This window comes from Lysobacter sp. ESA13C (genome assembly GCF_019970005.1).
In the GTDB taxonomy this organism is placed as follows: domain Bacteria; phylum Pseudomonadota; class Gammaproteobacteria; order Xanthomonadales; family Xanthomonadaceae; genus Lysobacter; species Lysobacter antibioticus_B.
On sequence record NZ_JAHXYK010000001.1, the window covers coordinates 571893 to 686643 of the forward strand.

Sequence of the window (114751 nt, forward strand, 5' to 3'; positions counted from 1 at the left end):
GGTCATGTACTCGCAGCAGTGGTCGCCGGCGCCTTCGACCACCGCGGTCGCGCCGGAGTTGCGCACGCCGAAGCGTTCGCCGGCGCGGCCGGCCGCATACAGCTCGCCGCCGGTGGCGCCGTACAGACAGGTGTTGCCGAGGATCGGCGTCTCGTGGGCGACGTAGCGCGCGCCGCTCGGCGGGCGCAGGACGATGCGGCCGCCGGCCATGCCCTTGCCGACGTAGTCGTTGGCTTCGCCCGACAGCTCGAAGTGCAAGCCGCCGGCCTGGAAGGCGCCGAAGCTCTGGCCGGCAGTGCCGCTGAAACGCAGGGTCAGCGGCGCATCGCTCATACCGCGGTCGCCGTGCAGGCGGGCGATGCGTCCGGACAAACGCGCGCCGATGCTGCGGTCGGTGTTGCGGATCTTGTAGCCGTACTCGCCGCCGGACTTGTTCGCGATGGCGTCGGCCAGATCGCTTTCGAGTTGCGCCGACAGACCGTCGGGCGCCTCTACCGGCGCGGGCATGCCGCAATGGCCGCCGTGGGCAAGGCCGGTGCCGGCGAGCAGCGGCGCCAGATCCAGGCGTTGCTGGCGCGCACTCTCGCCTTGGCTCTGCCGCAGCAGATCGGTGCGGCCGACGATTTCGCCGAGCGTGCGCACGCCGAGCGAAGCCAGCCAATGCCGCACCTCCTCGGCGAGCAGGCGGAAGAAGTTCTCCACGCGTTCGGGCAGGCCGGTGAAATGGTCGCGGCGCAGACCGGCGTCCTGGGTCGCCACGCCGGTCGCGCAGTTGTTGAGGTGGCAAATGCGCAGGTACTTGCAGCCCAAGGCGATCATCGGCGCGGTGCCGAAGCCGAAGCTTTCGGCGCCGAGCAGCGCGGCCTTGACCACGTCGAGGCCGCTCTTGAGGCCGCCGTCGGTCTGCAGGATCACCCGGTCGCGCAGGTCGTTGGCGACCAGCGCCTGGCGCGCTTCGGCCAAACCGAGTTCCCACGGCGTGCCGGCGTAGCGGATCGACGACAGCGGGCTGGCGCCGGTGCCGCCGTCGTGGCCCGACACGGTAACCAGGTCGGCGCCGGCCTTGACCACGCCGGTGGCGATGGTGCCGACGCCGGCGTGCGAGACCAGCTTGACCGAGATCAGCGCCTGCGGATTGACCTGGCGCAAATCGTGAATGAGCTGCGCCAAGTCCTCGATCGAATAGATGTCGTGATGCGGCGGCGGCGAGATCAGGCCGATGCCGGGCATCGCATAGCGCAAGCGCGCGATCAGTTCGTTGACCTTGTGGCCCGGCAACTGACCGCCTTCGCCGGGCTTGGCGCCCTGCGCGACCTTGATCTGCAGCACTTCGGCATTGACCAGGTACTCCGGGGTCACGCCGAACCGGCCCGAGGCGATCTGCTTGATCTTGGAGACTTTGTCGGTGCCGTAGCGTGCCGGGTCTTCGCCGCCTTCGCCCGAATTCGAGCGCCCGCCAAGGCGGTTCATCGCGATCGCCAGCGCTTCGTGCGCTTCGGGCGACAACGCGCCCAGGCTCATCGCCGCCGAATCGAAACGGCGCACGATGGCTTCGGCCGGTTCGACCTCCTCCAGCGGGATCGCGGTGGCGGTGTCGCTGTTGAGTTCGAGCAGATCGCGCAGGGCCGCGGTCGGGCGTTCGTTGACCGCTTCGGCGTAGTGCTGCCAATCGGCCCAGTCGCCGCTGCCGACCGCGCGCTGCAGGCGGGTGACCACGTCGGGATTGAACAGATGGTATTCGCCGCCCGGCGTGTACTTCAGCAGGCCGCCGATCTCGGGCAGGCGGTTGGCGTCCCAACCGAGGTCGGCCAGGGTCTGGTTGTCTTCCTGCAACAAATCGAAGCCGGCGCCGCTGATGCGCGAGGGCGTGCCGGCGAAACACAGCTCGACCACTTCGCGGTCCAGGCCGATGATTTCGAACAACTGCGCGCCGCGATAGCTGCCGATGGTCGCGATGCCCATCTTCGAGATGATCTTGAGCAGGCCCTTCTTGATCGCGCGGCGGTAGCTGCGGCCGATCTGCGCGACCTCGCCGTGCTTGGTACGCAGGATGCCGCGCGCGCCCAGGTCGTGCAGGGTCTGGTAAGCCAGGTAGGGATACACCGCGGTCGCGCCGAAGCCGATCAGGCAGGCGAAATGGTGCGGATCGCGCGCGGTGCCGGTCTCGATGATCAGGTTGGCTTCGCAGCGCAGGCCGACCCGCACCAGGTGCTGGTGGATCGCGCCGGTCGCGAGCAGCGCATGCATCATCAGGCATTCGCGGCGCGGGCGGCGGTCGCTGATGATCAGCAGCACGATGCCGTCGCGGGTGGCTTCCTCGGCTTCCAGGCACAGGCGCTGGATCGCCGCCTTCAGGCCTTCCTCGGCGCTGTAGTTCAGATCGATGTAGCGGTGCGACTGGTCGTACGGCGCCATCGACAGCAACTGGCGCAGCTTGCGTTGCGCGAGCACCGGCGAGTTCAGGTGGATGTGGCCGACGTTGCCGGGGCCGTCGACGAAGACATTGCCCTCGCGCCCGATCTGGGTCGCCAGCGACATCACGCAGTCCTCGCGCAACGGATCCATCGGCGGGTTGGTGACCTGGGCGAAGGCCTGGCGGAAGTGGTCGTAGAGCGAGCGCACTTGTTGCGACAGCACCGCCATCGGCACGTCGTCGCCCATCGAGCCGGTCGCTTCCTGCTCGATCTCGGCGAGCGGGCGCAGCACTTGCTCGCGTTCTTCGCGGGTCAGCTGGAACAGCTTCTGGAAGCCGGCCAGGGTGTCGTGATCGAAGGGTTCGGCGGTCAGGTTGGGGTCGATCAACTCGCTGTGCAGGTAGGTCATGCCCTGCTTGAGCCAACGCTTGTACGGCGCGCGCGCGCGGTTGATGCGGTCGATCGCCTCGGAGTCGAGCAATTCGCCCTGGTAGAGATCGGCGGCGATCATCTCGCCCGGGCCGAGCTTGCCCTTGGCCTCGATTTCCTCGACCGGCAGTTCCCACACGCCGGCTTCCGAGGCGATCAGGAAGTGGCGGTCGCGCGAACGCAGCCAGCGCGCCGGGCGCAGGCCGTTGCGGTCGAGAGTGCAGGCGGCGTAACGGCCGTCGCAGGTGACGATGCCGGCCGGACCGTCCCACGGTTCGGTGTTGAGCGCGTAGTACTCGTAGAACGCGGCGAGGTCGGCGTCCTTGTACTCCAGCGACTGGGTCGCCGGCGGAATCAGGATGCGCATGGCCTTGAGCAGGTCCATGCCGCCGGCCTGCAGCACCTCGAGCATGTTGTCGAGGCTTTGCGAATCCGAGCCGTCGGTGCCGACCACCTGGTCGAACTCGCGCAGGTCCAGCACCGGCGTGCGCCAGGCGTGCGCGCGTGCCTGCGCCCAGGCGCGATTGCCGGCGATGGTGTTGATCTCGCCGTTGTGGGCGAGCAGGCGGAACGGCTGCGCCAGCGGCCAGCGCGGCGTGGTGTTGGTGGAGAAGCGCTGATGGAACACCACCGCGCTCGCGGCCAGCTCGGGGCGCTGCAGGTCCGGATACAGTTGCATCAGCCGGTCCGGCAGCACCATGCCCTTGTAGCCGATGCTGGCCGAGGACAGGCTGACCACGTAGAAGTCCTGGAAGGCGTCGGCATCGGTCTGGCGCAGGCGCTGTTCGGCGCGGCGGCGCGCCAGGAACAACGAGCGCTGGAACCCGGCCGGGTCGAACGGCGTGGCGGCGTCGACGAAGATCTGCTCGATGCGCGGCATGGTCTGGCGGGCGAGTTCGCCGCAGGCCGCCACATCGACCGGCACCACGCGCCAGCCGGTCACGCGCATGCCTTCGCTGCGCAGGGTTTCGTTGAGTACGTCGCGGGCCTGGGCGGCCAGCGCGGTGTCGCGCGGCAGGAACACCAGGCCGGAAGCGAAGTGCGGGCCCGGACGGATGTTGGCTTCGCGCGCGATCAGGCGCAGGAAGGCGTCGGGATGGCGGATCAGCAAGCCGCAACCGTCGCCGCTGAGCCCGTCGGCGGCGACGCCGCCGCGGTGGGTCATGCGCGAGAGCGCCTCGAGGGCGCGGTCGACCAGGGCGCGGCTAGGGCGATCGTCGAGTTGCGCGATCAGTCCGAAACCGCAGCTGTCCCGCTCGTCGCGGGGGTCGTACAGACTTTGTTGCCTGGCTTGCATCGCATCTCCGGACCGGTGGGGTGTTCCGTGGATCGCTAGCTCGCTATCGCTTTACGTTGTGGTCTGACCGGGTCCTTGCATCGATGTTCTAAAACTGGTCCCTGGAGGCGGTTCCCCAACGCGAAGCGACGTTCGCGATATCGATTGGTTGGCTTGGCGGTGTTGCTGGAGGATCTTGAGGTCACTGTTACGCGCAGGGCGCATCCGCCACTGGCGCGGGACTCGTCCCGCACCGGCAGTGTCAAAACCGAGCGTGTTTCGACTAAAGCACAAATTGTGCGATGCGGCAATTCACCCATGGACGCGGAATTTGCCCTGCTTACACGCGCACGGAACTGTGAGCGCGCGCGCTCACAAGCGATTTTGTAAGCCAATGATCTCGATGGGAAAATTCTCGATTCGTCGGGCAATTAGTAACGTCAGAAACCATCGCGCGGTGACAAACGACCCTGCCGCACACTCGCCTGCGCGCTAGACTGCGCCACTCGCAAGCCTTTCGCCCCCTTTGGCATTCATGACTCCTCCCATCGCTCCTGCTTCGGGCGCGCGTCGTGCTGCGCTCGTCTTCATCTTCATCACCGTGCTGATCGACGTGCTGTCGTTCGGCCTGATCATTCCGGTGCTGCCGCACCTGATCGAGGACTTCGTCGGCGGCGACACCGCCAAGGCGGCCTATTGGGTCGGTCTGTTCGGCACCGTGTTCGCGCTGATCCAGTTCGTGTTCTCGCCGATCCAGGGCAGCCTGTCGGATCGCTACGGCCGGCGCCCGGTGATCCTGATCTCCTGCCTCGGCCTGGGCCTGGACTTCATCCTGATGGCGGTGGCCAACACCCTGCCGCTGCTGCTGATCGGCCGCATCATCTCGGGCATCACCGCGGCCAGCTTCACCACCGCCAACGCCTACGTCGCCGACGTCACCCCGCCGGAACAGCGCGCCAAGAGTTTCGGCATGATCGGTGCCGCGTTCGGCGTCGGTTTCGTGATCGGCCCGGTGATCGGCAGCCAGCTCGGCGCGATCGACATGCGCCTGCCGTTCTGGTTCGCCGCCGGCCTGGCCCTGCTGAACTTCTTCTACGGCTGGTTCGTGCTGCCCGAATCGCTGCCGCCGGAGAAGCGCACCGCGCGCTTCGACTGGGCCCACGCCAATCCGTTCGGCTCGCAGATGCTGCTCAAGCGTTACCCGCAGGTGTTCGGCCTGGCCGCGGTGGTGTTCATCGCCAACATGGCCCACTACGTCTATCCGAGCATCTTCGTGCTGTTCGCCGGTTATCAATACCAGTGGGGCCTGGACAAGGTCGGCTGGGTGCTGGCGGTGGTCGGCGTGTTCAACATCATCGTCAACGTCGCCTTGATCGGCCGCATGGTCGCCTGGCTCGGCGAGCGCCGCACCCTGCTGTTCGGCCTGGCTTGCGGCGTGATCGGCTTCATTGTCTACGGCAGCGCCGACACCGGCCTGATCTTCCTGCTCGGCCTGCCGATCAGCGCCTTGTGGGCGATGGCGGCGCCGGCGACCCAGGCCTTGGTCACGCGTCAGGTCGGCGCTCACGAGCAGGGCCGCATCCAGGGCGCGCTGATGAGCCTGGTCAGCCTGGCCGGCGTGATCGGGCCGGCGATCTTCGCCAGCAGCTTCGGCTACTTCATCGGCAAGTCGGCGCCGATCCACCTGCCGGGTGCGCCGTGGTACATCGCCGCCGCCTTGCTCGGCATCGGCCTGCTGATCGCCTGGCGCTATGCGCGCGTGCCGGCGGTGGCGCCGGCCGCAGCCGATGTCGTGGCCTGAACCAATGACACTGGCGGGCCCTCGCCGCGTCGGCGAAGGTCGGCGGCGACATCCCGACAGGAGCCTTGCATGCGTGTATTCACCGGCCTCGCCGTTCTGACCGCCGTCGTCATGCTCGGCGCCTGCAGCGGCGTCGAATATCGCGACACCAACGCCGCGGTCGATGCGCGCCCCGAATGCGCGAGCGGCCCGACGCGTCCCGGCGAGACCCCGCCGGCCTGGTGCGAGCGCAAACTCGAAGCGAAGTGGGATTCGCAAGGCGCTTCGGAAAAGGTCGACTTCAAGAAAAAGGACGACGAGCGCTGAACCTCGCGCGCTCGCGCCGTCCGCAGCCGTCGATCGCGGTTCTCGGAGGTGCGATCGGCCTTGGGGTAGGAGCGGCGCGAGCCGCGACCGCGAATCTGCGGCTGGGGACGTTCGTACGGGTGACTGCGTGGTCGCGGCTCGCGCCGCTCCTACCCTGAAAGCCGGCGTCGCGGTGGCTCAGGGCGCCATCTGTTCGAGCTCGGCCTGCGGCAGCGGCAGCAGCGCCCAGAACGCGATGCGCGACTTCGCCCAATCCTGCGCGGCGTCGTTGAGGATCTCGACCAGGGTCGCGGCGTCCTCGCCGTGTTCGGCCTGCCAAGGGCCGGCGTGTTCGATCAACAGCAGATAGCCCGGCGCCGGCCACCACGACAAGTCGTTGACGCAGTCGTTGAGCGCATCCCAGTTGTGGCCGAACCAGGCCGGGAAACGCAGGCCCGCGGCGATGCGCGCCAGCGCGTCGTCCTTGTCGGCGCAGCCGGCGAAATCGACGCGGGCGACCGCGAACTCGAGCTCGGCTGCGGCATCGGCCAGCGCACGCGCGTCGCGTGCATCGATGAAGTAGGCGCCTGCCTGGGCCGGATCGGCGAGCAACTCGCGCGGATCGATCGAGCCGCTCATCGTGCGCCTCCGTCGGCCCGCACGTCGAAGCGGGTGAAGCTGCGGTAGTGATCGCCGGTGTAGTAGTACTCGGACGGCGGATCGCCGCCGGTGACGATGCGGCGTGCGCCGCGGTCGTCGGAACGCGGCGTTTCGACCGTGTACTCGCGGTAATAGCCGCGCGGTTGCCGCGGCAGGCGTTGCTCGCGGTTCTGGAACACGCCGCCGTCCTGGCGATGCGCGAACGGGCCGCCCGCGGCGATGCGGCGCAAGGTGTCGTTCGCTTCCGGCGGCAGTGCGATCGAGGCGATCGGCGGGGTTTCGCCGTGGCCGCGTCCGGCGTTGTCGTGCCCGGCGTCATCGCGCATGGCGTCATCGCGCATGGCCGGTTGCGACTGCGTCACCGGTGCGTGCGCGGGAACGGCGGGTTGCGGCGCCTGCATGCCGCGCTGGCTCCAGACCCACAGGCCGATCAAGACCACGGCGGCGATCAGCCAGAGATTACGGCGCATCGGAGACTCCTGGCGGATAACGCCGGCAGTTTAGGCCATGAGACGTGGCTGCGCTTGCAGCTTTCGACCCGCGCCGCTGCCGGTCCTAGCGACCGCTTGGTCGCTGAATTATCCCTCGCGCTGCGCCCCGTCGCGGGCCCTGCGACGGGGTCGTGGTCTCATAGAGGGGTTCGAACGGCGCGCTCGATTCGTCGCCTTCCGCGGCACCGGGCGATCCACCACACACCCGCAAGGAGATGCATGCAATGGAGATGATCCGTGTTTCTTCCTCGGCCATCGAGGCGATCGGCTACGACCATGCGACCGGGCTGCTGAGGATCCGCTTCGTCGAGGGCCAGGACTACGATTTTCACGGCGTGCCCGAGAGCGTGAACCTGGGCCTGATCGCGGCCACCTCGAAAGGCGGCTACTACCACGCCCACATCCGCGACCACTACTCCAGCTGAGTGGCGTGATCGCTCGGGTGCCGGCGAAGCTCGATTCGCCGGCACGCGATAGCGCTAGGGATAAGCGCCGCTTCTGCGCTCAACCGCCCTGCGATCAACCGCAGCCGACGTCGACGATGACGTTCTTGTCGTCGACATGCACGTTGACGCGGCCGTCCAGATACTCCTTGGTGATCATCTGGCCGGGCTTGAGCACACGGACGGTGTGGCCGCCGGCGCTGACTTTCGCCTGCTCGACGGTGGCCGCATCGGCGGTCTTGCCGACCAGCGTGGCCTTCGCCGTTTCGGCGTTGCAGGTGCGGCGCGACGGCATCGGCGAGGGTTCGCCGGGGGCGATGCTGCTGGCGCCCTGAGCGTCGGCCGGCTCGACCGCGGCGCTCGGCATTTCATCGGCGGGGCGGGGGCCGGCGCAGGCGGCCATTGCCAGCGGCAGGGACACGGCGAGCAGCGCGCCGGACAGCAGGCGGTGCAGGGGCTGGGAGAGAGCGGTCCGGTTCGACATGGCGACGTCCTTCGCTGGATGCGCGCGCGGCGCGTTGGCCCGAGCCTGCCCCGGCACAGCTGTGCCCAAGGTTAACGCCGGCCGCGGATCCTGCGATCCGCGACCGTGCGCACAGCCCTCAACCGCAGCGCAGGCCGGTGATGGCGCCGCGTTCGTTGACGTCGATGTTGAGGCGGTCTTGCTGGAAATCCATGGTTGCCGCCATGCCGGGTGTCAGCACACGCACGGTGCGGCTGCGGGTTTCGACGCGGGCGCGTTCGACCACGTCGGCATCCGGGGCGCGGCCGATGGCCCAGCGCGCGGCTTCGGCGTTGCAGGCGGCCGGGCCGATGTCGGTCGGCGGGATCGGCGTGGCGCAGGCGGCCAGGGCGAGGCTGAGGACGGCGCCGGCAACGAGCGGACGGAATCCGATGAGGCGGTCGGTGGCAAACAGGGACATGGCGAGGCTCCGGACGTGGTCGCGGGCAGAGTGCGACCGGCGACGTGTGCGGCGTATGAAGGCCGCGGGCTGCGCAGTGTAGCCGGGGTGCTCGCGACCCAGATGACTCAATCGGGCGCTATGCGCGGCCGCAACAGCAGGCTTTGGACAGAGGGGTTGCATTCAAAGCGGATTGGCTTCGGTCGCAAGCCGCGATCGCGATCGTGGCTACCGCTGCGCCACCGACGGGCGTGCGACGGCGATGTCTCGCAGGGCCCGTCCGATGCGGCGCCGGTCGCTCAGACCGGCAAGGCCGCCTGCGCCTCGACCAGCTTCAGCATCAACTGCGCCAAGGTCACCACGTCCTGATGGTTATGCGCGGCGACGCGACGCAACAAGGCCGAACTGCCGCCGCGCAGGTAATGCAGCCACGCGGCCGGCGCCTGCGAGCCGGGCAGATCGTCCTCGCGCACGATCCGCAACAGCTCGCGTTCGATGGTCGCCAACTTGCAGTTTTCCCAGACGCCGCGATACAGGCGCCGGGTCGGGAACAGCAGGTCGACATGATCGAGCCCGGCCAGCGGATTGGCGATGCGGGCGAGGCGGTAGCGCGTATTGAGCAGCGGCGCGTCGTAACAGCGGCCGTTGTAACTCGACAGCACCGTGTCCGGTGTCAGCCACTGCGCGAACGCGCGCAGCATCGCCGGCTCGGCGGCAAGGGTGGCGATAGTGAGCTGGCGGATACGCAGGCCGTCGCCGTGCACGGCGTCGCGATGCCAGTCGGCCGCGCCGATCATGAAAGCGCGGGTGCCGGTGCCGCCGGCCAGGCCGGTGGTCTCGGTGTCGAAGAACATCAGACGGCGCGGGTCGAGCGCGTCGTCGGGACGTTTGGCGAAGGCCAGCGACAGCGAAACTTGCGGCGCCGGCAGGCTGAGGTGGACTTCGCTGAAGTAAAGGCCGGGCGCGATCTCCTGGCCGGGCACCGAGCGGTCGATGGGGCCCGGCGCCTGTGTGGGCCGCGCAGCGAATGCGGTCGGTTGCGGCAGCGGCGAAGTCCCTGGCTTGCGCTCGCGTTGCGCGATCAACCGCCGCAGGCCGTCGAGGTCGGGGCGCGCAGAGCGGATCTCGGGGAGCCCGCCTTCTCCGAACAAGGGAGTGCGGGCGTCGGGGAGCGAAGAGCAAATCTCCCCCAGCCCCTTTTTTTCAAAGAGGGGAGCGTTGGCGCCGGTGTGGGGAGAGGGGATGACTTCCGGTGCCTTCGATGCCCGGGTTGGAACGTTGGCAGGAAGCACGGAACGAACATCGTCATCGTCACGGGCCAGGCCCGCGATGCTCGTAGCCCTGGCGATCGTCGCGCTCTCTTCCCGCGAAAGCGGTTGGCTCCCCTCTTTGAAAAAGAGGGGCTGGGGGAGACTTGCCTTGTCACTCGGCGTTCCCGCATCTGCGACCGCGCGCCCCGCCTGCCGCTGCAACATGCGCAGCTTGGCGATATCGATGCTCACGCGTCCTCGCCTTCGCCGAGCAAGCGCAGCACTTGCCGCGCCAGCGATTTCGGCGTGTTCTCGTTGCGGCTTTCGTCCGCCGCCAGGATCGGGCCGACGCAGGCCGGGCAGCCGGCGCGGCAATCGCAGCGTTCGATCAGTTCGCGCGCGCGCGTCACCAGTTCGGCCTGACGCAGCCACAAAGGTTCGCTGAGCCCCACGCCGCCCGGGAAGTTGTCGTACAGGTACACCGTCGGCACGAACTGCTGCACGTCGAGGGAGGCCATCGCCGTGCCCGGCACCAGTTCGTGGCCGGCGCCGCGCAACTGCCCGCGCCCGCCGGCGTCCTGGGTCGCGAACCAGGCGCCGTCGCCGTTGCCGACCGACTTCTGCAGATCGCGCGCGTCGGCCATCACCGCGACGGTGGCGACCACGTGCAGCGCATGCGCCGCGCCGAGAAAGCCGTCCAGCGCATCTTGTTTCGAATCGAACCGCGACAGCAGCACGCCCTGCGGCAGTTGCCACCACACCGCGGTGGTGTGCAGCTCCTGGTCGGGCAGGTTGACCGGGCCATAGCCGATGTTCTCGTGGGTGTAGTAGCGGATCTTTTTATAACCGGCGACACGCCGCACCACGTGAACTTCGCCGTGGTGGCTGTCGCCGCGCCCGGCCTCGCCGCCGTCGAAACGGTCCAGTACCTTGAGCTTGGTGTAGTCGATCGAATCGGTGTAGTAGTCGACCTGGGTACGGGTGACATAGGCCTTGCGGCCTTCCCAGTCGAGGCGTTCGACCTGGTAGGGCAGCGACTGGATCATGTGGATCGCGCCTTCGTACAAGGTCAGCGCAGCGGCCGAGTAGTCGACTTCGGCGATGATCGCCTGGCGGCCGTCGCTGCGGTCGACCACGACGAAGTTGCCGTCGGCGACCGAGCGCAGGCTGACCGCATTGGCCGGATAGCTGTCGGCGATCCACTCCCAGCGCTCGCCTTCGCGATGGACCACGCCGGTCTCGGCCAACGCTTGCAGGTACACCTCCGGATCGATCGGGCCGAACGCCTCGCCGTGCTGGAACGGCAGTTCGAAGGCGGCGCAGCGGATGTGGTCGAACAGGATCAACGGTTGATCCGGGGCGATGCGCGCGTGCTCGGGCGGGGCGTCGGCGAAGAAGTCCGGATGGCGGACCACGTATTGATCGAGCGGCTGCGAATTGGCCACCAGCACGCCGAGTGAAGGCTGCTGGCGGCGCCCGGCGCGGCCGAAGCGCTGCCAGGTCGCCGCGACCGAGCCCGGGTAGCCGTTGAGCACGACCACGTCGAGGCTGCCGATGTCGACGCCCAGCTCCAGCGCCGAGGTCGAGACGATGCCGTCGATACGGCCGTCGCGCATCGCCCGTTCGGCCTCGCGTCGCTCGGTCGGCAGATAGCCGCCGCGATAAGCGCGGATGCGTGCGGGCTTGCGCGGGTCGTGGTCGAACACGTCCTTGAGGTATTTGGTCAGCACCTCGACCATCAGCCGGGTCTGGGCGAACACCAGGGTCTTGAGCCCGGCCTTGATCGCGATGCGGGCGATGCGGTTGCTCTGCGAACGCGCCGAGGCGCGCAGGCCGAGGTCGGCATTGACCACCGGCGGGTTCCATAGCAGCACGTGCTTGTCGCCGGTCGGCGCGCCGGATTCGAGGATCGCGCGCACCGGGCGCTCGATCAGGGCCTGTGCATGCGCCTGCGGGTTGCCGATCGTGGCCGAGCACAGGATGAATTGCGGCGCGACGCCGTAGAACGCGCAGATGCGCTTGAGCCGGCGCAGCACGTCGGCGACATGGCTGCCGAACACGCCGCGATAGGTGTGGATTTCGTCGATGACGATGTAGCGCAGGTTCTCAAAGAACTGCGCCCACTTGGTGTGATGCGGCAGGATCGCCTGGTGCAGCATGTCCGGGTTGGACACGACGATGTCGCCGTGCAGGCGGATCGCCTGGCGCGCATCGCCGGGGGTGTCGCCGTCGAAAGTGAAGGCCTTGACCCCGAGGTCGCCGGCGCGGTTGAGCTCCAGCAGCTCGGCGACCTGGTCCTGGGCCAGCGCCTTGGTCGGGAACAGGTACAGCGCCTTGGCGCCTTGGGTCATCGCCGCGGCCAGTACCGGCAGGGTGTAGCACAGCGACTTGCCGGACGCGGTCGGGGTGACCACGGCGACGTCTTCGCCAGCCTGGGCGGCGTCCCAGGCTTCGGCCTGGTGGCTGTAGAGGCGGTCGATGCCGCGCGCACGCAGCGCCGCCTTGAGCGGTTCCGGCAAGGCCTCCGGCAGCGGTGCATAGCGGCCCTCGCGGCCGGGCAGGGTGAAGCGGCCGGTGATGCGGTCGCGGTAGCGGTGCTGCAGGCGCTCGGCGAGCGCGCCGCCGTGGCGGGCGTCGACGGCTTCGTCGGCGCGGGCCAGGGCGCGCTGCGCGGCCGCGGCGGGGACGAGGTCGCGCTGGGAGGGATCGATCAAGGCGGACATATCGAGGCGGGCGACGGCTGCAGGGGCGGAGTCTCGTTGTACGCGACGACAATCTCAGTCCGTGAGACGGCGTGCCGACCCGGACTGACGATCAGGCACCTGCTCGTGCCGTTCGTCCCATGGCGCTTCACTAAGCAAACTCGAATCGGTGTTATGGCTCGGCCACAACGTCATCGACGATGTTGCGACAACCGTACTTGCACTCAAAAGACGAACATGGCGCTTACGAAGACTCAATCGGGATCGGCATAGGCAGCCGACATCCCGAATCAAGATCGAGTGCCGCATGGAAGAGCGCAGGGACATGGCCGACATCTCGCATCGCATGCGTTCGCAAGGCGATCGTTACGGCCGTCGATTCAGCACCAATTAAATGGAGATTAGATCGTGACCGATGAAAATAAAGGATATCCGACCGGTACGCGTCGTTTGCAGGGGCGTTCGAATGCAGGTCGCCAGCCGTTGTTGAGCGTCATGGCATCGGCTTGCATCGTGGCGGCGACGCTGGCCGTGCAGAGCCCGCTTGCGGCGGCCCAAGCGAAGCCGGATGGCCAGGTCGTAGCGCCGCTGGGCAGCGGCAAGGCGGCGGCGATTTTTGCAAGCAAGGATCGACTCAAGATAGAGGCGATGCTGACCGACGAACTGCAGCGCATCGTCGATCGACAGAAACGTCTGGAGGGGCAGGGCAAGGTCGTTCGCGTCAAAGCGAGCCTCGACATAACCAGCAAGGCTCTCGTCATCGATCTGAGCAGGGCCTATGTGCCGAAGTACAACGGCGGGCGCTTCGAAGACCAGCAGCACGAGCTGGCGATGGCAGCGATGTCGATTCTGAGCGGAACGATCGCCATCGATGAGGTCAGATTCTTGTTCGACGGAAAGAGCATCCACAAGTATTTTCCGCAAGACGAAATTGCGCCGAGACAGCCCAAGGCCACGGCGGTAGAGCCGGCCGACCTGGTGGTCGTATCTGCGGCGCATGGGTATTACTACCTCTATGGCGCTAATACTTGGAAGCTTCAGCGTCCGACGGCTCCCCACGGAGTCTTCGAGGACTTCATCACCCAGTACCTGGGTCAGCACCTCGAGGGGTACTTGGGCGCGCGTTCGGCGGCGAACCTGGGGATTCCGCGCAGTCACGCCACCACAACCCATCTTCCTTCCGGCCAGCCGTGGTGGAAGATGTCGGCGCGCACCTATCTGGAAAGCCAGTTTCCGGATAACCCCAGCATATGGAGCACTTCTGACAATCAAGGCGACGATCGTCAGTACAATCAAGACATCAATGCCCGCCCTATGTTCGCCAACCACATCAATGCGACCGCGCTACTGAACATCCATACGAATGCCGACGACGGCAGCGGAACCGCACGCGGAACGATCGTCGCCTACCATACCGGTCGCGAGACCAGTCGAGCGCTCGGCAGCAGTGTCCTGTGTTACATGGCCGAGCAGATTCATGCGGTCCCCGGTTATGCCAGCTTTCCCGTCGCGGCCGCTCCGACTGGATTCACCAATAAAGGCGAGAACGAACTGGCGCATATGCCGGCGATCATCGTCGAAACCGCCTTCCACACCAACGCGACCGATGCCGCGGCCCTTCAGGATACGAATTTCCAGAAGGGTGCCATGAGGGGTGTGGAAAAAGGCTATCGCATGTGGCGCCAAGGCAAACCGTGCACGACACAGGCGATCGCCTCGATCCCCGCGGCTACCGGCAACATCAATACCGCGTTCCCGGTAACGGTCAACTTCCAGGGCTACCCGCAGCTTCCGGTCAAGGCCGAAACGAAAGTCGTGAGCTGTCCGGCGACCTGGAACTGCAGCAACATGGTGAAGTCGACGACCATGCTGTCGCAGACGCAGTTGCAATACCAGATTCTCTGCACGAGTCCAAATCAGGTGGCCGACGCTTCCTTCACCGTCGATACCACGCTGGTCGACGCGGACGGCGTGCGTACACAGCCGGTTCGCAACACCTATACCTGCAAATGGCCGGCGACGTAGATCAGCCCTGTGCTCTGCCGGGCGAGCGTTGTCGGTTAGAGCGCTCTTCGTATGGGCCGCTCGGGGTTCCATTCGTTTGACTGAGGTGGCGCCGCACTGCCTGAGGCAGTGCGGCGCAGTCGCTCCCGATGGGGCCGGGCGGACACCGCAGGCAAACCGATAGCGCGATCTGCCGGACGCGTCGCCAAACCCGGCGTCGCCTCCGGCCGGGGCTTCCAGTGAAGAGCCGGTATGGGCGTGGCGCTGGTATCCCTCGCTTACCGCCCCACGGTTCAGCCCCGTCGGGCCGGGGGCACTGTATCCTTGCGCGCCGCAGAACCCTCAGTTTCCCCATGAAGATCGGTATCGATTTCGGCACCAGCTATTCGGCCGCCGCGGCCCTCGTCGACGGCGAGGTCCGCACGATCCGCTTCGGCGACGAGCGCCAGTTCCGTACCACGGTGTATTTCCCGGAGGCGGTGCCGGACCCGAGCCAGTTCGAGCTGACCGACGCGCTGGAAGCCGAGGTCGAGGCACAGGTGCGCAATGCGCGCACCCAGCAGACCCGCGCAATCAACGAGGCGCAGGCGCGGCGCGAGCACGCCGCGCGTCTGCCGGCGGAACAGCGCGAGGCGGCGCTGGCGATGATCCCGACGCCGGCGCAGCGCTCCGAGCAGGACCTGCGCCGCGACGCCGTCCGCGCGGTGCGCCGGCAGTGGCTGGAACTGCAGGTGCGCGAAGCGCGCGCCTCGGCGGCCTCGCTGCAGAACGCGGTGTATGGCGAAGAAGCGGTCGAGGCCTATCTGAGCGAAGGCTTCGGCAACCTGGTGCAATCGCCCAAGTCGATGCTCGGCTACCAGCTCGCGCCCCACGTGCGCCAGACCATCGTCGGCATCGCCGGCTACATCCTCGAACACATCCGCCTGACCGCCGGCCAGCAGCTCGGCGCCAACGTGCGTCGCGCCGTGCTCGGCCGCCCGGTGCAGTTCCGCAGCTCGCTCGGCGCGGCCGGCGGCGACCAGGCCCTGGAGATCATGACCGAGGCGGCGGCCAGCGCCGGCTTCGACGAGGTCAGCTTTCTCGAAGAACCGGTGGCGGCGGCGCTGGGCTATCACGCGCAGAGCGCCGATCGTCACCGCACCCTGGTCGTCGACATCGGCGGCGGCACCACCGACATCACCCTGGCCGAAGTCGGCGGCCCGCAGGCGCCGGTGGTGCTGGGCTCCTGGGGCATCGCCCGCGGCGGCGTCGACGTCGACCTGTCGCTGAGCCTGTCGCGTTTCATGCCGCTGTTCGGCAAGGGCGCGACCCGGGTGCCGGCGCACCATTACGTCGAGGCCGCGACCGTGCACGACGTGGTGCGTCAGCGCGAGTTCCAGCGCCGCGACAGCTACCGCGAAGTCGACGCGCCGTTCGGCCCGCGCCTGATTTCGCTGCAGCAGGCCGGCAACACCACGCGCCTGAGCCGCGCGGTGGAGTCGACCAAGATCCAGTTGAGCACGCAGGGCGACAGCCAGGCCACGCTGGACTACATCGAGCGCGATCTCGGCTTGGCCTCGACCGCCGACGACCTGGCCCGCGCGGCCGACCCGTTCCTCGGCAACCTGGCCGAACTGCTGCGCGAGGTCGGTGCCGAGATTGGTGAGGCCCCGGCCGCGGTGTTCCTGACCGGCGGCATGTCGCGCGCGCCCTACGTGCGCGAAACCGTGCGCCAGTGTTTCCCGAACGCGCGTCAGGTCGCCGGCGACGCCTCGCTCGGCGTGGTGTCGGGGCTGGCGTTCGCGGCGGCGCGGGGCTGATCGGCGGCCTGCACAGGACTGCGCCGCCGCAGGACTTGTGATCCAATCGCGCCATGCCTGCGTCGCTCGACGCAGGCGCGATATCAGAGGACACGAGGCATGCATGGACAGGCCGTAGACGACCTTGCGCTGATGCGCGAGGTGGCGCAGCGCCACGAACGTTTGTTGAAGGTGGCGCTGGGCTGGCGCAAGGACCATCCAGGGTTCACCTTCGCATTGCGCACGCGCGACAACCCCAAGCGCAACCGTCTCGAAGCCGGCTACTGGTTCCAGGGCAACGAGTACTACTTGTTCTTCGCCCCGTTCAAGCTCAGCGACTCGAACAACAAGACCCGCACCATCGGTCTGGTGTTCTCGCTGAAGAACGGCCAGATCCGCAAGGCTTACATCGAGATCGTCTACGGCAGCATCCAAGACCCGGTGTTGTGCCGGGTGCACGAGCGCCTGCTGCAGGCGCTGGGCATGGAAGTGACCCCGCGCAAGGAATGCAAGAAGACGATCCCGGCCTCGTCGCCGGAAGAGGCTTTCGTCTACTTCATGAACCATGTCTACCCGGTTGCGCAGCAGATCATCGCCGACGAAGGCGTGGAAGGGCGGTTCTTCATCACCCAGGAGGAATTCGAATCGGCGATGGAACGGCTGCCGCGTGGGCGCCGCCGTCCGCGGCCGCCGTCCACGCTCGTGGACCTGTGGAAGCCGCAGCCCCCGGCGAGCGTCGTGCCGGTGGCGCAGCCACGGACCAAGGCGGTCAACACCATCTATTACGGGCCGCCCGGCACCGGCAAGACCCGCAAATACGAGGAACTGCGCAGCGATCCGCGTTACCGCACCGAAGCGCAGGTGCTGTCGGCCGACGCCCGCGACGAGCGGCGCGTCGGCTCGGCGCCGTGGCATGCCGTCATCGCCGCGGCGCTGCTCGATCTCGGCGGCGCGGCGCGGGTGCCGCAGCTGCGCGCGCATGCCTGGATCGAGGCTTCTGCGCGGCTGCGCGGACGTACCCGCAACCTGAAGGAAACTCTATGGGGGCAATTGCAGTCGCACGCCCCCTTGGACTCGGCGACCGTGCGCACCAGCGCCCGCACCGGTGCGGTGTTGTTCGACAAGGACGCGGACTCGGTCTGGCGCTTGCTGCCGCAGTGGCGCGATAACGCGCCGGACCTGGCCGAGGCCGTCGACGCCATCGTCGACGGCCTCGACTTTCAGCAGCAGGCCAACGTGGCCGAGTCGCGCCTGAGCCTGGTGACCTTCCACCCGAGTTATTCCTACGAGGACTTCGTCGAGGGCATCCGGCCGGTGCCGGCCGACAGCGACGACGGGCGCGTCGAGTTCCGGGTCCAGCCCGGCTTGTTCAAGGAGCTCTGCCGCGTCGCTCATCTGCATCCGCAGCAGCGCTACGCCTTGTTCATCGACGAGATCAATCGCGCCAACCTGGCCAAGGTGTTCGGTGAGTTGATCGCTTTGATCGAACCCGACAAGCGGGTGACCGCCGGCGCCGAGCCGGGCGAAGGTAGTGGCCTGTGGGTGCAACTGCCGGCCAGCCACGAATTGTTCGGGGTGCCGGACAACCTCGACCTATACGCGACCATGAACACCGCCGACCGTTCGATCGCACTGATGGACCTGGCCCTGCGGCGGCGGTTCCGCTTCGAGGAGACGCCACCGCTGCCGGAAGAGATCAAGGGCGGCGACGGCGACGGCGGCGTGATCGCCGATGGGGTGCGCGTGGACCTGCCGCTGTTGCTGCGCAAGCTCAACCAGCGCATCGAGTACCTGCTCGACCGCGACCACTGCATCGGCCACGCCTATTTTCTCGACGTTCATTCGCTCGACGATCTGCGCAACTGTTTCCGCGACCGCATCATCCCCCTGCTGCAGGAGTACTTCTTCGACGACTGGGGCCGTATCCAGCGCGTGCTCGGCAGTATGGGCAAGGCCGATCACTCGCCCTTCGTCGAGGCGCTGGACGTGGATGCGATCGATCTGTTCGGCGTGCACGTATCCGACCTGCCGCGCATTCCGCGTTATCGCATCGAACTGACCGACGCCTCGCAGAACTGGTCGGCGGCCGATTTCCGCAGCCTGTACTCACAGGGCGACGAGGACATCGACGACGACGAGGCCGAACTCGAGGACGGAGCCGAGCCGTGAACCCCGCGTTGAGGGCCTTCGAGCACACGCCGGTGCCGATCACGGCCCTGCCGACCGCGAACAGTCTCGGCCTCGACGAGGTCGAGCGCCTGGAAGCGATCTGCCTGCTGCGGCCGGGGCTGTGCGAATTCGGACGGAGCACGGTGCGTTTCGCCCAATACTGCGGCGTGCTGTGCATCGGCGAGCGCATCCTGGAAATCCTGCCCAAAACGGACCGCATCGACCGCGGCCCCGCGGATGCGGCGCCGGCCCACGACATGCTGCTGCGGATGTTGCGAGTGGTGCACGACCTGCCGTCGCCGCCGCTCGGCTCCGGTTCGCACGATCTGATCCGCTCGCCGCTGATCGAATTGTTCGCCGGGCGTTTCCTCGCCGAGACCATGCGCTTGGTCAAGGCCGGGCTGCTGAAGTCCTATGTGTCGCGCTCCGAAAATTCGCCGACGGTGCGCGGCCGCATCGACTGGTCCCGACACCTGCGCGCCAATGCGGGCCGCCAGGATCGTGCCTGGTGCGAGTTCGACGAACTCACCCACGACGTCGCGGTGAATCGGGTGCTCGTGCTCGCCCTGCTGCATCTGCGCGACTGGCTGGTCGCGCCGACGTCGATCCGGCTGTGGCATGAGCTGATGGCCGCGTTCGACGGCATCGCGCCGGCGCGTCGCGACGAGATCGAGCGGTTGTGCCTGGACCGCCAGAGTCGCCGCTATGCCGCGGCCTTGAAGTGGGCGCGCTGGATCATCGAGGGCTTGTCGCCTTCGCTGCGCGCCGGCGCTGCCACGGCGCCGGCGCTGCTGTTCGACATGAACCAGCTGTTCGAGCGTTACGTCGCGATCAAGCTGGCCCGGCAGGCGCCGCCCGGTTGGGTGGTCGAGTGCCAGCACGACGACCGGCATTTGGCCCGGGTCCTGGTCGGCGAGCAGGGCTCGAGCCCGGCCTACCGGCTCAAGCCGGACCTGCTGGTGCGTCGCGCCGACCGCATCGTGATGATCGCCGACACCAAGTGGAAGCGGCTGGAACGCGACCGCTACGGCAAGATCCGCCCGTCCACCGACGACATGTACCAACTCAACGCCTATGCCACCGCGTTCCAGGAATGCGGCGAGCTGGCGCTGATCTATCCCTGTTTCGACGGTCTGGCCGCGGACACCCTGGAGACGACGATGCGCTACGAACTGGCCGGCTCGATCGGACCGCGCTCGCGGCGCGTGCACGTGGCCGCGGTCGACCTCATGGACGACGTGCTGCGGGTGCGGGTCGGTTCGAGCGGCGACGTGCTGCGCAGGTTGGCGGCATGAGCGCGAACGACAAGCCTTATTCTCCCTCCTGCGACCGCAACCGCGATCCGATCCTCGCGGTGTTGCGCGAGCATTTCGCCGGGCGCCGGCGGGTGCTGGAGATCGGCAGCGGCACCGGCCAGCACGCGGTGTATTTCGCCGCGGCCTTGCCGTCGTTGAGCTGGCAATGCTCCGACCGCGCCGAGTACCTGCCCGGCATCGGGCTGTGGCTGGACGAGGCGGCGTTACCGAATACGCCGGCCGCGGTCGAGCTGGACGTGGCATCGCCGCGGTGGCCGGGCGAGGCGGACGGGGCGCGTTTCGATGCGGCGTTCAGCGCCAACAGCCTGCACATCATGGGCTGGGCCCAGGTCGAGGCCTTCTTTCGCGGGCTCGACCGGGTGCTGGCGGCGGATGCGACGGTCGCGGTCTACGGGCCGTTCAATTACCGCGGCGAGTTCAGCAGCGACAGCAACCGCGAATTCGATGCCTGGTTGAAGGCACGCGACCCGCAGTCGGGGGTGCGCGATTTCGAGGCGGTCGATGCCTTGGCCGCGGCTGTCGGGTTGCGTTTGTTCGTCGATCAGGCGATGCCGGCCAATAACCGTTGCCTGGTGTGGCGCCGGTCGCCGCCGCACAATGCCTGACCCTTCGGCTTCCCGACTCCGGCCATGATGCCTCGTCTGCCTTGCCTGGCCCTGCTGCCGTTGTTGCTGCTCTTGCCGGGTTGCAGCCGCGAGCCGGCGCCGCCCGAAGCCGAAGCGCAGACAGCGGACGCGCCCTGGCGGGTTTCGGCCTGGCCCTTGCGGATCGACGCGGCGGCGGCTCAACCTGATTTGATCGCGACGCCGGATGGGCGGGTGTGGTTGTCGTGGATCACCGGCGAGGCCGGCAAATACGCCCTGCGCTACGCGGTCGCCGAACCCGACGGCCGTTGGCCACAGCCGCCGCGCTCGATCGCCGTGGGCCAGGACTGGTTCGTCAATTGGGCCGATACGCCGCATCTCGCGGTCAGCGCCGACGGCGCGGTGTGGGCGCATTGGCTGCAGAAATCGGCGCAGGCGCCGTATGCCTACGATGTGGTGTTGGTGCGTTCGGCCAACGGCAGCGCGCCATGGTCGGCGCCGCTCAAGGTCAATACCGACGGCGGCCAGAGCGAGCACGGCTTCGTCTCGATCTGGCCCGACGGCGCCGATGCGGTCGGCGTGGCCTGGCTGGATGGCCGCCACAGCAACAGCGGCGAGGCCGGCCATGGCGGCGGTCACGGCGGCGGTTCTGGTGCGATGAGCCTGCGCAGTGTGCGCGTAGGCGCCAACCTGCATCGCTTCGACGAAGTCGAACTCGACACGATGACCTGCGATTGCTGCCAGACCGATGCGGCGATGACCGCGCGCGGCCCGCTGCTGGTCTATCGCGATCGCAGCGAGGGTGAGGTGCGCGACATCGCCGTCACCCGCCGCGACGAGCGCGGTTGGACCGCTCCGAAGCCGGTCCACGCCGATGGCTGGGTGATGCCGGCCTGCCCGGTCAACGGTCCTTCGGTCAGCGCGCGCGGCGAGGCGGCCGTGGTGGCCTGGTACACCGCCGCCGGCGACGTGCCGACGGTGCAGGCGGCCTACAGCCGCGACGCCGGCGATCGCTTCGCTGCGCCGCTCGTGCTCGACCGCGGCGAACAGGTGCAGGGGCGGGTCGAAACCGCATTGAGCGCCGATGCGGCCTGGGTGCTGTGGTTGCGTGAGGACCGCAGCGGCCAGAGCCTGCAACTCGCGCGCCTGGCGCCGGATCTGTCGCACGAGCGTCAGCGCATCGAAGTCGCGCGCCTGCAGGGCCGCGGCCGCGGCACCGGGTTCGCGCAGATGGCGGTGACCGGCGAGGCGGTGTATGTGGTCTGGACCGACTATGTCGGCCGCGAGGCGGTCTTGCGCGGCGTGCGGCTTCAGCCCGAGGCGACGGTGCTCAGCAAGGGCGAGTCGAACATCGCCGCCGGCGAGATCACCGGTTCGGCCAGCGGCACGCGCTCGCCGTAACGTTCGCGCAGTTTGGCCTTCACCGCTGGGTCGTCGAGCTTGAAGCTGCGCAGCGGCTGCAGCGTGCCGATGCGCACGCCCAGGGCGCGGTCGTACATCTTCCAGACCAGCTCCGAGCAGTAGATGCGCTGGTCCGACCACTCGAACGCCAGGTCGTAACGGCGGCCGCGGAAGGCTTCCGCCGCGCCGCGCAGTTTCGTCGCCTGCTGCGCCGTCAACGGTGTGCGCAAGCGCTTGAGCACGTAGTGGCCGCCGCTGCCGCGGGCGATCCAACGCTGCAAGGGGGTGTAGGTGACCGGGTCGATGGCCTCGAACACGTAGGGCTGGCCGTCGCGGTGCAGGATCACACCCATGTGGCTGTAGCGCGAGCCGGTCGCGCGCTGGATCGCCTGGCTCTGCGAAGAGCGCGAGACGTGGAAGATCACGTCGCCGTCGCGGACCTGCGGCGGTCGCGCGTCGGCGCAGCCGCTGGCGGACGCGCCGAGCAACGCGGACAGCAGGCCGCAGGCGAGGAGGCGGAGTTTCATGCGGCCGGCGTCAATCGGCCTGCGCCGGTGCGGTCGAGAACAGCCGCAGTTCCTTGGCGTCCTCGCTCATGCGCACCATGCCCTCGAAGCGCAGGCCCAGCCGCTCCAGCACCTTGATCGAGGGTTGGTTGGCGGGATCGGTGATCGCCAGCACCCGCGACAGCGCCAACGCCTCGCGCGCATGGCGCAGCACTGCCTCGCCGGATTCCAGGGCATAGCCGCGCGACCAGTGGCGCGGCAGGAAGGCGTAGCCCAGGTCGGGGTCGGGCAGGGTCTCGCGCCGCAGCAGGCCGCACATGCCGATGGCTTCGCCGCTGTCGCGCAGCTCGACCCGCCACAGGCCGTAGCCGTTGCGGGCGTAGCTCTGCGCCGGGCCGTCGAGGATGTAGCGCACGGCGCCGTCCAGATCGCGCACGCCGCGGTCGCCGATGTTGTCGATGAAGGACGGCTCGTTGAGCAGTTCGAGGATGAAGCCGGCATCGTCCGGCGTCAGTTCGCGCAACAGCAGGCGTTCGGTCGGGATAACGGTCGTGGACGGCGTCTTGGGCGGCATCGGCGGCATCGGGTTCGCTGGAGTGCGGCGCGCTCGTCGCGGCGCCGGGGTCGGTGCACGATACGCCAGCCCGCGGCGTCCGCGCAGCATCGGAACGCGCCGGCGTTTGCGCTACGCTGCCGGGCCACGCATCGGCATGCCACGGCAATGAATTCCACGGACGCGGCCCACGAGATCCACCCGGTTTCGGACGAGAAGCGGCGCGCGGTGCTGGCCGCCCTCGCCGCGGTCGAACGCGAGCACGACGTGCGCATCGTCTACGCCTGCGAGTCCGGCAGCCGCGGCTGGGGGTTTTCCTCGCCAGACAGCGACTACGACGCCCGCTTCGTCTATGTCCATCGCCGGCCGTGGTACCTCACGGTCAACGAACGCACCGGCCTGGGCGAGCCGCAGCGCGACGTGATCGAGCTGCCGATCGACGACGAGCTCGACGTCAGCGGCTGGGACCTGCGCAAGGTGCTGCGGTTGCTGTCGAAGTCCAACCCGACCCTGTTGGAGTGGTTGCGCTCGCCGATCGTCTACCGCGAGGACGGCGTGCTCAGCGCCGGATTGCGTGCCCTGGCCGATGAGTTCTATTCGCCGATCGCCGCCTGGCACCACTACTTCAGCCTGGCCCACGGCACCTTCCGCGCCCACCTGGGCGGCGACGCCATCCGCACCAAGAAATACCTGTACGTGCTGCGCCCGGTCCTGGCCTGCCAGTGGATCGAGCGCGAGCAGGGACCGCCGCCGATGGCGTTCGAGGATTTGTTGGAGCGGCTGCTGCCCGACGGCGAGGTGCGCGAGGCGGTCGAGGCCTTGTTGGCGCGCAAACGCCGCAGCGCCGAGGTCGCGGCAGGGCCGCGCGTGCCGGCGATCAGCGACTTCCTCGCCGCCGAGCTGGAACGCATGCAGGCCTTGGGGCAGTCGCTGCCGGCGGCCAGCGGGCGGGCGGAACGGCTCGACGAGTTTTTTCGGTCGGCCTTGGTGGATTAGGCGAGGCTGCTAGGGGGCGCCGGCGGTCGAGGGTTCGCGGTCGCGGCTTGTGCCGCTCCTACCCTTGCCGACGCCGCTTCTGGGTAGGAGCGGCGCGAGCCGCGACCGCGTCAAGGCGACGACGGCGCAGGCTTCGGTACTCGAACTGCCGCCCCGCCGTCCTAATTCGACAACTGCAACGACTGCTGCAAAGGCTCGATCGTGCCCTCGCCGCGCATGACCTTCTTGTACTCGGCGCGCGAGACCGACACGTAGCGGTCGTTGCCGCCGATCTCGACCTGCGGCCCGTCCTGCACGGCGCGGCCGGCTTCGTCCACGCGCACGGTCATGGTGGCCTTCTTGCCGGAATGGCAGATGGTCTTGATCTCGGTCAGCTCGTCGGCCCAGGCCAACAGGTATTGGCTGCCTTCGAACAGTTCGCCGCGGAAGTCGGTGCGCAGGCCGTAGCAGAGCACCGGGATGCGCAGGGCGTCGACGATCTCGCTGAGTTGCCAGACCTGCGAGCGGCTCAGGAACTGGGCTTCGTCGACCAGCACGCAGTGCAGTTGCCCCTGCGCGGCGATGTCGGCGCGGATCAGCTGTTCCAGGTCGGCATCGTGGTCGAAGGCGACGGCGTCGGCGCGTAGGCCGATCCGCGAGGCCACCGTGCCGCTGCCGGCGCGGTCGTCCAGACGCGGGGTCAGGATCGCCACGCGCATGCCGCGCTCCTGGTAGTTGTGCGCCGACTGCAGCAGGGTCGTGGTCTTGCCGGCGTTCATCGCCGAATAATAGAAATAGAGCTTGGCCATGGCCGCAGTTTAGGGCGCGTCGCGGCGCCGCCACAGACTTGACGTGCGGCGCGCGAGCGCCGAAGACGCGGTCTGGCCTGTTCAGTCGACGCCGGAAGCCCTGCCGACCGCATCAACGCGGACGCGGCGGGTCCTTGGGGTCGACCTTGTCCTTCGGTTCGCTTTCGGCGGGTGGCGGCAGGACGGCGCCTTCCGGGTTCATCGCCTCGACGTCGCCGACGTTGACCGTGCCGCCGAGTTTCAGCTTCCACAGGCGGTCCTGGCGTTGCCAGTAGTGCTCGGCGTTCCAGTTGGCCTCGGCGTACAGCCCGCCGGTCAGGGCGACCGCGCCGGAGGCGTCGCGCTGCCCCGCCAGCACGCCGACGTCGGTGCCGATGTGGCTGCCGGTGATCTGGTTGCGCAGGCGTTGCAGGCGGCGGGCGTAGCGCGGCTTGACCGTCGGGTCGCCGTAGGCCCGGTACAGCGCCGGGCCTTGTTCGAGCGCGCGTTGGCGCTCGGCCGCACTCAACGCGGCCCAGTAGCGTTCGCGCAGGCCGACCAGGTCGCGATAGCCGCGCTCGGCGGCGAGGTCCATCCACACGTAGGCCAGGGCGCGGTCGGCCGCCACGCCTTCGCCCTTCCAGTACATCTCCGCGACCAGTCCCTGCGCGGGCTTGTCGCCGAAATAGCTGGCACGGCGAAAATGATCGAGGGCGACGGCGTGATGTCCGCGCCGATACGACTGCAGGCCGAGCTGGCGGTATTCGACGTCGGGATGCAGGTGCATGTAGCCGACGTCGGCCAGGGCCGCATCGGCGGCCGGGTCGGGACCGATTGGCGCTTGCGTCGCGGCCGAAGTCGAGCCCGTCGCCAACCAGGCGGCGAACAGACAAAAGATCAGACGTCCTGTCACGGCATGCGCTCCGATGTTCGCACCGTGCGGAGGCCCGGCGCGGCGGCGAGGGTAGCAAGCCCGGGCGAAGGACGCAGCGTCGGCCTCCGCTTCAGGGGCGCTGGCTGCTCATGATCTTTTCCAGCGTGCCGACCTCGACGTTGCCGCCGCTTTGCCAGACCGCGTCCTCGACCGCCCAGTAGCGGCGGGTGTCGAGGCGCCAGTCGGCGTACATCGGGCGCAGGTCGAGCGAGTCGCTGGGGTCGAAAAGGCTCGAGCCGCCGCGCGAGGCGAACACCAGCAGGTTGCCGGTGGTCAGGCCGGCCGGGCTGCCGGTGATGCGGCTGCGGGCGCGCGCGACTTGGCGCTCCATGCGCGGCTTGGCGACCTCGTCGGCGTATTCGTCGAAGATCGCCACGCCCTGCCGCAAGGCGCGTTGGCGCTCGCCTTCGTCGAGCTCCTGCCACATCTTCTCGCGCAGCACTACGAACTGCGGGTAGCTGCGCTCGGCGGCGAGGTCGGCCCAGGCATAGGCGAGGGCGCGGTCGTGCGGCACGCCGAGGCCGTGCCAGTACATCAGGCTGAGCCGATGCTGCGAATACTTGTCGGCATAACGCGCGGCGCGGCGGAAGAAGCGCGAGGCGTCCTGCCATTGCCCGCGGCCGGCCGCGTCGGTGCCGTACAAGCGCCACAGCTCGTTGGGATGGGTCGCCGACATGCGCTGGCGGGCGTCGAAATCGCGGTGGCCGATGCGGTCGGTCTCGGCGCTGGCCAATTGCTCCGGCGTCGCCTCGGCCGGCGTGGCGGTGGCCCGGTCGGCGGCGGATGCAGAGCCGGCCAGGGCGGCCAGGGCCAGCCCGGCGCTAGCCAGCAAGGCGACGAGACCACGTTCCATGGCGACCTCCGACGAGGGCCCGGCGCGGTCCGGGCCTGCGGCGCCTAGCCTACTCCAGCCGCCCGGTCCGGGCGCGGGCGTGGCGGTTAGACTGTGCGGCCTGACCGGCCCTTGCCGGCGATCCGACATTCCATGCACGGTCTCAATCCCCCCCAACGCGCCGCCGTTCTGAACACCGAAGGGCCGCTGCTCGTGCTCGCCGGCGCCGGCAGCGGCAAGACCCGCGTCATCGTCGAGAAGATCGCCCACCTGATCGCGTCCGGCCGCATGCCGGCCAAGCGCATCGCCGCGATCACCTTCACCAACAAGTCCGCCAAGGAAATGCGCGAGCGCGTGGCCAAGCGGATCCGGGGCGACGGCGCCGACGGCCTGACCATCTGCACCTTCCACGCGCTGGGGCTGAAGTTCCTCCAGTTCGAACACGCCAAGCTCGGCCTGCGTCGCGGCTTCAGCGTGTTCGACAGCGACGACAGCAACGCCCAGATCAAGGACCTGCTGCCGGCCGGCAGCAAGCCCGACGTGATCGACGAGATGCGCAACCTGATCTCGCGCGCCAAGAACTCCGGCCTGTCGCCCGCCGAAGCCATGCGCGAGTCGCGCAGCGCGCGCGAGATCGAGGCGGCGACGGTGTACGAGATGTACCAGGCGCGCTTGACCACCTTCAACGCGGTCGACTTCGACGACCTGATCCGCTTGCCGGTGCAGTTGCTCGAAGCCGACCACGAGGTGCAGTTGGCCTGGCGCGAACGCATCGGCTACCTGCTGGTCGACGAGTGCCAGGACACCAACGACGCCCAGTACCGCTTGCTCAAGGCCCTGGCCGGCCCGCGCGGCCTGTTCACCTGCGTGGGCGACGACGACCAGTCGATCTACGCCTGGCGCGGCGCCAACCCCGACAACCTGCTGGAACTGGGCAAGGACTATCCGAGCCTGGAGATCATCAAGCTCGAACAGAACTACCGCTGCAGCAACCGCGTGTTGCGCGCGGCCAATGCGTTGATCGCCAACAACCCGCACGAACATCCCAAGACCCTGTGGAGCGACCAGGCCGACGGCGAGCGCATCCGCGTCTGGGAATGCCGCGACAGCGCCCACGAGGCCGAGAAGGTCGCCGCCGAAATCCAGTACCTGGCGCAGAAGAACCAGGCGATGTGGGCCGATTTCTGCATCCTGTTCCGCGGCAATCACCAAAGCCGCGCGCTGGAGAAGGCGCTGCAATTGTTGCGGGTGCCCTATCACCTGAGCGGCGGCACCGCGTTCCTGGAGCGCGGCGAGGTCAAGGACGCGCTGTCCTGGCTGCGCCTGATCGCCAACCCCGACGACGACGCGGCCTTCCTGCGCGCGGTGACCTCGCCCAAGCGCGAAGTCGGCGCGACCACTCTGGCCAAGTTGGCCGAGATGGCCCAGCACGCGCAGTTGCCGATGTCGCGCATGGCCGAATCGATCAACGCGATCAAACAGCTCAGCCCGCGCGCCGGCACCGCGCTCGACGGCTTCGTGCAGATCGTGCGTTTCCTGCGCGACGAAGCGCAGCGCATCAGCCCCGGTGAACTGGTCGGCGTGCTGGCCGAACGCAGCGGCCTGCTGGCTTCGATCCGCGCCCAGTGCAAGGACGAAGCTTCGTTCCAGCGGCGCAAGGAAAACCTCGGCGAACTGTCGGGCTGGTTCGACGGCGGCAAGGGCGCGGGCCCGGGCGAGCTGGCCGCGCAGCTGGCCTTGCTGTCGCATGCCGACAAGGGCGAGGCCGGCAACCAGGTGCGGCTGATGAGCCTGCACGCGGCCAAGGGCCTGGAATTCCGTTACGTGTTCATCGTCGGCGTCGAAGACGGCAACCTGCCGCACGACGCCAGCCTCGACGAAGGCCGTCTCGACGAAGAGCGGCGCCTGATGTACGTGGGCATCACCCGCGCCAAGGAAGCGTTGTACCTGTCGCATGCGCGCGAAACCCAGCGCTGGGGCGAACGCATCCGCCTCAAGCCGAGCCGCTTCATCGACGAACTGCCGCCGGCCGAACTGCAGCGCGACGGCGCCGACCCGGTCGCGGATGCGGCGCGCAAGCACGAGCGCGCGAACGCGGGCTTTGCGGCGATCAAGGCGTTGCTGGAGAACGGCTGAGCGGGATTTCGGGTTGGGCGGGCTCTGCAGCAGACAAGGGCAAATCCCCCCTGCCCCCCCTTTTTCAAAGGGGGGAATAGTTCGGCTGGGATTGGATGTGGCGCAGGCAGTTGCCACAACGCCTGCGCCAACACCAAGCCGATGTAACGCCGGAACTACAGAAGGCGCAGAACTTTGCCCCCTTTGACAAAGGGGGCGGGCGCCGGCGTTGCGCCAACGCAGCCGTGTTGGCCGCTGCGCCGGGGGATTTGCTCTTGCGCGCAACCCCCCGGCCGCCTGCGCAAACCGCAAACCGTCGCCGCGCCCCCTCGAGCCGGATCGGCTAGTCTTGCCGCACTCGTCCACGAACGCGCAACGACATGGCCCTGTTGATCAACGCCTACTCCACGCTCGCCGCGCCGCCGGCGCCGGATTTCCTCAAGGCGCCGCCCGCCTATCGCGACCGCAGCGACGCCGAACTGGTGCCGCATTTGCAGGGCTTCGTCGGTTACGTGCTCGGCACGGTCGCAGAGGGCATGGACGCGCGCACCTTCGCGGTGATCCGCCACCTGCAGCGGGTCCAGAGCCACTACAGCTTCGAGGTCGAGGACGGCGCGTTCGAGGCCTTGGCCTCGTGGGCGCAGGCCGCGAATGCGGTCTGCTTCCTGCCCGACGGCTCGGTGCGCGACCCGGACGGGCAAGTGCTGGTCAGCCAGGGCGAGCCGGCGGTCGATGCCGATTCGGCCTTGCCGTATCCGGCGGACGCGCGCGAGCGCAAGGCGCGCAGCGAAGCCGAACTGCAGGCGCTCGGTGCGAACGTACCGGCGCATCTGCCGCCGGTGCTCGGCGCCGGCGAAGTGCGTCTGCGCACGCCCGAAGAAACCATGCGGCGCATGCTGGCGCTGACCGCGGTCGCGGTGCGCGCCGAATCGCTGGGCAGCGACCCGCTGTCGACCCAGGAGATCGCACTCAAGCTCGGCCCGGGCGTCGCCGCGCTGACGCCGGCCGAACGCGCCTTCATCGATGCGGAAAAACCCGACGAGGAAACCTGGGCCAACCACGGCTGGCGCTACGAAAGCGCGGCGCTGCTGCAATGGGCGCTAGGCCTGACCGAGACGCTGCCGCCGCCGACCGCGATCTGCGACGCCGGCGAGATCGCCCTGACCGCGATCGAACATGCCGACGAAACCCACATCGCCGCGGCGCGACTGCGTCCGGTGGCGGAATTGCTCGACGCCCTCGATGCGGTCTATCGCCGTCATTGGCTGGTCCGCCAGGCTCGTCTCGACGAAAAATCGCCGCCGGCGGATCTGCATCCCAGCATCGTCTACGAGCGCCATTACGCGCTCAATTGGCTGTTGCGGTTCGACGAACAAGAGTGGGACGAGGTCGGCACGCCTACTTGAAGCGAGAAGTGAGTTAAGAGGAGTGAGTAACGAGTGGGAGTGCTGACGTCTCGCTGCTGCTTGCGGACTTCTAGTTCCTGGTTACTAATTCCTAACCTCTCTCAGACTCGGGCCAGCACCGGAATGCCTTCCCTCATCGTCCGCAACGTCACCCCCGCCGATCACCCGGCCGTACTCGCGCTCAACCTCGAATCCGAGGCCTTGATGAGCCCGCTGGATGCGCAGCGGCTCGCCGAGCTGGACCGGCAGTCGGTGTATCACCGCGTGGTCTGCGACGGCGACAGCGTGGTCGCGTTCCTGCTCGCGTTTCGCGAGGGCGCCGACTACGACAGCCCGAACTACCTGTGGTTCTCCGAGCGTTATCCGACTTTCCTGTACGTCGACCGCATCGCCGTCGCCGCCAGCCACCGCGGACGCAAGCTCGGCGGCCTGCTCTACGACGATCTGTTCGCGTTCGCCCGCGAACGCGGCTTCGCCCAGGTCGTCTGCGAGTTCTACATCGTGCCGTTCAACGAAGCCTCCAGCCGGTTCCATGCGCGCTACGGTTTCGGCGAAGTCGGCACGCAATGGGTGGCCGGCAACAGCAAGCAAGTTTCGTTGCAGGTCGCGCCGGTGCCGGCCTGAAACGGCGGCCCGGTCGCGCTGCTCAGGCTGCGCGGCCTGCCGCGATGGGGCACGATGATCGTCGAACCTCGAATCCGAAGCTCAACCTCTGGAGTGCCCATGCGCCTGGCCCTGTCGATCTCGCTGTTACTCGCCTTCGCCGCACACGGCGCCATCGCCGGCGAAGCGCGCAAGCCCGAGTTCCTGCGCTCGCCCGATCCGGCCGCGGCCAAGCTGCCGTTCTCCGAAGCCGTGCGCAGCGGCGACCTGCTGTTCCTGTCGGGTCAGATAGGCACCGTGCCCGGCGGCGACAACGCGCTGGCCAAGGGCGGCATCGCCGCCGAAGCCGAACAGACCCTGCGCAACATCCGCCAGGTGCTCGAACGCCACGGCGCTTCGATGAGCGACGTCGTCAAATGCACGGTGTTCCTGGCCGACATCGCCGAATGGCCGGCCTTCAACGAGGTCTATCGCAAGCATTTCAGCGCGCCGTTCCCGGCCCGCAGCGCCTTGGCCGCGTCGGGGCTCGCCCTGGGCGCGAAGGTGGAAGTCGAATGCATCGCCCAGGCGCCGCCGCGCGCGCGCCGCTGATCGGCCGGACGCTTGCTTGCGGGCCGCTGGCGCAAGCCTGCGTTGCGCCCTGAAGCGGCGCGGTCGGGCCGGCAATCGACAGGGTTTTGCCGCGGGGCCTACACTCCCCGCCTTCCCACGACCGAGCGCCCGCGCATGCAGACCCGCGTCTTGCCCCTGACCGTCCTCGCCTGCGCGCTCGCCCTGAGCGCCTGCAAGCCGGCGGCCCCGCCGGCCGCGCCGGCGCCCGCGGCCCCGGCCGAGACGAAGGCCGCCGCGGCCGCCGCGCCGGCCGCGTCCAGCGCCGACGACAACCTCAACGCGGTGCTGTGGATGCAGCGCTCGGTCGAATACCGCGCCGCGACCGAAACGGTCTACCGCGCCGCCGCGGACAAGCTCGACACCGCGCTCAAGCAGCCCAACTGGGACGCGCTGGTGCCCGACGAACGCGGCAACCCGGTCAAGGGCCTCAAGCCGGCCGTGGTCATGGACGTCGACGAAACCGTGCTCGACAACTCGCCCTACCAGGCGCGCCTGGTGCGCGACGGCAAGGAATACGACGAGGTCACCTGGGACGCCTGGGTCGCCGAGAAAAAGGCCAAGCCGCTGCCGGGCGTGGTCGATTTCGCCAAGGCCGCGCAGGCCAAGGGCATCACGATTCTGTATCTGTCCAACCGCGCCGTGCACTTGAAGGAGGCCACCTTGGCCAATCTGCGCAGCGCCGGTTTGCCGGTCGCCGACGATCAGGTTTTTCTCGGCCTGGGCACGGTGGTCGAAGGCTGCGAACAAAACGGCAGCGAGAAGAACTGCCGCCGCTTGTTGGCCGGGCGCCAGTACCGCGTGCTGATGCAGTTCGGCGATCAGCTCGGCGACTTCGTCCAGGTCGTCGCCAACACCCCGGAAGGCCGCGACGCCTTGCTGCAGCAGTACCACGACTGGTTCGGCGAACGTTGGTGGATGCTGCCGAACCCGAGCTACGGCTCGTGGGAAGCGATGACCTTCAACAACGACTTCAGCCAGCCGCGCGACACCCGCCGCCAGGCCAAGCGCGCCGCGCTCGATCTGGCGCCGTGACCGCAGTCTCAGGCGTACTGGCGAATATCGGTCGATAAAAATCAATAAGTTACATCGTAATACTTCAGGTGTTGCATTAACTTTGGCGCGGCGTTAGGCTGCGCCCATCCCGGTGCCAGCCGGGGCCATGCCACAACTCGTAATCTTCCGGCGCAAGCCGGTTTGAAGGAGGCCTCGCGCCTCCTTTTTCTTTTTCCTTGATGCACTTTTGCGGTCACGCATCGCGAAGTGCCTGCCTCGCGATCGACAGACGACGCGATCAGTAGGTCACCGTCACCGTGATGGTGTCGCTGTAGCTGCCGATGCTCGGCGCTTGCGCACCGACGCGGCCGTAGACCGGCAGCGATTGCGACGTGCCGGTACCGGTGCCGGTCAAGGTGTCGCTGCCGAGGGTGTTGCCCCAGCGCAGCGTGCGCGGGCTGTTGCGATACAACTCGTAGACCACGAACTGGCCGGCGCCGTTGCGCATGCGTCGGGTCGCGCCGCTGGCGTAGAGGCCGTTGTTGAGGCCGATCTGCCAGGCGGTGCGGCCGCTGCAGACCAGGCCGATCGAGGTGGTCTGGTCGACGTTCGAGGTGATCGGCCCCGGCACGTTGCCGAAGGCCATGTTGGGCACGGGCTTGGGCGTCAGCGTGCAGCTGTCCGGCACCGAGCCGTTGACGGTGAAGGGGAATTGGCTGGAGGTGCCGAGATCCCCTCCAGCGGTGCATGAGGTCGGCATCGTTGCGCCGCCGAGGATCGTAGGTTCGTCGTAGCGGAACTCGATCAGCGTATCGGCGGCGGCGGTGAATCGGTTGGTGTAAGTGCCGGCGTTGAGACCAGTCTGGGCAGGAATGCGGCCGTACAGGGTTGCAGTACGAGTCTGGTTTCCGCCAAGGACTGGCACGGGATAGTCGAATTGCAGCAGCACCGGATTAGGCACGGTAGCATTGCCGCGCGAGCCCCATATCGCAGTGCGCGCGGCGTCGGTATAGAGCTGCATGCTCATCGGATCGTTAAAAGTGTTGATCAGGCGGCGCGGGTTGAGCGTGCCGCCACCGTCCGTGCCACTGCGGATGCTCACGCACATATTGACCTTGGCGTTGCCGAGCACGATCAACCCGAAGGTGTTGCAGGTTACGGAGAGGGTCGCGGTTGAATCGGTGACGCCGCCGCTCGTCGGCGCGAACGTCAGATTGGTCATCGTTCCAGTGCAGGTGGTCGTGGCCGATACAGGGCGCGCGAACAGCGACAACATCAAGGCGAGGCACAACGCAGCGAGGTGCAGGCGATTCATGGTGATACCTGCGTCTGGCAGATCAAGGGGCCGATGCGCGGCACGCCGCCGCCGGCGGGATACTCGAAACGCACGCTGCAGGGGCCGTCGGCGGTATCGACGCGCACCGTGTTGAGGTCTTGCAGGCTGTCGAGATAGGTCTCGCCGTCGTAGCCGACGACCGCGTTGCCGCCCGAATCCAGGTGCACGCGGCTGCCGACCGGCAGGGCCTGGCCTTGAGCGTCGTGCAACACCAGCACCGCGGCGCGCACTTGTTCGATGGCGAAACGCACCAGCGTGCCGGAGCGGTCCTGCGGCGTGGCCTGCACTTCGACCCGGTCCAGGCGCAGGTCGGCCGGCAGTTCCATCGGGTCGATGGCGATGCGGTTGCGTTGCCAGGCATTGAGCGGCGTGACCAGCAGCATGCCGTCGCGGTCGGTGCGGCCGATCGGGCGGTTTTCGAGCAGCACCGGCACGTCGGCGCGGCCATCGGTCGAGACCACCGCGAACGCATCGCTGACGTTGCGCGCGGCGAAGACATGGCCGCCCATCCACACCAGCGAGCCGCTCGCGCTGGCATAGCCGTAGTCGATGTCGCCCTGGCGCGCGTAGCCGAGGCTGTAGCGTCCGTACCCGGTCAGCCAGCCGGCTTCGGCCAGGCCGCCTTCCTCGCCGTCGCCGCCACGCGCCTGCAGGCGCCAGCCGAAGCCGCCGTCGCCGGGCAGCGGCCTGCTCAGGTCGAGCACGGCCTGGTCGCGGCCGCGGTTGCGTTGCAGCGAAGCGCTGAGCTGCAGGCTGCGGTCGAAGTTCATCGAGAAGCCGAGATAGAGGTTGCGGTCCTCGGAGCGGTCCAGGTTCTGGTTGTACGACAGGCTCAGCGAGGCGCCGCTCTTGAAGTTGCGGCTCCAGGTCGCGCTGGCGTAGCGGGCCGGGGTTTCGTCGCGATAGATCAGGCGCACGTAGCTCAGGCCCAGGCTGCCCAGGCGGGTGTCGTTCCAGCTCGCCACCGCGCGTTCGCTGACCCGCGCCGGGGCTTGGCCATAGCGCGAGGCGACGTCGCGGTACTCGCCATGCGTGCGTTGGGTGTCGGCGGCGATGTTGAAGCGGCCGTTGCTCCAGTTGTAGGCGGCGGCGTACAGCCAGCCGGAGTCGCTGCGGTCCTGGCCGTGCGCGAGCGAGGCGCTGAACACGCCGGCGCCGCCGAGCAACCAGATCGCGCCGAGTCCGCCGTTGACCACGCTGTCGCCGCCTTCGGCATGCGCCTCGACGGTGAACGCGTCGCTGACGCCGTAACGCAGGTCGGCGCTGGCCAGCGGTTCGCTGCCGTAGGAGAACGAACGCAATGCGTAGTCCTCGCGCGCCAGGCCCAGGCTCAGCGACCAATCCGACAGGCCCTTGGCGAGCAGTTGCTGCGCGGCATAGAACGGAAAGTCGAGTTGGCGGGTGCGGCCGAAGGCGTCGGTCACGACCAACTGCGCGTTGCCGGCGCCGGTGATGCCGGGGATGGTCGCGAGCTGGAACGGCCCCGGCGGCAGTTCGCCGCTGTATTGGCGGATGCCGTTGACGTACAGGTCCACCGCCGACGGCACCGCGACTTCGCCGACGAAGGTCGGCAGCGGGGTGGTGATGCGGTACGGCTGCAGGCCGAAGTCGCGGCCGATGCGCACGCCGCCCAGGCGCAGCGGCCGGGTCCAGTCGAGCTGGCCGCTGATCACGTCGCCGAGGCTGACGCTGATCATCGAGGCCGGCGAGGACCAGCGCCAGCTGCTGTCCAGGCGCACCGAATCGGTCCGCCGCGGTTCGTCCTCGTTGCGTTGGCTGCGGGTGACCGCGGTCTGGCTGAAGACACCGCGGCCGGCCCCGAACAGGCGCAGTTCGGCGAAGGCGCTGGTGCTGTCGCTGTGGTCGTCGCGGCTGCTGTAAAGATCGTAGTTGAACAACAGGCCGGGCGAGGCGCTGGCAGTGGGGATGTCGGTGCCCGGTGCGTTGAGGCGCGTGGTCGCCAACGACAGCAGCGACAGCGGCGCATCGATCGCCACGCGTTGCAGCGAAGCGTCGTAGCGCACGCTGACGCCGTCCAGGCTGTCGGGCGCGAGCGATTCGGCCTCGCCGCGGCCGTCGAGGACGAAGCCGATCTGGCGCAGGGTGGCGACGCTGGCGAACAAACGGCCCTCGCGCAACTCGAACGGTTGCGGCGTGCCGTAGGCGGTGTGGTTGAGGCTGACTTCGAGATAGAGCTGCAGCGGTGCGCTGGCGGCATTGCTCTCGCCGGCGCGGGCCAGGATCAACGGCGGCAGCTCCGCCGCATGGCTCGCAGGCGATGCCAGGAGCAGGCCGGCGGACATGGCTTCAGCGAGCCGGCGAGTCCAGCGCCAGCGTCCGCTCGGTCGATTCGCCATTGATCCTCGCTTTGAACGTGCCCGGACCGCGCAGCAACTCGGTCGGTGCCGCCAACGGCCAACGCATTCGCTGGCCGGCCAGGGCATAACCGAACAGGCCCGACCCGATCGCATGACGGCCTCCCTGCGCATCGACGAATACCAGATCGGCCAGCTGCGCATGCTGGCCGCCGCGGTTGTGCACGCTTAAGCGCGCTTGCTCGCCTTCGAAGCTCAGTTGCGCGCGCAGCTCGGGTGCGAGGGCCGCGTCCCCCGCCGGAGCGAGGAACACCGGGACCGAATAGCGCAGTACGAATTGCAGGCCGGCCGGGCGGTCCTGATCGCCCGGCGGCAGTTCGTCGACGATCAGCCGGTAGCTTTCTTCGGCGGCGGGCGGCGCACCGAGCCGGATCACCCGCACCAACTGCCGCGCCCCCGGCGCCAGTTCCAGCATCGGCGGGCTGATCGCCAACGCGCGCGTCGCTTCGAACCGTTCCTCGTCGTTTTCCTGGATCCAGCGATACACGCGGACCTGGGCCTGCAGCGGCTTGCTGCCGGTGTTGCTGAGCCACAGGCCGTCGGCGCTCTGCTTGGCCTGCAGAGTCAGCGAGGTGGGCGTGACCTGGAGCCCGGCCGCAACCGCCGGTGCCATCGCGAGCACGCCCCATACGGCCGCGACGGCGAGAGCGGCACGGACGGCATGCAGGAGCCGGCGGCCGCTCATCTCTCCCTGTCCGGTCAGTAGGTCACCGTGGCGGTTACCACGTCATTGTAAGTAGCAGCGGGAAAGTTGGCGCTCGGCGCCCTGCCGTAGACCGGCAGGTTCTGGGCCGCACCCGTGCCGCTGCCTGCAAGGACGTTGCCGCCGCCACCGGTGGTGCTGCCCCAGACGTCGCCGGCGCCGCGTGCGGCGGCGCGATAGAGCTGATAGGGCACTTCATTGGTGCCGTCGCTCATCGCGCGGCTGTTGACGTCGGCGCCGTTCTGGCCGTTGTCGAGTGCGATCGTATAGGCCGTGCCCGGCGTGCAGTTCACGGTCAGCTGGCCCTGCTGGTCGACGTTGGTCGCGGTCGAGGCGACCGTGCCGAAATTGACGTCGGTGGCGGCGACGGTGTGGATGTCGCAGGTGCTGGTGATGGTGATGGTGACGTCGAACTGGGTGGTGTCATCGGCGGCGTAGGCCGGCGCGATGCCGGCTACGAGGATGGCTGCGAGCAGACGGGTCGGGGAAAGACGCATGGATCGATGCTCCTGCGCTGATCGCGCTCTGACGGTCCGGCGTTTTTGCCGGATCTGCCTGTTAAGAACGCATAAAACATGCCATTCAGGGCACAGTAGTCGGACATAAACGGACACAGGGTGATCGCAGTCACGAATATGTTCTAAGGCCCATTCAGATCTATTTTTGTGATGTAAATCACGGTTTTATCGTCACGCCGAAAATGAGCGCTAGTCGACGTAATGCGTCAACTAGTGTGCTTTCTTGGTGGTGCCCGGGTGAACGGCTTGTGTCGGCCGGAGTGCGCCGCCAAGATGCCCGTCCGCGACTGGGGAGCCGCACCCGATGTCCATCGTCCGACGCGCCTGCACCGCGCTGTTGTCGACCGTTGCCCTGTTGGCGGCGGCCGGCTGCGAGCGCGAAGCGCCGCCCGCCGATCCGGTGCCGACCCTGCCGGCACAGGCCGTGACCCAGTTGGTCGCGGATCTGCGCCGCAACGACCTGGCCGCCTACGCCCGCCATGCCGTGCCGCCGCAATTGCATGCCCGCCTAGAGACGGCCTGGCGCGAAGGCCGCACGGTCTGGCCGCTGACCGAGCTGCCGCTGGACGACCGGTTCCCGAGCTTCATCGCCGCGCTGGCCGCGCAGGACGCCGAGCGCACCCTGGTCGCGACCTATCGTCGCCAGTTCGCCGGCGCCGACAAAGAATTGCATTCGGCGGCCAAGACCATGGGCCTGTTCGCGATTCAGTACGTGCGCAGTGAGGCCGGCTACAGCGACACCGAGCGCGACCACCATGCCCAGTTGATCGCGGCGATGAGCGCTTGGGCGCAGGGCGCGCCGCTGGGCGATTCGGCGCGGGCGCGGGTGGCGATTCCGCAGTTGGTATCGGCCGCGCGCGCGACCGGATTGGCGGCGCCGGACGCCTTCGCCCGCACCGGCATGGACCGCAGCCTGCGTCGGCTCGGGCCCTTCGTCGAGCGGCTCAAGCAGGTCGTGAACGGCTACGGCCTCGACCTCGACGCCGCTCTCGCCAGCGTGCAGACCAGCCTGGCCGAGCAGACCGGCGACACCGCGCGGGTGCGGGTGCGTTACGAACTCGCCGGCGAAGCGGTCGATGCCTACGTGCTGGTCGAGCGCCGCGACGGCCGCTGGTACCTCAGCGACGTGCTGCGTCACGCCGAGACCGAAGCGCAGGCACCGCCGAAGCCGACGCGGGTGGAGCCGCCGGCGGCGGCCGAAGGCAAGCCGCTACAGGCGAATGCCCCGGCCGAAGGCAAGCCGTCGCAGGCGAATGCTCCGGCCAAGGGCAAGCCGCAGCAGGCGACCGCCCCGGTCAAGGGCAAGCCGTCGCAGGCGACCGCCCCCGCCAACAGCAAACAGGCGCCAGCGACCGCTCCGGCCGCACCCGCGCCGGCGCGCTGAGCCTGGCTCCGCCTGGGTTTCGCGGCGGCCGGCGTAATTGCGGGGCCGGTTCGAACGGCCCGGTTCAGGCGGCCCGATAGGTCAGGCGCGCGCCGAAGCCGAATAGGCATAATGATCGGGATGCCGAAACAAACGCCCCTGCCTTTCCCCGACGCCGCTTCGGCCGACTCCGCACGCACGCCGGTCGACGCCTCGGACCCGGCCGCTGCCGCCGATCCTTCCGCCGAACACGTGCCTGCTGGGCCGGTCGATGCCGAAGCGGCCGCCGCGTCCGACGAGCGCGCGAGTGCGATCGCCGACGAACTCGCCGAACCTGCGTTCGAGCCCGAGGTCGAGTCCACCGTCGAACCTGCCGTCGAAGCCGAATCCATGAGCGAGCGCGTCGCCGAAGCCGCCGACGAGATCCGGTCCGAGCCTGCGCTCGCCGCTTCGCCTGCGCCCGCCGAGCCCGAGCCCGAGCCCGAGCCCGAGCCCGAGCCCGATCAGCCCGAACTGCCGATCGCCGCGCCGCCTGCGGCTGCGGGCGAGTCGCGTCCGGGCGCGCCGCCGGCGCATCGCCCGTGGTGGGCGCGCCTGCTCGGCAAGATCATGGCGCCGTGGGTGTCGCTGACCATCGAGCCGAAGGCGCCGTCCGAACATATCGCCGAGGAGTGGCACGGCCGCCCGGTCTGCTACGTGCTCGAAGACTACGGTCTGTCGAATGCGTTGATCCTCGAACGCGCCTGCCGCGAGAGCGGCCTGCCGTCGCCGCTGCAGCCGTTGCCGGGCGACCCGCTCGGCCGTAAGCGCGCCTATGTCGCGCTGTCGCGGCGCCACGCCGGCACCTTGGCGCCGTCCGGTCCGCCCTCGGCCAAGACTCACTCCGGTTCGCTCGCGCGTCTGCTCGACGCGCATCGCAACGACCCCGCGCTCGATGTGCAGTTGGTGCCGGTATCGATCTTCGTCGGCCGCGCGCCGGACCGCAGCAGCGGTTGGTTCTCGGTGTTGTTCTCGGAAAACTGGACCCTGGTCGGCCGCTTCCGCCGCCTGCTCGCGATCGCCCTCAACGGCCGCCACGCCACGGTGCGGTTCTCGCCGCCGGTGTCGCTGCGCGGCATCGTCGACGAAGGCCTGCCGTCCGAACGCACCGTGCGCAAACTCTCGCGCGTGCTGCGCACCCACTTCCGCCGCATCCGCGCGGCGGTGATCGGCCCCGACCTGTCGACCCGGCGCATGCTGATCGACCGCGTGCTCGCTTCCGAACCGGTCAAGGACGCGATCGCCGACCAGGCCCGTCGCGACAGCAGCAACAGCACCGAAGCGTGGAAGAAAGCCCACGCCATGGCCTACGAGATCGCGGCCGACTATTCGCATCCGGTGGTGCGCTCGCTGAGCTTCATCCTGACTCCGGTGTGGAACCGCATCTACCGCGGCGTGCTGGTGCATCACCTCGACCAGCTCAAGCAGGACGCGCCCGGCCACGAAGTCGTCTACGTGCCTTGCCATCGCAGCCACATGGACTACCTGTTGTTGAGCTATCTGCTCTACACCAAGGGCATTGTGCCGCCGCACATCGTCGCCGGCATCAACCTCAACCTGCCGGTGGTCGGCTCCATCCTTCGCAAGGGCGGCGCCTTCTTCATCCGTCGCAGCATCCGCGGCAGCGCGCTGTACTCGGCGATCCTCAGCGAATACGTCGCCCAGCTGGTCTCGGGCGGTTATTCGATCGAGTACTTCATCGAAGGCGGGCGCTCGCGCACCGGCCGTCTGCTGCCGCCGAAGGGCGGCATGATCGTGATGACCGTGCGCGGCTTCCTGCGCCAGCCGACCCGGCCGGTGCTGTTCCAGCCGATCTACGTCGGCTACGAGAAGCTCATGGAGGGCAACAGCTACCTCGACGAGCTGTCCGGCAAGCCGAAGGAAAAAGAATCGATCTGGCAGCTGCTGTGGGGCATTCCCAAGGTACTGCGCTCCAACTACGGCCAGGTGGTGGTGAACTTCGGCGAGCCGATCCGGCTCAACGACATGCTCGCCCAGCACGCCCCGGAGTGGGACGGCCGCCCGCTCGACGAGGAAGACAAGCCGAGCTGGCTGTCGGCGACGGTCGATGCGGTCGCCGAACAGATCCAGGTCAACGTCAACCGCGCCGCCGACGTCAACCCGATCAACCTGCTCGCCCTGGCCCTGCTGTCGACGCCGAAACACGCGATGGGCGAGGCCGACCTGCTCGCGCAGATCGCCCTGTCCAAGACCTTGCTGGCCGAGCTGCCGTATTCCGACCGTGTCACCGTCACCCCGCACACGCCGCAGGAAATCGTCGCCCACGGCGAAGAGATCAACGTGCTCGAACGCATCGCCCATCCGCTCGGCGACGTGCTCGGCGTCGACGGCGACGACAAGGCGGTGCTGCTGAGCTATTTCCGCAACAACGTCCTGCACCTGTTCACCGCGGCCTCGTGGATCGCCTGCTGCTTCCAGCACAACCGCCGCATGAGCCTGGCCGGCGTGTTGCGCCTGGGCCGCAGCGTGTACCCCTTCCTACAGGCCGAGCTGTTCCTGCCGTGGAGCGAGGACGAATTCGCCGAGCGCCTGGTGCGCACGGTCGACGTGTTCGTCCGCTCCGGCTTGCTCGAACGCGTCAGCGAAGACGACGGCGGCATCCTCGCCCGCAACGCCGGCCAGACCGACGAAGTGTTCCGCCTGCGTGCGATCGGCCACTCCTTGCAGCAAGCTTTCGAGCGTTACTACATCGCCATTTCGGTGCTGGTGAAGAACGGCCCCGGCACCATGTCGGCCGGCGAACTCGAAAGCCTGTGCCAGCTCGCCGCTCAGCGCCTGTCGCTGCTGTACGCGCCGGCCGCGCCGGAGTTCTTCGACAAGACCTTGTTCCGTGGCTTCATCCAGAAACTGCGCGAGCTGCGCCTGGTCTGGCCCGACAGCGAAGGCAAGCTCGCCTTCGACCAGCGCCTGGATGCATGGGCGAAGGACGCCAAGGTCATTCTGGGCCGCGAGTTGCGGCATACGATCGAGAAGATCAGCCCGGAGATGGCGGCGAAGCCGGAGCCCAAGACTTCGGCGGACGCCTGAGTCCGCCACTGGTTCTCTTGCATGTCCCTTTGGATTCCGCTCCCCCTGTAGGAGCGGCGTGAGCCGCGACGCGGTTGCTGTTGCCGTTGCCGTTGCCGTTGCCGTTGCCGTGATGAGCTTGGCGCAGTACCGGACTCGCGAGAACACCTGGAGACCCGGAGGGCGGCGCACAGGACGTGCGCCGTTTTTCGATAAGACAGGGACGTCTTATCGAAAAATCCCGGCGCAGGCATCGCACTCGTGGCTTGTGCCCTTGCAAGGAGAGCCCTTTTCTTTGGTTACCTTTGACCGAAGGGAATCCAGACGGACTTTTGGGCTTAGCAAAAGAAAGTAACCCGGCCGCGTCAGCGGACGGAAGCTCTGCTCTTGCTTATGGCTTCTTCAGAAACAAGATCAGGATCAAACGCCTAAAGCTTCCGCCACTAAAGCGGCGGGTAACTTTCTTTTGTCTAAAGCAACAAAAGAAAGTCACCAAAGAAAAATGCTTTTGTTTTGAATCACAGGCCCGCACGATCGGTGCCGACGCAGGGCTTTTTCATACGGGACATCCCTGTCCCGATGAAAAACGGCCCGCATCCCTGCGGTCCGCCCTCCGGGTCTTCGATTGCCTTCGCTAGTGCGAGGCGACGCACGGCAACAGCAAAATCCTTACGGCAACGGCAACGGCAACGGCAACGGCAACGGCAACGGCAACGGCAACGGCAAGGGCAAGGGCGCTTTGGGGTAGGAGCGGCGCAAGCCGCGACCAAGGCATCCGCAGAGGCAGCAACGCCGACGTCATTGAGCGAAGTCCGCGGCCATCGCGGCATAGAGCGGCAGACCACGCCCGAGCGCTTCCGCATCCGGCCACTCGGCCCCTGACCCGCGTCACTGCAAACCGTGACGACAGACGGGTACCATCGCCGGGTTCCCGTCCGGCTGCCGTCGATGTCCACGTCCTCGCTGTCCACGCCGACGCTGTCGGTGCCTTCCGCATCTTCCGCCGACTCCGGCGCCATTGGCGTGGCCGCCCAGGGCGGCGCGTGGCGCGAGATCCCCGCGCTCGGCGCACGCCTGCTCTGGCGCCATTGGCCGGCGTTGACGTTCTGGTTCTTCGCCCAGCGGGTCTGCTACGACCTGTTGATGGGGCTGGCGGTCAAGCTCGGCGAGCGTTCGGTGCTGCTGTCGTTCGCGGTGCTGTCGGTGCTGATCGTGACCCAACTCGCGGGCACCATCCTGATGTTCCAGTCGCTGCGGCCGTCGTTGCCGATGCTCGCCGGCGGTGCGACCACGCCGGACACGGCGGCGGTGCGCAAGCAATGGATCACTGCGCTGGCCATCGCGATGCTGCCGTTCTTCGCCTACTACGCCGGTTGGGGCCTGCTCGAAGACCTGCGCCGCAACTTCCGCACCGCCTACATCTTCAGCGTCTGGGAAAAGGAAAACCTCAACGAGGTGCTCAAGCTCAAGGGCTTGTGGATCGCGCTTGCGGTGGCCTGGGCGGTGCGCTGGTTCAGCAAGCGTCGCGCCGAAGCCACCGGGCATGCGCTGTGGAACGTGGTCGCGACCAGCTGCGAAGCCTACTGGGTGTTCGTGGGCGTGGCCGCCATCGCGCAAGTCATGAACGGCCTGAAGGACTGGTGGCACGAGCGGGTGGTCTATGCCGCCGTGACCCAGTGGTGGGACGACCCGATGTCGGCGTTCAAGCTGCTGACCCCGGCCAAGAAGGGCATCGTGCCGGTCTGGGACATCGTCGGCACCGCTGCCGGTGCGGTGGTGCTGCCGCTGATCTGGCTGGCGATCACCGCGATCATCTACGGCATCGATCTGCGCCGCGCGCAGCGCCTCGACGGTGCCGACGAAACCCTCGGCAAGGTCAGCGCGCGCTTCAAGTCGATGCATTTCAGCTTGCGCATGCTGGCCGACAAGGCCAGCGCCGGCTGGACCAGCAAGGGCGTGCCGGTGGTCAACAGCCTGCGCCTGGTGCTGCGCGCCGGCCTGCCGGCCTTGCTGACCTTGTGCGTGTGCTGGCAGTTGTTGTCGTACATCGACTCGTGGTCGTGGCGCTTGATGGAACATGTGGTTGGGCCGAAGGACCCGGAATGGCAGAACGTCGTCGGCCAGCCCTTGGCGGTGTTCCTCAACACCCCGTTGTCGTTCCGCACCTCGTTGTTCACCGATGTCTTGCGAGTCGTGTTGTTGGCTGCGACGTTCGATCGCGCCATTGCAAGGTTGCCGCGTTCGGCTTGAGCCTCGGCCGTTGCCGTTGCCGTTGCCGTTGCCGTTGCCGTAATGATTTTGCTGTTGCTGTGCGCCGATTCGCACTAGCGAAGGCAATCGAAGACCCGAAGGGCGGCGCGCAGGGATGCGCGCCGTTTTTCATCGGGACAGGGATGTCCCGTATGAAAAAGCCCTGCGTCTGCACCGATCGTGCGGGCTGGTGATTCAAAGAAAAGCATTTTTCTTTGGTTACCTTTCTTTTGTTGCTTATGACAAAAGAAAGTAACCCGCCGCTTTAGTGGCGGAAGCTTTAGGCGTTTGATTTTGTTTCTTTAGAGCCTTGAGCAAGTGCAAAGCTTCCGCCCGCTAACGCGGCCGGGTTACTTTCTTTTGCTAAGCCCAAAAGAAAGGTAACCAAAGAAAAGGGCTCTCCTTGCAAGGGCACAGGCCACGAGTGCGATGCTGTCGCCGGGATTTTTCGATAGGACATCCTTGTCCTATCGAAAAACGCCGCACGTCCTGTGCAGCGCCCTCCGGGTCTCCACTTGACCGGTAAAGCGGCAAAGCAGATCAAAATCTCGGCAACGGCAACGGCAACGGCAACGGCAACGGCAACGGCAACGGCAACGCCGCTGAAGCGGATGCGCGCATCGCGATCGACGACGGACACGGAATGTAGGTGGTCGCGGCTCGCGCCGCTCCTACCCAGGAGCCCGAGCTGCGGGAAGTGACGGCGCGAGATCGGGGCAGTGCGGTTGCGGCTCATGACCGAAGGAAATCCAGTAGGACGCCGCTCCTACAGAAGCCGAGCGCGAGCCCGAGCGAGTCGGTACGAGCTTGCGCGGATCCAGCGCGAGGCCGCGCCGATCAAAGCGCAAAGCGCAAATACCGGCCCTTGGACGTCTGCGAATTACGCAAGTCGATCCGCGCCTGCAATCCTTCGAGCCGCTGCGTACGCGGCAACAGATAGGCGTGCTGGAAGCGGAACGGGCGGCCCGGCAGGGCGATGATCGATTTGTATTGCGCGTCGTAACCGCTGCCGCAGGTGTTCGGCAGCTTGGCGCCGCTCAGCCGCGGCAGGCCGGCCGGATTCGCGTCCCACAAGCGGCCCTGCGCATCGGACACCTGGCCCTTGCACAGGTCCAGGGCCTTGGCCTGGGTGCCGGAATCGGCGATCACTTCGAATTGCAGCAGCAAAACTCCGGCGTCCTTGCGCAAGGGGCCGCCGATGCGCGGGTCGCGCGGGGCCAGGGCTTCGGCCGAGACCAGGCGCCAACGCGCGCCTTCGTACTGCGCCCACTCGCCCTTGGGCACGTCGATGGCGTGCGAGGGGTGACGGTTCTGGTAGGCCTGCAAGGCCTCGCGGTAGGGCGCATAGATCGCCCAGGCGCCGAACACCAGGGTGCCCAGCAGCCACAGTGCGTTGCGCCGCCACCAACCGGCCGGAGCCGTGCGGGCGGTGTCGAGCTCGGAGGGTTCGGGCGTCATCGGCGCGGAACTTATGGGCGTGGAACTCATGGGCGCAGGTCCAGTACCGGCTTGGCTTCGGCCATCAGCTTGCGCGCGCGCGCCGCATCGATGCCCAGGTCGACGTCGACCAGGCTGTCGCCGCCGCGCGGCAGGCCGTTGCCCCAGTAGAACTGCAGATGGGCGCCCTGCAGACGGTCGGCCGGCACTTCGAAGAACCAGGCGCCGCTTTCCGGCAGGCCGGGGACGACCACGCGCTCGCGCAGGTTGAGGCCTTTGAGTTTCGGCCGGTCCTGGCTGGAGGCGACATAGGTCAGGCCGTCGCGGGTGAGCAGTTGCGCGCCGACGTAGCCGCTCTGGTCGCGTGCTTCGACTTTGGCGACCACCGACAGCCACACCCCGGGGGTGCGCAGCAGATAGTCCTCGGGATGGCTGTAGTCGCCCTTGAGCAGATAGGCGTGCGCGGCCTTGAAGCCGGTGACGTCGACGGCGAAGTTGCGGCCTTCGACCCGGCCCAGGCCTTGCGCGTGCTGCACCAAGGGCGTGTCGCGCTGTTCGTAGCTGGACTCGCCCTTGCGCAAGGCGACCACCGCGATCAGAGCCAGGAGAATCCACAGGGCGTCGCGCCAGCGCCAGCGCGGCAGGCGCCAGGCGGTGCGGGCGGCGGCGGGCGCGCTCACGGCGCCACCGCCCGGTCGCGCAGGTCCTGCACGGCCATCGCGTACTTGGCGGCAGGCTTGCCCTGGACCCAGGCGCCTTCGTCGTTGAGATAGGCCTTGGCCTTGTAGGCGCGAGCGAATACGCCGAAGGTCGCTTGCGGCGTGTAGACGTAATTCTTCGGCAAGGTCCAGACCATGTCGATGCGTTGCTTGAGGCGCGGATGCAGGTCGCCGGCGACGGAGTGGTCGTCGGACCTCATCAGCAGGTCGGACTGGATCGGTTCGCGCTTGCTCGACACCAGGATCAGGTCCTGCTGCGGATAGCCGAACGCGCTGAAGCTGCGCGGCGTGCGGTTTTCGACCTCGACCTGCAGCACCAGGTAGGACTTCGGGTTGAAGGCATCGATGCGGCCGCCGGGCTTGTAGCGCGCGACCCAGGCCCGCAGCGGCGTCACCGCGAGGGCGCCACCCTGGTAGCGATGGCCGGCCTTGTACTCCGGCAAGGGCTTGCTCTTGGCCTGGCCGAAGCCGCCGAGTGCGGCGGTGGCGACGACGGCGACGAGCGCCACCGCCGCAGCGCCCTGCCACCAGGGGTTGCGTGCCGTCTGGACCAGTTCGTCCTTGTTCGCCATGCCGCTGTCTGCCGATCGAGTGGCGGCACCCTATCACAGCGTGAAGGCCGCGCCGCGCGCGGAAATCTCAATACCGGATGCGGCGGCCGCGCGACGCGGGGCCGCGCTTGCGGCTCAGGCCGGTTCGTCGGGAATCAGGGCGCTTTCGAGGCGGGCGATACAGTCCTTGAGCCAGAGCTTGCGCTTCTTCAGGCGCTTGACCGTAAGTTCGTCGGCCTGCGGGTCCAGGCCCAGGCGGTCGATGGCCGCGTTCAGATCGCGATGTTCCAGGCGCAGCTCGGCGAGCTGGCGGGCGGTCTCGGCGGGATCGGCGCTTCCGGTCATGCGCATCAGCTTAGCGCGCCGCCACGACCAACGTCATCGGCCCCCTCGATCGGCGCGCGGGCGGTGTTCACCGACCCGTAGCGTAGAATTGGCGCCCTCATGAGCATCGTCCTGCCCCTCGCCGAACCGACCCGTCCCGCCCGCGCCGAGGCCCGCCGCGGCAGCGACGGCGAACGCCTCGCCACCCGCCTGCGCCATCAGGTCGGCCGGGCAATCGCCGATTTCGGCATGATCGAAGAGGGCGACAAGGTCATGGTCTGTCTGTCCGGCGGCAAGGACAGCTACACCCTGCTCGACGTCCTGCTGCAGTTGCAGAAGAAGGCGCCGGTGAAGTTCGAGCTGGTCGCGGTGAACCTGGACCAGAAGCAGCCCGACTTTCCCGAGCACGTGCTGCCGGCCTACCTCGAATCGATCGGGGTGCCCTACAAGATCCTCGAGCAGGACACCTATTCGGTGGTGACCCGGGTCGTGCCCGAGGGCAAGACCATGTGTTCGCTGTGCTCGCGCCTGCGGCGCGGCGCGCTCTACACCTATGCCGAGGAACAGGGCTTCACCAAGATCGCCCTGGGCCACCACCGCGACGACCTGGTGGCGACCTTCTTCCTCAACCTGTTCTTCCACGCCAAGCTCAGCGGCATGCCGCCCAAGCTGCTGTCCGACGACGGCAAGCACGTGGTGATCCGGCCGCTGGCCTACGTGCGCGAGGACGACATCGTCGACTACGCCGCGATCAAGGGCTTCCCGATCATTCCCTGCAACCTGTGCGGCTCGCAGGAGAACCTGCAGCGCAAGCAGGTCAAGCGGATGATGGACGCCTGGGAACGCGAGACGCCCGGCCGCATCGAGACCATCTCGCGCGCGCTCGGCGACATCCGCCCCTCGCAGTTGAGCGATCCGAAATTGTTCGATTTCCTCGGCCTGGGACAGGCCGGCGGCGTGCCGGCCGCCGACGCGCCGGTGTGGCTGGACGCAACGATTGATACCAACGACGCGCAGACTGGATGAGGCGTCGTTTCTTCGGCCCCGCCTCAGGGGCTTCATCGCGATATGACTCTGAAGTTTCCGGATTCCCGCTTTTGCGGGAATGACGAGCCAGAGCATTCGACTCCATTCCTCTCCAATTCGGTCCTTCGATGTTCTTTCGCAATCTGACCTTCTTCCGCTTTCCCACCACCCACAAACTCGACGAACTGGATAAAGGCCTGGAAGAGTGCAGGCTCAAGCCGGTCGGTCCGCTTGAACTGTCCTCGCGCGGTTTCATCTCGCCGTTCGGCCGCGACGCCGAGGACGCGATGATGAGCAACCGCATCGGCGACGCGATCTGGCTGACCTCGGGCGGCGAAGACCGTCTGCTGCCGGGTTCGGTGATCAACGACATGCTGGCCAAGAAGCTCGCCGAAATCGAGCAGAAGGAAGGCCGCAAGCCCGGCGGCCGCACCCGCAAGCGCCTCAAGGACGAGCTGATCGTCGACCTGATGCCGCGCGCCTTCATCAAGCCCAGCCGCACCGACGCGATGATCGATCTCGAACACGGCCTGGTCATCGTCGACACCTCCAGCCGCAAGACCGGCGAGAACGTGATCAGCGAGATCCGCCGCGCCATCGGCAGCTTCCCGGCCCTGCCGTTGAACGCCGAGATCGCGCCGCGTTCGATCCTGACCGGCTGGGTCGCCGGCGAAGAATTGCCCGACGGCATCAGCCTGGGCGACGAGTGCGAACTGCGCGACCCGGTCGACCAGGGCGCGGTGGTCAAGTGCCAACGCCAGGAGCTGGAGAGCGACGAGATCGCCAAGCACCTGGAAACCGGCAAGCAGGTCACCCGTCTGGCGCTGACCCTGGACGATCATGTGTCGTTCGTGATCGGCGAGGACCTGGTGGTGCGCAAGTTCAAGCTGCTCGACGGCGCCGTGGACCAGCTCGAACACAGCGAAGGCGACGGCCTGCGCGCCGAACTGGATGCGCGTTTTGCGCTGATGAGCGCGGAAGTGAAGCGTCTGTTCCGGGTGCTGGAATCGGCCCTGAAGCTGAGCAAGGTCGAGGCCTGATCCACGCCGGCTTTCGCACCACAACCCCTCTCCCGCTTGGCGGGAGGGGGTAAGGGCATCGAGTCGCACGCAAAGTGTTTCCGAGGAACTCGATGGTCGAGCGAGCCGCCTCTTCGAAGGTCCTGATACGTCGTCATTGAAGTTTCACTGCGCCGCCGCATCGTCGCAGCGTCCGTGGCGTTATGCTTCGCCCATGGCGGTCCCCCACCCATGACGAGCCTCCTGCGCCTGCTGACCGGCAAGCCGCAAGCCGCCTCGCGCACGGTCTCGCGCGAAACCCTCGCGATCGACCTCGGCAACGGTCACGTGGTCGAGGTCTTGCGGGTGCGCGATCCGCGGGCGCGCCGGATCAAGCTCAGTGTCGATGAACGCGGCCCGCGCCTGACCCTGCCGATGCGCGCCAGCGAGATCGCCGGCCAGCGTTTCGTGATCGAACACGGCGACTGGCTGCTGGCCCAGATCGCCCAGGCCGACAGCGACGCGGCCCGCCTGCAGCCGCACGTCAGCGCGAGCATCCCCCTGCGCGGCGCGGACCTGCCGGTGCGCTGGCAGGTCGCGCGCTACCTGCGCCTGCAACTCAACGAAGACGCGCTCGACATCGCCGCGCCCGAGGCGGTCAACGCAGCCGCGTTGCAGCGCGCGCTGCGCGATTTCTACGAAGGCCAGGCGCGCGCCGATGTCGGCCGCTGGCTGCCGAAGTACCTGCCCGGCCTGCCACGCGCACCGTCGCGGCTGCGTTATCGAGTGATGTCCTCGCAATGGGGTTCGCTCGCGCCCGACGGCGCGCTGACCTTGGACCTGTCGCTGGTGCTGGCGCCGCCGCCGGCGTTCGAGTACGTGCTGGTGCACGAGCTCTGTCACCTGATCCATGCCGATCACTCGCGGGCGTTTTGGCGCGAAGTCGAGGCGCGCTGCCCCGATTGGCGCGATCAGCGCGAGTACTTCCGCGCTTCCGGCCGCAGCCTCAAGGCCGGCCTGCGCCGCTTGATCGCTGCCGACGCATAAGCCGTCGCTCAGCCGGCTGCCTGATCGGCGCGCTCAGCCGGCGGGTTCAGCCGGCGAGGAAGGCGCGGAACAGTTCGCCGACGTCGCGCGGCTGCTCCATGTGCAGGTGATGGGTTCCGGCCAACACGTGCATCTCGCCGCGCGGCAGCAGGGTCGCGCGTTCGCGGCGCAGCTCGTCGGGCATATAGGGCTGGGCCGGGTCGGCCCAGACCATGCAGGTCGGGCTTTCGATCGCCGCGATCAGCGAGCGCATCTGCGCCTCGCTCATGCGCATCGCCGTGGTCAGGGTCAGGCGGGGATCGCTGCGCCAGACGAAACCGCCCTGGCTTTCGTCGCTGCGTACCGGCGCCACGCCGCGTTCGACCAGCAGGCGCGCGACCGGTTCGCTGAGGCTGTTGGCGGTCATGCGCGCGCGCACCGCGGTGGCGATGTCGCCGAACACGCGCAACTGTTTGCCGACCAGCGCGGCCTGGCCGGCGAAGGCCTCGCGCAGGCGCGCGGCGACGCGGTCTTCGTGTTCGGCCAGCGAGCCCAGGGCTTCGATCAGCAACAGTCGGTCGACCCGCTGCGGCGTGGCCGCGGCGACGACGCTGGCGGTGGCGCCGCCGAGCGAATGGCCGAGCACATGGAAGCGATCCCAGCCCAAGGCGTCGGCGACTGCGAGCGCGGCGCGCGCGGCGGTGATCAAGGTGTAGTCGGCGGCCGGCGGCAGATGCGCGCTGGCGCCGTGGCCCGGCAAGTCCGGGGCGACCAGGTCGAAGCCCTCGAACCAGGGCGCGATCGGCACGAAGCTGGCGGCGTTGTCGAGCCAACCGTGCAGGGCGAGCAGGCGCGGCGCGCCGATCTGGCCGTTGCGCAGGCCGGCCAGGCGGCCGAACACGCTGTCGACGGCGAATTCCTGCAGCGCCGTCATCGCTCCCAGGCTCCGAGTTCGCGCCGGGCGATGCCGGCCAGCAGCGCGGCATGCGTCGGCGACTCGTTGAGACAGGGGATATAGCGCAGCTCGCCGCCGTGTTCGGCGAAATCCTCGGCCAGCATCATCGCGACCTCTTCCAGGGTTTCCAGGCAGTCGACCGCGAAGCCGGGCGCGACCACGTCGACGCGCTTGATGCCGCGCGCCGCCAGCGCATCCAGGGTGCCGGCGGTGGATGGCTCCAGCCAGCGTTCGCGGCCGAAGCGCGATTGGTAGGTGAGCGTCCAGGCCGCATCGGGCAGGTTCAGGGCCCGGGCGATGGCGCGCGCGCTGGCTTCGCACTGGCGGGCATAAGGGTCGCCGCCGTCGACGAAGCGTTGCGGCAGGCCGTGGAACGAGAACAGCAGGTGCTCGCCGGCGCCCTCGTTGGCGCGGTGGCGATGGATCGAGTCGGCGATCGCCGCGACCCAGTCCGGATCGTCGTGATAATCGTCGACCAGACGCGTCGCCAGGCCTTCGGCACGGCCGAGCACGTCGCCGACCGAGGCGGTGGTCGAGGTCGAGTACTGCGGATACAGCGGCAGGGCCAACACACGTCGCACGCCCTCGGCCTGCAGCCGTTGCAACAACTGCTTCCACGACGGTTGGCCGTAGCGCATCGCATGCAGCACGCGCGCCTCGGGCAGCTCGTGCTGGACGGCCTGGGCGAGGCGGCGCGTGTGCACGGCCAGCGGCGAGCCTTCCGGCAGCCAGACGCTGGCGTATTTGTTGGCGACCTTGCCGCTGCGCAGGGGCAGGATGGCGAAATGCAGCAGCGGGCACCACAGCCAGCGGCTCATGTCGACGACCCGGCGGTCGTGCAGGAACTCGGACAGATAACGGCGCACCGCGCGCGTGTTCGGCGCATCGGGCGTGCCGAGATTGACCAGGACCACGGCGGTGTCGGCGGTGGAGGGGGCGTCGCGGTCGGTGATGCTGGCGGTTGCGGGCATGGGCATAGGATGACACCCGGCGCCCCGCCTGCGAAATCTCCGCGGGATCGAAGTTTTCGATGGCAGCGATAGGCGGGGGCGGATGAGGTGGCGAGACGCTGTGTCGCTCGGGCGTTCGTACGTGCGTGTCGCAGGTCCCGCGTCGGTGTGCGCCCGATCGGCGATCATGTCCGGAGGGAGCGACGCCACGCGCCCCTGGACCAGATATCCCGACCGCAGCCGTATCCTGGAGAAGCGCGCGTGAGCAAAGCCGTACTGAAGATTGCCGTACCGACGATAGCGGGGTTGATCCTGGGATCCAGCCTGCCCCTGGCCGCACAACAGATTCCCGATCGCGACTACCGCGCGCCGATCCTGGCGCCGACCTACGCCAAAGGCACCGGACCGGTGGTGTGCCTGGACGAGGCCCACCATAACTTCCACACCCTCGACGGCCGCTATTGGTCGTTCGGCGAGCTGTTGCGCCGCGACGGCCATTCGGTGCGGCCGCTGCGCGGCAGGCTCGAGGCGGCGACGCTGGCGCCGTGCGCGATCGTGGTGATCGCCAATGCGCAGCCGAGCGATGCCGATTGGAACGACTACCCCAGCCCCACCCCGTCGGCCTTCAGCGACGCCGAGATCCGCGCGACCCGGCGTTGGGTCCAGCGCGGCGGCAAGCTGTGGCTGATCGCCGACCATATGCCGCTGGCGGGCGCGGCGGCGTCGTTGGCGCGGGCGTTCGGGGTCGAGTTCAGCGACGGCTTCGCGATGCCGGGCTTCGACGCCGATCCGCAGCGGCGTGCGGCGATCTTCAAACAGCCGACGCTGTTCCGGCGCAGCGACGGCACCCTCGTCGCGCATGCCGTACTGCGCGGTCGTCGCAGCGGCGAAACGGTGACCCAGGTGCGCAGTTTCACCGGCCAGGCCTTCCGCTTGCCGGATGGTGCCGAGTCGGTGCTGGCGCTGCCGTCGGGCTATGTCTCGCTGCAACCGCTCAAGCCCTGGCAATTCCATGCCGATACGCCGCAGATTCCGGTCGCGGGCTGGTCGCAGGGCGCGGTATTGCGGGTGGGGGCAGGACGCGCTGCGTTCTTCGGCGAGGCGGCGATGTTCACCACGCAGCTGCAAGGTCCGGATAAGTGCCCGATGGGCATGAATGCGCCCGGGGCGGAGCAGAATTTCCAGCTCGCCTTGAACGTAGCGCATTGGCTGTCGGGCCGGCTCGACGCCGACGCGCCCTCGCCGAAGCCGGCGCGATAAGCGCGCGGCCGCATTGCGCCGGTTCGCGCAGTGCGGCCGCGAGCCGGCCGCCCTTCAGCCGCGATTCGGCGAAGATTCATCGCCGAATCGCTAGCCTCGCAAAAGGCTCGTTCCTGCGATCGGGCCCGTTACGATGAACGTGCCCGCTGCGCGTTCGCGACCTGCCCAACCGGCGCTGTCAAGCCGGTGCAGCGTCGATGCGACGTACCGTCGAGCGCGCCGAGCATGTTCTACTTCCGAACATGTCTGTTTCCGCCGTCCGCCGGAGTCCCCCATGCCCCGTTCCTTGCCTCGCGTCCTGAGTCTGAGTCTCGCCCTGAGCCTGGGTATCGCCGCCACCGCCGCCGTGGCCGGCCCGACCGAGGATCAACGCGCACGCGACGCGGTGCGCGTGCTCGGCGACATCCAGCAAATTCCCGAATCCTCGATTCCCGACAAGCTGTTCGACGAAGCGCGCGCGATCGTCGTGGTGCCCGACACGCTGAAGATCGGCCTGGTCGTCGGCGGTCGCCGCGGCCACGGCCTGGTCTCGGTCAAGAACCCGGACGGCACCTGGTCGAACCCGAGCTTCGTCAAGCTCACCGGCGGCAGCTTCGGCTTCCAGGCCGGCGTGCAGTCCTCCGACATCGTCCTGGTGTTCCGCGGCGACCGCGGCCTGGATTCGATCGTCAACGGCAAGGTCACCCTCGGTGCCGACGCCAGCGTCGCCGCCGGCCCGGTCGGCCGCACCGCCGCGGCCGCCACCGACGGCCAGCTCAAGGCCGAGATCTGGTCGTGGTCGCGCGCACGCGGCCTGTTCGCCGGCATCGCTCTCGACGGCGCCGCGCTGTCGATCGACGACGACGCCAACCAGGCCGTCTACGGCGAAGGCAGCACCCCGCGCATGATTTTCGAGGGCCGCGCGAACGGCCAGCCGTCCACTGCCGTGGTCGATTTCCGCGACCGTCTCGAAGAGGCCAGCGCGACCGCGCGCGCCAACCGCACCGCCGAGGACCAGCGCCCCGCGCTCGGCGCCACGGTCTATCCGGAATCCGGGATCACCCCCGCCCAAGCCGCGGCCGCTGCCCAGGCCGCGCCGGCGCGGACCCGCCTGGCGCCGGCCGAGCCGGCCCAGCCGCAGCCCGTTCAGGGCCAGCCGCAGCCGTTCGAGACCGTGCCGGCCAACCCGGCCAAGGTCGAACCGCTGCCCTGATCGGCCTGCCGGTTGCGGTTCGATGGCGGCCGCATGACGGTTCGCCAACGGCCGCGCCGGTGCGTGACCGCAGGCTCATTAGCCCGTGGCCGGGCAGTGTCGATCTGTATCGGACGGCCGGTGCCGCAACCTTCTGTTACAAAGGTTGCGGTATCCTCACGGCCCCGGTTGCGCGCATCGACATCGCGCCGGCCGCGGACGAGCTGATCGGACCAGCCGGCTTGAGGTTCTCATCCACTATCAACGGGTTTAACGGGACACCGCCATGGGCAGCATGAGTTGGATTCACTGGGTCGTCGTCCTGCTGATCGTCGTTCTGGTTTTCGGCACCAAGCGTCTGGGCAACATCGGCAAAGACGTCGGCGAAGCCGTGAAGGGCTTCAAGAAGGGCATGCACGACGACGACAAGCCGACGCAGCAGCTCAACGACGAAACCCGTCAAGACAACGCCTCCGACAAGACGCCGTCCTCGCGCAACGACGAGCACACCCCGCGCTGACGCTCGCGGCCCCGACGCGCTCCGCCCTTCCGCAGGCCAGCCCCAGACCATGTTCGACATAGGCTTCTCGGAAGTCTTCGTGATCGCGATCGTGGCTTTGATCGTGCTCGGTCCCGAACGCTTGCCCAAGGCCGCGCGCTTCGCCGGTCTGTGGGTGCGGCGCGCCCGGGCGCAGTGGTATTCGGTCAAGTCCGAACTCGAGAACGAACTCGCCGACGAGGACCTCAAGCGCAGCCTGCGCCAGGCCCAGGACGACCTGCGCGACGTGCAGGGCCAGTTGCGCGACAGCGGCCGGGCCATGCGCGACGAAGTCGATGCCATGAACCGCAGTATCGCCGCGCCGGTCGGCGCCGCCGCCAGCCAACCCGAGGACGTCCCCGCCGACAGCGCGACCGCCTCCGGCGACGCGCACGGCGCCGAGCCGGCTGAGCAAGCGCCGGCCGAGCAAGCGCCGGCCGAGCCGGCCGCGGACGCACCGCCGACCCACGATTACGCCAGCGCCGCCTTGCCGGACTACCGCCCCTCCTCCAAGACACCGACGCCGAACGATGAACGACGCTGAATCCCGCGCGCCGCACGCCGGCGGCCCCGGCGACGATGCCTCGCCCGAACCGCGGCTGCTCGATCACCTGATCGAACTGCGCGCACGCCTGCTGCGCGGCGTGACCGGCCTGATCGTCGTCTTCCTCGGCTTTCTGCCGTTCGCCAACAAGCTCTATCACTACCTGGCGACGCCGCTGCTGGCCAAGCTGCCGGCCGGCAGCCAGCTGATCGCGGTGGAAGTCGCCTCGCCGTTCTCGGCGCCGCTCAAGCTGGCGTTCTTCGCCGCGCTCATGGTCACCATGCCGTGGCTGCTCTACCAGGCCTGGGCCTTCGTCGCGCCCGGCCTGTACCGGCGCGAGAAACGCCTGGCCCTGCCGCTGCTGGTGTCGGCGCTGGTGTTGTTCTACGCCGGCTGCGCGTTCGCGTTCTTCCTGGTGCTGCCGTCGGTGTTCGGTTTCCTGGTCAAGGTCACCCCGGTCGGCGTGGCGATGATGACCGACATCAACGCCTACCTGGATTTCGTGCTGATCCTGTTCCTGGCCTTCGGCATCAGCTTCGAGGTGCCGGTGGCGCTGGTGATCCTGGCCCTGCTCGGTTGGGTCACCCCGGCCCAGCTCAAGGAAGCGCGCGGTTACGCGGTGGTCGGCATCTTCGTCATCGCCGCGGTGATCACCCCGCCGGACGTGGTCTCGCAGCTGATGCTGGCGATTCCGATGTGCATCCTCTACGAGATCGGCATCATCGCCGCGAAGTGGGTGGCCTCCGACCGTCGCGACCGCGACGGCGAGGACGACGCTTCGAGCGGGGACGCGCGCGACCGATGAGCGCACCGGCGAGCGCGCCGGCCGGGTTCTGGCCGCGCTACGCGGCCTGGTCGTTGGATGCGGCCGCGGTCGCCGCGGCGACCAGCGTCATCGGCGCCGGCCAGTGGCTGGCCCTGGCCGAATCGGCCCGGCGGGCCTATGCGGCGATGGCCGCGCGCACCGCCGAGGTGATGGCCGATTCGGTGCTCGACGACCTGTCATTCGGCGGTTTCGCGCAACGGCTGCTCGCCGATCCGGCCCTGCATGCGGCAGCCACGACCACGGTGACCGCACTGACCGCGCTGGTGTTCGGCTGGATGCTCGCCTTCGCACTGCTCGGCGCGGTGTATGAGCTCGGTTTCGTGCTGTCGCCATGGCAGGCTACGCCCGGCAAGCGTGCGCTGGGCCTGCGCGTGACCGGCATGGACGGACAGGCGCTCGGCCTGGGCCGCATCGCCCTGCGTTATTTCGGCGGCGGTCTGTCGTGGCTGAGCTTGAACATCGGCCATCTGCTGGCGATGGCGAAACCCGAACACCGCGCCTTGCACGACCGTCTGGCCGGTGCGCGCGTGGTGCGCGACGGCGACGCGCGCATGCCGCTGTGGGGCTGGGCCTGGGTGTCGCTGCAGCTGTCGGCGACCTTGTTCGCGATGGTCCGGCTGTTCGGCGCGATGCAGGCCACGATGGACGCGGCCGTGTATCAGGCCGGCGGCCTGTAGCTCACCAGCCGCTACCGCGGGCTCAGGCTTCCAGCTGTCCCGGACGCGGCGTCGACGAAGCCTGCTGCGTGACCGGCTGTTCGCCCTGGCCGAACACGTCGCGCCAGGCGTAGTAACAAGTGCCGACCATGACCACCACCACCACCGCGCCGTAGGCCAGGTACAACGAGGCGGCGAGCAGGGCGCCGACCACCGGGTGGATGAGGCTGCCGATCTGCACCAGCACGATCGCGATCACGCTCGCCAGCACCGCCGACACCACCACGCCGAGCACGAACAGCATCGCCGCGAGCAGGTAGGCGCCGAGGTTCCACAGCGAGGCGCTGACGCTGCGCTTGACCGCATCCGACAGGCTCAGCCCCGAGAACATGATCAGCGGCACCGAGATCAGCAGGATCGCGTTGCTGAAATAGTTGAACAGGAACTGCACCAGCATCATCAGGCCCGGGTGATCGGGCTCCGGTGCCGTGGCGACATGGCCGCTGAGCGCGCTGCGCATCATTTCCAGGTACTGCGGCCAGTAATCCTGGCCGGCCAGCCAGATCACCAGCGCGGTGCTGACCAGGGTCAGGGCGATCTGGATCAGGCCCAGCAGGGCGAGCGGGCCGGCCTTGCCCTGGCGCAGCGGCGCGAACAGGTCGCGCGCGCGCGTCGGCCGTCCGGCCTCGGCTTCGCGGATCACGTGCATGAGGCCGGCCAGCAGGATCGGCAGCAACAGCACCAGGGCGACGAACATCGGGATCAGCGCGGTCGCGACGCTGGCCATGTCGGGGTTGGCGCCGCCGGCGAGACTGCGCGCCGGGGTCGCCAGCACCAGCGCCAGCAGATACAGCACCGCCATGAACAGCACCGCGGCGCCGAAGATCGCGCGCGGATTGCGCGTGCCCAGGTTGATCGCGCGGATCAGCCATTGCACGCCGTGGGTCAGCGGTACCTTGCGCATCGGTGGGGTCATCGGATCGATCCTGGCCGTGGGGCCGTATTGCTCGGTGAATACGAAGTCGGTGCAACGAATGAGGCCGGACGGTCGCAGGCCCGCGACCGTGCGGACGCGGCGCTCAGCGCCCGTGCAGCGCGCGCGCGTGGCCGACGAAACGCCGCAGCACGCGCCGTGCGAACGGCGTGGCGCTGACGCTGCCGGCGATGGTCCGGGGGCAATGGCCTTCGTTGCGCAGCGCGTCCTGGCGCGCCCGCACATAGCCGCGCATATGCGTGGCGCTGAATTCGGGGTGGAACTGCACGCCCCAGGCGTTTTCGCCCCAACGGAAGGCGTGGCAGGCATCGTGGGCCGAACGCGCCAGCACGGTCGCGCCGTCGGGCGCGCGCAACACGGTCTGCAAGTGGGTGGCCTGGGCCGGGAACTGATTGGGCAGGCCGGCGAACAAGGGGTCGTCGCCGGCGCTGGCGTGCAGTTCCAGGCCGATCGTGCCCATCTCGCGGCCGGCCGGGTGATTGCCGACTTCGCCGCCGAGCGCGTGGGCGAGCAACTGGTGGCCGTAGCAGATGCCGAACAGCGGCAGGCGCGCGTGCGCGGCCTCGCGCAACCAGGCGGCGCTGCGTTCGCTCCAGTCAGCGCGGTCGGTGACCATCGCGCCCGAGCCGGTGACGATGGCGCCGGCGAAGCCTTCGCGGCTCGGCAGCGGCTCGCCGTGTTCGACGTTGACCACCACGGCCTCGTCGCGATCGAGCCCGGCCGCGACCCGGATCCAATGCGGAAAGCCGCGATGGCGGCGCATGGAGGCGACCGGCTGGCCGGTCTCGAGGATCAGGAAGGGCGGATTCACGGCGTGGCGGCAGGCGGGAGCGGTGCGAAACCAGGGGGAAAGCCCTGGCGCGCAAGGCTCGTCGCTATACTAACCCGCTTTGCTGCACTGCGATGAGACCATGGCCGCGAGCGACCACCCGACCCCGCTGATCACCTTCCAGAGCATGATCCAGCGCCTGAACGCCTTCTGGGCTGAACAGGGCTGCGTGCTGATCCAGCCGCTCGACCTCGAAGTCGGCGCCGGTACCTTCCACCCGGCGACCTTCCTGCGCGCGCTGGGTCCGGAGCCGTGGAACGCCGCCTACGTCCAGCCCTGCCGCCGCCCCACCGACGGCCGCTACGGCGACAACCCCAACCGCCTGCAGCGCTATTACCAGTACCAGGTGGCGATGAAGCCCAGCCCCGACAACATCGTCGAGCTGTACTTCGATTCGCTCAAGGCGCTCGGCGTCGACCCGATGGTGCACGACCTGCGCCTGGTCGAGGACAACTGGGAATCGCCGACCCTCGGCGCCTGGGGCCTGGGCTGGGAAGTCTGGCTCAACGGCATGGAAGTCACCCAGTTCACCTACTTCCAGCAGGCCGGCGGCCTGGAGTGCAAGCCGGTGCTCGGCGAGATCACCTACGGTCTCGAGCGCCTGTGCATGTACTTGCAGAACGTCGACAACGTGTTCGACCTGGTCTGGACCTACGGTCCGGACGGTACGCCGGTGACCTATCGCGACGTCTACCACCAGAACGAAGTCGAGCAGAGCGCCTACAACTTCGAGCACGCCGACGTCGCCGAGCTGTTCCATCGTTTCGACGCCTGCGAAGCCGAAGCGCAGAAGCTGATCGAACTCGGCCTGCCGCTGCCGGCCTACGATCAGGTCTGCAAGGCCAGCCACTCGTTCAACCTGCTCGATGCGCGCCGTGCGATCAGCGTGACCGAGCGCCAGCGTTACATCCTGCGCGTGCGCAAGATCGCCCAGGGCGTGGCCGAGGCCTATCACGCGCAGCGCGAGAAGCTGGGTTTTCCCGGCCTCAAGCGCGCGTCGAAGGCCGAAGCCGCCTGACCCGCCGAAGCCCTTCCCCGCATGCGGGAGAGGGGTTGGGGTGAGGGCCGGCGCCCGAAGTCCGCCTGACCTCGCACCGAACACCTGCAGTTCGTTCGAATCTCACCCACCTCGCTGCAGCAAGCGCGAGGCGTCTTCCCCGAAGACGAAAACGCAAAGGCATCCGCATGAGCACGACGCAACCCCTACTGATCGAACTGGGCACCGAGGAACTGCCGGTCAAGGCCCTGCCCGGTCTGGCCCAGGCCTTCTTCGATGGCGTGCTCGACGGTCTGCACAAGCGCGGCATCGGTTTCGATCGCGAAGGCGCCAAGCCGCTGTACACGCCGCGCCGCCTGGCCGTGCGCCTCAACGGCGTGGCTACCGAGCAGCCCGAGCAGAAGAGCGAAGTGCTCGGTCCCTATCTCAACATCGCCCTCGACGCCGACGGCCAGCCGACCAAGGCGCTGCAGGGTTTCGCCCAGAAGGCCGGCATCGACTGGAGCGAGCTCGAACGCACCAGCGACGCCAAGGGCGAACGTTTCGTCCACCGCGCGACCAAACCCGGCGCCGACACCGCCAGCCTGCTGCCGGACATCGTGCGCGAAGCGCTCGCGGCGATGCCGATCCCCAAGCCGATGCGCTGGGGCGACCACGACTACGGTTTCGCCCGCCCGGTGCATTGGCTGGTGCTGCTGCTCGGCACCGAGGTGGTGCCGGCCGACTTGCTGGGCGTGCGCAGCGACCGCATGAGCCGTGGCCACCGCTTCATGCACGACAAGCCGGTCTGGTTCAGCGCGCCCGAGGACTATGTCGAATCCCTGCGCAGCGCCAGCGTGCTGGTCGACGCTGACGAGCGCCGCGAGCGCATCGTCCGCGAAGTCACCGCCGCGGCGCAGCAGGCCGGCGGCCAGGTGCGCATCGACGAAGGCATCCTGGAAGAGGTCAACGGCCTGACCGAATGGCCGGTCGCCATCGCCTGCGGCTTCGAGCGCGAGTTCCTCGCCGTGCCGCAGGAAGCCTTGATCGCGACCATGGAAGCCAACCAGAAATTCTTCCCGGTGCTCGACGCGCAAGGCCAGCTGACCGAGCGTTTCATCGGCATCGCCAACATCCAGTCCAAGAACGAGGCCGAAGTCCGCAAGGGCTACGAGCGGGTGATCCGCCCGCGTTTCGCCGACGCCAAGTTCTTCTTCGACGAAGACCTGAAGCAGGGCCTGGAGTCGATGGGCGACGGCCTGAAGACGGTGACGTACCAGGCCAAGCTCGGCAGCGTGGCCGACAAGGTCGCGCGCGTCGCCGCGCTGGCCGCAGCGATCGCGCCGGCGGCAGGCGTCGACCCCGCGCAGGCGCGCCGCGCCGCGGAACTGTCGAAGAACGACCTGCAGTCGCGCATGGTCAACGAGTTCCCCGAATTGCAGGGCATCGCCGGCCGTTACTACGCCCAGGCCGCGAACGAATCGGCCGCAGTCGCCGCGGCGATCGACGAGGCCTATATGCCGCGTTTCGCCGGCGATGCGATCGCGCCGTCGAAGCTGGGGCAGGTGGTCGCAATTGCCGAGCGTCTGGATACCTTGGCGGGTGGCTTCGCCGCGGGTTTGAAGCCGACCGGCAACAAGGATCCTTTCAGCCTGCGTCGCAATGCGTTGGGGCTGGCGCGCACGCTGATCGAAGGCGACATTGGTTTGTCGCTGGATGCGGCGCTGGAAGACGCGATTGCGGCGGCGAGCACCGCTATCGCGATGGAAGAAGCGCAAAAGAAGCTTCGGGCCGTCGAAGACGCGAAGAAGCAGGGCGCAGACGTCGGCAACAAAGCGCAGGGTGGTTCGAGCGTTCGTCCCAAGGGCGAGGAACTCTATGAGTTCATCATCGAGCGGCTGCGCAGCTACTACACCGACCAGAGCGTGCCGGCGCAGCAATTCGACGCGGTTGCAGCGATGCAACTGGCCAAGTTGCCCGACTTCGACCGCCGCCTCAAGGCCATCGCCGAATTCGCCAAGCTGCCCGAAGCCGAAGCGCTGGCCGCGGCCAACAAGCGCATCCGCAACATCCTCAAGAAGGTCGACGGCGACGTGCCGACCGCGATCGACCCGGCGCGTTTCGTCGAGAGCGCCGAGCGCGAGCTCGCCGACGTCGTCGATGCCGCGATCGCCGATACCGATCCGTTGTTGGCGCAGCGCGACTACGTCGCTGTGCTCGGCCGGCTCGCCCGCCTGCGTCCGCAGGTCGATGCCTTCTTCACCCACGTGATGGTCAACGTCGACGACCTGGCGGTGCGCAACAACCGTCTGGCCCTGCTGAAGCGTTTGTCCGACCGCCTCGGCAGCGTTGCGGCGATCGAGCATCTGTCGATCTGAGTCCGGGCACCTCGCAGAAAACGAAAGGCCGGCGCAAGCCGGCCTTTTTGTTGCGTGCGGTTACGGTGCGGCCGAGTCTCATCGGACCCGAGGTCGTGCGACAGACGAATCCGCGGCCTCGGCTCTGTTTCGAGCGCCCATGAAAAAGGAGCCGGCTTGCGCCGGCTCCTCGTTTCACGCTGCAAGTTCCCGAGTCGAACTCAGAAGAACTTGTAGTTCACGCCGACGTAGTAGGCGCGGCCGATCGAGTCGTACAGACCCGAGCCGAAGCCCGTACCGAACAGGTTGACCGGCGGATCGGAGTCGAACAGGTTGGTCACACCGCCGTAGATCTGCCAGCCGCTGTCCTTGATCGTGTAGCTGCCGCGCACATCGTGGAACACGCCCGAACCGGCCTTGATCGGCCGCGTCGAGGTCGGGTTCGAACGGTAGCTGGCGTTGGTCACGCGCAAGCCGCCGTCGGCGAAGCGGGTGCTCCAGTTCACGTCCCAGTTGTCGCGCATGTAGGAAGCGCGAACGGTGGCCTTCCATTCCGGGAAGCCCAGGGTCTTGTTCTGGTCGACCGACTCGTCCTTGTCTTCCTGGAACGGATAGTCGGTGTAGCCGAGCACCTTGGTGGCATTGAGGTCCCAACGCATGCGACCGCCCCACAGCGGGTGGCTGTAGTACATGCCGAGGTCGATACCGTCGGTGGTGGTGGCGGCGATGTTCTGGTTGATCGAGGTCAGGAAGCTGATCTGACCGTCGGGACCACGTTCGGTGTTGCGGCAGTAGATGTTGTCGATGCCGTTGGGGTTATCGACGCAGCGATCGGCGGTTTCCTGGAAGGTCGGCGCGGTGATCGAGTCGATGAGCTTGATCTCCCAGTAGTCGACGTTCATACCGAAGCCTTCCAGGAAGGTCGGGGTGAACACGAAACCCGCGGTCCAGCTGCGGCCGGTTTCCGGATCGAGATCCGGGTTGCTGCCCGACAGGCCTTCGTTGGTGGCGGAGAACTCATCGGTGAACGTCGGCGCCAGACCCAACGCGGCACAGTTGCGGGCGCGCACCGCGGGGTTCTTGGCGTTGCCGATGTTGTCCATATCGCAAGGATCGGCGACGCCGCCGAAGTTCTGCGACTGGCCGCCGAACAGTTCGTCGATGTTCGGCGCTCGCACCGCGGCCGACATGTTGCCGCGGACGCGCAGGCTGTCGTTGATCGCCCAGTCCAGGTTGTAGCGCCAGGCTTTGGCGCCGCCGATGGTGTCGTACTTCGAGTAACGCGCTGCAGCGCCGACGGTCAGGCTCTTGATCGCCGGCAGGTCGGCCAACAGCGGCACCGCGACTTCGGCCCAGATTTCGCGGACGTTGTAGCTGCCGCCCGAATTCGGGATCGCATTGAGGAAGGTCTCGAAGTTGATGTCCAGCGGATCGTTGATCGAACGGCTGGTTTCGCGGCGGTACTCGACACCGGTGCCGAAGCTGACCGGGCCGGCCTTGAGCTCGAACAGGTTGTTGTTGGTCAGCGAACCGCCGGCCACGAACTGGGTCAGGCGCGCCTTGGAGATCGTGGTGACGTTGAACCAGTTGGCCGCGGCCGGGCTGATCGCGCCTTCGCCGAAGACCGAGAACGGAATGCACGAGGCGGCGACTTCCGGCGACACTTGACCGTAGCCCTGGTTGAAATCCAGCGCCAGATTGGTGTGGCCCGGGTCGATCTTGGAACGGCAGACGATATTGCCGTTCGCGTCCTTGACCGCGTCCAGACCGGCGTAGAACCGCTCCATGTGACGGTTGTTGAGATTGCGGCGGCGCTCGTGGGTGCGGCCGTAGTTGACCGACACGTCGTACAGCCAGTCGCTGGTCAGCGCGCCTTCGGCGCCGAACACGACGCGGGCGGTCTGGCGGTCGGTGTCTTCGCCGCGCAGGCCGGCATCGACGTCGTTACGTCCGACGCGAATGGACTGGCGAGCGCCCATCAGCGCCAGCAGTTCCGGCGTCACGTAGGCGTTATCCCGCTCGATGATGTGCGGGTTGCCGGTGCCGCCGAACGCAGGCGAGAAGTACGACTTGCTGTGCACCTTGCTGTACATGCCTTCGAAGTACAGGCGGTGGTCCTGGTTCAGATCGAAGCCGGCGACGGCGCTGACGGTGTCGCGCTTGTACTGCGGCTGGATCTGCAGGTCCTGGTTGCCGTCGAGGCGGTCGCAGTTCTGGCAGGTGGCGTTGGTATTGCGCAGGGTCGGACTATCGCGATCGAACGGACCGTCGAAGCGCTGCTTGCGCACCTGGCCGTTCGGATCGAAGGTGTAGCGCAGTTCCGGCAGGAAGTTGCTGCCGAGCGAGAAGGTGCCGGCGCTGGTGATGGTGTAGTTGCCGGCGTTCGGCAGCAGGGTGTTGTCGAAGCCGCTGCCGGGCGAACGGATGGCGCGGTAGGCCTGCTTGCCGAAGCGGTCGCCGAACATCAGGCGGTCCTGCTGGCTGTGCTCGAACGACAGCGCGACGTTGCCGCGGTCTTCGGCGAAGTTCCAGCCGCCGGTCAGCGAGATGAATTCCTTGCCGAAGCTGCCGTGCTGGCTGTCGCCGATCTGCGCGTGCAGGTTGGCGCCTTCGAACTTCTTCTTGAGGATGAAGTTGACCACGCCGGAGACGGCGTCGGCGCCGTACACCGCGGAAGCGCCGCCGGTGATGATTTCGACGCGCTCGACCCAGTCGGCCGGGATCAGGTTGGTGTCGACGGCCGAGGTGCCGGCGGACGCGCCGACCATGCGGCGACCGTTGACCAGCACCAGGGTGCGGGCGGTGCCGAGGTTGCGCAGGTCCTGCATCGCCACGCCGGCGGTGCCGATGAAGCGACCGGAGTTGCCCATCGTGAACGTGGTGGCCAGCTGCGGCATCGTCGTCAGCAGGTCGCCGATGTTGATCGCGCCGGTCGCCTTGATGTCTTCGGCGGTCAGGACGCTGACCGGGGCCGGGGAGACGACGTTCGGGTTGGAGATGCGCGAACCGGTAACGGTAACGGTTTCGATCTTGGTGACGTCTTCATTCGAAGCCGTTTCCGCCTGCTGTGCATAGGCGGGCGCGACGACGCCGACCAGTGCGGTACAAACAGCAGTGGTGAGTATTTTTCTGTTCACGAAGTGGACTCCTGAAATATGCAGTGACATTGCTTCCCTACCGTGTGACTTCCCTGATGGCTGGGAGTGGTGGATTGGCTGTTTTCTAGGAGACCCCGATGAGCCCGCAGCACAGCCCCCAGCGCTTGCGGTCAGTTCCCCTGAGGCCGAAATTACGACTTCTTAACGCCAGATGCAACGAATCTGCAAAGTGGCTGAACAAAATACGTAAGCAATACAAGCCTTTACCGGTTATCCTGATCGCTATGCCATTGATCCCCCGTCTTTTTTTCGCCGTCGCCCTGGTACTTGGAGCCGCCGGCACGGCCCGGGCGGCCAAAATCGGCAAAGTCGAGATCGTCGGCCTCGATGAGGCCATGACCCAAAACGTGCGCGTTTCCCTGTCCCTGGTCGATACGATCGGCAAGGACGTGTCCGGGCGCCGCCTGGGCTATCTGCTGCGCGAGGCCGAAAACGAGGCCCGCGAGGCCCTGGAGCCGTTCGGCTACTACTCGCCGACGATCAAGGTCGAGGATTCCCGCGGCACCCGTCGCCGCGCCCCGGCGCTGCCCGCCGACTCCAGCCCGGCTGAAGCCAGCCCGGTCGGGGCGAGCCCGGCCGACGCCGATCAGGCTGAAGCGAGCCAGGCCGAGGCCGGCATCGGCGAAGACCCGTCCACCCGAGGCGCTTCGTCCCAGGACCCGGCCGCTCCGGCCGCCTCGGCAGCGACCCCTTCGGTGCCGATCACCGTCACCCTGACCATCGACAAGGGCGAACCGGTCAAGGTGCGGCGCTCCGACATCGCCATCCTCGGCGCCGGCAGCGACGACCGTTACCTCAACCAGGACCTCGACGCCTTCCGGCCCGGCCCGGACCAGGTCTTCAATCACGAGCTGTACGAGGCCAGCAAGACCAAGATCACCCGGCGTCTGGCCGAGCGCGGTTACTTCGATGCGGATTTTTCTTCGCGGCGGGTGGAAGTGACCCGCGCCGAACATGCCGCCGACATCGACCTGGTCTGGACCAGCGGCCAGCGCTACGACATGGGCCCGATCACCTTCGAGCAGACGCCCAAGCGGATCATCCGCGACAGCCTGCTCGAGCGCCTGGTGTACTGGGAACAGGGCAGCTACTACCACCAAGGCAAGCTCGACCGCTTTCGCGAGTCGCTGTCGCGGCTGGATTATTTCGCCAGCATCGACATCGAGCCGCAGCCGGATCAGGCGGTCGACGGCCAGGTGCCGGTCAAGGTCGTCCTGACCCCGGCCAAGCGCAGCATCTATACCGCCGGCCTGAGCTACGGCACCGACAGCGGCGCCGGCGTGCGTCTCGGCCTGGAACGGCGTTACCTCAACGACCGCGGCCACAAGGCCCTGGCCCAGGTCGATTTCGCCGAGCGCCGCAAGACCGCGACCTTGCAGTACCGCATCCCGGCCTTCGCCTGGCTCGACGGCTGGTACACCTTCAGCCTGCAGGGCACCGACGAGCAGACCGACTACATCGACTCGCGCCGCATCGAATTGGTCGCCAGCCGCAGCGGCAAGATCAACCAGCGCTGGACCGCCACCGCCTCGGTGCACGGCCTGCGCGAGCGTTGGGCCTATGCCGACGAGGACGACGACGATCCGACCACGCCGGTCGAGTACCGTTCGGCGACCTTTTTGTATCCCTCGTTCCGCGTCGAGTACGTCGATGCCGACGACCGCTTGTATCCGCGCAACGGCATCGCCGCCACCGCGATGCTGCGCGGCGGCCTGGAAAGCGTCGGTTCGGATGCGAACTTCCTGCAACTGCACACGACCGCGCGCTGGTACAAAGGTCTGGGCCCGCGCAGCCGCCTGATCGCCCGCGGCGAACTCGGCCACACCTTCACCGACGCCTTGGTCGACATGCCGCCGACCCTGCGTTTCTACGCCGGCGGCGACCGCAGCATCCGCGGCTACGAATGGCGCGAAGTCGGGCCGCGCATCCCCGCGATCGACGGCCGTAAGGCGTTCGCGCTGGGCGCCAAGAACGTGGTCACCGGCAGCGTCGAGTACGAGCAGTACTTCAACGACAGTTGGGGTGCGGCGGTGTTCGTCGACAGCGGCAGCGCGTTCGACAACACCCCGAAGCTGCGCACCGGCGTCGGCGTGGGCGTACGTTGGCGTTCGCCGGTCGGCCCCTTGCGGATCGACATCGCGCGCGGCCTGGACGACCCGGATTCGGGTTTCCAGCTGTATCTCAACATCGGCGCCGATCTCTAAGGCACGCGGCCAGGACGACCCTGCAACGACATGAGCGATACGCCGAAAACTCCCGAACAACTGTTGCTCGAACGCCGGCAGCGTCGTCGCGCGGCGGCCAAGCGCTGGGCCTGGCGCAGCAGTTTCATCGCCGGCTCGTTGACCCTGTTGATCGCGGCCGGCCTGTACTGGCTGATCAGCACCATCGCCGGCCGCGACCTGTTGCTGGCGCAGATCGTTTCGCGCCTGCCGGCCGATTCGACCTTCACCTGGACCGCGGCCGAGGGGCCGGTGTCGGGGCCGCTGACCTTGCGCGGCGTGCGCTTCGCTTATAAGGGCACGGTGTTCACCGCCGAGCGCATCTTCGTCGATCCGGCCTTGGGCCCCCTGCTCGGCCGCAAGCTGCGCCTGGACGCGCTGCAGGTCGAGAACGCCACCCTCGACCTGCCCAAGAGCGACGAGCCCTTCGAGTTGCCGAGCTGGCCCGAGGTGCTGCCACAGATCGAACCGCCGCTGGCCTTGCAGGCCGACGACGTGCGCATCGACGGTTTCAAGCTCAGCCAGGAAGGCGAGCCGCTGATCGACGTGCGCCGCCTGCGCGCCGGGCTCGATGCGCAGTCGGGCAAGCTGCATGTCGAGAAACTCGAAGCGCTGACCGACCGCGGCCGTTTCACCGTGCACGGCGAGTACGAACCGCGCAACGACTTCAAGACCGACGTGGTGGCGACCGTGGTGTTGCCGAGCGCGCCGGGGCGCACGCCGCCGCGGCTGGGCCTGGTCGCGCGCGGCGACCTGTCGCGCATGGACGTCGCCATCGCCGGCGCCGCACCCGGTCCGGTGCGTGCGAGCCTGACCCTGCGCGGCAAGGACGATCCGCGCTGGCAGTTGCGCGCGCGCGCCGATGCGCTCGATGTCGGCTTGCTGCTCTCGCCCGAGGCCAAGCCGAGCGACACGCCGATGGCGTTGCGCTTCGAGGCCGGCGGCGTCGGTGGCAACGCCGACCTCAACGGCGAATTCCGCCAGGGCGATCTGGCGGTGACGGTTTTGCCGTCGAAGATTTCGCTCAAGGACCAGGTGCTCGACGTGCAGCCGTTGGCGCTGCAGTTGTTCGATGGCACCGCGACGCTGCGCGGCCATGCCGACTTCACCGACGCCGACAACGGCCAGTTCAAGTTTGCCGTCAATGCGCGTGATCTGCGTTGGGGCGGCCAGCCCGCGGCGACCACCGCGACCGCGGCCGCCATCGCCAAGCCTTCGCGCGCGCCGCAGGCGCCGGCCACGCCGGCGATCGTGCTGGAGACCGCCGAGCTCGGGTTCGCCGGCACGGTCAAGGCCTGGGCGGCGATCGGTAAGGCTCGGCTGCTGCGCGACAAGCAAGCCGCGACGGTCGAGTTCGACGGCCGCGGCGACGACCAGCGCATGAGCCTGAAGACGCTCAAGGCCAAGATGCCGACCGGCCAGCTCGACGGCAGCGGCGACGTCGCCTGGGCGCCGGCGCTCGGCTGGAACTTCAAGGCGACGCTGTCGGGTTTCGACCCGGGTTATTTCGCGCCGGAATGGAAGGGCGCGGTCGACGGCCAGCTCGCCAGCACCGGCGCCACCCGCGCCGACGGCGGCCTGGACATCCGCGTCGACGCCGAACGCCTCGGCGGCCGTCTGCGCGACCGGCCGCTCGGCGGACGCGGTCGCTTCGCGATGCACGGTGCCGCGCCCGGCAAGAGCGACGACGCTTACGAAGGCGACGTCGCCCTGACCCTAGGCGGCAGCCGCGTCGATGCCAAGGGCAAGCTCGCCCAGGCGATCGAACTCGACGCCAAGCTGGCGCCGCTGCAGCTCAACGATCTGTTGCCGAACACCGCCGGCAGCCTTAGGGGCACGCTCAAGCTCAGTGGCGCGCGCGATGCGCCGAACATCGACGCCGACCTGACCGGCAGCGGCCTCAAGTACGGCGACTACACGGCGGCGAGTTTCAGCGCCAAGGGCCGCCTGCCCTGGCGCGGCCGCGGCGGCGAACTGGCCCTGCGTGCGAGCGATCTCAATGCCGGCCTCGCCCTGTCGTCGGTGAGCGTCGATGCGCGCGGCGCGGTCGAGTCCCTGCAACTGCAGGCGCAGGCCGACAGCGAGGTCGCCCAGCTCGCACTGGCCGGCCATGCCGACAAGCGCGGCGCGACCTGGCAAGGCGCGCTCGCATCGCTGCAGCTGACGCCGAGCAAGGGCGCGTCCTGGCGTTTGCAGCAGGCCGCGCAGTTCCGTTGGGACGGACGCAATGGCGCGTTGACGAATGCCTGCCTGGCCTCGAGCAGCGGCGGTTCGCTGTGCGCCAGCGCGGACTGGCCGCGGCGCGGTGTCGATATCAAGGGGCAGGGGTTGCCGCTGTTGTTGGCCCAGGCCTATCTGCCCGAGCGCAGCGACAAGCGGCCGTGGCTGCTGCGCGGCGAAATCGCGCTCGACGGCGAACTGCGTCCGGTCGGCAACGGTTGGCGCGGCCAAGTCGATATCAGCTCGGCCGGCGGCGGTCTCAAGTTCAGCGAACGCGCGCGCCGCGAACTGCTGCGCTACAACGCGTTGTCGCTGAAGGCGACCTTCGACCCGAACAAGCTCAACGCCGAACTCAAGGCCGGCTTCAACGACGACGGCCACATCGATGCCAAGATCGCGACCGGTTGGGACGCCTATGCGCCCCTGTCCGGAGACGTCTCGGTCGACACCGACGAACTCACCTGGCTGGAGATGTTCTCGCCCGACATCGTCGAGCCCAAGGGCCGTCTCGAAGGCCGCATCAGCCTGGCCGGCACGCGTTCGCAACCCTTGCTCGGCGGCCAGGCCCAGCTGAGCCAGTTCACCACCGAACTGCCCGCGCTCGGCATCGTCCTGCAGAACGGCAACGTCCGCCTCGACGCACAGAGCGACGGCAGCGCGCGCATCGCCGGCAGCGTGCGCTCCGGCGAAGGCACCTTGAATATCGACGGCACGCTCGGTTGGCAGGGCGACGACACGCCGCTGGTGCTCAACCTGCGCGGCACCAACGTGCTCGCCTCCGACACCCGCGACCTGCATGCGATCGCCAACCCCGACCTGACCGTGCGCTACGCGGCCAAGCAGCCGCTGCAAGTCACTGGCACCGTGACCATCCCGACCGCGCGCATCGACCTGGAACGCCTCGACCAGGGCGTGTCGGTGTCCGAGGACGTCGTGGTGCTCGACCCGGCCGATCCGGAAGACACCGGCGCTTCGCCGCTCGACCTCGATCTGACTCTGGTGGTCGGCGAGCAGGTCAAGCTCAACGGCTTCGGCCTCGACGGCAAGCTCGGCGGCCAGATGCGGGTGCGTTCGCGCCCGGGTCGCGAGATGACCGCCAACGGCGCGCTCAACGTCGAAGGCCGCTACACCGCCTACGGCCAGAAACTGCAGATCACCCGCGGCCGCCTGGCCTGGAACAACGGCCCGGTGTCGGACCCGATCCTCGATGTGCGCGCCGAACGCGAAGTCGGCGCGGTCACCGCCGGGGTCGACATCAGCGGCCGGGTCAGTTCGCCGCAGGTCAATGTCTGGTCGAACCCGGCCAGCTCGCAGTCCGAAGCGCTGGCCTATCTCGCACTCGGCCGGCCGTTGTCGTCGGTCAGCGGCGACGAAGGCCGCCAGCTCAACGCCGCCAGCGCCGCGCTTTCGGCCGGCGGCGGCATGCTCGCCTCGCAGCTCGGCGCCAAGATCGGCCTCGACGATGCCGGCGTGATGGAAAGCCGCGCGCTCGGCGGTTCGGTGCTCGGCGTCGGCAAATACCTGTCGCCGCGCCTGTACGTCGGCTACGGCGTGTCCCTGCTCGGCACCGGCCAGGTGCTGACCCTGAAGTATTTGTTGCGCAAGGGCTTCGACATCGAGATCGAGTCGAGCACGATCGAGAACCGCGCTTCGATCAACTGGCGCAAGGAAAAATAATGCTGCGCGAGCGATCAGTGGGCATTGTTTAGGAGTGCCGGAGCGGCCGGCTCCTTGCCGCATATAAGAAGGGGCCGGAACAGCCCCGCTTCTTGCAGCGCGCAGTACATCGAGTGCGCCAATGGCCGCCCTTGTCGGTCGACCAGAGTTCTACAGCATAACTGTGGAGTCGCGTTGGTTGAGTCTTGTGTGAACATCACTCGGAAATCAAAGTGCCATGACATCTTCGCCATTAGTCCGCCATATAGGGGTTGCTGCTGTCTCGCTAGCAATTTCGTTGATTTCAGTGTGGCTATATGTGCGCCTGGGACAGCCGCCTCTGAACGTGATCTGCGAACTCCTGTTTCTTGTCGGCATATACGCAGGATTTCTATGGTCTAACTGGCCCCTTTTTGCTGAAAGGAGCGCGTTCGAGAAAGCGGTAGGGAGGGGCATTTTTTCAGCAATCGCTACGGCGGTCTGGTTGCTTATCGACTTCTGTGCAGCTGCAGCGTTTCAGCTTGCGATTGGGGGAACCCTTTGATCCGGTCGGCTTGAGAGCGTGTCGCTCAGTTGGTGCAAGAAAAGCAGGCGGTATCGTTCGCGGGCTACGGCGATGAAAGCCGCTTGCCAGCAAGGAGAGCCACGATGAAGCTGTGCGAACACGCGGTGCTGATGGCCGGCTACAACCGCTGGATGAACGACAAGATTTATGCGGCGGCCGCGCGGTTGCCGCACGAGGCGTTGAGCGAAGACCGCGGTGCGTTTTTCGGTTCGGTCCTGGGCACGCTCAATCATTTGCTGGCGGCCGACCTGATCTGGCTGCATCGTTTCGCCAGTTATCATCCGACGCGTTTCGAGGCGCTGGACCCGATTCGCAACATAGCGCCGCCAACCGCCATCGATCAGCAACTGCACGATCGTCTCGCACCCTTGCAGGTGCAGCGAAGCGAGCTCGATGCGCGGATCGAGGATTGGGCCGGGTGCCTGACCGATGCGGATCTCGATCAGGTGTTGGTCTACGCGAACACCAAAGGCGTCGTTTCGCATCGCGACTTCGGCGGCCTGTTGATGCATTTCTTCAATCACCAGACCCATCACCGCGGCCAGGTCACGACCTTGTTGACCCAGGCCGGCGTGGACGTCGGTGCAACCGATTTATTGCTGCTGTTGCCGCAGCACGCGCCGGACTGAAGATCGGGGTTCCGCCGGGCCACAGCGTCCGCGGCATGGCCCGTGACGCGACCTGAATGCGCCGCAAATCCGCATGCAGCGCACGAATCCAGGCCATGCGGATGATGGCTTCGCGTAGAGGGCCGCTGTTGTCGCCACGATAAAGAAACGTTTCGGCACGCCGAGCTCGTATCGTCGTGGTGTCGCATCCTTGCCTTCGGATTGTGCGCACAGTCACGACTCATCCATGCGACTTCGCGCATGCCGTGCGCGTGCTAGCGGCGAGCTGTGCTAATGAAACGTAGGCAGCGCTTGCACGCGCTGCGCTTGCACATGCATGGGTGTCGCGCTTGGCCGTGCGCAAGCCGCGCATGGCGACGACGCGTCGCGATTGCATGGGTATGATGCGGTCCGCCGGATCGTGGGGAGACGATCGCGCCGATCGGCGACGGCTCATACGCAGGATGCTCCATCCATACGCCATTCACTGGCGCGGGCGCAGAGGTTCGTGCCACAGGGGGAACCAGCATGCAGACACCTCGCTTCACCACAACCGCGTTGTGGCTTTCGATCGCACTGACCTTGAGCGCCTGCGGAGGCGGCGGCGGTGGCGACAAGAAAGGCGGCGAAACCGCGCCGGCTCCGGGCACGCCGCCCGGCACGCCGCCGACTACGCCGCCCCCGCCGCCGCCGGGAGCGGCGGCGCTGGAGATCGCTCAACTCGAACTCGCCCAGACCCACGTGCTGCCGGAAGCCGGGCTGAGCTGGACTCTGCGCCAGGCCAAGGAGCGGCTGCATGCGGTCGGCGGGCGCGAAGCGCTCGCACTGCTGCGCCTGTCGGCCGAAAACGCCGGCAATCCGCAGTTGGAAGGCTGGGCCAACGGCGTTCAACTCGGCACCGTTGCGGTGTCCGCTTCGATCCCCGCCACCGAGGCCGGCGGTGCGGCCTATCCGGGCGCGCGTTACAGCGCGAGTTTGCCGGCGGCGTGGTTGGTGCCCGGTTTGCAGTTGCGCGTGCGCGCCGACAATTACCGCGTCGGCGCGTTTCGTTCGCCCACGATCGGCGCCGACAGCCCGGTGACCCTGCGAGTGCTGCCGCTGTATCTGTTCGGCGCGAACGAGAGCAACTCGGTGCCGCTGGCGACCTCCGGCGCGCCCGATGCCGCCACCGTGACCGAGATCTTCGCCAAATGGCCGGTGGCCAGCGTGGTTGCGCAGAACCATCCGGCGCAGCGCGCGGTATGGCCGACCTTGTCGATCGCGCCGAGCGGCGGCAAACCGGCTTATCTGGCGCGCAGCACCGACGACGAACAAGCGGGCTTCCAGGTCATGGGCGCCACCTTGAATCTGCTCGGCGGGCTGCTCGCCGCCAACGGCGAATCCTCCGGGCCGGTGCAGTACTACGCGCCGCTGATCCTGTTCGATGCGGCCGGCAAGCTCAAGCATCCCGGTGGCGGCCTGGGGTCGATCGGCGGCGACACCGGCGTCGGCGATCATGGCTACTCGGGCATCTTCATCCATGAGCAGGGCCATGCGATGGGGTTGCCGCATCAGGGCGGCGCCTACACCGACGGCAAGTACCCCTATCTCGCCGGCAGCTTGAACGGATCGGTCTGGGGCTACGACAGCACGCGCAAGGAGTTCCTGGCGCCGTTCGTACCGGCCACCGCATCGCGTTATCGCAACTGCGCCGGCGATACCTTCGACAGCACGCCGCGACAACTCGATGCGCAGGGCCGCTGCATCAAGCAGGACCCGATGCAGAGCGGTTCCGGCGACGAGGCGCGCGGCTACCGCTTCGCCACCTTCTCCGATTACAGCGTCGCGATGATGCAGCGCCATCTGGAAGGCACCACCTCGACCGACAAGAACGGAGCGCACGTGTACTCCGGCGGCAGCATCGTCGCCGATGCGGCCTTCCCCGGCGGCTACAAGCGTTGGGACGGGATCGACCGGCGCTGGATCGACGTTGCGCCGAAGACCGCCGACAACGGCCTGTACGGCTTCAACCAGGGTTTGCCGGAGCGGCGCGACGTGCCGGTGCAGGCGATCGCGGTCGCTTACAGCCGGGCCGGTACCGCCAACGTTTCGCAGATCTACCCGCCGATCGGTTTTCGCGGCAACCTGCTGCGCTACATCGATCCCACCGATGCGGCGCAGCGTACGAGCATCGTGCCGAACACCGGGACCTATGCGTGGTACTGCCACAACGGCGGCTGCGACTACACCTTGCGCGTGACCTATGCCGATGGCGGCGTGCGCCACGTGCTGCTGCAAGGCGGCTTCCGTCCCTGGTTCGGCCCGACCACCGCGCCGCCGGCCAGCGCCGGCGATCCCAACAACGGCGACAGCTTCCGCACCTGGGTGGTCAACGTGCCCGCCGACAAGGCGATCTCGCGGATCGAGCTGCTGGATTCGCCGAAGGGGTGGGAAGGCCTGCCGGCTGCGCCGACGGTGTTGCTGTCGCGTCAGGTGCCGGCGGTGAGCGCCCGCGCCACCGAAGCCGGCGCGAACGATGCCGCCTGCATCGAGTTGGCGACCGTCGCCGTACCGCTCAAGGCCGCACCGGAGCCGCGTTGCGCCTCCACGCCGCGTCCGGCCGCGTTGCCGGCGAGCGAAGCGTCGGCGCCGCAAGCGGCGGCGGACCTGCGTCTTCGCGCATGGCTCAGCAGCTTGCTCAGGCGTTGACCCCACACGCGACCGATCGTCGCGATGCGCCCTGCCCCGTCCGCAATTGCGGCGGGGCAAGCGCCCTGCGTCGGTACTTCGTGTCCAGGTGAGGTGCAGCGGCGGCTGCTGCGCGCCGTTCGCTCCGGTCAGGCGAGCAAACCAGCGAGTGCCGCCTATCCGCTGCAGGCGTCGCGTATGACCTGCACTTCGCGTTTGACCTCGCTGCCGTCCGGTCGCGCGTCGCCGATGCCGCGCAGCAGGCCGTCGAGCGTCGCCCGCGCCTGCCCCCGCTGCGGCCCGCGGCAACGCACCTGCGCGGCATAGGCCTGCGCGCGCCAGCCGAGCTCGCGCAACTTTTCGTCGGTGGTCGGCAGTTCCGCCAGCGAGTCCAGGTGCGCGAGCGCGGCGGCATCGCCGGACAGCGCCTGCACCTGGGCCAGGTCGAGTTCGGCGTGACGGGTGTTCGGGTGGCGTTCGCCATAACTCTTGCGGGTCAGGCTGACCGCGCGCTGCAAGTGGTCGAGGCCGCGGTCGCGTTGGTCCAGCGCGATCTCGACATCGCCGAGCAGACGCTCGGTGTCGCCGACCAGGCCGTGTTCGGCGCCGAACTCGATCACGCGCAGCGCGCGGATCTCGTCGAGCAGGATCCGCGCCATGGTATTGCGGCCGGTCGCATGCAGCACCGTCGCCTGTGCGAACAAGGCCTCGGCGAGGCGGCCGCGGTCGAGGTGCTTGCGCGAAATCGTCACCGCGTATTCGAGTTCGCTCAGGGCGCGATCGACGTCGCCGCGTTCCCAGGCGATCAGGCCCAGACTGCTGTGCAGGCCGGTCAGATCGGAATGATCGGCGCCCAGACGCGGGGTCAGCACGTTGCGCAGCTGTTCCAGCTCGATCTGCGCCTGCAGGTACTGGCCTTGCTCGATGTGGAAGGCGGCGAGCTGGCGGCGCACGGCCAGGGTGGCCGGATGCTGGCCGCCGTTGACCTCCAGGGCGATCGCCAGCGCTTCCTTGGCATCGCGTTCGGCGTCGTTGAGCTGGCCGAGGTCGTGTCGCAGCGCGGCCAGGTTGCGGCTGATTTCGACCTGCAGCGGGTGGCGATCGCCCACGCTCTGCTGCAGGCGCCGGCGCGCCTGCTCGAAGCCCTGCAGGGCCTGGCGGCTCTGCCCGGCGTCGGCTTGCAGGCTGGCGAGGTCCATCAGGTTCTCGACTTCGACGACGTCGCTGTTCTCGAGCATTTCGCGGCGCAACGCCAGCGAACGTTCGAACAACTGCCGCGCACCCTGGCGCTCGCCGTTGGCCTGCCGGCAGCGGCCGAGTTCGGAATAGAACTCGCTGGCCTGGTTCGGCAATTGCGCCTGTTCGCGCCGGGCCAGATCGAGCCCGGGTTGCATCAGCGCCGCGCATTCGCGCGGCTGAGCGAGCAGGCGCAGCACCTTGCCGCGTTGGGTGATCGATTCCAGGCGCAGGCTTTCGGGGATGTCGTCGTCGGTGCTGGCGATGATGCTGGCCTGGCGGTCGAGCAACGCGCGCGCTTCGTTGTAGTCGCCCAGGCTGGTGCGCATGCGCGCGATCACCCCGAACAGCTCGGCGCGCGCGCGCGGTTGCCGCGCGAGTTCGCGCGTACCGCGGATCACCGAGGCGTCGAGCAGGCCGCGCAGGTCCAGCGCTTCGCCCTCGGGCGTGCCGCGCGCGCTTTCGAACAGGCCGACCATGAAGTCCTGCATGGCCTGGGCGCGGCTGGCTTCGCCGACCGCTTCGCGCGCCTGCCAGGCGACGATGCCTAGCGCGGCGCTGAGCACCAGGGTGACCAGGGCGGCGGTCGCCAAGGCCCAGCGGTGGCGGGCGACGTATTTGTTGAAGCGGTAACGCAGGCTTTGCGCCCGCGCCAGCACCGGCCGGCCGGCTTCGAAACGCTGCAGGTCCAGCGACAACGCTTCCACCGAGGGATAGCGCTGCTCGGGACGCTTGGACAGGGTCTTGAGGACGATGTTGTCGAGATCGCCGCTGAGCTGGCGGGCGAGGCGGCGCACCGAGTTCGGATCGACCTCGGCGTCGTCGGCGTCGACGTAGCGCAGCACCGCCTGCGAAGGCCGCAGCGGATCGGCGGCGAGGATCGCCTCTTCCCACTCGGCGTCGGTCTGGCGCTTCAACCGATAGGGTTTGGAATCGGTGAGCAGCTCGTACAGCACCACGCCGAGCGAATACACGTCGGTCATGGTGGTGACCGGCTCGCCGCGTACCTGTTCGGGCGCGGCGTAGTGCAGGGTGAAGGCGCGCGCGCCGGTGCGGGTCTGCTCGGGCAGCGGCACGTCGTTGCTGTCGAGCAGCTTGGCGATGCCGAAATCGAGCAGGCGCACGTCGCCGGCCGGCGTCACCATGATGTTCGACGGCTTGAGGTCGCGGTGGACGATCAGGTTGGCGTGGGCGTGGCTGACCGCGTCGCAGATCTGCTGGAACATGCGCAGACGCTTGTCGAGCGGCGTGCGCTGGTTACGGCAGTAGTCGGTGATCGGCTCGCCTTCGACGTACTCCAGGGCGAGATAGGGCAGGCCGTCGCGGCTGATGCCGGCATCGAGCAGGCGCGCGATGTGCGGATGCGCCAGGCGGGCGAGGATCTGACGTTCGCGGGTGAAGCGCGTGCGCAGGTTGGTGTCGGCCAGGCCCGGACGCAGCAGCTTCAGCGCGACCCGACGCTGGTACAGGCCGTCGGCGCGCGAGGCCAGCCAGACCTGGCCCATGCCGCCTTCGCCGAGCAGGCTTTCCAGACGGTAGGTGCCGACCTCGACGCCCGGGCGCATGCCGGTGTTCTGCGGCGCGACCAGGGGCTCGGAAAGAAAATCCTCGTGGCCTTCTTCGAGCGCGATCAGCTCGGTGAGCTGGTCGGCCAATTCGGCGTCGTCGGCGCGCAACTCGCTCAGGCGTTCGGCGCGTGCGACCGGGTCCAGCTCGAGCAGCGCGTCGAGCAAAGGGGACAGGCGTTGCCAGCGTTCGGCATCCATGCGCGGTCAGTCGGTTTCGATACGACGGTCGTCGGCGATGTGGATCATGACGATGCGCATGGTGTGCGGGCGCGCTGCGCGGCGGCAGCCGGGGCGATGACGGAACGCGGCAGGCGCGGACCGTGCGTCAGCGGCTGGGCTCGTCTTGCAGCGAGGCCAGCAGGAACAGACGGGCCTTCTGCCAGTCGCGGCGGATGCTGCGCTCGGAGCGTTGCAGCAGCGCGGCGATTTCCAGTTCCGAAAGGCCGGCGAAATAGCGCAGCTCGACCACCTGGGCGAGGCGCTGATCGACGGCGGCCAGTTTGGTCAGCGCGGTGTCCAGACCGAGCGTGTCCTCGTCCAGGCGCAGGCCGCCTTCGACGTCGTCGGGCAACTCGGTGACGCGGTGCAGATCGCCGCCGCGCTTCTGCGCCAAGCGCTGGCGCGCGTAGTCGACGACCACGCTGCGCATCGCCGAGGCGGCGTAGGCGAAGAAATGCGCGCGATCGTCGAACTGCGCTTCGCGCCGGCCGACGAGTTTGAGATAGGCCTCGTGCACCAGCGCGGTCGCGTCCAGGGTCTGGCCGTGCTGGCCGGCGAGCTGGCGCCGCGCCATGGTGTGCAACTCCTGATACAGAGTCGCGAGCACGCGATCGAGTGCGCCGCGATCGCCTTCGCGGGCGGCATCCAACAGGATCGTGATGTCAGCGCTTTCGGCCATATCGCCCCTCGACTCGGTGGAGACTATAGCGCGTTCATCTTCACATGATAGCGATCATGGTGGCATCGCCCGCGCCGCGCCGGCGCCGTTCGTCCGGAACCGGCGCCCGCAACCTGCGGACCGCTGAGGACGAGTCGGCCCGGCGGCGGGCAGCGCCGGGTCGCCGCTTCAGCGTTGGCAGTGCCCGCACCAGACCGTGGTGCGCTGGCCGATGCTGGCCTGTTTGAGCGGCCGTCCGCAGCGCGGGCAGGGTTCGCCGCCGCGGCCGTAGGCCGACAGCTCCTGCTCGAAATAGCCGGGCGCGCCGTCCGGGCTGATGAAGTCTCGCAGGGTCGTGCCGCCGCGCTGGATGGCGTAGGCCAGGATGTCCTTGATCGAGGCCGCGAGCTCGCCGTAGCGGTCGCGCGAGACCTTGCCGGCCGCGCGCAGCGGCGACACCCCGGCTGCGAACAAGGCCTCGGCGACGTAGATGTTGCCTACCCCGACCACCACCCGCTGATCCATCAGGAAGGTCTTCACCGGCGCCTTGCGGCCACGGCTGAGCTCGAACAGGTAGTCGCCGTCGAAGGCGTCCGAGAGCGGCTCCGGGCCGAGGTCGCGCAGCAACTCGTGGGTCTCGCCGGGCGCCTGCCACAGCAGGCAGCCGAAGCGGCGCGGGTCGTTGAAGCGCAGCACCTGGTCGGAATCGAGCAGCAGGTCGACGTGGTCGTGCGCGCGCACCGGCGTGTCCGCGGGCAGCACGCGCAGGCTGCCGGACATGCCCAGGTGCAGCAGGGCGCTGCCGGCGGCGGTGTCGAGCAACAGGTACTTGGCGCGGCGGCGCACCGCGTCGATGCGTTCGCCGGGCAGGGTGTCTTCGATCTGCAGCGGGATCGGCCAGCGCAGGTCGGGGCGGCGCAGGATCGCGGTGACGACGCGGCGGCCTTCCAGATGCGGCGCCAGGCCGCGCCGGGTGGTTTCGACTTCAGGCAATTCAGGCATGCGGCAAGGGTACTATCCCGGCCAGGCCGCGCATCGTTCGAAGGCCGAAACTGGGAGTCGCTTCATGCCGCACGCGCCTGCGTCCGAGGAAGCCGCCGCACACCGGTCACGGCTCGCCGCGAAGGCGCCGGACGAACCGGCCGCGCACCCGCCGGGCCGGCGCCTGCGCAGTTTCGCCAGCGCCGAGATCGACATGGCGCTCGACGCCCTGGGCTGGCGCGGCAATCGCATCCATGCCGGCGTGCACCTGGCGCGCAAGGGGCTGCGGCGGGTCCGCGCCACGCTCGCCCTCGGCGGCGGCGCGCTCGGTCCGGGCGCGGTGTTGGTCGACCGCGAGTTGCGCCGGCTCAACCGCGATTTGTCGGCATTGCGCGACGCCCATGCGCTGGTCGAAACCCTGGACCGTCTGCTGCGCCTGTCGCTCGAGGCCGAGGTCCGCACCCTGTTGCGCCGCGCCCGCCGCCGCGCCGCGCAGGCCCGCGCGCGGGTCGCGCACCAGGCCCGCGCCGACGACCCCGAGCTCGGCGCGCGCCGTTCTTTGTTGCGGGTGTTGCGCGCCGCGCTGCGGGCGCTGCCCTGGGACGGCCTGAAGCCGGAGGACTGGCGCGGGGCGGTCACCGCCAGCCTGGCGCGGGTCGCCCGCGGCGCCGAACGCGCGCGCCGCAGCGGCGTGGACGAGGACTGGCACGACTGGCGCCGGCGTGCGCGGCGGTTGTCGCAGCAGCAACGCGCCCTGAAAGCGGCCAAGCTGGGCCGCGATGCGCCGAAGTTCGACAAACACACGATCGAGCGCCTCGGCGCGGCCCAGGACCTGAACCTGCTGCTCGATCATTGCGGGCGCCGTTCGGTGTTCGGCAAGGCCGACCGCGGCGCCTTGCGGCGCTATGCCGAGGGCGAGCTGGCGCGGTCGCGCGGGGAGATCGTGAATGGGGAAGGGCGCGGCTCGGACTAAGGGCTGTTCCTCGCTGCTGGACCCTCGCCCCAACCCCCTCAGCTTTGCACTTTCTGCGGTCGCCGCGAGCCGGAAAGGGAGTAGGGAGAGGGAGCAAAACGGGTTGGAAGACAGGCTGGGCCGGGCTGCCGCGCCCGCCGGTCGGCGGGCGCCGGCTGAACCCTTTCGGCCGCGCCCGTTGCGGGCGTCCTTGCCCGTTGGAATAAACGACCCCATCACATCGCAGAGCCGTACCGGCGCGAAGGGTCCGCGCCGGGTGGCATCATTTGCTCAGGACCGGCCGCTTCGGGCCGGCCCCCGTGGTCTGTCGGAGTTTCGAAATGCCCGCTTCCCTGATCGATTTCCTTGCCGGCGGCCTGGTCCAGGCCGGCTTCTGGGAACTCGCCGTGTACTTCCTCGCGGTCACCCAGCTCACCATCATGTCGGTGACGCTGTACCTGCATCGCTCGATGGCGCACCGCTCGGTCGATTTTCATCCCGCGCTGGCGCACGTGTTCCGTTTCTGGACCTGGCTGACCACCTCGATGATCACCAAGGAGTGGGCGGCGATCCATCGCAAGCACCACGCCAAGTGCGAGACCGAGGAAGACCCGCACAGCCCGCAGTTCAAGGGCATCGACACGGTCATGTGGCGCGGCGTCGAGCTTTACCGCGAAGCGCGCGGCGAGCGCGAGGACATCGAGAAATACGGCAAGGGCTGCCCGGACGACTGGATCGAACGCAAGCTCTATACGCCGCATGCGACCTTCGGCCCGACCTTGCTGCTGTTCATCAGTTTCGTCCTGTTCGGCTTCGCCGGCGTGGCGATCTGGGCGCTGCAGATGGTGTGGATTCCGTTCTGGGCCGCCGGCGTGGTCAACGGCCTCGGCCATTGGTGGGGCTATCGCAATTTCGAGACCACCGACACCGCGACCAACCTGACCCCGTGGGGCTTCTGGATCGGCGGCGAAGAGCTGCACAACAACCATCACGCCTTCCCGAGCTCGGCCAAGTTCGCCCTGCGCAAGTGGGAGTTCGACATCGGCTGGGCGGCGATTCGCGGCCTGCAGGCCGTGCGCCTGGCCAAGGTGCTGCGCGTCGCGCCGACCCTGGACGTGCGCCCGAACATCGCCATGCCGGACACCGAAACCCTGCGCGCGTTGCTGGCGATCCGCTTCCAGGCGATGACCGACTATTACCGCAGCGTGACCCTGCCGACCCTGCGCGAAGAAGCCGCGCACGCCGGCGACCGCATGCGCACCCTGCCGCGTCGTCTGCGCAAGGGCCTGGCCGACGGCGGCCGCTGGCTCGACGACGGCGCGCGTGCGCGCCTGCAGAGCTGGATCGACGAGCGGCCGCGCATGGCGACCCTGGCCGAATTCCGCCAGCGCCTGGCGCAGGTGCTCGACGACCGTTCGCACGATGCGCAGGCCACCTTGAACCGTCTGCACGCCTGGTGCGTCGACGCCGAGGCCAGCGGCATCCAGTCGCTGCAGGCGTTCTCCGCGCGCATGAAGGGCTACGCGCTGGCGCCGGCGCGCCACTGAGCGTTCGAAGCCGGTTCGCCGGTTGGGTCGTTCCAATAAGAACCCGCGCAGCGATGCGCGGGTTTTTTATTGCCGCACATGCAGCGCGCCGTGCAGGCCGCGACGGCTCGGCCGCCGCCCTGCGCGGCAGCCTCTTCAGGACCGCGACGCCCATCAGCATTTGCCGCCCGGCGAGGGTGTAGCGTGCGCAGAAATGGAGTCGCCGCGCCGGACCGCGTCCCGCGCCGCATAAGGAGATGCCGCATGCGCAGGGACATCGTTGCCCGAGACATCGCTGCCCGGACCATCGCAGCCGTCCGCGCGCCGCTTCCGATTCCCTCTTTCCTGCCTGCCCGTGTCGCCCTGCGCCGCACGCGACCGACGTCATTGCAAGGACGAACCCGCCACCCGTGAACGCGCCGCGCGCCAGGGACGGGGCCGCGCTTCAAGCAAAGGAGACAGAACAGATGAAGGTATTCCGTAGCAAGCGCATCAAGCTGCTCATGCTGGCCTCGTTGTTCGCTGCCGGCATCGGCTTCGGCGTAGCCCAGGCCGACAGTCCCTACCGCGAAGGCTGCCCGCCGAAGGCCGGCTGCAAGTACGGCGGCCAGCGCGTCGGTTGCTGCATGCTGCCCTGAGGATCGCGAACCATGAGGACTTTTCGCAGCACCCGCGTGAAGTACCTGGCGATCGCCGCGCTGTTCGCCGCTTCGGTCGGTTTCGGCGCGGCCCAGGCCGACAACAAGTACGCCGAGGGCTGCGCGCCCAAGGCCGGCTGCCAGTTCGGCGGCAATCGCTTCGCCTGCTGCATGGACGATTCCTGATCCGAGGCGGTCGATGATCCGTGCGCGACCTGCCTTGCGCCGTGCGCACCCGTGTTGCCGGCGTCGCCTGCGCGCCGCCGGCAACCCTGATCGGCCGAGTCGGCAGCGCAGGATCCCGCGATCCGCGGCCCGGACTTGCCTGGCGCCGCCGCCCGCGTCAGGCTGCGCGGCAAAGCCGCCGTTCCCGGCGCCACCCGGTTCCCGTGCATGCGCCGACTGATTGCGATCGCGTTCTGTATTCCGTTCGTCTGCGCGGCCCAGCACGTCGCCTCGACCGGCGACTATTTGTCGCGCATGGACGGCGACCAGGACGGCAAGATCTCGCTGCTCGAGTACCAGGATTGGCTCAGCTACGCCTTCGACGCGATGGACGCCAACCGCGACGGCCAGTTGGATGCGCAGGAGCAGCCCGCGAGCGGCCGCGGCGCACGCGCCGCGCTGTCGCGCGAGCAGCATCGCCTGACCCTGGCCGAGCGTTTCGGCAAACAGGACCGCAACCGCGACGGCTGGCTCGACGCGCGCGAACTGGCCTCGCCCCCGCAGTGATCGCCGGCCTGAACGGCTCGCTGGGCCGAGGCGAACGCTAAGGTCACGAGCGTCGCGTTTCCGGTGCGTTGCGCGATGCGCATCCGGCGAATTCTCCGCAGCCCGTCGCATTGCCCGGATTGCGCAATTGCCGCCGCTGCGCCGCGCGTGATACCTAGTCGCGATGAATTACGCATTGCCCCGCGGCGAACTGGATACGCTGTTCGCCGGCCCCCAATCGGTCACTTCCGAACAACGCCGCGAACTGGCCGAACTGATCGTCGAACGACTGCGCCAGGTCCATGGCGAACGCCTGCTGGCGGTCGCCATGTACGGCTCGACCGCGCGCGACGGCGACGGCCCGTACTCGGACATCGAACTGTGGGCGGTGCTCGACGACGACGCCCTCGGCGCCGACTACGACGAAACCCTGGAATGGGTGCACGGCCGCGGCAAGGCCGAGCTCAACCTGATGTCGCGCACCGCCATCGAGGCCTACGCGCGCGAAGTCGACGAAGGCTGGGCGCTCAGCCACGGCCAGTTCGTGCATGCGCGCGCGCTGTGGATCGCGCCCGACCACGGCGCCCTGGTCGAGACCTTGCGCTCGCTCGCCGCGCATCCGAACGATGAGGCGGTGGACGCGGCCTTGGCCGAAATCGTGGTCGGCGAGCTGTACGAACTGGTCGGCAAGCTGCGCAATCGCTATGCGCGCAAACCGCTGTCCCTGCTCGCCTGCGAGTTCGCCCAGCACCTGGCCTGCCTGATCGGCCTGGCCGAGCGGCACGTGTTCGCATCGAGCGGAACCATGTTCGACGAGGCCGCCGACCTGCCCGGGCCGGACGGCGCGGCGCAATTGTTCGGCCTGGTGGGCCAGGGCGATCTGCGCGACGAAGTGGTGCTGAGCATGGCCGTGGAGCGAGTCTGGACCGGCCTGGAGGAATGGGCGCACGCCGCTTCCTTGAACGACGCGCTGGAACTGCGCTGCGCCGCGTCGGAGCGCTGAGCGGCGCCGATCCGGTACAGTCCGCATCGTCGATGGGACCGCTGCGGGGCGTAACCGGCGCGCCCGCATGAGCGCGACGCGCGTCGCCGCCGGGTCCTGCGCAGTGCCGTCGACAGCGCCGACTCCGGTTTCCCGATCGATCGCCGAGGGCCTCCTGCGATGGGCCGAATGCTGCATCCCTGGTTCGCCGAAGCGCGCCTCGTCGCCGCGCGCGGCGGCGCATGGCGACGCGGCCGGACCCTGTCGGCGGCCGCCGCCGCGGCGATCGTCTTGCCGTTGCTGCTGCGTGGCTGGGGGGGCGATGCCGCGGCCCTGGCCGAGGCCCTGCCGCGCCTGATCGAACGCTTGCCGCTGCCGTTCGGTCTGCTCGCCATCGCTACGGCGTATGCGGTCGCGCGCGGACGCTCGATCGCGCTCGATGAGTACCTGCGCCTGGGGTGGTGGGCGGCGGCGCCGATCGAACCGTCGCGGGCCACGCGCAGCCTGGTCTTGCTGGCCGGCCTGGCGACGCTGGCGGCGATGGCATTCGCGGCGACCGTGCTCGCCGCCTGCGGTGGCGACCGCGCGAGCCTGCGCGCCGCCTACTGGGTCGTCGACGGCGGGCTCGCGCTCGGCGCCGTGCTGGGCCTGTTCGCGGCCCTGCGCCATCGCCGCCATCCGGCGCAGCGTTTGCGCGAAGGCGCGCGCCTGCCGGTGTTCGGCCTGGTCTGGCTCGACGACGCGCGGCTGCCGCACCTCAGCGACTGGCAACGGCGCGAAGGCGTGTTGCGCTGGCGTCGCGGCGGTCACGCCTGGATGATCGGCGCGGTGCTGTTCGGCCTGCCGAGTTCGACCGGCGCGAGCAGCGGCATCGGCGTGTTGCTGATCGCCATCGCGCTGGCCTGGTTCAGTCTGATCCTGCAGGCCTGCGTCGCCGCGACGCTCGATGCCGACGCCCTGCTGGCGAGCACACCGCGCGCGCCGCATCGGCTGGCTCAGGCGGCCTGGCGGTATCCGGCCTTCGCCTTGCTCTGCGCCCTGGCATTCGCGAGCGTCGGCGCTGCGTTGTTGTCGCTGACCTGGCGTGCTGCGCCGGTATTGCTCGCGATCCTGCTCATCCTTTCATGGCCGGCGCTGCTTGCGCTGCGTCCCCTCCTTCACCGGCCTTTGTCGCGATGACCGTCCTGCTCGAACTCGAAGGCCTGCAGCACCGCTACGACGAGCACGCGGTGCTGCACGGCATCGATCTGCGCTTGCAGGCCGGCGAGTTCGCCGCGCTGATCGGTCCGAACGGTTCCGGCAAGACCACCCTGCTGCATTGCCTGGCCGGGCTGCAGCGGGCGAGCGCGGGGCGCGTGTTGATCGGCGGCCACGACCTCGCCCGCGCACCGCTGCAGGCGCGGCGCCTGCTCGGCTTCGCAGTCGACCCGGCGCGTCTGCCGCCGTTGTTGACCGGTCGCGAATGCCTGCGTCTGTTCGCCGGTACGCGCGAGCTCAGCGAAATTCCCGCGCCGACGCTGGCCCTCGCCGAGACCCTGGCGCTGGCGCCGATGCTGGATCGCCGCATCGGCCAATACTCGCTCGGCACCCGCCAGAAACTGGCGATCGCGCTGGGTCTGCTCGGCGAGCCGCCCTTGCTGGTGCTCGACGAACCGCTCAACGGCCTCGACCCGCTCAGCGCCTACGCGCTCAAACGCCATCTGCAGCAGCTAGCTCTCGATCGCGGCACCGCCGTGTTGCTGGCGACCCATTCGCTCGACGTCGCCGAGCGCTTCATCAGCCGCGCGCTGTTGCTGATGGACGGGCGCCTGCGTCGTGATTGGCCGGCCGACGAGCTCGATGCGATCCGCGCCGACCCGCAGCGGTCGCTGGAGCAGTCGATGGTCGAGGCCTTGGCGGACGAGCGGCCGGCAGATGCGGAGTAGTTTGGGGCAGCGGCGCGACGCCATCGTCTTACGGCCGGTGGCGTCGTCGATGCCATTGCGTGGTCGCGGCTCGCGCCGGTCCTACTCAAGAGCGACGCCGCTCCTACCCAAGAGCGACGCCGCTTCAAGGGTAGGCCCACGGGGATTTCCTTCGGTCGCAAGCCGCGACCGCGATCCCGCAAACATCGGCGCTACCGATGAGCCCCGGCTCCGGATGCGCCACCCAACTGCTACCATGCCCCCGTTGCAGAAGAGTGGCGCCGGCCGAAGGCCGCTGCCCGCCGAAGGCGCAGGCTCCCATAATCGCTCAGGCTCGGCCCTTCATCGGCCGGAACACTGCAACGAACACGCCGATCTGGAGAGAGGCCGCGACGCGGCCCACCGAAGGGGCAAGCGGCCGCTGTCGCGACAGCGCGCCGCCCAAACTCTCAGGTAAAAGGACAGCGGGAGCGGCACCGCGGCCTTCGGGCCACGGAGACAGGCAAGCGCATGCGGCTCACGGCCGCGCCTGCGCTTGCCGTGCCGCCCGGCCGCGTCCTCATCGCAGCGGCGCGCTCGCGTCTTCGTGCCCGGCCGCGGTTCATTCGTGCCCGCCCGACGGAGAACCGCCGTGTTGCTGCAACTGATCTATCTCATCGCCATCAGCGCCGAAGCCATGACCGGCGCGCTCGCCGCCGGCAAGCGGCGCATGGACCTGTTCGGCGTCGTCATCATCGCCAGCGTCACCGCGCTCGGTGGCGGCTCGCTGCGCGACATCGTGCTCGGCCACTACCCGCTCGGTTGGGTGCGGCATCCCGAGTACCTGGGCTACACCATCGGCGCGGCGATCGCCGCGACCTTCCTGGCCAAGAAACTGCACCGCTTGCGCCGCGCCTTCCTCTGGCTGGATGCGCTCGGCCTGATCGCCTTCACCCTGATCGGCTGTTCGGTCGCGCGCGAAGGCGGGCACGCGCCGGTCATCGTCGTCATCGCCGGCATGTTGACCGGCGCGTTCGGCGGCGTGTTGCGCGACGTGCTGTGCAACGAGATCCCGCTGGTGTTCCAGCGCGAGTTGTACGCGGTGATTTCGCTGCTGACCGGCGTGGCCTATCTGGCGATGCTGCGCTTCGGCGTCGCCGAGAACCTGAGCGTGCTGCTCTGCCTCGGCGGCGGCTTCGCCCTGCGCCTGTTGGCGATCCGCTACGAGTGGGAGATGCCGAAGTTCGTTTATCAGTGAGCGTCGGCGCAGCCTGCGCTGCAGAGCTCGCTCAAGCGTCTTCGGACAGCGCCTGCGCGACCCGTTCGCGGATGGCCGGCACCAGCTCGCGTTCGAACCAGGGGTTGCGCTTGAGCCAGAGATTGTTGCGCGGGCTCGGATGCGGCAGCGCCACCGTATGCGGCCAGCGCTCGCGCCAGGACGCGACCGCGGCGGTCAACGTGTCGCCGGCGTCGGGCAGGTGATAGGCCTGCGCGTACTGGCCGATGACCAGGGTCAGGCGCAGCCGCTGGAACTGCGCCAGCAGACGCCGGCGCCAGGCCGGCGCGCACTCGGGCCGCGGCGGCAGGTCGCCGGACTTCGTGGTGCCGGGATAGCAGAAGCCCATCGGCAGGATCGCCACCTGGTCAGCGTCGTAGAAGCGTTCGCGATCCAGACCGAGCCAGGCGCGCAGGCGTTCGCCGCTGGCGTCGTCGAAGGGCAGGCCGCTCGCATGCACCTTGCGGCCGGGCGCCTGTCCGGCGATCAGGATGCGCGACTGCGCGCTCATCTGCAGCACCGGCCGCGGGCCATCGGGCAGATGCGCGGCGCACAGCCTGCACGCGCGAACGTCGGCGAGCAGGGCGGCAAGGGATTCCATCGGCATCGGTTCCGGCAAGAAGGCGGCGGCGGTCGGCTTTGCGCGAGCAAGCAGCGGCCGAGTGTTGGTCGCGGCGCAAAACCCTGTCAAGCCGCGAACCCGCAGCGCAGGGCGGCAGCGCAAAAGACGACGCCGGCGCGAGGCCGGCGTCGTCGTTGCAGCGCTAGCGGGCGGAGACGTTATGCAGTGATGTCGCGGTCCTTGGTTTCCGGCAGGAACAAGGCGCCGATCACCACCGTCATGGCGGCGACGATGATCGGATACCACAGGCCGCTGTAGATGTTGCCGGTGGCGGCGACGATGGCGAACGCGGTGAACGGCAGGAAGCCGCCGAACCAGCCGTTGCCGATGTGGTACGGCAGCGACATCGAGGTGTAGCGGATGCGGGTCGGGAACAACTCGACCAGCCAGGCGGCGATCGGGCCGTAGACCATCGTCACCAGCAGCACCAGGAAGGTCAGCAGCGCGATCACCATCGGCTTGTTGATCTGCGCCGGGTCGGCCTTGGCCGGATAGCCCGCGGTCTGCAGCGCTTCGCTCAATTGCTTGCCGAAGGCTTCCGACTGCGTCTTGAAGGCGGCGCCGTCGAGCGATTCGCCTTCGAAGCTGCTCAGGCTGGCGCCGCCGATGCTGACCGTGGCGACGCTGCCGGCCGGGCCGGCCGCGTTGACGTAGGGAATGCCCTTCTTGGCCAGCGCCGACTTGATGATGTCGCAGGACTGCTTGAAGGTCGCCTTGCCGACCGGGTCGAACTGGAACGCGCAACGATCCGGATCGGCGGTGACGGTGACCGGCGAGGCGGCGACCGCGGCTTCCAGCGCCGGGTTGACGTTATGGGTGAGCGCCTTGAACACCGGGAAGTAGGTGAACACCGCGATCAGGCAGCCGGCCAGCACGATCTTCTTGCGGCCGATCTTGTCCGACAGCCAGCCGAAGAAGATGAAGCCGCCGGTGGCCAGGGCCAGGGCGATCGCGATGAAGATATCGGCCTGGTTCGGGTCCATGCCGAGGGTCTTGGTGAGGAAGAACAGCGAGTAGAACTGGCCGCCGTACCAGACCACGGCCTGGCCGGCGGTGGCGCCGAGCAGGGCGAACAGGGCGATCTTGCCGTTCTTGGAGAAGAAGCTCTCGGTGATCGGCGCCTTGGAGGTCTTGCCTTCGGCCTTCATCTGCTGGAACAGCGGCGATTCGGCCAATTGCATGCGGATCCACACCGACACGCCGAGCAGGATCACCGAGAACCAGAACGGGATGCGCCAGCCCCAGGACTCGAAATCTTCCTTGCCGAGGTAATTGCGGCAGGCCCAGATCACCAGCAGCGACAGGAACAGACCGAGCGTTGCGGTGGTCTGGATGAAGCTGGTGTACAGGCCGCGCTTGCCGTTGGGCGCATGCTCGGCGACGTAGGTCGCCGCGCCGCCGTACTCGCCGCCGAGCGCCAGGCCCTGCAACAGCCGCAAGGTGATCAGGATGACCGGCGCTGCGATGCCCAGGGTGGCGTAACTGGGCAGGATGCCGACCAGGAAGGTCGCCAGGCCCATGATCACGATGGTGACCAGGAAGGTGTACTTGCGTCCGATCATGTCGCCGAGGCGGCCGAACACCAGCGCGCCGAACGGCCGCACCGCGAAACCGGCGGCGAAGGCGAGCAGGGCGAAGATGAATTGGCTGGTCTCGTTCAAACCGCCGAAGAACTGCTTGCCGATGATCACGGCGAGCGAACCGTAGAGGTAGAAGTCGTACCACTCGAACACGGTGCCGAGGCTGGAGGCGAAGATGACCTTCTTGTGGTCCTTGGTCAGCGGCGTGCTTTGCGGCGCTGCGTTTGCGGTGATGCTGGACATGTCTGTTCCCCCGAACAGTGGAGAGGAGCGGGCCGGGACCCGCCGGGGCGATTCTTTCTATACTGCTGTCGCGACTTTCCGATCAGAAGCTGTACTTGACGTGGGTCTGCAGGCGGTTGATCTCGCCGCGGTCGCCGCTTTCGATCTCGCGCTGGCCCCAGATGTACTCGGCACCCAGGTCGAGTTTCGGGATCGGGGTATAGATCAGGTTGATGTGGGCCGATTGCGCCGACTTGGTGATGCCCAGGCCGGTCAATGCGGTCTTGTTGTCGTACTCGGCGCGCGAATAGAACAGGTTGCCGCGCAGCTTCGGGGTGAACGCGTGGCGCCAGCCGACGAAGCCCGAGACCAGGTCGATGTTTTCCAGGTCGCCGCTGGCGTCGAGCACGGCGTCGTTGTTGAGCGCCAGGCCGACGTAGCGCCCGATGCCGCTGCCGGTGGTGACCATGTAGCGCAGATCGTCCTTGGCGCCGAGGTTCCACTTGCCCGACAGGCTCAGGCCGTAGCCGGTGTTGCTGTCGTTGATGCGACCGGACTGGTACTTGAGCTGGCGGGCGAGCGCGCCGACGCTGAAGTGGCCCCAATCGCCCTTGGCGGTGTAGCGCGCGGTCACGTCCGGCACCGCGCCGTCGTCGCCGGCGACCTGGGCCATGTTGCCGCGGAACGGCGTGTACACGGTTTCCGGGTTCTCGATCGAGAACGACCACGGGCCGCTGGTGTAGCGCAATTGCGCCTGGCGCACGAACACCGTGCCCTCGGTGGGGCCGAGGAAGTCGACCGTGTCCGGCAACGCCGCGGTGTCCTGGAAGTTCGACCAGGCCTGGCCGGCCATCCACTTGTTCCAGGTCACGTAGGCCTGGCGCAGCGTCAGCGCGTAAGTGTTGGTGGCGACCTCGCTGCCGGTGAAGGCGGTGCTGCCGCCGCCGTAGAGGTCGAATTCCAGATAGCCCTTGAGCTTGTCGCCGCTTTCCAGGTCGGTGTCGGCGGCGAACCAGAAGCGCGAGAAGTTCGCGCCCATGTCGGTGTCGCTGCCGCCTTCGCGGGTGGCCGCGCCGCCGACCGGAATCGCCTTGGGCACGTAGAACAGGCGTCCGACCGAACCGTCGGCGATGTCGCCGTCGTTGGTCTGGGTGACCGAGGCGTCGAGCTTGATGAAACCGCCGTAGCTGAAACGGGTGCCGGGGTTGCCGGCGGTCGAGATCGGCGTGCTCTGGATGCCGGGCTTGGCCGGCGTCGCCGCGACCGCGGCCGGCGCGGCGGCCTGTGCGGCCTTGACCTCGGTGACCTGGGTCTGCACCTGCTGCTGTTGCGAGACCAGTTGCTGGACCATGCGTTCGAGTTCGGCGACGCGCGTTTCGAGTTCTTTTTCCTTTGCCGTCTGCGCGAAAGCTAGGCCGGGCAGCGCCAGGGCGACCAGCAAGGCCGCGGCCAGGGGCCGCCGTCGCATCGCCGCGCGCCGCGGTGCCGTGCGTGTGAGCACACTAGTGAACGTCATGATTCCCTCCCGAGGAACGCCGCGCGGTACGTGCGGCTGCGGCCAGCCTGCGCGCGGCCGAGACGGCTTCACCATTCGCCATTGGTCGTAACGGCGCGATTCAGTTCTCCATTTACGACCAAGTTACGACCAAGGTCTAAATGGGTGCCGCAGCGGCGGTCGCGATGAATGCGGCAAACTGGGAAGCCCGACGGGTCGAGGGCGGGGATTGCGGATTCGGGATTCGTAAGCTGCGATGATGGCTTGGTCGATTCTCGAATCCCCAATCCCGAATCCCAGCCGTCTTACGGAGCCCCCACTCATGACTCACCCCGTCACCGTCTACCCGACCGACGCGGACTTCGCTGCGAAGTCGCGCTACCGGCGCGAAGACTACGAACGTCTCTACGCCGAATCGGTCGCCGACCCCGACGCGTTCTGGGGCGGCGTGGCCAAGCGCCTGGACTGGTTCAAGGCGCCGACCAAGGTCAAGAACGTCAGCTTCGATCTGGCCGACTTCCACATCCACTGGTACGAGGACGGCGAGCTCAACGCCAGCGTCAATTGCCTCGACCGCCATCTGGCCGAGCGCGGCGACAAGACCGCGTTGCTGTTCGAGCACGACGATCCGAACCTGCCGGCCGAGCACATCACCTATCGCGAGCTGCATGCGCGCGTGTGCCGCCTGGCCAATGCGCTGCGCAACCTCGGCGTCAAGAAGGGCGACCGCATCACCATCTACCTGCCGATGATTCCCGAGGCCGTGGTGGCGATGCTCGCCTGCGCGCGCGTCGGCGCGATCCACTCGGTGGTGTTCGGCGGCTTCGCCCCGAACTCGATCGCCGACCGCGTCGCCGACTGCGCCAGCAAGCTCGTCATCACCGCCGACGAAGGCCTGCGCGGCAGCAAGAAGATTCCGCTCAAGGCCAACGTCGATGCGGCCCTGAAGCTGCCCGGCACCAACTCGGTCGAAACCGTGCTGGTGGTGCGCCACACCGGTGCCGCGGTCGACATGCAAATGCCGCGCGACCGCTGGTACGACGCGGTGGTCGAAGGCCAGCCGGAAACCTGCGAGCCCGAGCGCATGAACGCGGAAGACCCGTTGTTCATCCTCTATACCTCCGGCAGCACCGGCAAGCCTAAGGGCGTGCTGCACACCACCGGCGGTTACCTGGTCTATGCCAGCTTCACCCACGAAGCGGTGTTCGACCTGCGCGAAGACGACATCTATTGGTGCACCGCCGACGTCGGCTGGGTCACCGGTCACAGTTACATCGTTTATGGCCCGCTCGCCAACGGCGCCACCGCGCTGGTGTTCGAGGGCGTGCCGAACTATCCGGACGTGTCGCGTTTCTGGAACGTGATCGACAAGCACAAGGTGAGCGTGTTCTACACCGCGCCGACCGCGATCCGTGCGCTGATGCGCGACGGCGACGAGCCGGTCAAGAAGACCTCGCGCGCCTCGCTGCGTCTGCTCGGCACGGTCGGCGAGCCGATCAACCCCGAAGCCTGGCGTTGGTATTACGAGGTCGTCGGCGATTCGCGTTGCCCGATCGTCGACACCTGGTGGCAGACCGAGACCGGCGGCATCCTGATCACCCCGTTGGCCGGCGCGATCGACCTCAAGCCCGGTTCGGCGAGCAAGCCCTTCTTCGGCGTGCAGCCGGCCCTGGTCGACGCCAACGGCGGCGAGCTCGCAGGCGAGGCCGAAGGCAATCTGGTGCTGAAGGATTCCTGGCCGGGGCAGATGCGCACCGTCTACGGCGACCACCCGCGTTTCATCGAGACCTATTTCAAGACTTACCCCGGCAGCTACTTCACCGGCGACGGCTGCCGCCGCGATGCCGACGGCTATTACTGGATCACCGGGCGCGTCGACGACGTCATCAACGTCAGCGGCCACCGCATCGGCACCGCCGAAGTCGAGAGCGCCCTGGTCTCGCACCCCAAGGTCGCCGAAGCGGCGGTGGTCGGTTTCCCGCACGACCTCAAGGGCCAGGGCATCTACGCCTACGTGACCCTGATCGCCGGCGAAGCGCAGAACGACGAATTGCGCAAGGAACTGGTGGCCTGGGTGCGCAAGGAGATCGGCCCGATCGCCACGCCCGACCATCTGCAGTGGGCGCCGGGCCTGCCGAAGACCCGTTCGGGCAAGATCATGCGCCGCATCCTGCGCAAGATCGCCGAGAACGCGCCGGATCAGTTGGGCGACACCAGCACGCTCGCCGACCCGTCGGTGGTCGAGAGCCTGGTGAGCGAGCGACTGGGGCGGTAAGCGCGTTGCCAGCGGGCACGGCCGTTGTGCGGCCGTGCCGATGGGGTGGCGGTAACAGCAACAGCAACAGCAAATCCCCCCTGCCCCCCTTTTTCAAAGGGGGGATTCGGTAGGAAGGTGATTCCCGGGTTGGGTGATTCGTGAGCGAGGCTGCAAATAGCCTTGCTTGGGCAGCTCAAGCTCCACTTCGAGTTCCACCTCAAGCTCCACCTCAAGTTCCACCTCAAGCGTCAGCTCAAGCTGGCATTGGTATACCCGTGCTGTTGCTGTTCCCCCCTTTGAAAAAGGGGGGCAGGGGGGATTTGCTTCGGCTTTCGCCTTCAATCTTGACTCACGATCCCAGGCAAACGCTTGGACACGACGCGATATATCTCCTCCATCACCGCAGCCGTTTCCCTGAGCACTTGCAGGTTGTCGAACCGGATTACCTGCAACCCCAGCCTCTCCAACGCAGCCGTCCGCCGCGCATCCGCCGCCAGGCCTGAATCGGTGGCGTGCTGCGAGCCATCGACTTCGACGATCAGCCCCGCCGCCGGCGCATAAAAGTCGACCACATAACGCAGCAACGGCTTCTGCCGGTAGAACTGCACGCCGAGCATCTGCTTGCGCCGCAACAGCCGCCACAACCGCTGTTCGGCGGCGCTGGCACCGCCTCGCAGGCGGCGTGCGGGCGTTCTGAGACCGGGTTCATACGAATGCATACCCACATTTCACCCGCCTTCACCCATCGTCCAATAGCGGACGAACCCCCTGTACGACGTAAGATTCCTGCCATGTACGTCGTCCGCAGCACCCTTCCCCCGACCAGGCCCGCCCCATGCCGACCCTGCTGATCGCCGACGACCACCCGCTGTTCCGCGAAGCCTTGCGCGGCGCGGTCGCGCGGGTGCTGCCGGACGCGGCCCTGCGCGAAGCCGACAGCGTCGATGCGCTGTACGCGCTGGTCGAGGCCGAATCCGACGCCGATCTGTTGCTGCTCGACCTCAACATGCCCGGCGCGCAAGGCTTCAGCGCGCTCGTGCATCTGCGCGCGCTGCATCCGCAGTTGCCGATCGTGGTGGTGTCGGCGCGCGAGGAGCCGGCGACGATGCGCCGCGCGCTGGATCACGGCGCGGTCGGTTTCATTCCCAAGTCCGCCGACGCGGCGACGCTCGGCGCGGCGCTGACCACGGTGCTCGACGGCGACCGTTGGGCGCCGGCCGCCGCCTTCGCCGCGCCGGCCGCGAATGCCGACGAACACGAAGCCGCGCAACGCCTGCGCGACCTCACCCCGCAGCAGTTCCGCGTTCTGCAGATGCTCGGCGCCGGCCTGCTCAACAAACAGATCGGCTACGAACTCGGCGTCTCCGAAGCGACGGTCAAGGCCCACGTCACCGCGATCCTGCGCAAGCTCGGCGCCAACAACCGCACCCAGGCGGTGCTGATCGCCGGCCGTCTCGCCCTCGATCCCAGCGCGATCGTGCCGCCGCCGGAAGAGGTCGAGTAAGCGGGTTCACCGGCGACCACCGCTCGCCGCTTGCGCGCACTCGAACCCTCGCAGGGAATCCGCAGACGATGGACGGCCACCCGAGTTTCCCCGACCCGGTAACCAAAAGCATCGACATCCAGGCCGCGCCGACGACGGTGTGGCAGGCGCTGACCGATCCTGTGCGCATGCCGGCGTGGATGTCGGAGGAGCCGCTCGAAGTCGTCACCGACTGGGCCATCGGCAGCCCGATCGTGATCCGCGGCGTGTTGCACGGACGGCTGCGTTTCGAGAACAGCGGCATCGTTCGCGCCTTCGAAGCCGGGCGCGTCCTCGAATACAGCCATTGGAGCTCGCTGTCGCGGCGCGCGCTCGCCGACGCGCCCGAGAACCACGTCGGCATCGCATTGCGGCTGCATCCGAGCGGCCACGGCACGCGACTCGAGCTGAGCCTGAGCAATCTCGGCGACTATGCGGTCTACGGCCACATGAATTTCTACTGGGAAGTCACCCTGGCGGTGCTCAAGCGTTACTGCGAAGCCCAGGCGCGGTAACGAGCGTCCGTTGCGCGGCCACGCTCGCCGCCCGTCGGCGCGATGCGAGTTGCCGCGGACGGCCATTGAATCGGCAACGCAGCTGCCGGCATAGTCGCGCCATCAATGGACCGCCATCGAGAAAGGAAGCGGCATGAATCGCTCGACCCGCTGGATGCTGTCGTTGGCGATGCTCGTAATCGCGCTGCCCGCAGCCGCGCAGGACATCGAATGCGACTTCGACCAGGACTATCTCGCCAAACGCATGCGGCAAGCCGCTGCGCGCCACGGCGGCCGACTCGATGCCGCCACCGGCACCGCCGTCTGGACACTGCGCAACGGCGAGACGGTCACGGTCGCCAGCGGCGGTTGCGTGCATTACGGCACGACGGTGAGTCTGGTCTATGCGCCCGGCGCGTCCGCACCTTCCCGTGAAGTCGCCATCGAGCGCCTGTTCGCCGCGGTCTCGAAGTACTGGCAGCCGGCGGCTGCACGCCGTCTGCAGGCTTTGGTGCAGGCCGGCGCGTATGCAACCAAGACCTTGGACGACGGCAGCATCGAACTGGTCGGCTCGCTCGACCCGGGGGAAAGTTTTTCGTTCGAATATCGCCTCATCCTCGGCAAGCACGAGGTGCGGATCAGCTGGGAAGAAGCCTGATCCGCGAAACCGCAACCCGCGCACAAACTTGAAAACCGCGCGGCGCGGGTGTTAGCTGGCCGCCTCAATGCGCCGCCGCGCAGTCGCGGTCGGCGCGCACGCGCGACGATCGCGATGCGGTTCAACGGAGGCGCAATGAAGCGGGAACTCGAAGGCAAGGTCGCGGTGATCCACGGCGGTGGCGGCGCGATCGGCGGCGCGGTGGCGCGTGCGTTCGCGCGCGAAGGCGCTCGCTTGTTCCTCGCCGGCCGTAGCCAAGCGCGTCTCGATGCGGTCGTGACGGACATAGCGGGCGCCGGTGGCGTGGCCGAAAGCGCGCGGGTCGATGCGCTCGATGCCGACGCCGTCGAACGCCACGCCGAGGCGGTCGCGGCGAAGGCGGGCGCCATCGATATCGTTTTCAACGCGGTGGCCTTCGTGCACGTGCAGGGCGTGCCGTTCGCCGAACTGCCGCTGGCCGACTTCGAGTATCCGGTCCACTCGTACATTCGCTCCAACTATCTGACCGCACAGGCGGCCGCGCGCCACATGGGCGAACGCGGCGGCGTCATCCTGAGCCTGGTCACGCCGGTTGCGCGCATGACCGGTCCCGGCTATCTGGGCCATTGCGTCGCCTGCGCCGGTGTCGAAGCGATGTCGCGCCATCTCGCCGGCGAACTCGGCGGGCGCGGTATTCGCACCGTCTGCCTGCGTTCGCATGCGATCCCCGAAGCGCTGGACGCGGGTTCGCACAGTCGCGAAGTGTTCCAGCCGCTCGCCGACCAGGCCGGCATCTCGGTCGAAGCGATGCTGCAGGGCGCGGCCGAGAGCACCCTGCTCAAGCGTTTGCCGACGCTCGCCGACATCGCCGGCAGCGCGGTCTACGCCGCTTCGGATCGCGCCTCGGCGATGACCGGCGGCATCCTCAATCTCACCGGCGGTTTCCTGGTGGATTGAAACGCGGGCGACTCAGGGCTCGTCGCGTTGCGCATCCGGCGCCCACACCACGCCGAGTGCGCGAATGCCGAAACCGGACACGCGCTGCACTTCGCGCCACGGGTCCAGCGAGGTGTCGAATTCGATGATCTCGTAGGAGCGGCCGCAGGTGCGCCAACCCGTGCACGGCGCGATGTTCGGCGCCTGGTCCCAGGGAATGCCCGACAAGCGCCGCAACTCCACCCACGCCTCGGCCAGCGAGCCGTGTTGGCTCAGCGATTGCGCGTGATCGGTGTCTTCGATGATGAAGCGCGTCGCCATGATGTCGATGCGTGCTACCCAGAGAGTGGGACTGCGGGGCAAGACCGGGCAGTCGGGCCGGCCTTCCCCAAGGCCGGCGATCCCGCGGCATCGTAGCCGGGCTCATGCGTCAGGACAAATCGCCGTGCGTCACCGTCCTTGCGAACCGCGAGCGCGACTGGAGATCAACCGCGGCGGCAAGATCGCGATCGCGAAAACCCGGATCGCGATCACACCCGGCTACGGCGCCTGCGCACTCGTGCGACACGAAGCGCGACGGCGCGCCCGCTTGCGATGGCGGCTCAAGGAAAGCAGCGGTGCGCGCGACGAGGCGTGCGTACTGCGAACACGGACGACGACGTCCTCGCAACCGAGCGCTAGGGCAGGGTGAACTTGCGCATCGCGCGCAGCGGCCACAGCGAAGTGAAGCGCGCGCCGCCGACCAGGCGATGCGCGGCCGACATGCCCTGGATCAGGCCCAGGCGTTCCAGCACGTCCTTGGCGCGGCGGAAGCTATGGCGCGGGTCGGCGGTCAGCATGAACAGATTGATCTCTTTCGCGCTGACGTCGTAACCCTCCAGCTCGACCGTATCGCCCAGCGCGGCCTTCAACTCGGCCTCGATCGTCGCCAGGAAGGCCTCGTCGGCCAGGGACTTGCGCCAGAACTTGATGATGAGTTGATGATCCATCCGCCGATTGTAGGCGCAACCGCGAACGGCGCGATCTGCCCGTGCCGCAATGCCGATGCGCGATCGCGTCGCGCGCCGCGTTGCAGTCGTAATGCCGGATGCGGCCGGCAACAAAGCGGCCCGGTTTCCCGGGCCGCTCGTCAAGCTTCCCCGCCTGCCTCGCAGCTCAGTCCTGGGCGCTCTGGTAGGCGACCAGGTAGCGGCCTGCGGCGACCGCGAAGGCGGCGCGGCTCACCGTCTTGCCGGGGTCGAAGTAGGCGTGCAGGGTCGGTTGCAGATCGAACGGCCCCTGGGTGACGGCGAAGCGCGCATTGATCAGGCCGCGGTCGAGGGCCAACTGCACGTAACCGCGCAGGCTGGCCGGGATCGACGCCGCATCGTCGACGACAATGCGCTTGCCGTCGTAGAACGCGGTCAGCTGGCCGTTGAACGCGCGCGCTTCGCTCTGCAAGGCCAGGCTCTGCACCAGCGAATAGGCCAGGCTGACCCGGCTGACGCTGTCGTTCGGGCGGAACGCGCCGTTGAGCGTGCCCATCACGCCGTCCTGCGACTGGCTCAGGTCGCGCAGTGCGCCGCCGTTGGCGACCGCGGATTCGGCATAGGCGTAACGCGCGTCGCCGGGCGAGAGGTCGCTGAAGCTGGAGCGGCCGTTGAACGGCAGGTACTGGCGCACGCTCTGGCCCATCAACAGGTATTGCGCCAGTTCGCTGCGCTTGAGCGTGGCATCGGGGCGGAACTGCTGGTCCGAGTAACCGTCGACCAGCCGGTTGGCGACGGCGAATTCGATCGCCGAGCGCGCCGGGTGGGTGGCGACGTCGCCCATGCCGGTGTAGCCGCCGCTCTTGAGGAAACTGATTTCGCCATCGACCGTGCCGGGCAGGCCGTAGCCGTTGGTGACCTTGGCCGGGTCGAGGTTGGTGCCGGACACCGAGCCGACGCCGCGCACGCTGACCTTCCACACGCCGGGCTTGCCGGGCGCGCCGGTGGTGACGGTGTCGCCGAGCACCGGCAGGGCGATCGAGGAGCCGTACTTGATGCCGTCCGGATCGGTCAGCACCACCGCCAGCGTGTTCTCGCCGATGGTGGCGCGGGCCGCGACCCAGGCGATGTCGCTGGCGACGGTGAAGCTTTGTTCCTCGACCGTGCCGACGGGTGCGAAGTCGACCGAGAACGGCAGGTTCGGCACGCCGCCGGACAGGATCGCGTTGGCGTTGAACGCACGCAGCGGGTTGACCGTGGCGCCGAAGCCGTAGCGCAGCGCGGCGGCCTCGGCGACCGCGGTGTAGGCGTTGACGTGGCCGGCACCGGCTTCCCAGGCCAGGCGCCCGGTCATGTTGGTCGAGGTGCGCTCGAGGATGTCCTTGATCTGCGCCGGGGTCAGGTTCGGATTGGCTTCCAGCATCAGCGCCACGATGCCGGCGACGTGCGGCGTCGCCATCGAGGTGCCGCTCATGTGGGTGTAGTGGGCCAGATAGGCCGGCGCCAGGGTTTCGGCGTCGTGCTGCGCTTCGGTCGCCGGCAGGGCGCCGGTCAGCGCGCGCGTGGAGACGATGTCCACGCCCGGCGCGACGATGGTGGGCTGGTTGAAGTAGGTCCACTGGCGGCCGTCGGGCATGGTGAAGCTGCCGCTCTCGCCGCGCTTGCCGCGCGAGGAGAAACCGGTCAGCACGCCGTCCTTCTCGCCGGCGCCGACCGAGATCACCCACGGCGCCTGTGCGTAGGGGTTGTGGGTGTCTTCGCCGGGGCCGTCGTTGCCGGCGGCGAACACGCTGACGATGCCGCGCTTGTACAGCTCGTAGGTCGAAACGTTGACCGGGTTGAGCGGATCGAACTTGCCGCTGCTGCCCCAGGAGTTGCTGGTCACGCGGATCGGGTGATCGAAGCTGAACTGCTTGGTCGCGGCGTAATCGAGGCCGCCGACCGCATCGAGGATCAGCAACACCGCACCCGAGCCGTAACCGACCAGGTCCGCACCCGGCGCCACGCCGCGGTACAGGCCGTTGGAGCGGGCGCCGTTGCCGCCGATGGTGCCGGCGCAATGGGTGCCGTGGCCGGAACCGAGGTCGGTGTTGATCACGCCCTCGGTGTAGGAGATCGGCAGCATCGAGTCGAGCGAGTTGAGGTTGGTGGTGCCGAGGGTGTTCTCGACCACGTGCTCGCGGAACTTGAGGTCGTCGTGGGTGGCGTCGATGCCGGAGTCGTTGACCACCACGGTGACGCCGGCGCCGCTGAACGGCACTGCGCGCACGTAGTCGCCGGGGTTGTCGACGGTGCGGGCGGCGCCGGTGATCTCGCGCGCTTCCTTGTTGAAGTAGCGCAGCGGCGCATTCCAGTAGATCGAGGCGACGTCGTCGCGCTGGGCCAAGGCGCGGATCTCCGCCGGCGTCGCCAGGGCGCCGGCGATCGGCAGGGTCCGCATGGTCACGCCCTGGTCGATGCCGAGCGCGCGCAGCGCCGCGACCTGGGCCGGGGTCACCGGGCTGGACTGCTTGTAGCTGACCACCACCTGCAGCGGCTCGGTGCCGGCGACGGCGGCCATGCGCTTGAGCAACTGCGGGTCGAGGTGGGCGTCGGCCAGGGCGACGCCGCTGGCGAGTACGCCGACGGCGATGGCGCAGACGCGGAAGGTCTTACGGGGAATTCGCGATGACATGGTCGAATGGCTCCGGAAACGCCGAGGACGTGAGGCGTGTCCGGAGTATTCGCAGCCGCCCGGGGCCATCGCATCGGGACTTCCCCCTAACCCGGCTGGGGAGAAACCCTCAGGTGCCGAGGGCCGAGCAAGGCCGTGCGACGGCCCCTACCGCGCTGCCGCGGCAGGGGCCTGCCGCCGTGCTACAGCCCCTGTGCGACCTGGGCCGCCTCGTAGGCATCGACATGACCGCTGCCGACCTCGTAAGGCTGGCGTCCGGCCATCGGGTCGGCGGTGGATTGCAGCACCTGTTTGACCTCGAGCGGGCTCAGCCCGGGGTTGGCCTCGAACAGCAGGGCGACGATACCGGCGACATGCGGCGTCGCCATCGAGGTGCCGCTCATGTGGGTGTAGAACGGCGCCTGCAGGCCGAGGGCGGCATCCTGCGGCGTGGCTAACAAGGGCAAGGCGCCGGTCAAGGCGCGCGCGGACACGACATCGACGCCGGTCGCGACCAGGCTCGGCTGGTTGACGTAGGTCCAGTGCGAGCCGTCGCTCATGGTGAAGCTGCCGCTTTCGCCGCGCTGGCCGCGCGAGGAGAAGTCGGCCAGCGTGCCGTCCTTCTCGCCGGCGCCCACCGAGATCACCCACGGCGCCTGTGCGTAAGGGTTGTGGGTGTTTTCGGCCGGGCCGTCGTTGCCGGCGGCGAACACGCTGACGATGCCCTTCTTGTACGCCGCATAGCTGGCGAGGTTGACCGGGTCGGTGGGGTCGAAGGCGCCGCTGCTGCCCCAGGAATTGGAGATCACCTTGATCGGCGAATTGAACGCGTGTTGCTTGGCGATGGCGTAGTCGAAGCCGCCGACCGCATCGAGGATCGAGATCACCGCGCCGGAACCGTAGCCGACCAGGTCGGCGGCCGGGGCGACGCCGCGCTGCTGGCCGCCCGAACGCGCGCCGCTGCCTCCGACGCTGCCGGCGCAATGGGTGCCGTGGCCGGAGCTGAGGTCGGTATTGAGTTGGCCTTCCAGGTAAGTCGCCGGGCCGAAACCGGTCACCGAGGCCAGGTTGGTCAGCGCCTGTACGTTCTCGACCACGTGGTTGCCGAATTTCAGGTCGTCGTGAGTGGCGTCGATGCCGGAATCGTTGACCATCACGGTGACGCCGCGACCGGTGTAGCCGAGCGAGGGCGCCGCCTGCAGGCGGTCGACGCCGGACAGACGGCGCGCGTCGGCGTTGTAGTAGCGCAGGCTGCGGTTGAAATGGATCGCGGCGATATCGTCGCGTTGCGCGAGGGCGCGGATCTGCGCCCCGGTCGCCAGGGCGCCGGCGATCGGCAGGCTGCGCATGCGGATGCCCTTGGCGATGCCGAGCGCCTGCAGAGCGGCGACCTGGCCGGTCGTGACCGGGCCGGTTTGCTTGTAGCTGACCACGATCTGCAGCGGCTCGTTCGTGGCCGTCGAATTCAGCTTCGACAGCAACTGCGGATCGAGCCGGGCCTCGGCCAGGGCCAGGCCGCTGCTCAGCAGGCCCAAAGACAGGGCGGACAGTTTCAGTGCCTTGCGACGAGTGCGATTCATGCGAGCGAAGACTCCCTAATGACCCGATGGCCGTGTCGGCCGAACATGAACCGGCCGCGGCGGTCGGGGCATCCGGGATTCCCTTCAGCGGCAAGCGCGGAAAACCCCCAGTCAGCTTCCTGGGGACGGCGCTGAGGGAAATCCCCTAGAGACACACGTCACATTTCGGTTTAGCCTGCCTCTCCGCGTGGTCGTACGCCGGAGTAAGCGATGGGGAAGTTGGCGTTGGCGTCGAGGCTGCTGGCAGCCGCCGCCCTGTTCGTATCCAGCGCGGTCGCATCGGCGCAATCGTTGCCGGTCACCGTCAACGCTTCCGGCAACACCGCCACCATCGTGGTCGGCGATCCCACCCAGCCGGTCGCCGACCTCACCCTGACCTTCGACGATGCCAGCGGCCTGCAGGCGTCCAGCCTGGGGGTCAGCGCCCAGCTGGTCAGCCTCAGCGACAGCGCCCTGCTCGCGCGCCTGCCTGGCCTCGGCCTGACCCCGCTCGACCCGGCCTTTCCGCTGCTGATCACCATCGAGCCGCCGGCGCTCGGCGGGCTCAGCTTCCGCCGCAGCGTGCGGGTCGAGGTGCATACCCATGCGCTGAGCTACAGCGCGGGCAGCTCGTATCGTTTGTTCAAGGCCCCGCTGGGCGGCAACTTCCGCGACATCTCCGACGAAATCGCTCCGGGCAGCGTGCGCGCGCGCGGCACCACCGGCGGTTTCTCGCAGTTCCTGGTGCTGTCGGACCTGCGCGCCACCGGCAGCGTGATCGCCCAGAAGATCGCCTGGCTGCGCGCCCGTGTCGATCAACTGCCCTTGGCCGAGCAGGCGGCGTTCGATGCCTGGCTCGACACCGTCGCCACCGCCGTCGCCGCGGCCGAGTACGCCGATGCGATCGCGGCGCTGGATGCGTTCCGCGCCCGCGCCGTCGCCCGCGCCGGCAGTCCGCTCGCCGACCAGTGGCGCGCCGCCCGCGACCTCGACAACCATGCCGGCGAACTGATCGCGGGGGCCGCGACGCTGAAGTTCAGCGTCGCCTACCTGCGCGACTTCGGCCAATAAGCACACCGCGTCATCGGCGGCTTGCGCTTTGCGCCGTCGCGCCTGCCTTTCCCGCATCGGCGACGCTAAGATGATCCGATGCAGGCGCGCCTGATCGCCTATCCGCCAGATCACGCTGCGGTCGTCCGGTCATTGCGGCCGGGCGACGCGTTGAGTATCGGCCGCGCGCCCGACTGCGACCTGGTCATCGCGCACCCTTCGATCTCGCGCCGCCACGCCGAACTGCGTGGCGAAGCCGACGGCTGGCGCCTGCGCGACCTCGGCAGCAAGAACGGCAGCTTCGCCGACGGCCTCGCGGTCGACGAACTGGTCATGACCGAGCCGTATTGGCTGCGCTTCGGCGACGTGCATTGCGAATTCGCGCCGCTCAGCGCCGCCGAGATCGCCGCCGGCGAACAGGGCCAGTCGCTGCGCCGCGCCGCGGCCACCGCACACACGATGCGGCTGCAAGGCCTGACCCGGCTCGACGACTTGCTCGACGGCAGCCTGCGCGCGGTGTTGGACCTGGCCCAATGCGAGCGCGGTTTCGTCCTGTTCGAAGCCGGCGACGGTGACGGCTATAAGGTGCACAGCAGCCTGGCGCTCGACCCGGGCCGGCTCGGCGCGCGCGAATTCTCCGGCAGCGTCGGCGCGGTGCGGCGGGCCTTGCAGCAACGCCGCGCGGTCGTCGCCAACGATGTCCGCAGCGAAGCCTGGCTGGCGACGCGCGCCTCGGTGGTCGCGGCCGGAATCAACACCCTGGTATGCCTGCCGCTGCTCGACGGCGAACAAACCCTCGGCGTGCTGTACGCCGATCGCGTGCGCCCGGGGCCGGCGATCACCACCCTCGACCTGGAATTGCTCGAAGCCTTCGCCGAAGGCGCGGCGGTATGGATCGCCGTGCGCCGTACCAGCGAATGGCTCGATGCCCAGCCGGCCGCGCCGCAGTGGGAGCGCATCGTCGCCGCCCAGTTCGGGGAGGCGGGATGAGCGCCTCCGGCGGTGCCGGGCACGACGCGACCGCCACCGGTCTCTATCGACACGCCGATCTGCCGCCGGGCAGCGTGCTGGCCGGGCGCTTCCGCATCGAGTCGATGCTCGGCGTCGGCGGCATGGGCGTGGTCTATCGCGCCACCGACCTCGCCTTGGACATCCAGGTCGCGCTGAAACTGCTGCGCCCGGAACTGATGCACCGCCCGGATGCGCTCGAACGCTTCCGTCAGGAACTGCTGCTGGCGCGGCAAGTGTCCAGCGCCCACGTCGTGCGCATCCACGATCTGGCGCAGCACGAAGGCCGTTGGCTGATCAGCATGGATTTCGTCGACGGCGAATCGCTCGATCGCCGCCTCGACCGCGACGGGCCGTTCGCCGTCGACAGCGCCCTGCGCATCGCCCGTCAACTCGCCGAAGGCCTCGCCGCGGCGCACGCCAAGGGCGTGGTGCACCGCGACCTCAAGCCGGCCAACGTGCTGCTGGATGCGCAAGGCAATGCCTACATCAGCGATTTCGGCGTGGCGCGCTCGCTCGCCAGCAGCGGCCTGACCCAGTCCGGCGCGGTGATCGGCACGCCGGACTATCTGTCGCCGGAGCAGGCGCGCGGCGAAGCGCTCGATGCGCGCAGCGATCTGTATGCGCTCGGCCTGATCCTCTACGAAATGCTGACCGGGAAGCTGCCGTTCGCCGGCGGCACGGTCAGCGAAGTGCTGGCGCAACGCATGCTGCGCACACCGCCGCCGGTGACCGCGCAGCGCGCCGAACTGCCGGCCTGGATCGCGCGCCTGGTCGACAAGCTGCTGCGGCCGCAACCGGCGCACCGCTTCAAGGACGCGGCCGCGGTGATCGCCGCGCTCGACGCCAAAGAAGTGCCTCGCGACGGCTATCGCGAAGGCGGTCGTTCCACGCGCGCCCTCTGGCTGGCCGCGGCCGCCGCACTGGCCTTGCTCGCCGGCGCCGGCGCGTGGTGGTGGCAGCGCGACAGCGCACCGGTGCAGATGGCCTCGGCGCCCCTGGACCGTCTGCTGGTCTTGCCGATCCGCCATGCCGGCGACGATGCGCTGGCGCCGCGTCTGCTCGGTTTGGGCGCGCATTTGCGCGATGCGCTCGCGGCATCGCCCGGTGTCGCGGTGGTCGATGAAGAACGCACCGTGCAGGCACTGCGGCAACTCGACCCGACCGGCAACGCCGTACCCGATAGCGCCGCCTTGAGCCGGCTCGCCGCGGCGCGGCGCGTGTTGCAGCCGCGCTTGGTCGAGCGCGACGGCCGTTGGCGCATCGACGCCGAACTGCGTGTCGGCGGCGCCCCGGCGCAGACCCTCGCCGGGCCGCTTGCCGCCGACCCGACCGCGGCCTTGCAGGCCTGGGCGGCGAAGCCGGACACCGTGCGCGCGCTGGCCTTGCCGTCGGCGATCGCGCTGGCCTTGCCCGATACGGGCAAGGCGCTCGATGCCTATGGCGCCGGCCTGCTGGCGCGTCGCCAAGGCCGCTTGAGCGATGCGCTGACCCAGTTCGGCCTCGCCACCGCCGCCGCGCCCGATTACGCCATGGCCTGGCTCGCGCAGGGCGAAGCCGCCCTCGCCATCGGCGAGCAGGACGCCGCCTTCGAAGCGATCGAACGCGGCCAGGCCGTGGCCGGCATCGGCGAACGCCTGCGGCGCCGGCTCGATGCCGAACATGCCCTGCTGCAAGGCGACCCGCCCAAGGCCGTCGCGGCCTGGCGCGAGTGGTTGGCCAAGACCCCGGACGACACCTACGCCGAACTCAACCTCGCCCGCGGCCTCGGCGCCGGCGGCGATTTCAAGGCCGCCGTCGCCGCCTTGCTGCGCCTGGCCGAGCGCGACGGCGACGACCCGCGGGTGTGGTTCGAACTCGGCAAGTTTTCGATCCTGCAGGGGCAGGCGCGGCGCGCGGTCGACGACTACCTCGTGCGCGCGCTGGTCTTGTTCAAGCGCAGCCGCAACCTCGGCGGCGAAGCCGAAACGGTCAACGCGCTCGGCGTCGGCTACGGCCGTCTCGGCCAGTCGGCCGACGCCGCCGAGCAATACCGCAAGGCGGTGGAGCTGCGGCGTGCGCTCGGCAACCGCCGAGGCGTGGCGACCAGCTTGCGCAACCTCGCCAACGTGCTTGCCACCACCGGCAAGTTCGACGAGGCCGCTGCCGCGTTGGCGCAGGCGCGCGCGCTGCATGTCGAGCTGGACGATCGCGCCGGCTTGGCCGCGGTCGAAAACGAACTCGGCCTGCTCGCCGAGGAGCGCGGCGACTACCCCGGCGCGCTCGACGCGTTCCGTCGCGCTTTGCAGGCCTGGCGTCAGGTGGAGGACCCGCACGGCACCGCGCAGGCGCTCAACAACATCGGCTTCGCCGACTATCAACTCGGCGCCTACGACGACGCCCAGGTGTATTGGCAGCAGGCCGCCGAGGCTTATGCTGCGCTCGGCGAACAGACCGGGCGCATCCGCACCGAACAGAATCTCGGCCTGCTTGCGACGGCGCGCGGTCAGTGGAGCGAGGCGCGCCGCCTGCTGCAGCATTCCTTGAGCGCCGCCGAACAGCAGCAGATGTTGGAAGAGGTCGCGGTGAGCCGCCGCAACCTCGCCGAACTGGAACTGCTGCAAGGCCATTACGCTGCGGCGATCGATCAGGCGCGCCAGGCCGGCGAGCTGTTCCGGCAACGCGAAGACGCGCGCGGCCAGGTCGATGTCGACCTGCTGCGCGTCCAAGCCCTGATGCAAGCGCAGGCCCTGGTCGAGGCCCGGCGTTTGCTCGACGAGCAAGACAAACCGCTCGCACAAGCGTCCAGCGAACAACGCGCGATCGCCTATCTGCTGCAAGCGCAGCTGGCCGCGCGCGGGCAACGCGCGGCGCAGGCCGGCCCCGCCTTGCGCCAGGCCCGGCAACTCGCCGAGGCCTCCGGCGTGCGCCAGTTGCAACTGCAGATCGCGCTGGAGCAGGCCGCCAATGAGCGCGTTGATCCCTCGCTCGACCGCGCCACCGCCAGCCTCGGTCACGCCGGCTTGCGGCTGGCCTGGCTGGAGTTGGCGATGCGGCAGGCCCTGGCCGCAAGCAATCCCGCGCTTGCCCTGGGCCATTACCGCGAAGCCGTGCAGCGCCTGCGCGACGGCGACTTCCATCGCGCCCGAGCGCTGCATCGTCTCGGCGCGCGCGCCTACGCAGCGACCGGCGACGTCGCCGGCGAACGCAGCGCCCGCAACAAGGCCGATGCCGCACTGAAGACCATGCGCGACGGATTGCCGCCGGCCCTGCGCGCCGGCTTCGACCGCATCGAAACGCCGTCAGGCAAGGAGGCGCCATGAGCCGCTCCGATCCCACCGAGCCAGACCTGTCGCTGGAACGCATCCGCGATCAATACCGCAGCCTGCTGCAACGCCTGGAAGCCAACGAACGCGAGTTCCGCCGGCTCGGCCGCTCGGTGTGGCGAGTGCAGGAAGACGAGCGCCGCCGCCTCGCGCGCGAACTGCACGACGGCATCGGCCAAAACCTCACCGCCCTCAAGCACCGCCTGGTCCAACTCGGCGACGGCTTGTCAGCCGAGCAACGCGCGCGACTGGAAACGGCGATCGCGCTGTGCGCCGACACGCTCGAAGACACGCGCGAGCTCTCGCGCCTGCTGCGCCCGCCGATCCTCGACGACCTCGGCCTGGAACCGGCGCTGCGCTGGCTGGCGCGCAGCCAGAGCGAAGCCAGCGGCATGGACGTCGCGATCGAGATCGAAGCGCTGCCGGCGCTCGACGGCGATCTGCAGACCTTGCTGTTCCGCGTCGCCCAGGAGGCGATCAACAACGCGGCCAAACATGCGCAGGCACGCAGTGTGCTTTTGCGCCTCGTCGCGCGAGGCGGCCTGCTGCAATTGCAAGTCGTCGACGACGGTTGCGGTTACGACCCCGACGCGGTGGCCGCGTCCGGCGGCTGCGGCCTCGGCGGCATGCGCGAGCGTCTGCGCCTGTACGACGGCAAACTCGAAATCCATTCCGTGCCCGGCGAAGGCACGCGCCTGCGCGCGGTGCTGCCGTTGCCGCCCGTCGCCGACGCCTGAGGCTTGACGGCGGCGAAGCCGGCGCGCACCTTGCCCGCATGGCGAGTTTTACTATCCGGGTTCTGATCGCAGACGACCACACTCTCGTACGCGAGAGTCTCGTCAGCCTGTTGCAGGCCGACGGCGCGATCGAAGTCGTGGCCCAGGCGTCCGACGGCCTGGAGACCGTCACCCAAGCCATCGCCACCCGCCCCGACATCGTCGTCGCCGACATCTCGATGCCGCGCCTCAACGGCATCGAAGTCGTGCGGCGTTTACGCGAAGCCCTGCCCGACACCCGCGTGCTGGTGCTGACCATGCACCAGGAAGACGAGTACGTACTGCAAGCCGTGCGCGCCGGCGCTTCCGGCTACCTGGTCAAAGACAGCGCAGCCTCGGAACTGCTCGCCGCCGTGCGCTGCCTGCATGCGGGCCGCAGCTATTTCGGCCCGCAGGCGGCCAAGGCCATGGCCGAACAGATGCGCCACCCCGAGCGCACCGTCGAAGACCCTTACGGCCGCCTCACCCCACGCGAACGCGAAGTGTTCCATCTGATCGCCGAAGGCCTGACCACCAAAGAGATCGCCCGCAAGCTCGACATCAGCGCCAAGACCGCCGAGAACCACCGCGCCCGCGTGCTCGACAAACTCGACGTCCGCAACACTGCCGAGTTGGTGCGTTACGCCCTGCGCAAGGGCTTGCTCGACTGAGCGTGCTCCGCGGCACACCTAGACTGCATCCTGCCAGTTCGCCTCGGCACGCCCGCGGCCCAAAGGGTAGGAGCGGCGCAAGCCGCGACCGCGATCCCGCAACCTCGCGTCGCAACTTTCAGCATGGCCTAGGGTAGGAGCGGCGTAAGCCGCGACCGCGCAATCCAAAGCTCGCGCCGGAACCTCCGGTGCCGCCGAATGTAGGAACGGTGCAAGCCGCGACCAAGCCCGACCCATTTCGTCTCGTCACTCCCAGCCGCGCCGACCTGTCTCCCTACCGTAGCCATTCGTCTACACGCATGCAGCAAATGTCTACAGCTGATCGGAATTTTCCTATAGCCGGCTCAAGCGGCCCGCTGCTAGGCTGGATCGCAGGGGCCCTGCATCATCGGCCACACTACCAAGCACATTGCAGTACGGACCGGAAGCCAAACCCGCGATAGCGGTGTATCGAATCGACACAAGGAGAAGTCCTTTGCGAGATCCCTCAAGCATCCGCACACCGGTCCATCAATGTCGGCTATCCGTATCGTTGAATCGGGCGGGTTTATTCACAGAAATGAGGCCGCCATCCGGTCTGGAAAATGATCATGTCAACTTCATGTCGATTCGTTCTAAGTCTATTAGCCGCTCTTCTGGCCAGTGCATGCTCGAGTGACTCCGGCGCCAACAAGCCCGAGTACAAGAAGAACCCTGATCCGAAGCAACGCCGTGAGATTTCTGTCGTTCTGGACAATGCGCCTGGCGCATTCGCGGTCGTAGACGCGACCATGCAATTCGACATCATCAACATGGATTGCCTTCCGCCAGCCGAGCCGTCATCTGGCGTCCAAACGACGCCGACTTCAACCTTCTTGCCGATCGTGCTTATCAAGGCTTCTGATGGTTCCTATAAGGGCGAAGTTGCCCTTGACGGCTTGCTCGATGGGGACTATTTCGGTCAGGGCGTATGCAAGTTCAAGCCTGTCGTAGCCACCACCATCTTCAAGGCAACTGGGGCTGACGGCGAGACTCGGTTCATCGCGAGCCTGAGCGCCGAAGAGATCCGTGAATCGAAGAGCAAGAAAATCTACTACTGGCGTGGTGGCTATCCGAAAGAGGCCAAGTTGCCGAATTATCCGGACTACGGATATGGCGATCCGATGGAGTTCAAGGAAGGTCTCCGGGATGATCTTTTCAGCATACGCATGGCACCTGAAGTCGCGCCGCCATGAGCATCACGACGCAGCAGTACGCCAATCTGGCCGACGATGCGTATCGGAGTCCGGACCTGGAGGACCCCGAAAGCAGAAGGGCAAAGATCGGAGGGGTCGAGTATGCGATCCTCGCTCACGTCAACAAGGACTCGGGCTATCAGGGCACGATTTACCAGCGCCTGGATACCAAAGAGATCGTTGTTGCGCATCGTGGCACCGAGTTCGGTGACCAGCCGATCAAGGATGGCTTGTTGGCTGACGGTGGAATGGTCGCAAATCGTGTTAACCGACAAGCGAGCGATGCGCTCGAGTTCACCCGATATGCCGTGGATATCGCGAACGTCCAAGGGGGGCGAAGTGGAATTGCTCCGCAGGTAACCGTCACGGGTCATTCGTTGGGCGGTTGTCTAGCCCAGATCACAGCAGCAAAGCTGAATTTGAACGGAGAGACCTTCAACCCTTATGGTGCAGTGGGGCTTGGATACAGGATTCATGAAGGCGGCAATCAGATAGTCAACCACGTAATGGCTGGCGATTTCGTAAGTGCAGGCAGCCGGCACTTCGGCAAAGTCAAGATGTATGCAGATCCCGTAGAGGTGAACATTCTCAGGGCTGTCGGCTATGAGGACAGCGGTAGCCGGTTTGATGTTCGTAATCCGCTGAAAGCTGCCGCCTATGGAAACGGCTCTCACCGGATGCATCATTTTCTGGATGTAGATTCCAACGGACGACGAGATCATTCCGTTCTAGGCGACGCTAGGGCGTTGGAACTGGCGGAACAGCATCGGCCAATGTTCGATAGGTACAGGGGTGATGTCCTGGCGCTGCGTGGCGGCGCTTCGGTCGGAGTTGCATTGTCAGGCGGAGTGCAAGGATTCGTCGGGGAAATCAGCCGCCGTCTGCCCGACAAGGTGTCAAATCCATTCGAGGAGTCGAAGGGAACCTTGCCACCTTTACCAGACGAAAGGCATCGAGCAAGTGATCCGCGCGATCCGCGGCATCCTGACAATGGGATGTATCTGAAGATCCGAGACGGTGTAGGCGCCATCCTTCAGCAGCAAGGCAGGTCGTTCGACGAAGGCGGCGAACGGATTGCTCTCGACCTGCTCGTAGCGGCGAAGCAAGCCGGCCTGGATCGAGTCGATCATGTGGTGCCCAGCGTCGGTGCCAACCCGGGCGAGACCTGTTTCGTCGTGCAAGGCGATTTGCGCGACCCGGCGCACAAGCGCGCCCAAGTCTCGCTGGCTATAGCCGAAAAGACCCCTGTCATCGAGTCGCTGCAGAAGCTCGATATCGAGAACCAAGGGCTGGCGGAAAATCAGAGTCGAAACCAAGAACAGGCCCGGAATCTCGGTCCGCGTATGGCCTGATCAGCGGCGTCGGAGTTACACTGCCGCTTGTTCGAACCTCGCCCAGAACCCGTTTCGGCACGAACGAACCGTAACCCTCCCTCTTCACCGCGACGCGTTGGGCGCTGTCATCGATGGTCGCAGTCGAGCGGGTGGTCTGATTGTTCCGGCAATCGTCGACTGACCTAATGACCTCCATTCCCACCCGCGAGCACTGGATAAATACCGACCCAGGACGGTTGTACGCCAAGGCGTGGATGCCGGCGACGGATGCGGGGGAATCCGTTCCCATCATTCTGTTCCACGACTCGCTCGGTTGCGTCGAACTTTGGCGCGACTTTCCGGAGCGACTCGCGCGCACGACCGGTAGGCAGGTGGTCGCTTACGACCGGCTTGGTTTCGGTCGATCCGACCGCCATCCCGGCCACCTCGATGGGCGCTTCGTTCACGACGAAGCCCACGGAGCTTTCACTGCGCTGCGGAATCAGTTGAAGATCGGGCGCTTCGTCGCGTTTGGCCACAGCGTCGGCGGCGGCATGGCCATCGGTTGTGCGGCAAGCTTCCTCGAGGATTGCACGGGCCTGATCACCGAATCCGCCCAGGCCTTCGTCGAAGATCGGACGCTGCAAGGCATCCGCGCAGCGCAGCAGTCGTTCGCAGAGCCGGGTCAACTCGAGCGCCTGCAGAAGTACCACGGTGATAAAGCGGCCTGGGTGCTGAGTGCCTGGATCGACACTTGGCTGGCGCCGAGCTTCGCTGGCTGGAACCTCGACGAAGCCCTGGGCCGCATTCGCTGCCCGAACCTAGTCATCCACGGCGAGCACGACGAGTTCGGTTCGCTGCTGCACCCGCAACGGATAGCAGACCTGACGCACGGCCCAGCCATCAACCGCATCCTCAAGGGCTGCGGCCACGTGCCCCATCGCGAAGCGCCGGAGACGGTATTGGAGTTGATCGATAGTTGGCTCGATGCAAGCGACGACCGAATGGTTTCGTAGCAGGAGGTCGGCTTTCGGCCAACACTATCCATTCCGCTCGCGTCGCTCCGAGTATCAGCAGGGGGCAGCCAGGGGGCGGGCCGGACCGCCGGAGAGGGCGACCCCGCCCGGGGGAGACGATCGTGTCCGGGAGAGAGTTTGTGTTCGCTCATCCACTGGGGGCGTTCATCGCTTTGGGGTGGAAGCGGTCACTCGATTCTCAAAGACCATTGTCTGCTTTCGGTTGGGGCGGGAGGTTCTCAACGCTCACAGGTCCAGCAGATGCATACCACTATCAAACGGCCTTGGGAGTACGCGGGAGTGGCGTCGATCCACATCTGGATGGTGATGGTGGAATCGTCCGGAGGGACGAGCAGGAGAGCACCAAGGTCAGACGACGATGGAGCGATCAGCCGCGTCGGTTCATGCACGGCCCCTGCGGTCGGGTGTCCGTGTCATCGAGATGAGCACTGATCCGGACTCAGGAGCCCGGCTCGCTATGGCGTTTTCTGGCGGATGTCCTGCCTCGTGAACAGCGTGTCCGCATGCCGGTGAACCACGCGCCAGCCTTCCGTTTCGCGCCGGAAAATAGTGGTCACGCGGTAGTCCCGTTTAGCTGCCTCAGGCTGTCCGGAAGGGTGATACCGAATGTGTTCGTACTGCACGATGTAAGCGAAGTCGCCGCTGATCGCCGTCGAGATCTGCTCGATGCTCTTGGAGCCGTGGGAACCCAGGAACTGGGAGCTCGCCCAGTCGAGCCTCGAGCTGACATTGCTCCATCCTTTCGCAGTAGCGCCGCCAGCCGCGCCCGACAAGGTTACGTCCTGCGCGTGCGACCAGAGCGCCTTCACCGCCTCTGGCTTACCGTTATAGAACAGCTCTGCGGCCTCCGCATACTTGCCGAGCATCGCCTGCAACGCGGCATCGGGTACCGACTGCACGGCAGTTTCCGCGGCGGAACTCATACTCGCTGCAGCCAGCAGAGCGGACGCGAGAACACAGGATCGCAAGGTTTTCATGCTCGACTCCCTATGGTGGTGGGCGTGGCGCCAGTGCCTGAACTACGCCGAGTGGCGAGGCGGTTTCGGTTTGAGTACAAGCCGAGTGCGTGGCTAGTGTCCCGGTTTCAGCAATGATCCGATTGCCTCGTGCACGACAGGCCACGCCGGCGAGGCTGGATCGGCGATCTCGAAATGGCCGAGCGATGGCAACACTTCTAGCCTTACGGAATCGCCGGCCTTACGCGCTGCGTCTGCGTAAGCCTCGCCCAGCCAAACAGGCGCCACCTCGTCCCGTTGACCCCAGATCAGAATCTGCCGTTTCGCTAGCGGAAGCATCCTCATGGCGGATGTCTGCGCATAGCGTTCGGGTGCAGCGGCAGGTTCGCCTCCAAGCAGGGTCTTGACGATGTTCGGGTCGCGGCAAGCGGTCATTTGCACCGGGATGAACGCCTCCAGGTCGCCGGCACCTGCGAGATCGACTACGCCACTGATCGGCAGTGGATCCGCAACATGCAGTTGACTCTTGGCCGGAAGGCGGGAGCGAGCCGCCACCCACATCGCCAGGTGTCCGCCGGCCGAGTGTCCCAGCACGACCACGCGGTCGAGATCGAGCCGGTACTTCTGCGCGATCACTCGAAGGTGATCCGTTGCCCGTCCGACATCTGCATAGGTTCCCGGCCAGCCGCTGCCCGGTTGGGGAATGCGGCGGTATTCAATGTTCCAGCTAGCGATGCCGTCGGCTTTCAGCGCATCGGCCATGGGCGCCAGGCCGCGCAGCGTGGCGTAGTCCGCTTTCCA

Annotated in this window: 93 protein-coding genes, 1 pseudogene and 2 riboswitches (2 of these 96 only partly in view); of the genes and pseudogenes, 55 read left to right on the plus strand and 39 right to left on the minus strand. The window is 67.9% G+C overall.

All coding sequences use genetic code 11. The features are described from left to right. On the minus strand, positions 1-4140 hold the 5' portion of the coding sequence (gene gltB / locus LC490_RS02595) for a glutamate synthase large subunit (protein ID WP_223619189.1). Its footprint begins 330 nt before the window's first position; only the first 4140 of its 4470 coding nucleotides appear in the window; the start codon lies at positions 4138-4140; its stop codon lies beyond the left edge, outside the window. A gap of 514 nt (positions 4141-4654) precedes the next feature. Between gltB and LC490_RS02600 the strand changes: the two genes are divergently transcribed. After that, the gene (locus tag LC490_RS02600) at positions 4655-5920 is read left to right on the plus strand and encodes a TCR/Tet family MFS transporter (protein ID WP_223619190.1); all 1266 of its coding nucleotides are present in this window, start codon (positions 4655-4657) and stop codon (positions 5918-5920) included. A gap of 69 nt (positions 5921-5989) precedes the next feature. Continuing rightward, on the plus strand, positions 5990-6226 hold the full coding sequence (locus LC490_RS02605) for a hypothetical protein (protein WP_031371801.1): 237 nt from the start codon (positions 5990-5992) through the stop codon (positions 6224-6226). 177 nt (positions 6227-6403) lie between these two features. Here LC490_RS02605 and LC490_RS02610 read toward each other — a convergent pair whose 3' ends face one another. Together LC490_RS02610 and LC490_RS02615 are read right to left on the minus strand one after the other, a co-directional pair. Continuing rightward, a complete protein-coding gene (locus LC490_RS02610; protein WP_057916109.1) occupies positions 6404-6844 on the minus strand; it encodes a barstar family protein in 441 nt (146 codons plus the stop codon). Beyond that, on the minus strand, positions 6841-7335 hold the full coding sequence (locus LC490_RS02615; RefSeq protein WP_223619191.1) for a ribonuclease domain-containing protein: 495 nt from the start codon (positions 7333-7335) through the stop codon (positions 6841-6843). The genes LC490_RS02610 and LC490_RS02615 overlap by 4 nt, the downstream gene beginning before the upstream one ends. Positions 7336-7580: 245 nt before the next feature. Between LC490_RS02615 and LC490_RS02620 the strand changes: the two genes are divergently transcribed. Further along, positions 7581-7781 carry a KTSC domain-containing protein gene (locus LC490_RS02620; protein ID WP_223619192.1) on the plus strand — a complete coding sequence of 67 codons (201 nt, stop codon included), beginning with the start codon at positions 7581-7583 and terminating at the stop codon, positions 7779-7781. Between the two features lie 94 nt (positions 7782-7875). Here LC490_RS02620 and LC490_RS02625 read toward each other — a convergent pair whose 3' ends face one another. The 4 genes from LC490_RS02625 to LC490_RS02640 all read right to left on the minus strand — a co-directional run bounded on the left by LC490_RS02625 (position 7876) and on the right by LC490_RS02640 (position 12662). Further along, on the minus strand, positions 7876-8283 hold the full coding sequence (locus tag LC490_RS02625; RefSeq protein ID WP_223619193.1) for an I78 family peptidase inhibitor: 408 nt from the start codon (positions 8281-8283) through the stop codon (positions 7876-7878). 118 nt (positions 8284-8401) lie between these two features. Beyond that, entirely contained in the window at positions 8402-8722 is a 321-nt protein-coding gene (locus LC490_RS02630) for an I78 family peptidase inhibitor (protein ID WP_223619194.1), read from the minus strand. Between the two features lie 278 nt (positions 8723-9000). Beyond that, complete coding sequence (locus LC490_RS02635) at positions 9001-10203, minus strand: ribonuclease H-like domain-containing protein (protein WP_223619195.1); 1203 nt, start codon at positions 10201-10203, stop codon at positions 9001-9003. Beyond that, a complete protein-coding gene (locus LC490_RS02640) occupies positions 10200-12662 on the minus strand; it encodes a DEAD/DEAH box helicase (protein WP_223619296.1) in 2463 nt (820 codons plus the stop codon). The genes LC490_RS02635 and LC490_RS02640 overlap by 4 nt, the downstream gene beginning before the upstream one ends. 399 nt (positions 12663-13061) lie before the next feature. On the opposite strand from LC490_RS02640, the gene LC490_RS24565 reads away from it, so the two are divergent. From LC490_RS24565 to LC490_RS02670, 6 genes are all read left to right on the plus strand, one after another. Continuing rightward, the gene (locus LC490_RS24565) at positions 13062-14678 is read left to right on the plus strand and encodes an N-acetylmuramoyl-L-alanine amidase (RefSeq protein WP_223619196.1); all 1617 of its coding nucleotides are present in this window, start codon (positions 13062-13064) and stop codon (positions 14676-14678) included. A 332-nt stretch (positions 14679-15010) separates the two neighbouring features. After that, the gene (locus LC490_RS02650) at positions 15011-16456 is read left to right on the plus strand and encodes an Hsp70 family protein (protein ID WP_223619197.1); all 1446 of its coding nucleotides are present in this window, start codon (positions 15011-15013) and stop codon (positions 16454-16456) included. 99 nt (positions 16457-16555) lie between these two features. Continuing rightward, positions 16556-18604 (plus strand): AAA family ATPase, encoded by a 2049-nt coding sequence (locus tag LC490_RS02655; RefSeq protein ID WP_223619198.1) that lies wholly within the window; start codon positions 16556-16558, stop codon positions 18602-18604. Further along, positions 18601-19899 carry an McrC family protein gene (locus LC490_RS02660; RefSeq protein ID WP_223619199.1) on the plus strand — a complete coding sequence of 433 codons (1299 nt, stop codon included), beginning with the start codon at positions 18601-18603 and terminating at the stop codon, positions 19897-19899. Before LC490_RS02655 ends, LC490_RS02660 begins: the two co-directional genes overlap by 4 nt. Then, a complete protein-coding gene (locus tag LC490_RS02665) occupies positions 19896-20525 on the plus strand; it encodes a DUF938 domain-containing protein (RefSeq protein ID WP_223619200.1) in 630 nt (209 codons plus the stop codon). The genes LC490_RS02660 and LC490_RS02665 overlap by 4 nt, the downstream gene beginning before the upstream one ends. A gap of 24 nt (positions 20526-20549) precedes the next feature. Next, complete coding sequence (locus LC490_RS02670) at positions 20550-21905, plus strand: hypothetical protein (RefSeq protein ID WP_223619201.1); 1356 nt, start codon at positions 20550-20552, stop codon at positions 21903-21905. Here LC490_RS02670 and LC490_RS02675 read toward each other — a convergent pair. Together LC490_RS02675 and LC490_RS02680 are read right to left on the minus strand one after the other, a co-directional pair. After that, a complete protein-coding gene (locus LC490_RS02675; RefSeq protein ID WP_223619202.1) occupies positions 21815-22432 on the minus strand; it encodes a YiiX family permuted papain-like enzyme in 618 nt (205 codons plus the stop codon). The genes LC490_RS02670 and LC490_RS02675 overlap by 91 nt on opposite strands. A gap of 10 nt (positions 22433-22442) precedes the next feature. Continuing rightward, positions 22443-22985 (minus strand): GNAT family N-acetyltransferase, encoded by a 543-nt coding sequence (locus LC490_RS02680; RefSeq protein WP_223619203.1) that lies wholly within the window; start codon positions 22983-22985, stop codon positions 22443-22445. Positions 22986-23132: 147 nt separating this feature from the next. Here LC490_RS02680 and LC490_RS02685 point away from each other — a divergent pair, with 147 nt between their 5' ends. Next, positions 23133-23960: a nucleotidyltransferase domain-containing protein gene (locus tag LC490_RS02685; protein WP_223619204.1), complete on the plus strand. Its 828-nt coding sequence runs from the start codon at positions 23133-23135 to the stop codon at positions 23958-23960. Positions 23961-24121: 161 nt separating this feature from the next. Here the strand turns inward: LC490_RS02685 and LC490_RS02690 are convergent, their stop codons facing one another. From LC490_RS02690 to LC490_RS02700, 3 genes are all read right to left on the minus strand, one after another. Then, complete coding sequence (locus tag LC490_RS02690) at positions 24122-24748, minus strand: thymidine kinase (RefSeq protein WP_031371784.1); 627 nt, start codon at positions 24746-24748, stop codon at positions 24122-24124. A gap of 112 nt (positions 24749-24860) precedes the next feature. Further along, complete coding sequence (locus tag LC490_RS02695) at positions 24861-25640, minus strand: hypothetical protein (protein WP_223619205.1); 780 nt, start codon at positions 25638-25640, stop codon at positions 24861-24863. A gap of 91 nt (positions 25641-25731) precedes the next feature. Next, positions 25732-26514, minus strand: coding sequence for an SEL1-like repeat protein (locus tag LC490_RS02700; protein WP_223619206.1), 783 nt, complete (start codon positions 26512-26514; stop codon positions 25732-25734). A gap of 132 nt (positions 26515-26646) precedes the next feature. Between LC490_RS02700 and LC490_RS02705 the strand changes: the two genes are divergently transcribed. The 5 genes from LC490_RS02705 (at position 26647) to LC490_RS02725 (ending at position 32261) form a co-directional block, all read left to right on the plus strand. Next, positions 26647-28629 (plus strand): UvrD-helicase domain-containing protein, encoded by a 1983-nt coding sequence (locus LC490_RS02705; protein ID WP_223619207.1) that lies wholly within the window; start codon positions 26647-26649, stop codon positions 28627-28629. 359 nt (positions 28630-28988) lie between these two features. Then, a complete protein-coding gene (locus tag LC490_RS02710; protein ID WP_223619208.1) occupies positions 28989-30014 on the plus strand; it encodes a DUF4272 domain-containing protein in 1026 nt (341 codons plus the stop codon). Positions 30015-30137: 123 nt separating this feature from the next. Beyond that, positions 30138-30638 carry a GNAT family N-acetyltransferase gene (locus LC490_RS02715; protein WP_223619209.1) on the plus strand — a complete coding sequence of 167 codons (501 nt, stop codon included), beginning with the start codon at positions 30138-30140 and terminating at the stop codon, positions 30636-30638. Between the two features lie 99 nt (positions 30639-30737). Next, positions 30738-31208, plus strand: coding sequence for a RidA family protein (locus LC490_RS02720; RefSeq protein ID WP_223619210.1), 471 nt, complete (start codon positions 30738-30740; stop codon positions 31206-31208). Between the two features lie 135 nt (positions 31209-31343). Then, complete coding sequence (locus tag LC490_RS02725) at positions 31344-32261, plus strand: 5'-nucleotidase, lipoprotein e(P4) family (protein WP_223619211.1); 918 nt, start codon at positions 31344-31346, stop codon at positions 32259-32261. A gap of 259 nt (positions 32262-32520) precedes the next feature. Here LC490_RS02725 and LC490_RS02730 read toward each other — a convergent pair whose 3' ends face one another. From LC490_RS02730 to LC490_RS02745, 4 genes are read right to left on the minus strand one after another with little or no spacing between them, the layout of a single operon-like run. Further along, positions 32521-33537, minus strand: a complete 1017-nt coding sequence (locus tag LC490_RS02730) for a spore coat U domain-containing protein (protein ID WP_223619212.1) — start codon at positions 33535-33537, stop codon at positions 32521-32523. Further along, complete coding sequence (locus LC490_RS02735) at positions 33534-35861, minus strand: fimbria/pilus outer membrane usher protein (protein WP_223619213.1); 2328 nt, start codon at positions 35859-35861, stop codon at positions 33534-33536. Before LC490_RS02735 ends, LC490_RS02730 begins: the two co-directional genes overlap by 4 nt. A 4-nt stretch (positions 35862-35865) precedes the next feature. Then, positions 35866-36618: a molecular chaperone gene (locus LC490_RS02740; RefSeq protein WP_223619214.1), complete on the minus strand. Its 753-nt coding sequence runs from the start codon at positions 36616-36618 to the stop codon at positions 35866-35868. 14 nt (positions 36619-36632) lie between these two features. Further along, entirely contained in the window at positions 36633-37133 is a 501-nt protein-coding gene (locus LC490_RS02745) for a spore coat U domain-containing protein (protein ID WP_031371773.1), read from the minus strand. A 325-nt stretch (positions 37134-37458) separates the two neighbouring features. Here LC490_RS02745 and LC490_RS02750 point away from each other — a divergent pair, with 325 nt between their 5' ends. The 3 genes from LC490_RS02750 to LC490_RS02760 all read left to right on the plus strand — a co-directional run bounded on the left by LC490_RS02750 (position 37459) and on the right by LC490_RS02760 (position 43833). Further along, complete coding sequence (locus LC490_RS02750) at positions 37459-38538, plus strand: hypothetical protein (RefSeq protein ID WP_223619215.1); 1080 nt, start codon at positions 37459-37461, stop codon at positions 38536-38538. 111 nt (positions 38539-38649) lie between these two features. Then, positions 38650-41604, plus strand: coding sequence for a glycerol-3-phosphate 1-O-acyltransferase PlsB (gene plsB / locus LC490_RS02755; RefSeq protein ID WP_343222994.1), 2955 nt, complete (start codon positions 38650-38652; stop codon positions 41602-41604). Between the two features lie 927 nt (positions 41605-42531). Continuing rightward, positions 42532-43833, plus strand: a complete 1302-nt coding sequence (locus LC490_RS02760) for a hypothetical protein (RefSeq protein WP_223619216.1) — start codon at positions 42532-42534, stop codon at positions 43831-43833. 280 nt (positions 43834-44113) lie between these two features. Here LC490_RS02760 and LC490_RS02765 read toward each other — a convergent pair whose 3' ends face one another. From LC490_RS02765 to LC490_RS02785, 5 genes are all read right to left on the minus strand, one after another. Further along, positions 44114-44569, minus strand: coding sequence for a hypothetical protein (locus tag LC490_RS02765; RefSeq protein ID WP_223619217.1), 456 nt, complete (start codon positions 44567-44569; stop codon positions 44114-44116). 101 nt (positions 44570-44670) lie between these two features. Then, complete coding sequence (locus LC490_RS02770; protein WP_223619218.1) at positions 44671-45321, minus strand: hypothetical protein; 651 nt, start codon at positions 45319-45321, stop codon at positions 44671-44673. Next, entirely contained in the window at positions 45318-45950 is a 633-nt protein-coding gene (locus LC490_RS02775) for a hypothetical protein (RefSeq protein ID WP_031370588.1), read from the minus strand. The genes LC490_RS02770 and LC490_RS02775 overlap by 4 nt, the downstream gene beginning before the upstream one ends. Next, positions 45947-46561: a hypothetical protein gene (locus LC490_RS02780; protein WP_223619219.1), complete on the minus strand. Its 615-nt coding sequence runs from the start codon at positions 46559-46561 to the stop codon at positions 45947-45949. Before LC490_RS02780 ends, LC490_RS02775 begins: the two co-directional genes overlap by 4 nt. A gap of 114 nt (positions 46562-46675) precedes the next feature. After that, positions 46676-46885, minus strand: a complete 210-nt coding sequence (locus LC490_RS02785) for a YdcH family protein (RefSeq protein ID WP_031370590.1) — start codon at positions 46883-46885, stop codon at positions 46676-46678. Between the two features lie 99 nt (positions 46886-46984). On the opposite strand from LC490_RS02785, the gene ttcA reads away from it, so the two are divergent. From ttcA to LC490_RS02800, 3 genes are all read left to right on the plus strand, one after another. Continuing rightward, entirely contained in the window at positions 46985-47890 is a 906-nt protein-coding gene (gene ttcA / locus LC490_RS02790) for a tRNA 2-thiocytidine(32) synthetase TtcA (RefSeq protein ID WP_223619220.1), read from the plus strand. Between the two features lie 128 nt (positions 47891-48018). Next, positions 48019-48930 (plus strand): recombination-associated protein RdgC, encoded by a 912-nt coding sequence (locus LC490_RS02795; protein ID WP_031370592.1) that lies wholly within the window; start codon positions 48019-48021, stop codon positions 48928-48930. A gap of 210 nt (positions 48931-49140) precedes the next feature. After that, positions 49141-49935: a SprT family zinc-dependent metalloprotease gene (locus tag LC490_RS02800; protein WP_223619221.1), complete on the plus strand. Its 795-nt coding sequence runs from the start codon at positions 49141-49143 to the stop codon at positions 49933-49935. 46 nt (positions 49936-49981) lie between these two features. Here the strand turns inward: LC490_RS02800 and LC490_RS02805 are convergent, their stop codons facing one another. Further along, positions 49982-50848: an alpha/beta fold hydrolase gene (locus tag LC490_RS02805; protein WP_223619222.1), complete on the minus strand. Its 867-nt coding sequence runs from the start codon at positions 50846-50848 to the stop codon at positions 49982-49984. Continuing rightward, a complete protein-coding gene (gene hemH / locus LC490_RS02810; protein WP_223619297.1) occupies positions 50845-51840 on the minus strand; it encodes a ferrochelatase in 996 nt (331 codons plus the stop codon). Before hemH ends, LC490_RS02805 begins: the two co-directional genes overlap by 4 nt. A gap of 240 nt (positions 51841-52080) precedes the next feature. Here hemH and LC490_RS02815 point away from each other — a divergent pair, with 240 nt between their 5' ends. The 6 genes and pseudogenes from LC490_RS02815 to LC490_RS02840 all read left to right on the plus strand — a co-directional run bounded on the left by LC490_RS02815 (position 52081) and on the right by LC490_RS02840 (position 56835). Then, on the plus strand, positions 52081-53079 hold the full coding sequence (locus LC490_RS02815) for a DUF4350 domain-containing protein (RefSeq protein ID WP_223619223.1): 999 nt from the start codon (positions 52081-52083) through the stop codon (positions 53077-53079). Positions 53080-53365: 286 nt separating this feature from the next. Then, positions 53366-54064, plus strand: a pseudogene (locus tag LC490_RS02820) (lipid-binding SYLF domain-containing protein); the annotation flags it as partial. Between the two features lie 472 nt (positions 54065-54536). Continuing rightward, positions 54537-54770, plus strand: a complete 234-nt coding sequence (tatA, locus tag LC490_RS02825) for a Sec-independent protein translocase subunit TatA (RefSeq protein ID WP_031370598.1) — start codon at positions 54537-54539, stop codon at positions 54768-54770. A gap of 49 nt (positions 54771-54819) precedes the next feature. Beyond that, the gene (gene tatB / locus LC490_RS02830) at positions 54820-55332 is read left to right on the plus strand and encodes a Sec-independent protein translocase protein TatB (protein WP_223619224.1); all 513 of its coding nucleotides are present in this window, start codon (positions 54820-54822) and stop codon (positions 55330-55332) included. Further along, entirely contained in the window at positions 55319-56137 is an 819-nt protein-coding gene (gene tatC / locus LC490_RS02835) for a twin-arginine translocase subunit TatC (protein ID WP_223619225.1), read from the plus strand. The genes tatB and tatC overlap by 14 nt, the downstream gene beginning before the upstream one ends. Then, positions 56134-56835 carry an RDD family protein gene (locus tag LC490_RS02840; protein ID WP_223619226.1) on the plus strand — a complete coding sequence of 234 codons (702 nt, stop codon included), beginning with the start codon at positions 56134-56136 and terminating at the stop codon, positions 56833-56835. Before tatC ends, LC490_RS02840 begins: the two co-directional genes overlap by 4 nt. Before the next feature lie 22 nt (positions 56836-56857). On the opposite strand, the gene LC490_RS02845 is transcribed toward LC490_RS02840, so the two are convergent. Together LC490_RS02845 and LC490_RS02850 are read right to left on the minus strand one after the other, a co-directional pair. After that, the gene (locus LC490_RS02845) at positions 56858-57790 is read right to left on the minus strand and encodes a BPSS1780 family membrane protein (protein ID WP_152566080.1); all 933 of its coding nucleotides are present in this window, start codon (positions 57788-57790) and stop codon (positions 56858-56860) included. 103 nt (positions 57791-57893) lie between these two features. After that, positions 57894-58619 (minus strand): glutamine amidotransferase, encoded by a 726-nt coding sequence (locus tag LC490_RS02850; RefSeq protein WP_223619227.1) that lies wholly within the window; start codon positions 58617-58619, stop codon positions 57894-57896. Positions 58620-58719: 100 nt separating this feature from the next. Here LC490_RS02850 and glyQ point away from each other — a divergent pair, with 100 nt between their 5' ends. Further along, positions 58720-59655 (plus strand): glycine--tRNA ligase subunit alpha, encoded by a 936-nt coding sequence (glyQ, locus tag LC490_RS02855; protein ID WP_031370603.1) that lies wholly within the window; start codon positions 58720-58722, stop codon positions 59653-59655. Between the two features lie 167 nt (positions 59656-59822). Continuing rightward, positions 59823-61991: a glycine--tRNA ligase subunit beta gene (gene glyS / locus LC490_RS02860; protein WP_223619228.1), complete on the plus strand. Its 2169-nt coding sequence runs from the start codon at positions 59823-59825 to the stop codon at positions 61989-61991. A gap of 200 nt (positions 61992-62191) precedes the next feature. Here glyS and LC490_RS02865 read toward each other — a convergent pair whose 3' ends face one another. Further along, positions 62192-65107, minus strand: coding sequence for a TonB-dependent receptor (locus LC490_RS02865; RefSeq protein ID WP_223619229.1), 2916 nt, complete (start codon positions 65105-65107; stop codon positions 62192-62194). 245 nt (positions 65108-65352) lie between these two features. On the opposite strand from LC490_RS02865, the gene LC490_RS02870 reads away from it, so the two are divergent. From LC490_RS02870 to LC490_RS02885, 4 genes are all read left to right on the plus strand, one after another. Beyond that, on the plus strand, positions 65353-67332 hold the full coding sequence (locus tag LC490_RS02870) for an outer membrane protein assembly factor (protein ID WP_223619230.1): 1980 nt from the start codon (positions 65353-65355) through the stop codon (positions 67330-67332). A gap of 30 nt (positions 67333-67362) precedes the next feature. Continuing rightward, the gene (locus tag LC490_RS02875) at positions 67363-71247 is read left to right on the plus strand and encodes a translocation/assembly module TamB domain-containing protein (protein WP_223619231.1); all 3885 of its coding nucleotides are present in this window, start codon (positions 67363-67365) and stop codon (positions 71245-71247) included. A gap of 627 nt (positions 71248-71874) precedes the next feature. Then, the gene (locus LC490_RS02880; RefSeq protein WP_223619232.1) at positions 71875-72420 is read left to right on the plus strand and encodes a DinB family protein; all 546 of its coding nucleotides are present in this window, start codon (positions 71875-71877) and stop codon (positions 72418-72420) included. A 507-nt stretch (positions 72421-72927) separates the two neighbouring features. Beyond that, positions 72928-75087, plus strand: a complete 2160-nt coding sequence (locus LC490_RS02885; protein ID WP_223619233.1) for a M66 family metalloprotease — start codon at positions 72928-72930, stop codon at positions 75085-75087. A gap of 155 nt (positions 75088-75242) precedes the next feature. Here the strand turns inward: LC490_RS02885 and LC490_RS02890 are convergent, their stop codons facing one another. The 3 genes from LC490_RS02890 to mutM form a co-directional block, all read right to left on the minus strand. Beyond that, positions 75243-78068 (minus strand): serine/threonine-protein kinase, encoded by a 2826-nt coding sequence (locus LC490_RS02890; RefSeq protein WP_223619234.1) that lies wholly within the window; start codon positions 78066-78068, stop codon positions 75243-75245. Positions 78069-78195: 127 nt separating this feature from the next. After that, positions 78196-78768 (minus strand): ECF-type sigma factor, encoded by a 573-nt coding sequence (locus LC490_RS02895; protein ID WP_031370611.1) that lies wholly within the window; start codon positions 78766-78768, stop codon positions 78196-78198. Positions 78769-78936: 168 nt separating this feature from the next. Further along, positions 78937-79749, minus strand: coding sequence for a bifunctional DNA-formamidopyrimidine glycosylase/DNA-(apurinic or apyrimidinic site) lyase (mutM, locus tag LC490_RS02900; protein ID WP_223619235.1), 813 nt, complete (start codon positions 79747-79749; stop codon positions 78937-78939). Positions 79750-79813: 64 nt separating this feature from the next. On the opposite strand from mutM, the gene LC490_RS02905 reads away from it, so the two are divergent. The 9 genes from LC490_RS02905 (at position 79814) to LC490_RS02945 (ending at position 87678) form a co-directional block, all read left to right on the plus strand. Next, a complete protein-coding gene (locus LC490_RS02905) occupies positions 79814-80701 on the plus strand; it encodes a CHAD domain-containing protein (protein WP_223619236.1) in 888 nt (295 codons plus the stop codon). A 320-nt stretch (positions 80702-81021) separates the two neighbouring features. Further along, a complete protein-coding gene (locus tag LC490_RS02910) occupies positions 81022-82227 on the plus strand; it encodes a fatty acid desaturase (protein ID WP_031370614.1) in 1206 nt (401 codons plus the stop codon). A gap of 446 nt (positions 82228-82673) precedes the next feature. Continuing rightward, on the plus strand, positions 82674-82844 hold the full coding sequence (locus LC490_RS02915) for a hypothetical protein (RefSeq protein ID WP_161786072.1): 171 nt from the start codon (positions 82674-82676) through the stop codon (positions 82842-82844). A 12-nt stretch (positions 82845-82856) separates the two neighbouring features. Beyond that, positions 82857-83030 (plus strand): hypothetical protein, encoded by a 174-nt coding sequence (locus tag LC490_RS02920; RefSeq protein ID WP_161786073.1) that lies wholly within the window; start codon positions 82857-82859, stop codon positions 83028-83030. 207 nt (positions 83031-83237) lie between these two features. Beyond that, positions 83238-83576, plus strand: coding sequence for a hypothetical protein (locus LC490_RS02925; RefSeq protein WP_031370615.1), 339 nt, complete (start codon positions 83238-83240; stop codon positions 83574-83576). A 163-nt stretch (positions 83577-83739) separates the two neighbouring features. Next, positions 83740-84558, plus strand: a complete 819-nt coding sequence (locus tag LC490_RS02930) for a kanamycin nucleotidyltransferase C-terminal domain-containing protein (protein ID WP_031370616.1) — start codon at positions 83740-83742, stop codon at positions 84556-84558. Between the two features lie 168 nt (positions 84559-84726). After that, a complete protein-coding gene (locus LC490_RS02935) occupies positions 84727-85716 on the plus strand; it encodes a hypothetical protein (RefSeq protein WP_223619237.1) in 990 nt (329 codons plus the stop codon). Further along, positions 85713-86462 (plus strand): ABC transporter ATP-binding protein, encoded by a 750-nt coding sequence (locus LC490_RS02940; protein WP_223619238.1) that lies wholly within the window; start codon positions 85713-85715, stop codon positions 86460-86462. The genes LC490_RS02935 and LC490_RS02940 overlap by 4 nt, the downstream gene beginning before the upstream one ends. Positions 86463-86699: 237 nt before the next feature. Continuing rightward, positions 86700-86807: riboswitch (glycine riboswitch) on the plus strand. Beyond that, positions 86808-86914, plus strand: a riboswitch (glycine riboswitch). Between the two features lie 158 nt (positions 86915-87072). Continuing rightward, the gene (locus tag LC490_RS02945) at positions 87073-87678 is read left to right on the plus strand and encodes a trimeric intracellular cation channel family protein (RefSeq protein ID WP_057972042.1); all 606 of its coding nucleotides are present in this window, start codon (positions 87073-87075) and stop codon (positions 87676-87678) included. A gap of 31 nt (positions 87679-87709) precedes the next feature. On the opposite strand, the gene LC490_RS02950 is transcribed toward LC490_RS02945, so the two are convergent. From LC490_RS02950 to LC490_RS02960, 3 genes are all read right to left on the minus strand, one after another. Further along, complete coding sequence (locus LC490_RS02950) at positions 87710-88297, minus strand: uracil-DNA glycosylase family protein (protein WP_223619239.1); 588 nt, start codon at positions 88295-88297, stop codon at positions 87710-87712. A gap of 179 nt (positions 88298-88476) precedes the next feature. Further along, a complete protein-coding gene (locus tag LC490_RS02955) occupies positions 88477-90141 on the minus strand; it encodes an MFS transporter (RefSeq protein ID WP_223619240.1) in 1665 nt (554 codons plus the stop codon). A gap of 82 nt (positions 90142-90223) precedes the next feature. Then, complete coding sequence (locus LC490_RS02960) at positions 90224-91636, minus strand: DcaP family trimeric outer membrane transporter (protein ID WP_223619241.1); 1413 nt, start codon at positions 91634-91636, stop codon at positions 90224-90226. Between the two features lie 301 nt (positions 91637-91937). Here LC490_RS02960 and acs point away from each other — a divergent pair, with 301 nt between their 5' ends. Next, on the plus strand, positions 91938-93890 hold the full coding sequence (gene acs, locus LC490_RS02965; protein WP_223619242.1) for an acetate--CoA ligase: 1953 nt from the start codon (positions 91938-91940) through the stop codon (positions 93888-93890). Positions 93891-94210: 320 nt separating this feature from the next. Here the strand turns inward: acs and LC490_RS02970 are convergent, their stop codons facing one another. After that, positions 94211-94591: an endonuclease domain-containing protein gene (locus LC490_RS02970; RefSeq protein ID WP_223619243.1), complete on the minus strand. Its 381-nt coding sequence runs from the start codon at positions 94589-94591 to the stop codon at positions 94211-94213. A gap of 116 nt (positions 94592-94707) precedes the next feature. Here LC490_RS02970 and LC490_RS02975 point away from each other — a divergent pair, with 116 nt between their 5' ends. The 4 genes from LC490_RS02975 to LC490_RS02990 all read left to right on the plus strand — a co-directional run bounded on the left by LC490_RS02975 (position 94708) and on the right by LC490_RS02990 (position 97482). Beyond that, positions 94708-95376: a response regulator transcription factor gene (locus LC490_RS02975; protein ID WP_031370625.1), complete on the plus strand. Its 669-nt coding sequence runs from the start codon at positions 94708-94710 to the stop codon at positions 95374-95376. Positions 95377-95444: 68 nt separating this feature from the next. Next, positions 95445-95909, plus strand: coding sequence for an SRPBCC domain-containing protein (locus LC490_RS02980; RefSeq protein ID WP_223619244.1), 465 nt, complete (start codon positions 95445-95447; stop codon positions 95907-95909). A 133-nt stretch (positions 95910-96042) separates the two neighbouring features. Then, positions 96043-96546, plus strand: a complete 504-nt coding sequence (locus LC490_RS02985; RefSeq protein WP_223619245.1) for a hypothetical protein — start codon at positions 96043-96045, stop codon at positions 96544-96546. A 135-nt stretch (positions 96547-96681) separates the two neighbouring features. Next, positions 96682-97482 (plus strand): SDR family oxidoreductase, encoded by an 801-nt coding sequence (locus tag LC490_RS02990; RefSeq protein ID WP_223619246.1) that lies wholly within the window; start codon positions 96682-96684, stop codon positions 97480-97482. A gap of 12 nt (positions 97483-97494) precedes the next feature. Here the strand turns inward: LC490_RS02990 and LC490_RS02995 are convergent, their stop codons facing one another. The 4 genes from LC490_RS02995 to LC490_RS03010 form a co-directional block, all read right to left on the minus strand. After that, positions 97495-97782, minus strand: a complete 288-nt coding sequence (locus tag LC490_RS02995) for a hypothetical protein (RefSeq protein ID WP_031370629.1) — start codon at positions 97780-97782, stop codon at positions 97495-97497. A gap of 356 nt (positions 97783-98138) precedes the next feature. After that, positions 98139-98450 (minus strand): hypothetical protein, encoded by a 312-nt coding sequence (locus LC490_RS03000; RefSeq protein ID WP_031370630.1) that lies wholly within the window; start codon positions 98448-98450, stop codon positions 98139-98141. A 166-nt stretch (positions 98451-98616) separates the two neighbouring features. Beyond that, positions 98617-101103: a S8 family serine peptidase gene (locus tag LC490_RS03005; RefSeq protein WP_223619247.1), complete on the minus strand. Its 2487-nt coding sequence runs from the start codon at positions 101101-101103 to the stop codon at positions 98617-98619. Between the two features lie 182 nt (positions 101104-101285). Then, on the minus strand, positions 101286-102662 hold the full coding sequence (locus LC490_RS03010) for a S8 family serine peptidase (RefSeq protein WP_223619248.1): 1377 nt from the start codon (positions 102660-102662) through the stop codon (positions 101286-101288). Positions 102663-102872: 210 nt separating this feature from the next. Between LC490_RS03010 and LC490_RS03015 the strand changes: the two genes are divergently transcribed. From LC490_RS03015 to LC490_RS03050, 8 genes are all read left to right on the plus strand, one after another. After that, the gene (locus LC490_RS03015; protein WP_031370633.1) at positions 102873-103712 is read left to right on the plus strand and encodes a DUF6689 family protein; all 840 of its coding nucleotides are present in this window, start codon (positions 102873-102875) and stop codon (positions 103710-103712) included. A 78-nt stretch (positions 103713-103790) separates the two neighbouring features. Then, on the plus strand, positions 103791-104681 hold the full coding sequence (locus LC490_RS03020) for an FHA domain-containing protein (RefSeq protein ID WP_051884398.1): 891 nt from the start codon (positions 103791-103793) through the stop codon (positions 104679-104681). Continuing rightward, the gene (locus tag LC490_RS03025) at positions 104678-108001 is read left to right on the plus strand and encodes a serine/threonine-protein kinase (RefSeq protein ID WP_223619249.1); all 3324 of its coding nucleotides are present in this window, start codon (positions 104678-104680) and stop codon (positions 107999-108001) included. Before LC490_RS03020 ends, LC490_RS03025 begins: the two co-directional genes overlap by 4 nt. Continuing rightward, positions 107998-108741, plus strand: coding sequence for a sensor histidine kinase (locus tag LC490_RS03030; protein WP_223619250.1), 744 nt, complete (start codon positions 107998-108000; stop codon positions 108739-108741). Before LC490_RS03025 ends, LC490_RS03030 begins: the two co-directional genes overlap by 4 nt. Positions 108742-108779: 38 nt before the next feature. Beyond that, complete coding sequence (locus LC490_RS03035; protein WP_031370637.1) at positions 108780-109430, plus strand: response regulator transcription factor; 651 nt, start codon at positions 108780-108782, stop codon at positions 109428-109430. A gap of 590 nt (positions 109431-110020) precedes the next feature. Continuing rightward, entirely contained in the window at positions 110021-110644 is a 624-nt protein-coding gene (locus LC490_RS03040; protein WP_152566081.1) for a hypothetical protein, read from the plus strand. Beyond that, on the plus strand, positions 110641-111996 hold the full coding sequence (locus LC490_RS03045; RefSeq protein ID WP_223619251.1) for an XVIPCD domain-containing protein: 1356 nt from the start codon (positions 110641-110643) through the stop codon (positions 111994-111996). The genes LC490_RS03040 and LC490_RS03045 overlap by 4 nt, the downstream gene beginning before the upstream one ends. Before the next feature lie 167 nt (positions 111997-112163). Next, on the plus strand, positions 112164-112973 hold the full coding sequence (locus LC490_RS03050; protein ID WP_223619252.1) for an alpha/beta hydrolase: 810 nt from the start codon (positions 112164-112166) through the stop codon (positions 112971-112973). A gap of 476 nt (positions 112974-113449) precedes the next feature. Here the strand turns inward: LC490_RS03050 and LC490_RS03055 are convergent, their stop codons facing one another. Both LC490_RS03055 and LC490_RS03060 read right to left on the minus strand, forming a co-directional pair. Then, positions 113450-113971, minus strand: coding sequence for a nuclear transport factor 2 family protein (locus LC490_RS03055; RefSeq protein WP_223619253.1), 522 nt, complete (start codon positions 113969-113971; stop codon positions 113450-113452). Positions 113972-114064: 93 nt separating this feature from the next. After that, positions 114065-114751, minus strand: partial view of an alpha/beta hydrolase gene (locus LC490_RS03060; RefSeq protein ID WP_223619254.1) — the 3' portion only. 246 nt of this gene lie beyond the right edge of the window; only the last 687 of its 933 coding nucleotides appear in the window; its start codon lies off the right edge, out of view; its stop codon occupies positions 114065-114067.

What these genes read in the sequence shown, in the direction of transcription:
- LC490_RS02600 (WP_223619190.1), top strand. Translation starts at nt 4,655, where the DNA reads ATGACTCCTCCCATCGCTCCTGCTTCGGGCGCGCGTCGTGCTGCGCTC.
- LC490_RS02605 (WP_031371801.1), top strand. Translation starts at nt 5,990, where the DNA reads ATGCGTGTATTCACCGGCCTCGCCGTTCTGACCGCCGTCGTCATGCTC.
- LC490_RS02610 (WP_057916109.1), bottom strand. Translation starts at nt 6,844, where the DNA reads ATGAGCGGCTCGATCGATCCGCGCGAGTTGCTCGCCGATCCGGCCCAG.
- LC490_RS02615 (WP_223619191.1), bottom strand. Translation starts at nt 7,335, where the DNA reads ATGCGCCGTAATCTCTGGCTGATCGCCGCCGTGGTCTTGATCGGCCTG.
- LC490_RS02620 (WP_223619192.1), top strand. Translation starts at nt 7,581, where the DNA reads ATGGAGATGATCCGTGTTTCTTCCTCGGCCATCGAGGCGATCGGCTAC.
- LC490_RS02625 (WP_223619193.1), bottom strand. Translation starts at nt 8,283, where the DNA reads ATGTCGAACCGGACCGCTCTCTCCCAGCCCCTGCACCGCCTGCTGTCC.
- LC490_RS02630 (WP_223619194.1), bottom strand. Translation starts at nt 8,722, where the DNA reads ATGTCCCTGTTTGCCACCGACCGCCTCATCGGATTCCGTCCGCTCGTT.
- LC490_RS02650 (WP_223619197.1), top strand. Translation starts at nt 15,011, where the DNA reads ATGAAGATCGGTATCGATTTCGGCACCAGCTATTCGGCCGCCGCGGCC.
- LC490_RS02655 (WP_223619198.1), top strand. Translation starts at nt 16,556, where the DNA reads ATGCATGGACAGGCCGTAGACGACCTTGCGCTGATGCGCGAGGTGGCG.
- LC490_RS02665 (WP_223619200.1), top strand. Translation starts at nt 19,896, where the DNA reads ATGAGCGCGAACGACAAGCCTTATTCTCCCTCCTGCGACCGCAACCGC.
- LC490_RS02670 (WP_223619201.1), top strand. Translation starts at nt 20,550, where the DNA reads ATGATGCCTCGTCTGCCTTGCCTGGCCCTGCTGCCGTTGTTGCTGCTC.
- LC490_RS02675 (WP_223619202.1), bottom strand. Translation starts at nt 22,432, where the DNA reads ATGAAACTCCGCCTCCTCGCCTGCGGCCTGCTGTCCGCGTTGCTCGGC.
- LC490_RS02680 (WP_223619203.1), bottom strand. Translation starts at nt 22,985, where the DNA reads ATGCCGCCCAAGACGCCGTCCACGACCGTTATCCCGACCGAACGCCTG.
- LC490_RS02685 (WP_223619204.1), top strand. Translation starts at nt 23,133, where the DNA reads ATGAATTCCACGGACGCGGCCCACGAGATCCACCCGGTTTCGGACGAG.
- LC490_RS02690 (WP_031371784.1), bottom strand. Translation starts at nt 24,748, where the DNA reads ATGGCCAAGCTCTATTTCTATTATTCGGCGATGAACGCCGGCAAGACC.
- LC490_RS02700 (WP_223619206.1), bottom strand. Translation starts at nt 26,514, where the DNA reads ATGGAACGTGGTCTCGTCGCCTTGCTGGCTAGCGCCGGGCTGGCCCTG.
- LC490_RS02705 (WP_223619207.1), top strand. Translation starts at nt 26,647, where the DNA reads ATGCACGGTCTCAATCCCCCCCAACGCGCCGCCGTTCTGAACACCGAA.
- LC490_RS02710 (WP_223619208.1), top strand. Translation starts at nt 28,989, where the DNA reads ATGGCCCTGTTGATCAACGCCTACTCCACGCTCGCCGCGCCGCCGGCG.
- LC490_RS02715 (WP_223619209.1), top strand. Translation starts at nt 30,138, where the DNA reads ATGCCTTCCCTCATCGTCCGCAACGTCACCCCCGCCGATCACCCGGCC.
- LC490_RS02720 (WP_223619210.1), top strand. Translation starts at nt 30,738, where the DNA reads ATGCGCCTGGCCCTGTCGATCTCGCTGTTACTCGCCTTCGCCGCACAC.
- LC490_RS02725 (WP_223619211.1), top strand. Translation starts at nt 31,344, where the DNA reads ATGCAGACCCGCGTCTTGCCCCTGACCGTCCTCGCCTGCGCGCTCGCC.
- LC490_RS02730 (WP_223619212.1), bottom strand. Translation starts at nt 33,537, where the DNA reads ATGAATCGCCTGCACCTCGCTGCGTTGTGCCTCGCCTTGATGTTGTCG.
- LC490_RS02735 (WP_223619213.1), bottom strand. Translation starts at nt 35,861, where the DNA reads ATGTCCGCCGGCCTGCTCCTGGCATCGCCTGCGAGCCATGCGGCGGAG.
- LC490_RS02740 (WP_223619214.1), bottom strand. Translation starts at nt 36,618, where the DNA reads ATGAGCGGCCGCCGGCTCCTGCATGCCGTCCGTGCCGCTCTCGCCGTC.
- LC490_RS02745 (WP_031371773.1), bottom strand. Translation starts at nt 37,133, where the DNA reads ATGCGTCTTTCCCCGACCCGTCTGCTCGCAGCCATCCTCGTAGCCGGC.
- LC490_RS02750 (WP_223619215.1), top strand. Translation starts at nt 37,459, where the DNA reads ATGTCCATCGTCCGACGCGCCTGCACCGCGCTGTTGTCGACCGTTGCC.
- plsB (WP_343222994.1), top strand. Translation starts at nt 38,650, where the DNA reads ATGATCGGGATGCCGAAACAAACGCCCCTGCCTTTCCCCGACGCCGCT.
- LC490_RS02760 (WP_223619216.1), top strand. Translation starts at nt 42,532, where the DNA reads ATGTCCACGTCCTCGCTGTCCACGCCGACGCTGTCGGTGCCTTCCGCA.
- LC490_RS02765 (WP_223619217.1), bottom strand. Translation starts at nt 44,569, where the DNA reads ATGAGCCGCAACCGCACTGCCCCGATCTCGCGCCGTCACTTCCCGCAG.
- LC490_RS02770 (WP_223619218.1), bottom strand. Translation starts at nt 45,321, where the DNA reads ATGAGTTCCACGCCCATAAGTTCCGCGCCGATGACGCCCGAACCCTCC.
- LC490_RS02780 (WP_223619219.1), bottom strand. Translation starts at nt 46,561, where the DNA reads ATGGCGAACAAGGACGAACTGGTCCAGACGGCACGCAACCCCTGGTGG.
- LC490_RS02785 (WP_031370590.1), bottom strand. Translation starts at nt 46,885, where the DNA reads ATGACCGGAAGCGCCGATCCCGCCGAGACCGCCCGCCAGCTCGCCGAG.
- ttcA (WP_223619220.1), top strand. Translation starts at nt 46,985, where the DNA reads ATGAGCATCGTCCTGCCCCTCGCCGAACCGACCCGTCCCGCCCGCGCC.
- LC490_RS02795 (WP_031370592.1), top strand. Translation starts at nt 48,019, where the DNA reads ATGTTCTTTCGCAATCTGACCTTCTTCCGCTTTCCCACCACCCACAAA.
- LC490_RS02800 (WP_223619221.1), top strand. Translation starts at nt 49,141, where the DNA reads ATGACGAGCCTCCTGCGCCTGCTGACCGGCAAGCCGCAAGCCGCCTCG.
- LC490_RS02805 (WP_223619222.1), bottom strand. Translation starts at nt 50,848, where the DNA reads ATGACGGCGCTGCAGGAATTCGCCGTCGACAGCGTGTTCGGCCGCCTG.
- hemH (WP_223619297.1), bottom strand. Translation starts at nt 51,840, where the DNA reads ATGCCCGCAACCGCCAGCATCACCGACCGCGACGCCCCCTCCACCGCC.
- tatA (WP_031370598.1), top strand. Translation starts at nt 54,537, where the DNA reads ATGGGCAGCATGAGTTGGATTCACTGGGTCGTCGTCCTGCTGATCGTC.
- tatB (WP_223619224.1), top strand. Translation starts at nt 54,820, where the DNA reads ATGTTCGACATAGGCTTCTCGGAAGTCTTCGTGATCGCGATCGTGGCT.
- tatC (WP_223619225.1), top strand. Translation starts at nt 55,319, where the DNA reads ATGAACGACGCTGAATCCCGCGCGCCGCACGCCGGCGGCCCCGGCGAC.
- LC490_RS02840 (WP_223619226.1), top strand. Translation starts at nt 56,134, where the DNA reads ATGAGCGCACCGGCGAGCGCGCCGGCCGGGTTCTGGCCGCGCTACGCG.
- LC490_RS02845 (WP_152566080.1), bottom strand. Translation starts at nt 57,790, where the DNA reads ATGACCCCACCGATGCGCAAGGTACCGCTGACCCACGGCGTGCAATGG.
- glyQ (WP_031370603.1), top strand. Translation starts at nt 58,720, where the DNA reads ATGGCCGCGAGCGACCACCCGACCCCGCTGATCACCTTCCAGAGCATG.
- glyS (WP_223619228.1), top strand. Translation starts at nt 59,823, where the DNA reads ATGAGCACGACGCAACCCCTACTGATCGAACTGGGCACCGAGGAACTG.
- LC490_RS02870 (WP_223619230.1), top strand. Translation starts at nt 65,353, where the DNA reads ATGCCATTGATCCCCCGTCTTTTTTTCGCCGTCGCCCTGGTACTTGGA.
- LC490_RS02875 (WP_223619231.1), top strand. Translation starts at nt 67,363, where the DNA reads ATGAGCGATACGCCGAAAACTCCCGAACAACTGTTGCTCGAACGCCGG.
- LC490_RS02880 (WP_223619232.1), top strand. Translation starts at nt 71,875, where the DNA reads ATGAAGCTGTGCGAACACGCGGTGCTGATGGCCGGCTACAACCGCTGG.
- LC490_RS02885 (WP_223619233.1), top strand. Translation starts at nt 72,928, where the DNA reads ATGCAGACACCTCGCTTCACCACAACCGCGTTGTGGCTTTCGATCGCA.
- LC490_RS02890 (WP_223619234.1), bottom strand. Translation starts at nt 78,068, where the DNA reads ATGGATGCCGAACGCTGGCAACGCCTGTCCCCTTTGCTCGACGCGCTG.
- LC490_RS02895 (WP_031370611.1), bottom strand. Translation starts at nt 78,768, where the DNA reads ATGGCCGAAAGCGCTGACATCACGATCCTGTTGGATGCCGCCCGCGAA.
- mutM (WP_223619235.1), bottom strand. Translation starts at nt 79,749, where the DNA reads ATGCCTGAATTGCCTGAAGTCGAAACCACCCGGCGCGGCCTGGCGCCG.
- LC490_RS02905 (WP_223619236.1), top strand. Translation starts at nt 79,814, where the DNA reads ATGCCGCACGCGCCTGCGTCCGAGGAAGCCGCCGCACACCGGTCACGG.
- LC490_RS02910 (WP_031370614.1), top strand. Translation starts at nt 81,022, where the DNA reads ATGCCCGCTTCCCTGATCGATTTCCTTGCCGGCGGCCTGGTCCAGGCC.
- LC490_RS02915 (WP_161786072.1), top strand. Translation starts at nt 82,674, where the DNA reads ATGAAGGTATTCCGTAGCAAGCGCATCAAGCTGCTCATGCTGGCCTCG.
- LC490_RS02920 (WP_161786073.1), top strand. Translation starts at nt 82,857, where the DNA reads ATGAGGACTTTTCGCAGCACCCGCGTGAAGTACCTGGCGATCGCCGCG.
- LC490_RS02925 (WP_031370615.1), top strand. Translation starts at nt 83,238, where the DNA reads ATGCGCCGACTGATTGCGATCGCGTTCTGTATTCCGTTCGTCTGCGCG.
- LC490_RS02930 (WP_031370616.1), top strand. Translation starts at nt 83,740, where the DNA reads ATGAATTACGCATTGCCCCGCGGCGAACTGGATACGCTGTTCGCCGGC.
- LC490_RS02935 (WP_223619237.1), top strand. Translation starts at nt 84,727, where the DNA reads ATGCTGCATCCCTGGTTCGCCGAAGCGCGCCTCGTCGCCGCGCGCGGC.
- LC490_RS02940 (WP_223619238.1), top strand. Translation starts at nt 85,713, where the DNA reads ATGACCGTCCTGCTCGAACTCGAAGGCCTGCAGCACCGCTACGACGAG.
- LC490_RS02950 (WP_223619239.1), bottom strand. Translation starts at nt 88,297, where the DNA reads ATGGAATCCCTTGCCGCCCTGCTCGCCGACGTTCGCGCGTGCAGGCTG.
- LC490_RS02955 (WP_223619240.1), bottom strand. Translation starts at nt 90,141, where the DNA reads ATGTCCAGCATCACCGCAAACGCAGCGCCGCAAAGCACGCCGCTGACC.
- LC490_RS02960 (WP_223619241.1), bottom strand. Translation starts at nt 91,636, where the DNA reads ATGACGTTCACTAGTGTGCTCACACGCACGGCACCGCGGCGCGCGGCG.
- acs (WP_223619242.1), top strand. Translation starts at nt 91,938, where the DNA reads ATGACTCACCCCGTCACCGTCTACCCGACCGACGCGGACTTCGCTGCG.
- LC490_RS02970 (WP_223619243.1), bottom strand. Translation starts at nt 94,591, where the DNA reads ATGCATTCGTATGAACCCGGTCTCAGAACGCCCGCACGCCGCCTGCGA.
- LC490_RS02975 (WP_031370625.1), top strand. Translation starts at nt 94,708, where the DNA reads ATGCCGACCCTGCTGATCGCCGACGACCACCCGCTGTTCCGCGAAGCC.
- LC490_RS02980 (WP_223619244.1), top strand. Translation starts at nt 95,445, where the DNA reads ATGGACGGCCACCCGAGTTTCCCCGACCCGGTAACCAAAAGCATCGAC.
- LC490_RS02985 (WP_223619245.1), top strand. Translation starts at nt 96,043, where the DNA reads ATGAATCGCTCGACCCGCTGGATGCTGTCGTTGGCGATGCTCGTAATC.
- LC490_RS02990 (WP_223619246.1), top strand. Translation starts at nt 96,682, where the DNA reads ATGAAGCGGGAACTCGAAGGCAAGGTCGCGGTGATCCACGGCGGTGGC.
- LC490_RS02995 (WP_031370629.1), bottom strand. Translation starts at nt 97,782, where the DNA reads ATGGCGACGCGCTTCATCATCGAAGACACCGATCACGCGCAATCGCTG.
- LC490_RS03000 (WP_031370630.1), bottom strand. Translation starts at nt 98,450, where the DNA reads ATGGATCATCAACTCATCATCAAGTTCTGGCGCAAGTCCCTGGCCGAC.
- LC490_RS03005 (WP_223619247.1), bottom strand. Translation starts at nt 101,103, where the DNA reads ATGTCATCGCGAATTCCCCGTAAGACCTTCCGCGTCTGCGCCATCGCC.
- LC490_RS03010 (WP_223619248.1), bottom strand. Translation starts at nt 102,662, where the DNA reads ATGAATCGCACTCGTCGCAAGGCACTGAAACTGTCCGCCCTGTCTTTG.
- LC490_RS03015 (WP_031370633.1), top strand. Translation starts at nt 102,873, where the DNA reads ATGGGGAAGTTGGCGTTGGCGTCGAGGCTGCTGGCAGCCGCCGCCCTG.
- LC490_RS03020 (WP_051884398.1), top strand. Translation starts at nt 103,791, where the DNA reads ATGCAGGCGCGCCTGATCGCCTATCCGCCAGATCACGCTGCGGTCGTC.
- LC490_RS03025 (WP_223619249.1), top strand. Translation starts at nt 104,678, where the DNA reads ATGAGCGCCTCCGGCGGTGCCGGGCACGACGCGACCGCCACCGGTCTC.
- LC490_RS03030 (WP_223619250.1), top strand. Translation starts at nt 107,998, where the DNA reads ATGAGCCGCTCCGATCCCACCGAGCCAGACCTGTCGCTGGAACGCATC.
- LC490_RS03035 (WP_031370637.1), top strand. Translation starts at nt 108,780, where the DNA reads ATGGCGAGTTTTACTATCCGGGTTCTGATCGCAGACGACCACACTCTC.
- LC490_RS03040 (WP_152566081.1), top strand. Translation starts at nt 110,021, where the DNA reads ATGTCAACTTCATGTCGATTCGTTCTAAGTCTATTAGCCGCTCTTCTG.
- LC490_RS03045 (WP_223619251.1), top strand. Translation starts at nt 110,641, where the DNA reads ATGAGCATCACGACGCAGCAGTACGCCAATCTGGCCGACGATGCGTAT.
- LC490_RS03050 (WP_223619252.1), top strand. Translation starts at nt 112,164, where the DNA reads ATGACCTCCATTCCCACCCGCGAGCACTGGATAAATACCGACCCAGGA.
- LC490_RS03055 (WP_223619253.1), bottom strand. Translation starts at nt 113,971, where the DNA reads ATGAAAACCTTGCGATCCTGTGTTCTCGCGTCCGCTCTGCTGGCTGCA.